87 protein-coding genes, 20 tRNA genes and 2 pseudogenes (1 of these 109 running past the window's edge) are annotated in these 115343 nt (G+C 40.3%); 57 read left to right on the top strand and 52 right to left on the bottom strand.

Annotated features, from left to right (window positions below; translation table 11 throughout):
- Positions 1–370 carry the beginning of an aldehyde ferredoxin oxidoreductase gene (locus FCN25_RS03060; protein ID WP_137221850.1) on the bottom strand. It extends 1856 nt beyond the left edge of the window, so 370 of the gene's 2226 nt are visible here — the first part of the coding sequence; its start codon is at positions 368–370; the stop codon falls past the left edge of the window.
- A 37-nt stretch (positions 371–407) separates the two neighbouring features.
- Positions 408–1061: a 4Fe-4S dicluster domain-containing protein gene (locus FCN25_RS03055; protein WP_137221848.1), complete on the bottom strand. Its 654-nt coding sequence runs from the start codon at positions 1059–1061 to the stop codon at positions 408–410.
- A 444-nt stretch (positions 1062–1505) separates the two neighbouring features.
- Between FCN25_RS03055 and FCN25_RS03050 the strand changes: the two genes are divergently transcribed.
- Positions 1506–3902, top strand: a complete 2397-nt coding sequence (locus tag FCN25_RS03050) for an OmcA/MtrC family decaheme c-type cytochrome (protein ID WP_137221846.1) — start codon at positions 1506–1508, stop codon at positions 3900–3902.
- Positions 3903–4384: 482 nt separating this feature from the next.
- Entirely contained in the window at positions 4385–5914 is a 1530-nt protein-coding gene (gene gndA / locus FCN25_RS03045; RefSeq protein WP_137221844.1) for an NADP-dependent phosphogluconate dehydrogenase, read from the top strand.
- An 81-nt stretch (positions 5915–5995) separates the two neighbouring features.
- Here gndA and FCN25_RS03040 read toward each other — a convergent pair whose 3' ends face one another.
- Entirely contained in the window at positions 5996–6874 is an 879-nt protein-coding gene (locus FCN25_RS03040; protein WP_240778490.1) for a 1,4-dihydroxy-2-naphthoate polyprenyltransferase, read from the bottom strand.
- A 220-nt stretch (positions 6875–7094) separates the two neighbouring features.
- Here FCN25_RS03040 and tesB point away from each other — a divergent pair, with 220 nt between their 5' ends.
- The 3 genes from tesB (at position 7095) to FCN25_RS03025 (ending at position 9703) form a co-directional block, all read left to right on the top strand.
- Positions 7095–7955, top strand: a complete 861-nt coding sequence (tesB, locus tag FCN25_RS03035; RefSeq protein WP_137221840.1) for an acyl-CoA thioesterase II — start codon at positions 7095–7097, stop codon at positions 7953–7955.
- Positions 7956–7965: 10 nt separating this feature from the next.
- Complete coding sequence (locus FCN25_RS03030; RefSeq protein WP_137221838.1) at positions 7966–8367, top strand: YbaY family lipoprotein; 402 nt, start codon at positions 7966–7968, stop codon at positions 8365–8367.
- A 97-nt stretch (positions 8368–8464) separates the two neighbouring features.
- Positions 8465–9703 (top strand): MFS transporter, encoded by a 1239-nt coding sequence (locus FCN25_RS03025; protein ID WP_137221836.1) that lies wholly within the window; start codon positions 8465–8467, stop codon positions 9701–9703.
- On the opposite strand, the gene FCN25_RS03020 is transcribed toward FCN25_RS03025, so the two are convergent.
- From FCN25_RS03020 to gltX, 14 genes are all read right to left on the bottom strand, one after another.
- Positions 9700–11073: a sigma-54 dependent transcriptional regulator gene (locus FCN25_RS03020; protein ID WP_137221834.1), complete on the bottom strand. Its 1374-nt coding sequence runs from the start codon at positions 11071–11073 to the stop codon at positions 9700–9702. The two genes, FCN25_RS03025 and FCN25_RS03020, sit on opposite strands and share 4 nt — an antisense overlap.
- Positions 11074–11075: 2 nt before the next feature.
- Positions 11076–12872, bottom strand: coding sequence for an ATP-binding protein (locus FCN25_RS03015; RefSeq protein ID WP_137221832.1), 1797 nt, complete (start codon positions 12870–12872; stop codon positions 11076–11078).
- An 88-nt stretch (positions 12873–12960) separates the two neighbouring features.
- Complete coding sequence (locus FCN25_RS03010; RefSeq protein WP_137221830.1) at positions 12961–14358, bottom strand: TRAP transporter large permease; 1398 nt, start codon at positions 14356–14358, stop codon at positions 12961–12963.
- The gene (locus FCN25_RS03005) at positions 14358–15011 is read right to left on the bottom strand and encodes a TRAP transporter small permease (protein WP_137221828.1); all 654 of its coding nucleotides are present in this window, start codon (positions 15009–15011) and stop codon (positions 14358–14360) included. The genes FCN25_RS03010 and FCN25_RS03005 overlap by 1 nt, the downstream gene beginning before the upstream one ends.
- A gap of 67 nt (positions 15012–15078) precedes the next feature.
- Positions 15079–16098: a TRAP transporter substrate-binding protein gene (locus tag FCN25_RS03000; RefSeq protein ID WP_137221826.1), complete on the bottom strand. Its 1020-nt coding sequence runs from the start codon at positions 16096–16098 to the stop codon at positions 15079–15081.
- A gap of 431 nt (positions 16099–16529) precedes the next feature.
- Positions 16530–16605 (bottom strand) — tRNA-Ala (locus FCN25_RS02995).
- A gap of 35 nt (positions 16606–16640) precedes the next feature.
- Positions 16641–16716, bottom strand: a tRNA-Glu gene (locus tag FCN25_RS02990).
- A gap of 118 nt (positions 16717–16834) precedes the next feature.
- Positions 16835–16910 (bottom strand) — tRNA-Glu (locus FCN25_RS02985).
- A gap of 311 nt (positions 16911–17221) precedes the next feature.
- Positions 17222–17297: transfer RNA gene (locus FCN25_RS02980), tRNA-Glu, on the bottom strand.
- A gap of 132 nt (positions 17298–17429) precedes the next feature.
- Positions 17430–17505: transfer RNA gene (locus tag FCN25_RS02975), tRNA-Glu, on the bottom strand.
- Between the two features lie 118 nt (positions 17506–17623).
- Positions 17624–17699, bottom strand: a tRNA-Glu gene (locus FCN25_RS02970).
- A gap of 132 nt (positions 17700–17831) precedes the next feature.
- Positions 17832–17907, bottom strand: a tRNA-Glu gene (locus tag FCN25_RS02965).
- A 96-nt stretch (positions 17908–18003) separates the two neighbouring features.
- Positions 18004–18079, bottom strand: a tRNA-Ala gene (locus FCN25_RS02960).
- Between the two features lie 101 nt (positions 18080–18180).
- Positions 18181–19590 carry a glutamate--tRNA ligase gene (gene gltX / locus FCN25_RS02955; protein WP_137221824.1) on the bottom strand — a complete coding sequence of 470 codons (1410 nt, stop codon included), beginning with the start codon at positions 19588–19590 and terminating at the stop codon, positions 18181–18183.
- 260 nt (positions 19591–19850) lie between these two features.
- Here gltX and FCN25_RS02950 point away from each other — a divergent pair.
- From FCN25_RS02950 to FCN25_RS02910, 8 genes are all read left to right on the top strand, one after another.
- Positions 19851–19926: transfer RNA gene (locus FCN25_RS02950), tRNA-Val, on the top strand.
- Positions 19927–19966: 40 nt separating this feature from the next.
- Positions 19967–20042: transfer RNA gene (locus FCN25_RS02945), tRNA-Val, on the top strand.
- 33 nt (positions 20043–20075) lie between these two features.
- Positions 20076–20151: transfer RNA gene (locus FCN25_RS02940), tRNA-Val, on the top strand.
- Positions 20152–20192: 41 nt separating this feature from the next.
- Positions 20193–20268 (top strand) — tRNA-Val (locus tag FCN25_RS02935).
- 33 nt (positions 20269–20301) lie between these two features.
- A tRNA-Val gene (locus tag FCN25_RS02930) sits at positions 20302–20377 on the top strand.
- 34 nt (positions 20378–20411) lie between these two features.
- Positions 20412–20487 (top strand) — tRNA-Val (locus FCN25_RS02925).
- A 194-nt stretch (positions 20488–20681) separates the two neighbouring features.
- The gene (locus FCN25_RS21050; RefSeq protein ID WP_254693715.1) at positions 20682–20930 is read left to right on the top strand and encodes a hypothetical protein; all 249 of its coding nucleotides are present in this window, start codon (positions 20682–20684) and stop codon (positions 20928–20930) included.
- A gap of 497 nt (positions 20931–21427) precedes the next feature.
- Entirely contained in the window at positions 21428–22759 is a 1332-nt protein-coding gene (locus FCN25_RS02910) for a hypothetical protein (RefSeq protein ID WP_137221822.1), read from the top strand.
- Between the two features lie 790 nt (positions 22760–23549).
- On the opposite strand, the gene FCN25_RS02905 is transcribed toward FCN25_RS02910, so the two are convergent.
- Positions 23550–25379: an ABC transporter ATP-binding protein gene (locus FCN25_RS02905; protein WP_137221820.1), complete on the bottom strand. Its 1830-nt coding sequence runs from the start codon at positions 25377–25379 to the stop codon at positions 23550–23552.
- A gap of 212 nt (positions 25380–25591) precedes the next feature.
- Here FCN25_RS02905 and FCN25_RS02900 point away from each other — a divergent pair, with 212 nt between their 5' ends.
- From FCN25_RS02900 to sstT, 6 genes are all read left to right on the top strand, one after another.
- Positions 25592–27127, top strand: coding sequence for an AlkA N-terminal domain-containing protein (locus FCN25_RS02900; protein WP_137221818.1), 1536 nt, complete (start codon positions 25592–25594; stop codon positions 27125–27127).
- A gap of 4 nt (positions 27128–27131) precedes the next feature.
- The gene (locus FCN25_RS02895; protein WP_137221816.1) at positions 27132–27683 is read left to right on the top strand and encodes a methylated-DNA--[protein]-cysteine S-methyltransferase; all 552 of its coding nucleotides are present in this window, start codon (positions 27132–27134) and stop codon (positions 27681–27683) included.
- Between the two features lie 72 nt (positions 27684–27755).
- On the top strand, positions 27756–29042 hold the full coding sequence (locus tag FCN25_RS02890; RefSeq protein ID WP_137221814.1) for a DEAD/DEAH box helicase: 1287 nt from the start codon (positions 27756–27758) through the stop codon (positions 29040–29042).
- A gap of 11 nt (positions 29043–29053) precedes the next feature.
- Positions 29054–29533, top strand: a complete 480-nt coding sequence (locus tag FCN25_RS02885) for a dual specificity protein phosphatase family protein (protein WP_137221812.1) — start codon at positions 29054–29056, stop codon at positions 29531–29533.
- 515 nt (positions 29534–30048) lie between these two features.
- Entirely contained in the window at positions 30049–30939 is an 891-nt protein-coding gene (locus tag FCN25_RS02880) for a chemotaxis protein (protein WP_137221810.1), read from the top strand.
- Between the two features lie 303 nt (positions 30940–31242).
- Complete coding sequence (sstT, locus tag FCN25_RS02875) at positions 31243–32484, top strand: serine/threonine transporter SstT (protein ID WP_137221808.1); 1242 nt, start codon at positions 31243–31245, stop codon at positions 32482–32484.
- 401 nt (positions 32485–32885) lie between these two features.
- Here the strand turns inward: sstT and FCN25_RS02870 are convergent, their stop codons facing one another.
- From FCN25_RS02870 to FCN25_RS02860, 3 genes are all read right to left on the bottom strand, one after another.
- The gene (locus FCN25_RS02870; protein WP_137221806.1) at positions 32886–33539 is read right to left on the bottom strand and encodes a pseudouridine synthase; all 654 of its coding nucleotides are present in this window, start codon (positions 33537–33539) and stop codon (positions 32886–32888) included.
- Positions 33540–33673: 134 nt separating this feature from the next.
- Positions 33674–34264 carry a protein disulfide oxidoreductase gene (locus FCN25_RS02865; RefSeq protein ID WP_137221804.1) on the bottom strand — a complete coding sequence of 197 codons (591 nt, stop codon included), beginning with the start codon at positions 34262–34264 and terminating at the stop codon, positions 33674–33676.
- A gap of 29 nt (positions 34265–34293) precedes the next feature.
- A complete protein-coding gene (locus tag FCN25_RS02860; RefSeq protein ID WP_137221802.1) occupies positions 34294–34890 on the bottom strand; it encodes an ACP phosphodiesterase in 597 nt (198 codons plus the stop codon).
- Positions 34891–35082: 192 nt separating this feature from the next.
- Here FCN25_RS02860 and FCN25_RS02855 point away from each other — a divergent pair, with 192 nt between their 5' ends.
- From FCN25_RS02855 to secF, 6 genes are all read left to right on the top strand, one after another.
- Positions 35083–35268, top strand: a complete 186-nt coding sequence (locus tag FCN25_RS02855) for a hypothetical protein (RefSeq protein ID WP_137221800.1) — start codon at positions 35083–35085, stop codon at positions 35266–35268.
- Between the two features lie 68 nt (positions 35269–35336).
- Entirely contained in the window at positions 35337–36377 is a 1041-nt protein-coding gene (gene queA / locus FCN25_RS02850; protein ID WP_137221798.1) for a tRNA preQ1(34) S-adenosylmethionine ribosyltransferase-isomerase QueA, read from the top strand.
- 142 nt (positions 36378–36519) lie between these two features.
- Positions 36520–37644 carry a tRNA guanosine(34) transglycosylase Tgt gene (gene tgt / locus FCN25_RS02845; protein WP_137221796.1) on the top strand — a complete coding sequence of 375 codons (1125 nt, stop codon included), beginning with the start codon at positions 36520–36522 and terminating at the stop codon, positions 37642–37644.
- Positions 37645–37669: 25 nt separating this feature from the next.
- Positions 37670–38002, top strand: coding sequence for a preprotein translocase subunit YajC (gene yajC, locus FCN25_RS02840; RefSeq protein WP_137221794.1), 333 nt, complete (start codon positions 37670–37672; stop codon positions 38000–38002).
- Positions 38003–38019: 17 nt separating this feature from the next.
- The gene (gene secD, locus FCN25_RS02835; protein ID WP_137221792.1) at positions 38020–39870 is read left to right on the top strand and encodes a protein translocase subunit SecD; all 1851 of its coding nucleotides are present in this window, start codon (positions 38020–38022) and stop codon (positions 39868–39870) included.
- Between the two features lie 14 nt (positions 39871–39884).
- Positions 39885–40832, top strand: coding sequence for a protein translocase subunit SecF (gene secF / locus FCN25_RS02830; protein WP_137221790.1), 948 nt, complete (start codon positions 39885–39887; stop codon positions 40830–40832).
- A gap of 62 nt (positions 40833–40894) precedes the next feature.
- Here the strand turns inward: secF and FCN25_RS02825 are convergent, their stop codons facing one another.
- Both FCN25_RS02825 and FCN25_RS02820 read right to left on the bottom strand, forming a co-directional pair.
- Positions 40895–41107, bottom strand: a complete 213-nt coding sequence (locus FCN25_RS02825; RefSeq protein ID WP_137221788.1) for a hypothetical protein — start codon at positions 41105–41107, stop codon at positions 40895–40897.
- A complete protein-coding gene (locus FCN25_RS02820) occupies positions 41100–41501 on the bottom strand; it encodes a DUF3224 domain-containing protein (protein WP_137221786.1) in 402 nt (133 codons plus the stop codon). Before FCN25_RS02820 ends, FCN25_RS02825 begins: the two co-directional genes overlap by 8 nt.
- A gap of 165 nt (positions 41502–41666) precedes the next feature.
- Here FCN25_RS02820 and FCN25_RS02815 point away from each other — a divergent pair, with 165 nt between their 5' ends.
- The 5 genes from FCN25_RS02815 to FCN25_RS02795 all read left to right on the top strand — a co-directional run bounded on the left by FCN25_RS02815 (position 41667) and on the right by FCN25_RS02795 (position 44814).
- A complete protein-coding gene (locus FCN25_RS02815; protein WP_137221784.1) occupies positions 41667–41987 on the top strand; it encodes a DUF2007 domain-containing protein in 321 nt (106 codons plus the stop codon).
- Positions 41988–42122: 135 nt separating this feature from the next.
- Entirely contained in the window at positions 42123–42482 is a 360-nt protein-coding gene (locus FCN25_RS02810; RefSeq protein ID WP_137221782.1) for a rhodanese-like domain-containing protein, read from the top strand.
- An 8-nt stretch (positions 42483–42490) separates the two neighbouring features.
- Complete coding sequence (locus tag FCN25_RS02805; RefSeq protein ID WP_137221780.1) at positions 42491–43402, top strand: bifunctional precorrin-2 dehydrogenase/sirohydrochlorin ferrochelatase; 912 nt, start codon at positions 42491–42493, stop codon at positions 43400–43402.
- Positions 43403–43479: 77 nt separating this feature from the next.
- On the top strand, positions 43480–44016 hold the full coding sequence (locus tag FCN25_RS02800) for a YaeQ family protein (protein WP_137221778.1): 537 nt from the start codon (positions 43480–43482) through the stop codon (positions 44014–44016).
- A 207-nt stretch (positions 44017–44223) separates the two neighbouring features.
- Positions 44224–44814, top strand: coding sequence for a CBS domain-containing protein (locus tag FCN25_RS02795; protein ID WP_137221776.1), 591 nt, complete (start codon positions 44224–44226; stop codon positions 44812–44814).
- A gap of 80 nt (positions 44815–44894) precedes the next feature.
- Here FCN25_RS02795 and FCN25_RS02790 read toward each other — a convergent pair whose 3' ends face one another.
- The 15 genes from FCN25_RS02790 to FCN25_RS02720 all read right to left on the bottom strand — a co-directional run bounded on the left by FCN25_RS02790 (position 44895) and on the right by FCN25_RS02720 (position 64882).
- Positions 44895–47342 (bottom strand): S8 family serine peptidase, encoded by a 2448-nt coding sequence (locus FCN25_RS02790; RefSeq protein ID WP_137221774.1) that lies wholly within the window; start codon positions 47340–47342, stop codon positions 44895–44897.
- Positions 47343–47795: 453 nt separating this feature from the next.
- Complete coding sequence (locus FCN25_RS02785) at positions 47796–48122, bottom strand: rhodanese-like domain-containing protein (RefSeq protein ID WP_137227311.1); 327 nt, start codon at positions 48120–48122, stop codon at positions 47796–47798.
- Positions 48123–48192: 70 nt separating this feature from the next.
- Positions 48193–48405, bottom strand: a complete 213-nt coding sequence (locus FCN25_RS02780) for a DUF2892 domain-containing protein (RefSeq protein WP_137221772.1) — start codon at positions 48403–48405, stop codon at positions 48193–48195.
- 44 nt (positions 48406–48449) lie between these two features.
- Positions 48450–51722 carry an efflux RND transporter permease subunit gene (locus tag FCN25_RS02775; RefSeq protein WP_137221770.1) on the bottom strand — a complete coding sequence of 1091 codons (3273 nt, stop codon included), beginning with the start codon at positions 51720–51722 and terminating at the stop codon, positions 48450–48452.
- A gap of 5 nt (positions 51723–51727) precedes the next feature.
- Positions 51728–52777 (bottom strand): efflux RND transporter periplasmic adaptor subunit, encoded by a 1050-nt coding sequence (locus FCN25_RS02770; RefSeq protein WP_137221768.1) that lies wholly within the window; start codon positions 52775–52777, stop codon positions 51728–51730.
- Positions 52778–52990: 213 nt separating this feature from the next.
- Positions 52991–54268 (bottom strand): OmpP1/FadL family transporter, encoded by a 1278-nt coding sequence (locus FCN25_RS02765; RefSeq protein ID WP_137221766.1) that lies wholly within the window; start codon positions 54266–54268, stop codon positions 52991–52993.
- Positions 54269–54694: 426 nt separating this feature from the next.
- Positions 54695–56152 carry a sodium/proline symporter PutP gene (gene putP, locus FCN25_RS02760; RefSeq protein WP_137221764.1) on the bottom strand — a complete coding sequence of 486 codons (1458 nt, stop codon included), beginning with the start codon at positions 56150–56152 and terminating at the stop codon, positions 54695–54697.
- Between the two features lie 134 nt (positions 56153–56286).
- On the bottom strand, positions 56287–56994 hold the full coding sequence (locus FCN25_RS02755; protein ID WP_137221762.1) for a DUF3379 domain-containing protein: 708 nt from the start codon (positions 56992–56994) through the stop codon (positions 56287–56289).
- Positions 56987–57550 (bottom strand): sigma-70 family RNA polymerase sigma factor, encoded by a 564-nt coding sequence (locus FCN25_RS02750; protein ID WP_137221760.1) that lies wholly within the window; start codon positions 57548–57550, stop codon positions 56987–56989. Before FCN25_RS02750 ends, FCN25_RS02755 begins: the two co-directional genes overlap by 8 nt.
- 100 nt (positions 57551–57650) lie before the next feature.
- Positions 57651–59279 carry a BatD family protein gene (locus tag FCN25_RS02745; protein ID WP_137221758.1) on the bottom strand — a complete coding sequence of 543 codons (1629 nt, stop codon included), beginning with the start codon at positions 59277–59279 and terminating at the stop codon, positions 57651–57653.
- Positions 59273–61402: a VWA domain-containing protein gene (locus FCN25_RS02740; protein WP_254693714.1), complete on the bottom strand. Its 2130-nt coding sequence runs from the start codon at positions 61400–61402 to the stop codon at positions 59273–59275. The genes FCN25_RS02745 and FCN25_RS02740 overlap by 7 nt, the downstream gene beginning before the upstream one ends.
- Positions 61402–62406 (bottom strand): VWA domain-containing protein, encoded by a 1005-nt coding sequence (locus FCN25_RS02735; RefSeq protein WP_137221754.1) that lies wholly within the window; start codon positions 62404–62406, stop codon positions 61402–61404. The genes FCN25_RS02740 and FCN25_RS02735 overlap by 1 nt, the downstream gene beginning before the upstream one ends.
- The gene (locus FCN25_RS02730; RefSeq protein WP_137221752.1) at positions 62406–62948 is read right to left on the bottom strand and encodes a DUF4381 domain-containing protein; all 543 of its coding nucleotides are present in this window, start codon (positions 62946–62948) and stop codon (positions 62406–62408) included. Before FCN25_RS02730 ends, FCN25_RS02735 begins: the two co-directional genes overlap by 1 nt.
- Positions 62949–63884 carry a DUF58 domain-containing protein gene (locus tag FCN25_RS02725; RefSeq protein WP_137221750.1) on the bottom strand — a complete coding sequence of 312 codons (936 nt, stop codon included), beginning with the start codon at positions 63882–63884 and terminating at the stop codon, positions 62949–62951.
- 41 nt (positions 63885–63925) lie between these two features.
- Positions 63926–64882 (bottom strand): MoxR family ATPase, encoded by a 957-nt coding sequence (locus FCN25_RS02720; protein WP_137221748.1) that lies wholly within the window; start codon positions 64880–64882, stop codon positions 63926–63928.
- A gap of 248 nt (positions 64883–65130) precedes the next feature.
- On the opposite strand from FCN25_RS02720, the gene fadI reads away from it, so the two are divergent.
- Together fadI and fadJ are read left to right on the top strand one after the other, a co-directional pair.
- Complete coding sequence (gene fadI / locus FCN25_RS02715; RefSeq protein WP_137221746.1) at positions 65131–66441, top strand: acetyl-CoA C-acyltransferase FadI; 1311 nt, start codon at positions 65131–65133, stop codon at positions 66439–66441.
- Between the two features lie 5 nt (positions 66442–66446).
- Positions 66447–68573 (top strand): fatty acid oxidation complex subunit alpha FadJ, encoded by a 2127-nt coding sequence (gene fadJ / locus FCN25_RS02710; protein WP_137221744.1) that lies wholly within the window; start codon positions 66447–66449, stop codon positions 68571–68573.
- 728 nt (positions 68574–69301) lie between these two features.
- On the opposite strand, the gene FCN25_RS02695 is transcribed toward fadJ, so the two are convergent.
- The 3 genes and pseudogenes from FCN25_RS02695 to FCN25_RS02685 all read right to left on the bottom strand — a co-directional run bounded on the left by FCN25_RS02695 (position 69302) and on the right by FCN25_RS02685 (position 77356).
- The gene (locus tag FCN25_RS02695; protein ID WP_137221738.1) at positions 69302–69862 is read right to left on the bottom strand and encodes a hypothetical protein; all 561 of its coding nucleotides are present in this window, start codon (positions 69860–69862) and stop codon (positions 69302–69304) included.
- A 109-nt stretch (positions 69863–69971) separates the two neighbouring features.
- Positions 69972–74276, bottom strand: a complete 4305-nt coding sequence (locus FCN25_RS02690; RefSeq protein WP_254693713.1) for an EAL domain-containing protein — start codon at positions 74274–74276, stop codon at positions 69972–69974.
- A 291-nt stretch (positions 74277–74567) separates the two neighbouring features.
- Positions 74568–77356, bottom strand: a pseudogene (locus FCN25_RS02685) (insulinase family protein).
- 188 nt (positions 77357–77544) lie between these two features.
- On the opposite strand from FCN25_RS02685, the gene sixA reads away from it, so the two are divergent.
- Complete coding sequence (gene sixA, locus FCN25_RS02680; RefSeq protein ID WP_137221733.1) at positions 77545–78018, top strand: phosphohistidine phosphatase SixA; 474 nt, start codon at positions 77545–77547, stop codon at positions 78016–78018.
- A 94-nt stretch (positions 78019–78112) separates the two neighbouring features.
- Here sixA and smrB read toward each other — a convergent pair whose 3' ends face one another.
- Positions 78113–78640, bottom strand: a complete 528-nt coding sequence (gene smrB, locus FCN25_RS02675; RefSeq protein ID WP_137221731.1) for an endonuclease SmrB — start codon at positions 78638–78640, stop codon at positions 78113–78115.
- 79 nt (positions 78641–78719) lie between these two features.
- On the opposite strand from smrB, the gene prmB reads away from it, so the two are divergent.
- The 8 genes from prmB (at position 78720) to FCN25_RS02635 (ending at position 85574) form a co-directional block, all read left to right on the top strand.
- Complete coding sequence (gene prmB, locus FCN25_RS02670; RefSeq protein ID WP_137221729.1) at positions 78720–79664, top strand: 50S ribosomal protein L3 N(5)-glutamine methyltransferase; 945 nt, start codon at positions 78720–78722, stop codon at positions 79662–79664.
- A gap of 56 nt (positions 79665–79720) precedes the next feature.
- Positions 79721–80815, top strand: coding sequence for a chorismate synthase (aroC, locus tag FCN25_RS02665; RefSeq protein ID WP_137221727.1), 1095 nt, complete (start codon positions 79721–79723; stop codon positions 80813–80815).
- Positions 80815–81996: an MFS transporter gene (locus FCN25_RS02660; RefSeq protein ID WP_137221726.1), complete on the top strand. Its 1182-nt coding sequence runs from the start codon at positions 80815–80817 to the stop codon at positions 81994–81996. Before aroC ends, FCN25_RS02660 begins: the two co-directional genes overlap by 1 nt.
- 52 nt (positions 81997–82048) lie before the next feature.
- Positions 82049–83203: an ATP-NAD kinase family protein gene (locus tag FCN25_RS02655; RefSeq protein ID WP_137221724.1), complete on the top strand. Its 1155-nt coding sequence runs from the start codon at positions 82049–82051 to the stop codon at positions 83201–83203.
- Between the two features lie 3 nt (positions 83204–83206).
- Complete coding sequence (locus tag FCN25_RS02650; RefSeq protein WP_137221722.1) at positions 83207–83485, top strand: YfcL family protein; 279 nt, start codon at positions 83207–83209, stop codon at positions 83483–83485.
- Positions 83486–83508: 23 nt separating this feature from the next.
- Positions 83509–84051 carry an RNA methyltransferase gene (locus tag FCN25_RS02645; protein ID WP_137221720.1) on the top strand — a complete coding sequence of 181 codons (543 nt, stop codon included), beginning with the start codon at positions 83509–83511 and terminating at the stop codon, positions 84049–84051.
- Positions 84052–84500: 449 nt separating this feature from the next.
- Positions 84501–84863 (top strand): rhodanese-like domain-containing protein, encoded by a 363-nt coding sequence (locus FCN25_RS02640; protein WP_137221718.1) that lies wholly within the window; start codon positions 84501–84503, stop codon positions 84861–84863.
- A 24-nt stretch (positions 84864–84887) separates the two neighbouring features.
- Positions 84888–85574 carry an alpha/beta fold hydrolase gene (locus tag FCN25_RS02635; RefSeq protein ID WP_137221716.1) on the top strand — a complete coding sequence of 229 codons (687 nt, stop codon included), beginning with the start codon at positions 84888–84890 and terminating at the stop codon, positions 85572–85574.
- Between the two features lie 179 nt (positions 85575–85753).
- Here FCN25_RS02635 and FCN25_RS02630 read toward each other — a convergent pair.
- From FCN25_RS02630 to FCN25_RS02610, 5 genes are all read right to left on the bottom strand, one after another.
- Positions 85754–85829: transfer RNA gene (locus tag FCN25_RS02630), tRNA-Met, on the bottom strand.
- Positions 85830–85897: 68 nt separating this feature from the next.
- Positions 85898–85973, bottom strand: a tRNA-Met gene (locus FCN25_RS02625).
- A gap of 42 nt (positions 85974–86015) precedes the next feature.
- Positions 86016–86091: transfer RNA gene (locus FCN25_RS02620), tRNA-Met, on the bottom strand.
- A 181-nt stretch (positions 86092–86272) separates the two neighbouring features.
- Positions 86273–86348 (bottom strand) — tRNA-Met (locus FCN25_RS02615).
- A 45-nt stretch (positions 86349–86393) separates the two neighbouring features.
- Positions 86394–86469: transfer RNA gene (locus tag FCN25_RS02610), tRNA-Met, on the bottom strand.
- 295 nt (positions 86470–86764) lie between these two features.
- Between FCN25_RS02610 and rlmKL the strand changes: the two genes are divergently transcribed.
- The 5 genes from rlmKL (at position 86765) to rmf (ending at position 93381) form a co-directional block, all read left to right on the top strand.
- A complete protein-coding gene (gene rlmKL / locus FCN25_RS02605; RefSeq protein WP_137221714.1) occupies positions 86765–88903 on the top strand; it encodes a bifunctional 23S rRNA (guanine(2069)-N(7))-methyltransferase RlmK/23S rRNA (guanine(2445)-N(2))-methyltransferase RlmL in 2139 nt (712 codons plus the stop codon).
- Entirely contained in the window at positions 88890–89126 is a 237-nt protein-coding gene (locus FCN25_RS02600; protein WP_137221712.1) for a glutaredoxin family protein, read from the top strand. The genes rlmKL and FCN25_RS02600 overlap by 14 nt, the downstream gene beginning before the upstream one ends.
- Before the next feature lies 1 nt (position 89127).
- A complete protein-coding gene (locus FCN25_RS02595) occupies positions 89128–91044 on the top strand; it encodes an ABC transporter ATP-binding protein (protein WP_137221711.1) in 1917 nt (638 codons plus the stop codon).
- A 25-nt stretch (positions 91045–91069) separates the two neighbouring features.
- The gene (locus tag FCN25_RS02590) at positions 91070–92971 is read left to right on the top strand and encodes a DUF3466 family protein (protein ID WP_137221709.1); all 1902 of its coding nucleotides are present in this window, start codon (positions 91070–91072) and stop codon (positions 92969–92971) included.
- 233 nt (positions 92972–93204) lie between these two features.
- Positions 93205–93381 carry a ribosome modulation factor gene (rmf, locus tag FCN25_RS02585; protein ID WP_011638106.1) on the top strand — a complete coding sequence of 59 codons (177 nt, stop codon included), beginning with the start codon at positions 93205–93207 and terminating at the stop codon, positions 93379–93381.
- A 100-nt stretch (positions 93382–93481) separates the two neighbouring features.
- Here rmf and fabA read toward each other — a convergent pair whose 3' ends face one another.
- Both fabA and FCN25_RS02575 read right to left on the bottom strand, forming a co-directional pair.
- A complete protein-coding gene (gene fabA / locus FCN25_RS02580) occupies positions 93482–93997 on the bottom strand; it encodes a bifunctional 3-hydroxydecanoyl-ACP dehydratase/trans-2-decenoyl-ACP isomerase (RefSeq protein ID WP_137221707.1) in 516 nt (171 codons plus the stop codon).
- 75 nt (positions 93998–94072) lie between these two features.
- Positions 94073–95812, bottom strand: coding sequence for an AAA family ATPase (locus FCN25_RS02575; protein WP_137227310.1), 1740 nt, complete (start codon positions 95810–95812; stop codon positions 94073–94075).
- Positions 95813–96087: 275 nt separating this feature from the next.
- Between FCN25_RS02575 and FCN25_RS02570 the strand changes: the two genes are divergently transcribed.
- The 9 genes from FCN25_RS02570 (at position 96088) to FCN25_RS02530 (ending at position 109286) form a co-directional block, all read left to right on the top strand.
- Positions 96088–96177 (top strand) — tRNA-Ser (locus FCN25_RS02570).
- A gap of 295 nt (positions 96178–96472) precedes the next feature.
- Positions 96473–96802: an IS66 family insertion sequence element accessory protein TnpB gene (locus FCN25_RS02565; protein ID WP_137221686.1), complete on the top strand. Its 330-nt coding sequence runs from the start codon at positions 96473–96475 to the stop codon at positions 96800–96802.
- Positions 96796–97143, top strand: a complete 348-nt coding sequence (gene tnpB / locus FCN25_RS02560) for an IS66 family insertion sequence element accessory protein TnpB (protein ID WP_137221684.1) — start codon at positions 96796–96798, stop codon at positions 97141–97143. Before FCN25_RS02565 ends, tnpB begins: the two co-directional genes overlap by 7 nt.
- An 83-nt stretch (positions 97144–97226) precedes the next feature.
- Positions 97227–98822: an IS66 family transposase gene (locus FCN25_RS02555; RefSeq protein WP_254693711.1), complete on the top strand. Its 1596-nt coding sequence runs from the start codon at positions 97227–97229 to the stop codon at positions 98820–98822.
- Positions 98823–98955: 133 nt separating this feature from the next.
- The gene (locus FCN25_RS02550) at positions 98956–100161 is read left to right on the top strand and encodes a site-specific integrase (protein ID WP_137221705.1); all 1206 of its coding nucleotides are present in this window, start codon (positions 98956–98958) and stop codon (positions 100159–100161) included.
- A gap of 801 nt (positions 100162–100962) precedes the next feature.
- Positions 100963–101307: a hypothetical protein gene (locus tag FCN25_RS02545; RefSeq protein WP_137221703.1), complete on the top strand. Its 345-nt coding sequence runs from the start codon at positions 100963–100965 to the stop codon at positions 101305–101307.
- A gap of 46 nt (positions 101308–101353) precedes the next feature.
- Complete coding sequence (locus FCN25_RS02540; protein ID WP_137221701.1) at positions 101354–107785, top strand: FG-GAP-like repeat-containing protein; 6432 nt, start codon at positions 101354–101356, stop codon at positions 107783–107785.
- Complete coding sequence (locus FCN25_RS02535; protein ID WP_137221699.1) at positions 107778–108116, top strand: hypothetical protein; 339 nt, start codon at positions 107778–107780, stop codon at positions 108114–108116. The genes FCN25_RS02540 and FCN25_RS02535 overlap by 8 nt, the downstream gene beginning before the upstream one ends.
- A 192-nt stretch (positions 108117–108308) precedes the next feature.
- The gene (locus tag FCN25_RS02530; RefSeq protein ID WP_137221697.1) at positions 108309–109286 is read left to right on the top strand and encodes a transposase; all 978 of its coding nucleotides are present in this window, start codon (positions 108309–108311) and stop codon (positions 109284–109286) included.
- A gap of 185 nt (positions 109287–109471) precedes the next feature.
- Here FCN25_RS02530 and FCN25_RS21045 read toward each other — a convergent pair whose 3' ends face one another.
- A complete protein-coding gene (locus tag FCN25_RS21045; RefSeq protein ID WP_254693712.1) occupies positions 109472–109615 on the bottom strand; it encodes a hypothetical protein in 144 nt (47 codons plus the stop codon).
- A gap of 368 nt (positions 109616–109983) precedes the next feature.
- Here FCN25_RS21045 and FCN25_RS02520 point away from each other — a divergent pair, with 368 nt between their 5' ends.
- Positions 109984–110721 carry a hypothetical protein gene (locus FCN25_RS02520; protein WP_175405817.1) on the top strand — a complete coding sequence of 246 codons (738 nt, stop codon included), beginning with the start codon at positions 109984–109986 and terminating at the stop codon, positions 110719–110721.
- Between the two features lie 637 nt (positions 110722–111358).
- Here FCN25_RS02520 and FCN25_RS02515 read toward each other — a convergent pair.
- A pseudogene (locus FCN25_RS02515) lies at positions 111359–112350 on the bottom strand (IS91 family transposase).
- Between the two features lie 71 nt (positions 112351–112421).
- On the bottom strand, positions 112422–113312 hold the full coding sequence (locus FCN25_RS02510; protein ID WP_137221695.1) for a site-specific integrase: 891 nt from the start codon (positions 113310–113312) through the stop codon (positions 112422–112424).
- Positions 113313–113726: 414 nt separating this feature from the next.
- Here FCN25_RS02510 and FCN25_RS02505 point away from each other — a divergent pair, with 414 nt between their 5' ends.
- Positions 113727–115058, top strand: coding sequence for a tyrosine-type recombinase/integrase (locus FCN25_RS02505; protein WP_137221693.1), 1332 nt, complete (start codon positions 113727–113729; stop codon positions 115056–115058).
- Positions 115059–115343: the final 285 nt, after the last annotated feature.

The raw sequence follows: 115343 nt of genomic DNA, 5'->3' as shown, positions 1-115343 counted from the left end.
CTGGCGAAGGCGATTTACCTTCAATAATGATTGCATCGTATCCAGCATATTTTAATTCAGGTGAAAAGTGACCGCCAAAATGTCCATCAGTAATTAAATGCCCCCTGATTACAGGGTTTCGAGAGGTAATAGTTGTTCGTGCAGAACATATCGCGCCAGAACCACTTAGTGGGCCGGCTGAAATAACTAATCTGTTTTCTTCATCTGTTGCTTTAATTCCATCGACGTGGTTATCCCATAATACTTTATAACCAATTCCCATGCCGCCAATATAATCGTGATACTTTGAAGTTGGCTCTTTTGTTATTTTACTCGTTGTTAAGTTAACACGTAAAATATTACCAGCCCATCCGCCAAATTTACTACTCATAATGATTCCTTAAAATTTATTAATATTTAAATGAGAGTTAAATGAGAGTTAAATATTTCTCATGCTGTTCTACTGCAGCAACGGCGTCTTCCCAAGTATAAAATTTGATAGCACCAGTCGGACAAACTTGGGCGCAGTTAGGAGCTCCTTCACAAAGATCACATTTAAGTGACTTTCTTGTTAGGCTATCAATTGTGATAACTTGTTGTGGGCACTTGTCTGCACAATAGCCACAACCAACACAAAGAGAGTCATCTACAACTCTTGCTCCTGTGGCCTCATTGATATAAATAGCGCCTTGAGGACAAACAGTCATACAGACATCACATTGGCGACATGTAGACGGAACAATAGTGCGATCTCCTTGTTCGCCACGCTGGTCTTCATAGTTGGCTTGAACACCTAAAGGACCAAAATTAAGATTTCTATCAACTTTGATTCTTGCTGTGCTTGGGCTTACGGCAGAGGTTCCATGACTCCAACTACAAGCAATTTCACAACGACGACAACCAACACAATAAACAGGATTTACGACCATTAACCCACCAGCAAGAACTTTTACTACAGGGGTTTCACTTGTATCATCATCACTACTACCACAACCAGTTAGAAAACTAGCCAAGGTTCCGTAGTAAACTGTACCAACAGCAACTTTTGCTCCATTGGCAAGTAACGTTCTCCTTGTAATCATTTTCGTTTTCCTTATATTAGTTATTAACTGAAAATATAATTATTCTTTTAATTAATCTAGTGTAAGTATTGGCTAATAATAATTGAAATAAGTTGATATTGATCACGTTTGAATCCGCAATTGTCCACAATTTTGTGAATGTATAAAATGAGTCACTATTTAAGCGAATATATTATATTGGATTGAGTTTTAGGTATTAGTTTATTATATTTTAACTTTGGTATTTTCTGTTTTGGATTATAAGTTAGTTTAATTCTACATTTTATAATTGCCGATTTCATATTTAGCTTTCTGTAATACAAATGCTGGTTGTATATTTAATTAATATTTAGTCAAATTGTACCAATATAATTATTTACATGATCTTAATCACGATAATATTCTTCCAGATAAGAAATCATTATAAATAGAGTTGTCCGTGACAAAAATAAAAAAGGAATACCTATGATGAATGTAAAATTAGCGGGGAAATATAAGCCATGGTTGATGCTGCCATTTATATTGGTTCCCATATTTACGCTTACGGCTTGTTCGGATAGTTCAGATGATCCAGTGGGAGAGGAGGTTGGCGATGGGAATGTAAATGTTTCTATTTTGTCGGCTAAATCTTTAAAAGCATCAATAGAAACGGTCTCAATTGATGATAATCTTACTGTTTCATTTGATTTTTACTTAAGCAATGCCAACGGTGTTGCCGTTGTCGGTCTCGATACATTAGAGTCTATTCCGACACTTGGCGCCGGTATCGCCAAATTAGGTGACGAACAAAAACGAATTAGACCATTAAATAGTGATCAAGACATTGTTACTGCAGAAGAAAATTCTGACTTATCCCCACAACCTCAGTGGACTAGTTACATTAATAATCTCGTTGAACCTGGAGATGTGGCTGATAATGATTTAAAAACCGGTTGGGATGAGAATAAAGGGAGTCAATGGCAAGCTGGCATTGAAACCGATTGCGGAGTGGAGTGCATAACATCTATAGGTAATGGAGTATATCGTTATACTTTTAAACAAACATTAGAAAGCTATTCTGCAATTGATGCTATTGATACTCATTATGCCCCAGAGTTAGTTCACCGTATCTATCTAGAGTTATTGCCATACGCTGAAGCATCTGCTTCTACCATGTTGGTTAATACTACATTTGATTTTGATCCTCTCACGGGTGTCGAAGCTGATCCTGCCGACAGTCGTATGTTGGTATCTCAAGAACAAAGTTGTAATCGTTGTCACACTACTGATTTAACATCTGACAACAGTATATTAATGCATGGTGGTAAGCGCTTTGATTATGAAGGTTGTGTGATGTGTCACACCAGTTATTCTGGTGATCCTGAAACGGGTGCCAGTATTGGTATGGCAACATTAGTACATAAAATTCATAAGAGTGATTATGTGATTGTTGGTTATCATGGTTCAGTGCATGATTATAGTGGTGTAACTTATCCTGGCGATATGCATCAATGTCAGCAATGTCATATTGAAGACGTGGTGCCACAAGCCAATTTTTATCAATATCCTGGCCAAGAAAGCTGTTTAAGTTGTCATGAAAAATATGCGCCAGAAAACTGGGATGGAACTGCTGTTGGGTTATTTCATGATCGAGATGCTTTTCCACAAGCATGGGACATGAGCTGTAGTGGCTGCCATCCAGATGCTAATAATCCGCTAGGTTCTGCTTTATTCCATAATGCGATGGCAAAAATTAATGAAACCGTAGCAGCGAAATATCAATTTGCACTGACAAGTAGTGTATTAGATAGCGATGCTGGCACATTAACCGCCGAATTAACGTTCGATAGCCTCAGTTTAAGCCCTGACTCCGATCCTTCATTTGAAAGTTTATGGTTAGTTGCGGTTGGTAATGAAAACCAAGTTAATATGCCAGCCAATAATGGCCAACGATTAGTATGGAACCTTATTGATGGTGACGATAATGTTAGCCTAGTGAGAGCTGACAACAAAATTACCGCTGTAATTAGCAATATTAATACGGCAGATTTTGGACTTACGACTACGGGTTCGTTATACGCTAAAGCTTTTGTTTGTGGCGATAAAGAGACTGGAATTGTGACTTCATGTGAATCCGACACCGCAACATCGGTAGAAGTTTCAGCTGATTCTGCTATTGCGTTAACAGCAAACGTTACAAAATACACTGAACTTGTTAGTGAGCAAAAGTGTGTTGCCTGTCATGATAATCAGTTCCAAGACCGCATCAATACCGCTCACTCTATGTTAGTCGCTCCTGCTAACGGCGCTGATTGTGGATCATGTCACGCACCACAAATAGCCACAGGTTTGGCTGATGGTAGTTGTAAAAGTTGTCATAGTAATAACATGGTTAAATTCATGAATGCGACTGTTATGCATACTCCTGGTGAAGCAAGTATCAAAGCATCTAGAACACTTGAAAATAGTTTGAGTTATCGTGAGTTAGTGCATTCGTTGCATGCCAATACGCGTACAACTCAAGATACGATTGACGGTGATCGTGAAATGATGACATATCCTGGTGATGCAAGTAATTGTCGTGCTTGCCATGATGAGGGTCAGTTAACATTAGAAAACTTAGCATATGAATCTTCAGTTATTGTGGCACGAAAAGGTGCAACGTTAGCTGGTGAAACAGCAGAGTATTCACCTACTGTGTCAGTTTGTGCGACTTGCCACAGCAATATTGATCAATGGGCCGGACATGCGAGAGCATTTGGCGGTGTTTATCAAGCCGACGCGAGTTCAGGTGCTATTTATCAACCCGGTAATGAAAGCTGTATTCTTTGTCATGCTGAGGGGAAAAGTGAAGGTGTCGATGTTATGCATGGCGTTAAATAAGCGATAGCTTATTGCTAAAATATCGTTCATTAAATAATGTAAAATAGAGTGATAAAGGTTGATACTGAAAAGTATCAACCTTTATTTTATCATTGATTTTATATAACTACGCTCAAGATAATAAACGGTGATTAAATCATCTTGTCTTACTAACTAATGGTGCTTATTGACTTATATAGATGCGCTATAGGTGTGTCAATATCCATAGTGAGTAAAAAAAAGACAAGTTTGATATGAAATAGGCAAAAAACTCTGATATTGGCGGACTTACCCCATCTCTTAACCTGTGTTGATATTATTTATTAAGCTATTGTCTTTAATGATGTATTTTGGATAGTGTTTTATTTATTATCTATATTGCATTTTATGTAATAGTGTATGCACATTTTGTGACTGTAATTTAGTTACATAAATCAGTATAATCATCTTCCAAATGGATTCGCACTACGCGATTAATCTCTGTGACCAGTGGAAATATGCTAATGACTAACCACTTCAAACAATCTCACGTCGGCGTTATTGGCCTCGGTGTGATGGGCAAAAACCTTGCATTAAACATAGCAGATAACGGCTATCATGTTGCTGTTTTCGATTTAGATACTCAGAAAGTTAATGCCGCGATTACTCAAGAACAAAACGAGCGAAAAACGGGTATAGCAGTACGCATGCAAGCTTGTCATAATCTTTCAGAAATGCTTGCCAATTTGACTACCCCTCGAGTTATTGTCTTATCAGTGCCTGCCGGCGCACCAGTAGACGGTGTGTGTAAATCTCTGATAGAGGCAGGTATTGAAGTAAACGATATTGTTATCGATACTGGCAACAGTTTATGGACTGACACAATAGAACGCGAAGCACGTTATAAAGATCAGTTTGTTTTCTTTAGTTCAGCGGTATCTGGTGGTGAAGTCGGCGCACGTTTTGGCCCGTCATTAATGCCAAGTGGTCATGAAAGCGCATGGCGTTATGTTGAACCGATTTGGAAAGCCATTGCCGCTAAAGTGGATTCGACAACCGGTTTACCTATTGAGCGTTTTGAACCGGGTAATCCAGTAACCGAAGGTGAGCCGTGTACGACTTATATTGGTCCTGCTGGCTCTGGTCATTATGTTAAAATGGTTCATAACGGTATTGAATATGCGGATATGCAGCTTATTTGCGAAGCCTATCAATTACTCAGTGATGGTTTAGGCATGTCTGCCCATGACATCGGTGATGTGTTCAATGGTTGGAATAAAGGCATTCTTAACAGTTATCTTATGGAAATCAGTGCAGAAGTCTTGCAGCAAGCCGATCCATTAACAAGTAAACCGCTAGTCGAAATGATTTTGGATAAAGCGGGTCAAAAAGGCACTGGTCTATGGACTGCTGTGAGTAGTTTACAAATTGGTTGTCCAGCACCAACCATTGCAGAAGCCGTTTACGCACGTGCAGTGAGTACCCAGAAAAACTTACGTATGCAGTTAAACGCAAAGCTTGCAGGCCCTGCACCTGTTAGTTTTAGTGATGCAGAAAAAGTGGAGTTTATTGCTAATCTTGAAGATGCATTATATTGCGCCAAAGTTTGTTGCTATGCGCAAGGATTCCAGCTGATGGCGATGAATGCTAAAGAGCAAAAATGGTCTTTAGATTTTGCTGAAATAGCTAAAATTTGGCGAGCTGGTTGTATTATTCGTGCTAGGTTCCTGCAATCAATTACTCAGGCTTATCAAGATGATGCAAACCTTGAAAACTTGTTGATGGCTGACAGTTTTAGTCAAACATTGTCACAGAAACATCTTAATTGGCGTAAAACGGTTGCGGCCTCTGTTATGCAAGGTATTCCTGCACCATGTATTAGTTCTGCGATTGCATATTATGACAGTTACCGCTGCGAAACATTACCCGCTAACTTGTTACAAGGTCAGCGTGACTTTTTTGGTTCGCACACCTTTGAGCGTGTAGACAAACCTGCGGGCGATAAATACCATTTAGATTGGAGTGCGAAGCAACGTACGTTATCTAAAATGTAGTCGGTAACATCGCTAAAAAAGGCGCCTAATTGTAAAATTAAGCGCCTTTTTAATGGTTTTTGCGTTGACGTTATAAGGTTTTTAAGCCAAAGAAAAATACAATCCAGTGCTAAATAGTAGACTGAAAATCATAGTTAATTTTGCTGTTTGGCCAAGTATCGGATTTAATGCCTCACCAGAATTATTATGAAATTCGTGGCTGAGATTTCGTGCAATGACTAATGATACGCCTGATAACAATACCGGCAATCCATCGAGTGAACCTAACAAAAAGCCCCCTATGATGATCCCAAAAGGTAAATAGACAAAGCTTTGATACAGAATTTTTGCTTGCGCCTCACCAATACGAACGGCCAAAGTATTTTTACCTGCTTTGGTGTCGGTAGAAATATCGCGAGTATTATTAACTAGCATGATAGCGGCATTAAAAAAGCCAATGGCACAACCAAGTAACCATGCTGTTAACGTGGTTGCTCCTGCTTGTAGGTAATAACTGCCGACAACGGCCACTAGACCAAAAAACACGAATGCAGCTATTTCGCCTAATCCATGTGAGGCAAGCGGATAAGGGCCTCCGCTATAACATAACGCACCTAAAATAGAGGCCGCAGCAAGAATAGCAATGGGCCATCCACCATGAAAAATCAGCAATGAACCGACTAATAACGCTGTGATTAGGCATCCGATCATAGCATTACGCACCGCTGAGGGAGCAAGGATACCGCTTTGGGTTACTCTAACAGGGCCAATTCGTTCTTCGGTATCGATGCCATTTTTAAAGTCAAAATAGTCATTAGCGAGGTTAACGGATATTTGTAACAATATGGCACATAGCATTGAAGTAAAGGCGATGAGTAAGCTAAATTGTTCTAGCCCGATGGCGAGCATATTGCCAATTAATAATGGACCAATTGCAGCAGGTAACGTTCGAGGACGAATCGCCATAAACCATGATTGAATTGAGCTAGATTGCATAATATTGTGAGACGCAGCATTGATTAGTCATGTCTAATAGCATATCAAATATTCAATTAAACTGCAGATATGAATATTTGCGTTGCATCACTATTTTAGAAATTGTCATTTGAAAACTAAATTCAGTCATTAGGATAGATTAAGCTAGAAAAAATCAGCTTAACTAAGGTAATCTAAGGTTAATTGATGTTGTAGAGAAGGTGTTATGAGTCAGGTATTAAACGATTTATTGTCATTATTATCACTTGAAAAACTTGAGGATGGCCTGTTTCGTGGCCAAAGCCAAGATTTAGGTTTTGGACATGTGTTTGGTGGTCAGGTAATGGGGCAAGCATTAAGCGCGGCAAAACAAACCGTTAGTGAAGATCGCCATGTACATTCTTTACATTCATATTTTTTACGTGCCGGTGATGAAAAATTACCGATAATTTATGATGTTGAAAATATGCGTGATGGTGGCAATTTTAGTGCGCGTAGAGTGAAGGCTATTCAAAAAGGTCGACCAATTTTTTATATGGCCTGTTCATTCCAGACTGTTGAAGAAGGTTTTAGTCATCAAGACAAAATGCCAAATGTGCCTGGGCCTGAGGGGTTGCTGAATCAACAAGAACTCGCGATGACCATGCGTGATAAAGTACCTGCGGCAATGCTTGAAAAGTTTATGGCAGATTCTCCAATAGAAATGCGCTCAGTTAATCCTATTGATCCGATAGCTCCTAGTCCATGTGAACCTAAACGTTATGTTTGGATACGCGCTAATGGCCAAGTCCCTTCAGATCACAGTATTCAAGAATATTTACTCGCTTATGCATCAGACTTTAATTTTTTAGCCACCGCGACTCAACCCCATGGGGTGTCTTATTTAACGTCGGGCATGCGAATGGCGACTATTGATCATGCGATGTGGTTTCATAGGCCATTTAATATGGAGGAGTGGCTTTTGTATTGTATTGATAGCCCAAATGCTGGCGGTGGGCGTGGTTTTGTTAAAGGACAGTTTTTTGATCAACAAGGACGCCTTGTGGCTTCGGCCACACAGGAAGGTTTAATCAGAATGACCAAGTAGGGTGAAAATAATGATTAAGAAAAGAATAATATTAGTGTTTGTCGCTTTCATGACTTTGATGCTAAATGGTTGTGTAACCGTAGAACCAGAAAAACCTGTGATTGTTTATGGCTATGCCGGTTATGCTGAAAAAGTTGCCTTGCCTCAAGGTTGTAAAATTAACATTGCCTTGATTGATTTTAATACCCCTGGTGCGATTATTTCACAGAAAAATTTTGATATTGCCACAGCACCTGTACCGTTTAAATTTACCTTACCGGCGGAGTTAATTAATAATAGTATTGATTATGGTGTGGTTGCGATGATTACTTACCAAGGCAAAGCTATTTTTCAGACTTATAATAAGTATCATGTGATCAATAACGGTCAATTTACCACTCAAGTCTTAATGAAGCGCGTTAAGCAAAGGTAACAACAACGTAGCTCACAAACTCTTAGCCCCGTCATTGATTTATTCATGTGACGGGTAATAATCTTTTTCTACCCTAATAGTGTTGTTTAGGTTGTTTATGACAGAGTTAACCCCTATTTATCGTTCTCATGCGCAAACTCGTTTGATTTGGGCTTTGTGTATCGCTTCTATGGTGATTTATATTAATTTGTACACGGTACAAGGCATGTTGCCTTCTATTGCTGAGCATTTTGATGTGTCGGGCGCACAAGCCACTTTAGTGTTGTCTGTTACCAGTTTTACGTTGGCATTTTCATTGCTTTTTTATGCGATATTATCTGACAGAATTGGGCGGCTAGCTCCTATCGTTGTGAGTTTGTGGCTGTTAGCTGCATCAAATATCTTATTAATATTTGCTCAAACATTTGATGATTTATTGTGGGTGCGTTTACTGCAGGGAATTTTGTTAGCGGCAGTTCCTGCAATTGCAATGGCGTATTTTAAAGATCAATTGGCACCTTCATTTATGCTGAAAGCTGCTGCTGTATACATAATGTCCAACAGTATTGGCGGAATCGCGGGGCGAATCTTTGGTGGATTGATGGCACAAAACTTGTCATGGCAGTCGTCTATGGGTTTGGTGTTTGTGGTGACATTAATGGGTGTGGCATTAGTAACATATTTATTACCACGAAAAGAAATTAAGCCCCAAATAATTAAACAAAGAGTGTCGTTGCTGCGTAAGGTTAAACAAGATATTGACGGTTTTGTGTTTCATTTGTCTGACTCTCAAATGCGCTTGGCTTATATTATTGGTGGCTTAGCATTTATGATGATGGTTAATCAGTTTAGCTTTATTCAGTTGCATATTATGGCTGAACCCTATGGTTTGAGTCGCTTTCACGCAACATTGATTTTTTTATGTTATTTAAGTGGCACCTTTGCGTCTTACCTGTCGGCAAAATGGATTGTACGTTATGGTTCAATGCCATTATTTAGAGTAGCACTATGCTTAATGCTAGTTGGTACCTTGTTGACCTTGGTGGATACACTAACAGCGATTGTTATCGGTTTTTTGATTAACGCTTGTGGTTTTTTCTTAACCCATAGCTGTTGCAATTCATTTGTGGCCATTCGAGCTACCACTCATCGTGCTAAGGCTACATCGCTGTATTTATGTTGTTATTATCTTGGTGCCTCTTTAGGTGGGCCATACCTAATGTTGTTTTGGCATGAAGCTGAATGGAATGGGGTTGTGGTGGGTTCTATGAGCCTTTTAGCATTGTTGCTGGTGGCTATTTGGCGTTTAGGGATACATCAAAAGCAGCAGCTCGTTGATGTATCCGCGTCTAATTAGCTCTCGATAAATTGCTTTCTATCAAGGTCGAACTTGCGCATTTTATCGTACAAGGTTTTACGCGGTAGCTCGAGTTGTTCCATGGTTAATTTTATGCTGCCTTTATTGTGACTTAATGCTTCTTCAATCTGCATTCGTTCAAAAAACTCAACTCGTTGTTGCAGTGACATACTCGTATGCATGGTGGTGTGATTGTCTAAGTTACCTGCAAAAGCGGCTTCAGCGCCAAGTAATACGTAACGCTCGGCTAAATTGCGTAATTCACGCACATTGCCTGGCCAATCATGAGAGCTAAGCACTATGGTTTGTTGAGGAGTTAATGCGATTAACGCTTTATGGTAACGTGCAGATGCAATGCGAGCGAAGTGCAAAAATAATAATGGTATGTCTTCGAGACGTTCTCGAAGTGGTGGGATGACGATGGTGACTAAGTTTAGACGATAAAGTAAATCTTGTCTGAATAGACCTTGCTCGCATAATTTTTGTAGGTTGAGTTTTGTGGCGGCAATCACCCGAATATCTAGATCGATAAGGGTATTAGATCCTAAACGTTCTACTTTTCGGTCTTCTAACACTCGAAGTAATTTAACTTGCAACGCCATTGGGGTACTTTCGATTTCATCTAAAAATAGCGTGCCACCGTTGGCGTATTCGAATTTACCAATACGACGTTTATCTATACCGGTAAAAGCTCCTGATTCTGCACCAAAGAGTTCGCTTTCGATTAAGTTTTCAGGGATTGCCCCGCAGTTAATAGCAACAAAGTTGGCTTTGTTTCGATAGCAATGATCATGTAAATAGCGTGCGACTAATTCTTTACCTGCACCAGTTTCACCTTCAATCATAATATCTGCAGGTGTGTCGAGTACTTGGTCGATTAAGTTACGCATCTTCATTATGCTTGGGCTGTTGCCTAGAATTCGTGGGCCAGGTGCGATGTGAGATTCTAGTTCGCGCTTTAATTTTCGGTTTTCTAGGATTAAAGATCGTTTATCCAATGCGCGTTTGGTCACATCTAATATATGTTCGTTGTTAAACGGTTTTTCGATAAAGTCGTAAGCACCTTTTTTTAATGCATCGACTGCCATGGCAATATCACCAAATCCGGTCAGCAATACAACGGGCAAGTCATTATCTTGCTTCTTTAGTTGTTGTAATAAGCTTAAGCCATCTAATTGTGGCATATTCACATCGGAGATTATTATCCCTGGCCAATTTGGACTGATGTGGTGAGCAATGATCTGTGGGTCGGTAATGGCCAAAGCTTTGATGTTTTCTAGCTTAAATAATTGCTGTAATACTGTGCCGATATACGGCTCATCGTCAACAATAATGACTTGGTAGTTGTTGATGTCTTGTATTTGGGTCACGTTTACACTTCCTCACGTAAATAAAGCGGCAAAATAATATGAAAAATGGCGCCACCTTGTTGTGCATTCTCGACAGTGATAGAGCCTTGCATTGATTCGATTATTCGCTGCGATATAGATAATCCTAGCCCTAATCCTTGGCGTTCACTGGTGGTGTAGTAGGGCTCAAATATTTTACTCATTTGGCTTTCTCTTACGCCTGGACCATTGTCTTGAATATTAATATTCACTTTACTGTCGCAATAGACTTCAATTCGCAACAGTCGTTCAGTGGATTGCTGCATTGCAACAATGGCATTACTTATTAAGTTAACTAATACTTGTTGTAGTCTGACACTGTCGCCCCATATTTGGCATTTTCCATCTAATAACGTTAATGACAACCTAACACTCTGTTTGTCCATTTCGGGCTGAACGATAGTGAGTGCTTGCTCAATGGATTGGTTAACTTCAATGGCACTATCTTTACCTTGGGATTTGCGGGTAAAACTCTTAAATTGACCAATAATATCAGCAAGTCTGTCAGTTAGTTCTATCATTATTTTGATATTACTTCCCGCATCATCAATCATATTACGATCTATAAACGTTTGAGTATTTTGGGCGTAACTTCTTAATGCAGCCAAAGGTTGATTAAGTTCATGGTTAATGCTGGCAGAAAGACCGCCAATCACAGTAAGCTTTGCTGCTTGGATTAGTTCATCTTGGGTATCTTTAAGCTGCGTGTTGGCTTGTTCTAATGCTAAGGTACGGTCTTTTACGCGTTGTTCTAGTTGATTTTGTTCTTGACGCATTCTGCGCAAATTTTTACGACGCTCTATACTGTACAGTATAAATAATGCCAATAATAAATACAGGGTAGCGGCCAATAACATGACCGGTGGTAACGATTCATATAAAGGCTTCATTGGCGCGAGAATATGAACGTTCCAATTAGCATTTGGCATTAATTGATGCCGTTCGAGGTATTTAGCGTTCCCGTCTAATGATGATATTTTATATACCTGAGATGTATCGGCATCACTGACGATAAAACCAGGGCTCAAACGGAGTTCTCCAATAGGCCTGTTTGCATACCGTTTGGAAGCATTTAGCGAAAAACGTTTGGCTTGTGTTAGCGGTGTTAATGAATTAAATCGCCAACTATTTATACTCGAAAGAAATACGATATTATCAGGGTCACTGATCATAAATTCATATTGACTGGCAATTGCAATTCCACTACTTTGTTGCTCAATCAAACTAATATCGACTTTTACTACTATAACTCCTAATACCACACCCTTATGATAAACCGGATTCGCAAAATAAAAGCCACGTTTATTTGATGACGTTCCAACCGCGTAATATTGCCCTGACTTGCCCGAGATAGCATCAATAAAGTAGGGCCTAAATGAATAGTCATTATTGATAAAAGAGTTTGGTATATTCCAATTACTGGCTGCAATAGCGACACCGAGTGCATCTGTAAGGTAAATGTCTGATGATTCGGTAACTTGTTGCAACTCAGATAGATAAGCGTTGAGTTTTTCAATCGTTTGAGGGTTTTGCTGATCGAGTAAGCCCTGTTCTAAAATGGGGTTCTGTGCCAGTACCGCTGGGATATTTTCGTAATGTGAAAGTGCATTATCAATAAAAATCACCAATTCATTGATTTGTTTATCAGACTGTTCGGCAATTGTCTCTGTGCCTTGTTCCAGTAAATACCAATATGTAATTTTTAGAGTGAATAACAGGCCTATAATAAGCAACATGCCTATAAAGAAATTCCGTTTTTTGATACTAGAGAATGAAAGCATTCATATTCCCTGTGGCTATTATGACTTAGTGATGAGATAAAAAAACGAGCCTTAATTAAGGCTCGTTTATAATACGCTAATTATTAAACTAGTAACCGTTTAATTTGTCGATGTATTCCGGTAGAAATAGTGAAATCTGTGGAATATAAGTAATTAACATTAAGAAACCGAGTAACAGTACTAGCCAAGGTAGGCAGGACTGAATGACCCATCCCATACTTTTACCGGTAATCCCAGCCGTAACAAAGAGATTGAGTCCTACGGGCGGTGTGAGCATGCCTATCTCCATGTTTACTACCATAATGATCCCGAGGTGGATAGGGTCAATACCAAGTTGGGTTGCTATAGGAAACAGAATGGGGGCCATAATTAACAAAATGGCTGAAGGTTCCATAAAGTTACCGGCGGCTAATAATAATAAGTTAACTATGATTAAAAAGCCCCATGCTGGTAAGCCTAAACTCACAATTGCTTCTGCAATAATGTGCGGGATACGTTCAGTTGTTAAAACGTGCGCGAATAGCATTGCATTGGCAATAATGAATAACAACATAATACTGACTTTAGCGCCATCTCGTACAACATGACGAATTTCTTTATCAATAGGTGTTTTGATAACAGCAAGTAGCATGTAGGCAATGTTTCGTAATGAAGCGACCACTATAGATTCTTGTTTATTACGCCAAGCAACATTTTTGAGTGGCCCAATATCACGATATCCAAATACAGCAATAAAGTAAGCATATACACAAGCTACAGCAGCGGCTTCAGTCGGACTCGCGACACCGCCATAAATGGCACCTAATACAATAAAGATTAATGCTAAACCGCCAAAAGCCTTCGCACTTGATAAACCAAGGGCTTTTATTCCAGGGAAAGGACGTGAAGGGAGCTTTTTAATGCGGGCAACTATGTAGATAGCCAACATTAAAATAAAGCCCATCATTAACCCTGGGATCAAGCCAGCCATAAACATTCTTGCTGCTGACACTTCAGTTGCTGCGGCATAAACCAGCATAACAATAGAAGGTGGGATTAAAATTCCTAATGTTCCTGACGTGGTAATTACACCCGCGGCAAATTTTTCTGGATAACCTGCGCGCACCATGCCGACAATGACAATAGAACCAATTGCAGCAACAGTGGCTGGAGATGAGCCTGATACGGCTGCAAATAACATACAAGCCATAACGGATGCCATGGCAAGACCACCACGTATATGACCGACACTGTCCATAGCAAAGTCGATAATACGCCTTGCTACACCACCAGTAGACAAAAATGCTGATGATAAAATAAAGAACGGGATGGCTAATAATGTGTAATGCTCTGAGGTTGACCCATACAGTTTAAGTACAATTGAGGCGAGCGAATCATTTGAAAATAACAAAATAGTGAGTATGCTTGAAAAACCTAAGGCTATAGCAATAGGCATCCCAATCATCATGCAAATAAATAAAGCGAGAAATAGTGTGGCTATAGTCATTATTTCGCATCCTTATCATTTTGTTGTTCAGGTGATGCGGATAGTGCAGCTTCATCGATTAAATGCATACTGTCTTTAGCTTCGTCAGCCAATTGGAAGCCAACAGCCTGGTTCTTTAAGATAGCGATAAATAATTCAATAAAACGCCAAGTGAGCATAGTGAAACCGATTATTATAATACTTTGAGATAACCAGATAGGTATTGCCCCGTCTTCTACATCAATACGTAAAGTCTCCCAAGCAAAATCAGGATCAAGTTGATGAATAAACCAAGCCGGAAAATCGATATCTTCCATGGGGATGCCAATTTGATACATTTGGCTGAGGTAGTCCCACGAACCTTTTAAAAATATTCCGCAGTAAACCAAGCAGCACAAGCATGCAAAGATAGCGACAGCTTTTTGAGGCTTACCTGACAATTTAGAAACAAAGGCATCAACACCGATATGAGCCCCTACTTTTACACCATAAGACATACCAAAAAGTACGAACCAACCACATAGAGTGAGGGTAAGTTCTTGGATCCATAAAAAACCAGTATTAAAAAAGAATCGTGCAATGACTTCGCCAAAAACAAGCAATGTCATGAGTGTAATCAAAAGATTAAGGAACCCTTCTTCAAAATAACCAAATAGTCTTGAAATCACGGTCATACTCCTTGAATAAAAAAAGGGTGGCACTGATCCAGCAAGCAATTCAGTGCCACATTTAGTATTGAGACTATTTGGTATTTGCAGCTTGTGCTGCATTAATCATGTCTTTACCAATTTGATCTTCAAATTTAGCCCAAACTGGTTTCATTGCATTAACCCATTGCTGACGATCAGCTGGCGTTAACGTCACTAATTCAGAACGTCCAGAATCTAAAATAGTTTGCTTATCTTTATTGCCTTTTTCTGCAGCAATGCTGTTGCCAAGTGTAATAGCTTCTTCAAGTGAAGATTTAAAGATTGCGCGTTTGTCAGCGGGTAGACTTTTCCAGAAAGTATTTGAGGTCACGACCATGTAATCTAAAACACCATGATTACTTTCTGTTATGTAGCTTTGCACCTCATAAAATTTCTTTGAATAGATATTTGACCAAGTATTTTCTTGACCATCAATAGCGCGTGTTTGTAGCAGGGTGAACACTTCAGAGAAAGGCTTTTTAACCGGAATAGCACCAACAGCGTCAAACTGGGCGGCAATAACGTCAGACGCCATAATACGGAACTTTTTACCGTTAGCATCTTTAGGTAATTCTAGCGGGTCATTGGCAGAAAATTGCTTCATACCATTGTGAAGGTAACCTAGGCCGACAACACCTTTTCGATTCATTGAGTTCAATAGTTTTTGGCCCGCATCAGATTGTTGGAAGCGATCAACAGCCGCCATATCTTCAAATAAGAATGGTAAATCAAAGATTTGTAGTTTTTTGGTATAACGCTCAAACTTAGATAGTGATGGTGCTACAAACTGCACATCGTTTAGCAGTAATGCTGCTAGCTCGTTGTTATCCCCAAATAACTGTGAGTTAGGAAATACGTTCACAACATATTCACCAGGTAAACGTTGTTCTATTAATTCTTTAAACTTAAGTGCCATTTGTCCTTTTGGTGTGTTCTCTGCAACAACATGAGAAAACTTAATTTCTACAGGTTCAGCAAAAACATTAAAACTCGCTGCCAGAATTGAAGCTACAGCGGCTAGTTTAGCCATTGACTTTAGTGGACGTATAAAAGTATTTATCGATTTTTTCATGGTAGTTAACTTCCTTTTTTTAGTGTTATATTTTCCTCAAGGTGGTGTCTTGCTCCAGAACAAGTACGCCATAAACGCTTTATGAGGATAGATCAAACATAGCAAGCATCAGGCCAGAATGTTAACTATTTGTAACCATATGATATTTATTAACTTTAATTTATGTGTGTATAGTTATACTGATTTAGTGTGTGGATAGTCACACACAGTGGGAATATAGTTGGGTGGAATGTCACACATTTTGTTGTGATGCTATATAGATCCCATTAGAGATAATGGCTTATATGTGTATTGATTTAGTGAAAATAAATTTGATTATCTGTTGATGCGGATACATTGGATAACAGCGTAAAAAGGATACAAACAAAAAAACCACCGCTAGGTGGTTTTTTGATTCAAATATATAGAATTATATTCGAAAACTAAATAGTTGGTGGAGCTACACGGGATCGAACCGTGGACCTCTTCACTGCCAGCGAAGCGCTCTCCCAGCTGAGCTATAGCCCCAAATGTTAGTTAAATAATAACTAACATTTGAAATATGGTATCCCATAGGGGATTCGAACCCCTGTTACCGCCGTGAAAGGGCGGTGTCCTAGGCCTCTAGACGAATGGGACACAGTTGATACGTTATACTCTGTATCGAGTGAATACTCATTAGTGTCTGTAGGCTAAACACCAGTGCTATATAGATAATCAAACAACTCTTTCGAATTATGTTCAACCATCTTAAATATGGTATCCCATAGGGGATTCGAACCCCTGTTACCGCCGTGAAAGGGCGGTGTCCTAGGCCTCTAGACGAATGGGACACATTTGATACGTTATACTCTGCATCGAGTGAATACTCATTGGTGTCTGTAGGCTAAACACCAGTGCTAGTTACCTATAATGAAGATCAAAACCCTAAGAATTCGACCCCCTGTTACCGCCGACTCTTTATAAACCAAAGTGGGCGATGTCCTAAGCTCTATTTCTAGACGAATGGGACACAGTTGATACGTTATACTTTGCATCAAGTGAATACTCATTGGTGTCTGTAGGCTAAACACCAGTGCTATATAGATCATCAAACACTTTTTCTAAAACAATAGTTTCGAATCATGTTCAACCATCTTAAATATGGTATCCCATAGGGGATTCGAACCCCTGTTACCGCCGTGAAAGGGCGGTGTCCTAGGCCTCTAGACGAATGGGACACATTTGATACGTTATACTCTGTATCGAGTGAATACTCATTGGTGTCTGTAGGCTAAACACCAGTGCTATATAGATCATTAAACACTTTTTCTAAAACAATAGTTTCGAATCATGTTCAACCATCTTAAATATGGTATCCCATAGGGGATTCGAACCCCTGTTACCGCCGTGAAAGGGCGGTGTCCTAGGCCTCTAGACGAATGGGACACAGTTGATACGTTATACTCTGCATCGAGTGAATACTCATTGGTGTCTGTAGGCTAAACACCAGTGCTATATAGATCATCAAACAACTCTTTCGAATCATGTTCAACCATCTTAAATATGGTATCCCATAGGGGATTCGAACCCCTGTTACCGCCGTGAAAGGGCGGTGTCCTAGGCCTCTAGACGAATGGGACACATTTGATACGTTATACTCTGCATCGAGTGAATACTCATTGGTGTCTGTAGGCTAAACACCAGTGCTATATAGATCATCAAACACTTTTTCTAAAACAACAGTTTCGAATCATGTTCAACCATCTTAAATATGGTATCCCATAGGGGATTCGAACCCCTGTTACCGCCGTGAAAGGGCGGTGTCCTAGGCCTCTAGACGAATGGGACACAGTTGATACGTTATACTCTGTATCGAGTGAATACTCATCAATGTCTGTAGGCTAAACATCAATGCTATTATCTAGTTAAAGATATATTCGTAAGTGGTGGAGCTACACGGGATCGAACCGTGGACCTCTTCACTGCCAGCGAAGCGCTCTCCCAGCTGAGCTATAGCCCCTCTTACAAATTGCTTTTGGATATGCTACAAGAAAATCTGAAGTCATGTCTCAACTGCGAGGCGCATTCTATGCAGCATACCCAAAAGTGTCAACTCGTTTTTTAGGAATTTATTCTATTTGCTACAAATTCAATCGCTTTGGATATTCTTTGTGCAGATCGATCTTTTCCAATTAAATATAAGGTTAAGTCTAACGCAGGAGACTGCCCAGCGCCCGTTACCGCAACACGTAGTGGCATTCCCACTTTACCCATACCCACCTCAAGATCTGCTGCTGTAGCTTCAATTGCTTGATGAATATTTTCAACCGTCCAGTCTGTTATTGTTGCTAACTTTTGATTGAACAAGGTTAAAGGCTCCATTGCTACGCCACGTAGGTGCTTTTTAGCCTGAGCTTCATCGAAGTTATCAAAGTCTTCATAGAAATAACGACTAGAAGCTGCTAACTCTTTTAATGTTTTAGCGCGTTCAGATAATGCCGTCACAATTTCAGGTAATGCAGGGCCATTACTAGTATCAATCTTTTGGTCATCCATATGCCACTGTAAATGCGATGCAACATAAACAGGATCAAGTGATTTGATATAATGTTGATTTAACCAAATAAGTTTATCGGTATTAAAAGCTGAAGCGGCTTTATTGATGTCATCTAATTTAAATAGTGTTTTCAATTCTTCCATTGAAAATACTTCTTGATCACCATGAGACCAGCCTAAACGAACAAGATAATTTAATAGTGCTTCAGGTAAATAACCATCATCACGATACTGCATTACACCGACAGCGCCATGACGCTTAGATAATTTGGCACCATCATCACCCAAAATCATCGAAACATGAGCATATTCAGGAATAGGAGCTCCTAATGCTTTTAGGATATTAATTTGGCGAGGAGTATTGTTGATATGGTCCTCACCACGAACAACGCACGTAATGCCCATATCCCAATCATCAACGACAACACAGAAGTTGTAAGTTGGTACGCCATCGGTACGCTTAATAATAAGATCATCAAGCATATCATTTGAAATTTCAATGCGACCACGAACGTGATCATCAAAGATCACACTGCCTTCGATTGGGTTTTTAAAGCGCACAACAAACGGCTCGTCAGTATCACGAGGCGCAAGGTCACGACAGCAACCGTCGTATTTTTGTTGTAATCCTTGTGCAGCCTGATCCTCACGCATTTTTTCAACACGCTCACGTGAGCAATAACATTTATAAGCCGTGCCGTTATCTAGCATCTGCTCAATAATCTCGTTGTAACGATCAAAACGTTTAGTCTGATAATAAGGACCTTCATCCCACGTTAAACCTAACCAGTTCATACCATCAAGAATCGCATCACAAGCTTCTTGAGTTGAACGTTCAATATCGGTGTCTTCAATACGAAGTACAAATTCACCGTTATTTGCTTTTGCATGTAACCATGAATATAAAGCAGTACGAGCACCGCCTACATGTAAAAAGCCAGTTGGACTTGGGGCAAAACGCGTCTTAGTTGTCATAATCGGACACTAACCTATATAAATACGTCTATAAAAAGAAGACAAGCAAAAATGTGGTTGCCATTCTAACAGCCAAACTCGTTAGTGGAAATGGCGGACCGTTAAACCTGTGATAGTTTTTGAATATTCCTTTTTTAATCGAGTCAAATCTTTGTTTAACAATGCATCAAAGCGAACAAATTTAGTCCGACTGACGTTTTTTTAAATAAAAAGCGTTGACAGGTTTTGCTTGCCCCCTATAATACGGCCCCACACAGCGAGGTCGATTAGCTCAGCTGGGAGAGCACCTCCCTTACAAGGAGGGGGTCACTGGTTCGAGCCCAGTATCGACCACCATAATTTCATTTATGAAGTTATTACTGTTAATTATATCCCAGGTCGCTTAGCTCAGCTGGGAGAGCACCTCCCTTACAAGGAGGGGGTCACTGGTTCGAGCCCAGTAGCGACCACCATATAATTTATGTAAACTGTTGTGTAGAGTCCCAGGTCGCTTAGCTCAGCTGGGAGAGCACCTCCCTTACAAGGAGGGGGTCACTGGTTCGAGCCCAGTAGCGACCACCATTTCTCAAATAGAGTGGTAGACTCGAAAGTAAAATATCCCAGGTCGCTTAGCTCAGCTGGGAGAGCACCTCCCTTACAAGGAGGGGGTCACTGGTTCGAGCCCAGTAGCGACCACCATATTTTACCATGTTAAAAGAATTGATATTCCCAGGTCGCTTAGCTCAGCTGGGAGAGCACCTCCCTTACAAGGAGGGGGTCACTGGTTCGAGCCCAGTAGCGACCACCATATCAATTTAAGTTTACATTTACGTTTTATCCCAGGTCGCTTAGCTCAGCTGGGAGAGCACCTCCCTTACAAGGAGGGGGTCACTGGTTCGAGCCCAGTAGCGACCACCATATTCTATTTTGTATTATTCCTCTTACATCCTTCAAAGTTTTACCACACAATCCAAACAATCCAAACAATCCAAACAATCCAAACAATTAATATTTTACTTACACTTTGTGTCGTAAGCGTCCGGGCAAGTACATCTTCAGCAGCTCTTATTCATCCTCTATATTAACGACTGATCATTACATCAGGAGTTAACATGGCTAGACGTTCACATGAAGATTGGGTTGCCTTGATACAACAGCAATCCGCTAGCGGCTTGACGATTACCGCTTTTTGTCGCCTGCATAAACTCAGTATCAGCGGATTTTACGCCCGCAAAGCAGACATTGCTAAAATGAGCACTCCAAAGAGCGCACCATTTGTTAAGGCTATTCTGACCTCGACGACGATTATAAGCTTTGCAAGCGTCTTCATGATCAACCTTGGGAGACAGGGCGTTGGCTGAAACGAGTAATACAGGTTCACATTAATTATTATGGTGTGCCTTTTGTAATACTCATTCCTACCGCGACCGATCACTGGTTTAATCCCATTTGATCGCATCTGTGCTACCTTGATGAACGGAGCAAACCAGAACCTAATATCGATAGCTTGTTACGATGGAATGTTAACCAATCGGCGGGGTTCGCTAGACGGTTATGAAACAAAACGTAAACATAATTTAACAAATGACACCCAAATTAATAATAAAGCGTTTGGGCGAACCCTTAATCTCGGTTATATTATGGGTAAAATAGGGAGTCATAAATCGTATTCGGACGACGTCAAGGAAGATACATGAGTGATCAGCCAATAGGCTGACATCTTATTCTTTTCGTATTCCACGAAGGTGTGGCCACTCTGTATTTAATCGGTGTTATTCCTATTTTTATAAACTTAACATGAACTTTTTGATAGGGCTTTCCCTTTCACTGTTCAGCTCGATCATATTAAGGAAGAGATATGAGAACGACAAAATGGATGTTAACCTCGTCATTCACCTCAATACTATTATTAGGATGTGGTGGAGGCAGCGGCGATGATGCAGGAACCGCCAACTCGGGTGATCCATCAAACAATCCAATCAATACACAACTCACGCTCAATACCGTTGTGACGAATAAATGTAATGTTCAATCGCCTAAGCCGGGTGTAGAAGTTCTTTTTCATAATGCACAAGGCGACGTTATTGCCGATCATGTGACAGACTCAAATGGTCTGTTAACCACTGCATGGCCGAGTGATGCTAAACATATCACTACGGTTGCGCTCAATTATTTTACTCGCAATTATGGCTTTAGAACGTTGAGTATTGATACCATTATGGATACGAAAGGGGGAGATTTAGGTGTCATTCATTTCACTGATTTGAGCTATGCACCTGATTGTGGTTGTAAGGATGTCACATTTTTTGTTCAAAATTTGATTGAGTCTTCCCCGGATAGCAAACTTAATATCGGTGGTGGACAGGGCTATTTAACACCCTATACGGCAGATTACTCTCTTGAATGGTGTGATGTGCAAGGACCCATTGATATTCAATTAGTGGCGGCTGATCATCAATCGAGTCAAGCGGGACAAATTGACTTAACCAATCTGGATGAATATACCTTAAGTCTCGATGATTTTACTCATGTAGGGGTAATGGTTAACGATCCGGTAAATAGTAGTGAAGATGATATACATGCTTATTCTTCAGGTAGCTGGGATAGTTATAACTACGCCAATGAGCCCATCTTTATTTATCCGACTATTGGAGAACATTATTACGTGTCATCTAATATTACTAAACAAATTAAGGTTTACGACACGGTGGGTTATTCTGCCAATTCGGCCATACGTAAGCTGGATCAACAAGGTAATGCTTCAAGTGAAATAGTATTGAATGTTAATAACGCGTTTTCTAAAGAGGCGTATTCATTATATGAAACAATACGCAGCCAACAAGCCCCTTATCAATATGATTTCTCTAATGCCAGTGATGAGATTGCTTTTAGTGAAATAGTCCTTGGTGGGAGAAACGGTGATGGTAGTGTAGTGTGGAGGTTGCATGGTGGGATCAGGGGAACCATACCTAATTTCAGTTTCCCCACCTCGCTGGAAGCGAGAATTAACATATTGGTCGATCCCTATATCCTATTTTTGGCGAAAAGTTATGGTGATAAAAAAACGTTGGATGAATGGCGAAGGTTAGCGGTTGAACAAAGTCGAATGGCCGATTCTGACCTCAGTCCGTTATCAAAAGAAAGTGATGTAATGAATTTAGGTTTCTATAGTGTTGAATATTCTTATTAACGTCACTGTGCCTAAGCATTAAACCACTTTTTGTGGTGCAGGCATTATCATGAGTGCTATGCGAGGGGATTGATGCCACTGTAAGTCATGTGTCGCACTCCGACCAACGGGGTTTTGATATCCACTCAACCTGACGTTCAGTTGTAGCAAAAAACTATTGCCGTGACTGAACGTGAGTCTTTTTCTGCGAAGGTACATGGCTTTATGTCATCGATAAATGGGATTGTTCAGAGTATAAAACTGAGCAGATCTGACTCATTATGAGGCCTTAACGTGACAGGTCTCATCCTACAACCTCAGATAATTGTTTCTCAATGGCTGACTTTTTGGCCATTTTTAGTCTCAAGGGGAATAGGGTGAAGTGAGAAATTCATTTTAAATCAGTAAAATCGACCAGAACCATTGCGGCCAATACTACTAAAAACGTCTCCTCACTTGACCGGTCGTGGTAGTAATGCTCATTCCTACCGCGACCATAACGAGGTTGGTTTGCGCCAATGTATTCGGAATCTTCATTAGGTGCTTTACCACCTACTCCACGATGAGTTCCGCGCTAGATTGTCCTCAAAAAGCCTAAAGTATACTTTTTACGAAATTGTTCACGACCAGTGTGATCATGCCCAACAAGATGAAAAGAAGCTTTGCCTAAATCGATCCCAACTACTTTAATAATAGACATGATGGTTCGCCTTTTTGATTACCCTACCCTAAGTATAGCTTAAGGGTGAGGCGGACCATCTAATTAAGCCACTCAAATTTGAGTGGCTAATGCTAATTGCTCAACTTTCGATTAATCTAACCCTAAAAATCCGCCAGTTTGATGGGCCCACAGTTGTGCGTATATCCCTTTGGCATTAATCAGCTCTTGATGAGTACCTTGTTCAACGACACAGCCTTTATCTAATACAATGAGTCTATCCATAGCTGCAATCGTTGAGAGCCGATGCGCTATCGCTATTACTGTTTTACCTTCCATCAATTCATAAAGAGACTCTTGAATCGCGGCTTCGACTTCAGAGTCTAATGCTGAAGTGGCTTCATCAAGCAATAGAATTGGCGCATTCTTAAGTAATACTCTTGCAATGGCAATCCGTTGGCGTTGGCCACCAGACAGCTTAACGCCGCGTTCACCAACTTGAGCATCGAGTCCCTTGTTGCCAAAGGGATCCGTTAAATTGTCAATAAACTCTGCAGCTTGTGCTTGAGTTATCGCCGCCATTAATTTTTCATCACTGGCAAGTGGATCACCATACAGAATGTTTTCACGGATCGAACGGTGTAATAACGACGTATCCTGAGTCACCATACCAATATTTGCCCGTAATGAGTCTTGGGTAATATCCGTTATAGGTTGATCATCAATCAGTATTTGGCCTTTTTCAACATCATGAAAACGCATTAATAAGTTTACTAAGGTCGATTTCCCTGCACCAGACCGTCCCACTAAGCCGACTTTCTCACCAGCTTTAATATTCAGGTTTAGTTGCTCAATGACGCCTGTTTTTTCACCATAATGAAAGCAAACCTGATTGAAATCGATTTTACCGTGGTCAACAACAATGTCTTTTGCATCGATTTTATCTTGGATAGCAATGGGTTTTGATAAGGTATTCATACCATCGGTAACGGTACCAATATTTTCAAATAGTGAACTAATTTCCCACATAATCCATTGTGACATGCCATTTAAACGTAACGCTAAACTCACCGCAATCGCAATGGCACCAACAGTAATCGCATTGTCTGCCCATAACCAAATAGACACAGCTGCAATGGTGAACGCTAATAAGTAATTAATGATTTGCACTAAAACATTAATGATCGTGACCAGACGCATTTGGCCATAAACGGTTTTTAAGAAACGCGTCATACTATCTTGGGCATAGTCAGCTTCTTGTGTCGTATGCGAGAACAGCTTTACGGTTGATATGTTGGTGTAACTGTCGACAATACGGCCAGTCATTGTCGAGCGAGCATCAGCTTGTTCTGTCGATATTGCTTTCAGCTTTGGAACTAGTTTCCATTGGATCAACACATAAGCCGCTAACCAAACGAGCATGGGTAGCATTAAACGTACGTCTGCAGTGGCAATCATGACCAACATAGAGGTGAAATACACTAAAATGTACATCAGTACATCCAGTAATTTCATGACAGTTTCACGTACAGCAAGCGAAGTTTGCATTACCTTTGTGGCGATGCGTCCTGCAAAGTCATCTTGATAAAATGAAATACTCTGCTTGAGTAAATAGCGATGTGCTTGCCAACGAATAGCCATAGGGTAGTTACCCAAAAGCGTTTGGTGCACGATAGAAGCATGTAACCAGACAACTAGCGGTATGACGACTAAGACAATCACTGACATGGTAATCAACGTAGTGCTTTCATCTTGCCATAATGTTTGCGGATTTTTGGTGACTAACCAATCTACCAGTTGGCCCATAAAGCCAAACAGTGACACTTCCAACATTGCCATTATGGCTGTTAGTACTGACATGATAATTAAAGGCAAACCAAACCCGCGGGTATAATGACGACAAAATGCGTACAAAGTATTGGGTGGCTGAGTCGGTTCTTCTTGTGGTAAAGCTTGGGTCAATGATTCAAAAAATTTAAACATCTAATGCTCTAACTTAATGGTGAAAATTCTGCTGACTAGGATAACGCAAAATGACCAAATGTAATGGGTTAAATTGTTACCATATACGAAACGATTAAGTTCCGTTTTCCGCTAGTCGTGGTTGTTGTATTTCGGTAAAGTAATCTCTTAAATACGCTATGAGCAGAAAATAGTTCAGTTTCCCATTGAGTGATATAAGGCTAAATAGACTAATGGTCCAGATTAATAGTGATTGTTATATTGCAGCACAGATCTGCCAGCAAGCAAGGCTTAGTCGTGACGCTCGTTTTGATGGTCAATTTTTTACTGGTGTGCTCACTACTTGTATTTATTGCCGATCGATTTGTCCCGCCCCAGCGCCCTATGAAAAAAATGTTCGTTATTTTGATTCTGCGATAAAAGCGGCTAATGCTGGACTTAGGCCTTGTCTTCGGTGTCGGCCTGATAGTGCACCAAGTTCATTTGCGTGGTTAGGCACTCAAACAACATTAATGCGAGCCATCACGTTAATTGATCAAGGCTTTTTAAATGGTGAGAATGCAGGAACGGTCGTCAAGTTGGCTGATAAATTAGGTATTAGCAGTCGGTATTTAAATAAACTCTTTAACCAAGGTTTGGGGACTTCCCCTAAACATTTTGCGTTATATCAGCAGTTGATGTTTGCTAAGCAGTTATTACACCAAACACAATTATCAATGACAGACGTCGCCATGGCTGCTGGCTTTAATAGTATCAGGCGGTTTAATGAAATTTTTAAGCAAGAATTATTGTTAACACCTAGCGATTTACGCCAAAAGAGCCGACATTCAACTGTTGTAACTCATTCTTATAAAGATAACCAAGTGAGTACTGAAATTAAACCAATAACATTAGCACTATCTTATCGGCCACCCCTAAATTGGGCGAAGATGTTGGCTTTTTATGCCTTTCGTCAAGTTGATAATATGGAGGTCATTGATGATATTTCGGGACGTTATGGCCGAACCTTCTCATTTAATGGTGTAGAAGGCTTTTTTTACATTTCACTGAATGCCGATAAACCTCAACTTGATGTGAGTATTTACTTAGCCGATGCCAATGATATTAAATCCTTGCATTATATTACTCTGCAATTACAGCGTATGTTTGATTTAGATGCTGACATGGCGATAATCCAGCAGGCATTATCTCCTATCATAGAATTAGGTGCCAAAATTGATAGTGGTTTGCGTATTCCCGCGGCTGGTAGTGTATTTGAGGCTGCTTGCCGTGCCGTATTAGGGCAACAAGTGAGTGTGGTGCAAGCCACTAAACTATTAAATTTATTGGTTGAATCTTATGGTGAAACGCTGTTCATCGATGGTAAGACTTGGCGGTTATTTCCGACGGCACAAGCTATTGCTAGCGCTTCATTAGATGAACTTAAAATGCCAGGTGCTCGAAAATTAGCATTAAATGCCTTGGGGCAATTTGTACATCAACATCCAGACTCAACGCCTGACGATTGGTTGTCCGTAAAAGGTATCGGTCTATGGACTGTTGCCTACGCGAAAATGCGAGGTTTGAGTGACCCTGATGTTTTTTTGAGTTCTGATTTAGTCATCAAAAATCGTCTTCATGCGTTACATGAGCAATTGGGTAAACCTATTGAAACCCCTAAATCGTACTTAAGCATTGCTGCCGACATTGCAAAACAAGCATCACCTTGGGGCAGCTACTTAACCTTCCAGCTTTGGGATAACGATCCTGTCGCTGCAAAAAACGGATAATATTATGACCCATTTTACTTCGCCTAAGTGCCATGCCTTAGTCACAAGTCCTGTTGGTTTACTCTCGCTTAAAGCATCTGAGTATGGATTAACCCATCTACAGGTTGAAGATCTTGCTCAAACGAGCTTGCTCGTAGAGATTCAAATTCAGTTTAGACTCCAACAAAGTAATACTGAGACGACTCAAGATTTATTGATACAAGCCCAACAACATATTGATTCAACAGTCATTCAATTATCAGAGTACTTCGCTAATCAAAGGCAACATTTTAGTGTTCCTTTAGCGCCTAAGGGGACTGTTTTCCAACATGAGGTTTGGCTTGCTCTGAGTCAATTAACATTCGGTCAGCGCTGCAGTTACAGTGATATTGCTAATACTATTGGACGACCTAAAGCCGTTAGAGCGGTTGGGGGTGCAAATGGTGCAAACCCAATTGCTATTATCGTTCCTTGTCATCGGGTGATAGGCAAAGGCGGTAAGTTAACTGGTTATGCTTATGGGCTCGATATGAAGCAGTGGCTACTGGACTTAGAAGGGATTGAAGAAATTAACTAATTTATCTGACTGCTGTGCCAAAGTACGTTAAAATGTGCGATTGATATCCATTTTCTTGAGCGCATTTGATACATGACCCAAGCTTCTTTAGCTACGACTTTCGCTGAATTTGGCCTGCATACTCCATTGTTGGCCAGATTAACCGAGCTTAAATACCTTCAGCCTACACCAATCCAAGCTGAAACCATTCCTAGCACATTAACTGGTAAAGACTTGCTGGCAGGTGCCAATACTGGCTCAGGTAAAACAGCGGCTTTTGCATTGCCGATATTACATCAATTGGTGAGTCGTCGGGCAACAACATCTGCCAAAGGTAATTTTGTTAGTGCGTTAGTCTTGGTACCAACGCGAGAACTTGCTAAGCAAGTTGCCGACAGCTTTAAATCTTATGCGGTTCATTTAAATGGTGACATTAAAGTGGTTGCTGCATTTGGCGGTGTATCTGTTAATACTCAGATGCTAGCATTGCGGGGCGGTGCGGATGTAGTCGTCGCGACGCCAGGTCGTTTACTCGATTTAGTATCGTCAAATGCATTAAAGCTGTCCCAAGTGACAACGCTAGTACTTGATGAAGCAGATCGAATGTTAAGCCTTGGTTTTACTGAGGAATTGAATCAAGTACTCAATTTACTTCCTAAACAAAAACAAACGTTATTGTTTTCAGCGACTTTTCCAGATGAAGTTCGCCAACTAACACAAGCGTTGTTAGTTAACCCGCTTGAGATACAATTACAAAGCGCTGAAGCGAGTACGTTAGTACAACGTGTCATGACGGTTAATCGTGAAAAAAAGACCGCTTTACTCGCACATTTACTACAACAGCATCAATGGCGCCAAGTGTTGATTTTTGTTGGCGCTAAAAATAGTTGTAATCATTTAGCTCAAAAACTGGCTAAACGTGGTATCACTGCGGAGGTGTTTCACGGTGATAAAGCCCAAGGCGCGAGAAGTCGTGTATTGGAAGGTTTTAAGGCGGGTGATATTCAAGTGCTTATAGCAACAGACATTGCTGCTCGTGGCCTTGATATTGAAAAATTACCTGTAGTAATAAATTTTGACTTACCGCGCAGTCCAGCAGATTATATGCATCGAATTGGTCGCAGCGGACGTGCGGGAGAGGTCGGTTTAGCGTTGACCTTGTTGTCGCATGATGAGTATCATCACTTCTCTGTTATTGAGAAAAAGAATCAAATTCGACTTGTTCGTGAACAAGTTAACGGGTTTGAGGCTGATGATGTCGTGCCTGAAAATGTACTGGAACAACCTAAGCCAATGGCTAAGCCAGAAGGTAGCGGTAAGAAAAAACGTAAAAAGTTGTCCTCAGTTAATGTTGATATTTGGGCTAAAAAACCAGATTAGTAGTAGGTAATATGAAACATATTTTTTGGTTAGTTGATGGACAAGTCGCAGGGCGAAGTGGTCCGAACAAAGATGCATGGGACTTAGCAGAGTTCAAACAGGCCGGATTTGGAGCGATTGCATCATTAAATAATGCTGAAGGCTGTGATACTGAAGATATGGCAGCATTAGGTCTTCGACATAAAGTGTTTAATTTGCCTGATAATATTCCGCCTAAACCACAAGATTTAGCTATCTGTGCTGAAATATTACCTCAGGTTTTAGCATTTATTCGTGAATGTGAACTTGAGCAAAAACCGGTATTATTACATTGTCGTTCAGGTGTTAATCGCACCGAAATGGTAATGGCTTATTATATGATGGAAAACGGTGCAGCACCTTTGCATGCCGTTAGCCAAGTTCGTAATGCCAGTGGTTTAGCCTTTGAGGCTGAAGGTTGGGATCAGTTTGTTTATGACGTACTTTACGAGCTACAATCAAGTTCGAATTGATTTAAGTAAATATTAATCAACGTATTAAAGGGAAACAATCGATTAGATCAGCAACTGATTTAATCATTATTGTTTCCCTTTGTTGTTTTTATAACGTATCGGTTAATTTAATCCTCCAAAGCCCAAGAGTGATGCAATTACTTTATTGTCAACTTAGTCTGTCACGGCTGATATAGTTGTATTGCAGTAAGAGGAGGGAGGATATTTATAACTTTCACTGTTAATTGTCTTGATAGATCCTAATAAAAATCTATTGATATATTTTGCTTCATCATTGTTATTAACCAATAATGGTTATTTAAGCATCTATTATTACTCAAATAATATCTAGTTAATTAAAATCGTAATAGAAACGATATAAAAGTTAACTATTATCGGATGAATTGCTAAATTTGTGATTTGTAATGACATTTTTAGATGAAATTGATGATTAAAGTTAATCTAAAAATTGACGATAAATGCTATAGTTAAATCGATTTTAGTCTTCCATTGAAGGGGTAATGATGAGTCCGAAAATGAGTAAAGCGAATCAATCACAGGGTTTATTGCTTTTTAAGTTGAACCAAACACAACTGTTTGCTTTAGGTACTTTGAAAATTCGTGAACTCGTGCCTTATACACCTCTAACTAAAATTCCACATTCTCACCCAGCCATTCTGGGCGCTGCAACTATGAGGGGGCATACTCTTCCTGTGATAGATATGGCTGCAGCGATTGGTTATAAACCTATTACTGAATCCGAGCGTAAAGATTGCTACATCATTATTACTGATTGCCAGCGAATGGTTATTGGCTTTCTGGTTCGTGCCATCGATAAAATCATTGAGTGTAACTGGCGAAATATCGAAGCTCCGTCTGGTAACTTAGGCCAAAACGCCTTTTTAACAGGAGTAACTCGTTTTGATGATCAATTAGTTCAATTACTGGATGTCGAGTTATTACTATCAAAGATCTTTCCTGACGATCCTATTTCTCATCGTGCAATATTGACCGATGTTCAACGTGAAAAATTAAAGCCATTGCATATTTTGTTGGTGGATGACTCTAAAGTGGCCCGTAAACAATTATCTGACGCACTAGACTCAATTAATATCCCCTATCAAGTGACGGCCGATGGTCGTGACGCTCTTGCCATTATGCAACAAGCCGCAGAAGATCGAATGCCAATTGACTTACTGGTGAGTGATATTGAAATGCCAGGGCTTGATGGATATGAATTGGCTTTTGAAGTTAAGAATAACCCTGCTATTGAGCATGCATATATTATTTTACATACTTCGTTATCCAGTGAAATTAGTGTTAGCCAAGCGAAACAAGTCGGTGCTAATGAAGCGCTCACCAAATTTGATGCTAAAGAGTTAATTGAGGCAATGTTAAGAGGTGCTGAGGCGATAGAGACGGTTTGATTAGGAGCGGAAAGGTAATCTTTTTTATTTGTTGGTCCCGCTATTGGTAATGCTTACTTAATGACCGATAAGTGATTTTTTTTATTCATTTTGGATCAAAACTAGACTTATCACATGGCATCCTGATATATAGCTATAAGACTTTTGTCATATTCGGTATTTTGGCTGTTCACAAAAGAAGGCTTTACGTTGCGCAAAGCCATCGCTAGGCAATAGCCTGCTAATGTGGTTAAACAATTTGATTAACGATAAGTGTCAACCAACAGACAAAAAGCCATAAATATAATAATCATAGGTTAAGCAATGAATCAAAAAACATCACTGTTAGCTCGTATCGCTAGCGGTAGCCTTGTGCTACAGATTATCAGCGGAATTATTTTGGGCGTGGTCCTAGCCAGTATTTCAACAACTGGGGCCAATAATGTGGCCTTTTTGGGCTCTCTTTTTGTAGGCGCGCTAAAAGCTATAGCACCGATCCTCGTTTTTGTTTTGGTCGCATCATCGATTGCCAATCAAAAGAAAAATAGTCAAACCAATATGCGCCCAATTATCGCTCTATATCTATTGGGAACCTTTGCGGCAGCATTAACGGCTGTATTATTCAGTTTTGCATTTCCAACAACTTTATTGTTAACCACGGGTATAGAGGGCTCAAATCCTCCTCAAGGGATTGGCGAAGTCATTAACACCTTATTATTTAAAATTGTCGACAATCCTGTTAACGCATTATTAACCGGCAATTACATTGGTATTTTAGTATGGGGTGCAGGGTTAGGTATAACCATGCATCATGCTAGTGACAGTACTAAGCGGATGCTTTCTGATGTCAGTGATGCGGTATCTAATATTGTCCGTTTTGTCATCCGTCTCGCGCCAATTGGTATTTTCGGGCTAGTGGCTGCGACATTTGCTGAAACTGGCTTTGAAGCAATAGCCGGTTATGGCCAATTATTAATGGTACTTGTTGGCTCCATGCTATTTATTGCGTTGGTGGTTAACCCTATTATTGTTTATGTCAAAATTAAGCGTAACCCTTATCCATTAGTATTTAAGTGTTTACGTGAAAGTGGTGTGACAGCATTTTTTACTCGTTCAAGTGCCGCTAACATTCCGGTCAACATGGCTTTGTGTGAAGAACTAAAACTGCATAAAGACACTTATTCTGTCTCAATTCCATTAGGTGCCACGATTAATATGGGCGGTGCCGCTATTACTATTACGGTATTGACCTTAGCCGCAGCCCATACTTTGGGTATTCAAATAGACTTTTTGACGGCATTATTATTGAGTGTCATCGCATCTGTTTCTGCGTGTGGTGCATCTGGTGTTGCTGGTGGGTCGTTACTATTAATTCCATTAGCATGTAGTTTGTTTGGTATTTCTAATGATATTGCCATGCAAGTTGTCGCGGTTGGCTTTATTATTGGTGTGATTCAAGATTCAGCTGAAACGGCGCTTAACAGCTCAACTGATGTGATCTTTACTGCTGCAGCATGTGAAGCGGCTGAAGCGAAAGAAATAAAACAGGCTGCTCAAGTTAGTTAATATTGTATATAGACATAGACATGTTGAAAAAATACCGACGCGATTACGTCGGTATTTTTTTATCTCATTGGGCTTGAATAGTTGTGGTATTAATACCAATTCCACTAATTATCTGTCATTCAGCGGGAATTCCGTACCTTCTAGGCAAATAATAGGATTGTAGGCATAGTTGCTCTCGGCAACTGCTCCTGCGTTGCTCTACCTCCAGCATCCATGCCGTCGTATGTCAAAATGCTATTAAGCAGCATAGAAGGTACAGAACCCCGCCTTGCTGGAGACGCTCAGACAGTCCATTTCTTTGTTGTATTGCTTTAAAAGGGAATACCCATTGTTTCAACAATGCGCCTTAAACTGAACAGTCTGAGCTACTCTGATTGGTCACATAATTAATGGAAATGGTATTAAAACGGATGCTGACTAAAAAAGGTCATTTCGACTTGGCTGTAAGGGTGGGTTATTGTGAGTGATTGCGCATGTAGGTTTAACCGTTTACTGGCATTTATTGTTTCGGTATCGCCATAGAATTCATCACCTAAAATAGCGTGTCCCAGCGCAAGCATATGCACTCTAAGTTGATGGGTGCGACCCGTGTGCGGTTTAAGTTCCATCAAGGTCGACTGAACTCTATGCTCAAGTACTTGAAAGTAGGTTAGCGCTGCTTTGCCTGAGTCTGTGAGTATTTGGAATGGTGGCGAATCAGGATTTGGCCCAATGGCAAAGTTTACTTTGCCTTGTTGCTCGCTGACATGGCCCATGACTTCAGCAATATATACTTTTTTAGCTTGGCGGTTTTGAAATTGTATTTTTAAATGCGATTCTGCTTTTTTGGTTCGAGCAAAAATTAAGATGCCTGAAGTGTCACAATCTAAGCGATGGATGAGAATAGCTTCTGGATAGCATCGTTGTAAACGGGTTATTGCCGTATCATGTGTATCAGGTGAACGTCCAGGATTTGATAACAAGCCAGAAGGTTTATTGATGACGATAATGTCACGGTCTTTATAGCGTATGTCCAACCATGGAATGGACGGAGGCTGATAAGTAAAGATGTGCATTATAGGGCGTTCTCTCTTATAGGGCGGAATCAGTTATTCATGATGCAAAAATTAATATTGCGAATACTAACAAAATTTTGCTGATAACGAAAAAAACAATTACCCAGTGCATAAGGTATTTTGTGAAATTTGCTTTACCACGTTGCGAACCATAATCGAAGTGACATTCCCCAACTACTGGTTATCCCAGAGGTTACAAAACGAATATTATTTTCAGTATCAACAATATAAATAGCAGGTAAGGCCATTGCGCCCCATTGTTGGCTCAATGATATTGTTTGAGGCTGATTTTGTTGGTTGATTACATCAAAGTGATAATGATGTTGTTGCATAAAAGTATTAATGTCTGCATCGGTACCAGAGGCTACCGCAATGGAAACTACATGATAATCTTGCTTTAGGTTAACCGAGTCCACCATTGGCGAGGTGACGCTGCATACAGGACACCAAGTACCCCAAAAATAAACTAAGGTGGGTTTATGAGAATTTGTTTGCCATTTTGCATGTTGTTGAGCGCCAGTTGCTGTTGAGGTAAATAATGAAATTGGCTTCTGAGTAATCGAATGTGCGTTAATCGGAGTGGCAACACCTGTTTTCATATCTCGCTGCAAATAACTCGCAATGGCAAATAATATAACGCCAATAAGTATGATATCGCGTAAGCTGGTTAACCAAAAATGTCTGGATTTTAGTTTGAACTGTAGGTTAATAAACCATCGTGACATACTTATCGCACTCTTCTTGTTGCCTTCAATTAAGGTAAATATTCTATTGGAGTTTTACGGCTATAAATTTTGCTATAGGCCATCAATTGCGGATAGAAAGTCCTAAATGCAATTTCAATATCAATATAAATCTTATCAATATCCTTAATAGCATGATCAAACAGTTCAGGTTTAGATAAACGCTTACTCACACCTTTAATCGCTTGATTTAAGCCTTGTCTTGTTTGGTAGCTACTTAACCAATCTTGTTGGATAATTTGCGGTGCAATGGACTGTAATGTCGGAGGTAGCTCAAGTGTCTTACTAAGCTGGTGGTATGCTTTTTGGCAAAACTCATCTAATGTCTGGTGATGATACTCTTCCCAATAAAACGCTAAGTAATGATCGAATACTAGATCAACTAATATCGGTGCCACACGGCGTGATGTTTTAGGAAACAGTTTCAGGAGATCGACAATAATTTCATGGCTGTCAGTAACCTGATCTATTTGACGATGAAGCCATATGCCTTGTTGTAAATGTTTTGGGTGTTGTCCTATGTTACCTTTGGCGAAATCACCCGACAAATTAGCTATTAAGTGAGTATCGCTGATGTCGGCTAAATGTAAGTGAGCTAAAAAGTTCATAAATTGTACTTCTAATTTTATTATTTTACAGTATGATACTAGCCGTTTGTAACAAGACGTTACATGGAAGTATACGTATTTACGTAATCATAACGATTTACGGACAAAAGTCATTGAGTATTAACATCATATCGTTGCGATAGATGTAGGTACTCTTAAAGGGTATAGGATTAATTTTAAGGATCAAGGAAGATGAAAGAGTGGATTAAAAAATTATTGGGTAGGCCAGCTACACCCAAACGAAATAAAGTACATATCGACATGCGCTATGAAGAGCATTCATATAAATCAAATCACACCTTTGATTCAGCGAAGCCAAATGCTATTGAATTGGACGATGTCGACACCGAATCGATAGAACAAAAGCCGACAAAGTAATCACCAAACTTGATCTTAACCCGCAGTAGCCATAGACTAGCGGCCGTTTTTATTGTTGAGATTATACTATGCGTGTAGCAGATTTTTCATTCGACCTACCAGATGAGCTGATTGCTCGCTATCCGACAGCACAACGTAATGCTTCGCGTTTACTCATATTAAGTGGTCAAAACGGTGAACTCGCTGACAAGCACTTTACTGATTTACTCAATATGATCAATCCTGGTGACTTGATGGTGTTCAATAACACTCGAGTTATTCCTGCGCGTTTGTTCGGCCAAAAGTCCACTGGTGGCAAGCTTGAAATTCTCGTTGAGCGCATGCTTGACGATAAGCGTATCTTAGCCCATGTTCGCAGTTCAAAATCCCCTAAAGTTGATACGCTTATTGATTTAGATGGCGGCTATCAAATGAAAATGCTAGCGCGTCATGATGCATTATTTGAGCTTGAGTTACTGTCTGATAAAACCATATTAGAAGTACTTGAAGACGTCGGCCATATGCCACTGCCTCCTTATATTGACCGTCCGGATGAAGATGCTGATAAAGAGCGTTATCAAACGGTATATAACCAAACACCAGGCGCCGTTGCTGCTCCTACCGCGGGCTTACATTTCGATGATGCCATGCTGGCAGAGTTAAAAGCCAAGGGTGTCAATATTGCGTTTGTGACCTTGCATGTGGGAGCTGGAACGTTCCAACCAGTACGAGTCGATAATATTCTTGAGCACAAGATGCATTCAGAGTGGGCTAACGTTCCGCAAGATGTCGTCGACCTTATAGCACAAACTAAAGCCAATGGCCATCGTGTCGTTGCCGTTGGTACCACGTCAGTTCGTTCACTTGAAAGTGCAGCTAGAGCGAGTGGCGATGGTCCATTAAAAGCGTTCAGTGGCGATACCGATATTTTTATTTATCCAGGCTATCAATTTAAAATAGTTGATGCAATGGTGACAAATTTTCATTTGCCCGAGTCAACATTAATCATGTTATTAAGTGCTTTTGCCGGTTTTGATGAGGTAATGAATGCCTATCAACACGCCATAACACAAAAATATCGCTTTTTTAGCTATGGTGATGCCATGTTTGTGACGAAAAAAGCCCCCTAAGCAATCAATTTGATTTAATATACTCGCCCACAATAGTGGGTGTTTTTTTGATTTAATGTGTCAGTAACCTTGAAGCATTAAAATTTACCCTCATAACTATAGAAACTAAACAAGTCAGACTGTTTATCTGGCAAGGTGATTTATGAAATTTGAATTAGACACAACGGACGGTCGTGCACGTCGCGGACGACTTATTTTTGATCGTGGCACTGTTGAAACGCCAGCATTTATGCCAGTGGGAACATACGGTACGGTAAAAGGCATGACACCTGAAGAAGTGCGAGCCACTGGCGCCGACATTTTATTGGGTAACACCTTCCATTTGTGGTTACGTCCAGGCGAAGAAATCATGCGTAAGCATGGTGACCTTCATGACTTTATGAACTGGCAGCGTCCGATTTTAACTGACTCGGGTGGATTCCAAGTATTCAGTTTGGGTGATATTCGTAAAATCACTGAAGAAGGTGTGCATTTCCGTTCACCGATTAATGGTGAAAAGATTTTCTTAGACCCAGAAAAATCAATGCAAATTCAGGATTCATTAGGATCTGACGTAGTGATGATTTTTGATGAATGTACTCCGTACCCAGCAACACATGATGAAGCGCGTAAGTCGATGCAAATGTCACTTCGTTGGGCTAAACGTTCACGTGATGAATTTGACCGCTTAGAAAATCCAAATTCTTTGTTTGGTATTATTCAAGGTGGCGTGTTTGAAGATTTACGTGACGAGAGTGTAAAGGGTCTTGTAGATATTGGTTTTGATGGTTATGCCGTAGGTGGCTTAGCTGTGGGTGAGCCTAAAGCAGATATGCACCGCATTTTAGAGCATGTTTGCCCGCAAATTCCTGCGGATAAGCCACGTTATTTAATGGGCGTAGGTAAACCTGAAGATTTAGTTGAAGGGGTGCGCCGTGGTGTCGATATGTTTGATTGTGTGATGCCAACGCGAAATGCCCGTAATGGCCATTTATTTACCAGTGAAGGTGTGATTAAAATTCGCAATGCACGTCATCGTGATGACACTGCAACATTAGATGCTAAGTGTGATTGTTACACTTGTAAAAACTATTCACGTGCTTATTTGTACCATTTAGATCGTTGCAATGAAATTTTAGGTGCACGTTTAAACACCATTCATAATTTACGTTATTACCAAATGTTGATGGAAGGTTTGCGTGGCGCAATTGAGACAGGTACATTAGACACCTTTGTTAAGGAGTTCTACACCAGTCTTGGTCGTGAAGTACCTGAGTTAATCGTTTAATTTTAGCTAATAAGAAGAGAGAACTATGTTTATTTCAAATGCATATGCAAGTCCAATCAGTGGTGCAGCCGGTGGCGAAACCATGCAGTTAGTCTTCATGCTCGTCATGTTTGGATTAATTTTTTACTTCATGATTTTCCGTCCACAGTCAAAGCGTGTTAAAGAGCACAAAAACCTAATGGCATCGATTTCAAAAGGTGATGAAGTGTTAACTAGTGGTGGCATTCTTGGTAAAGTGACCAAAATTGGTGACGAAAGTGATTATGTATTATTAGCCATTAATGATAACAACCAAATCACGATTAAAAAGGATTATATCGCAGCGGTATTGCCTAAAGGTTCTATCCAGTCGTTATAAGCCAAGAGGGCTATTGTGTGTTAAATAAATACCCAATGTGGAAAAATATCATGGTGATGCTTGTCATCGCCATTGGTAGTTTTTATGCAATTCCAAATTTGTTTGGTGAAGACCATGCGGTGCAAATTGTCGCAACTCGTGGTGCAGAAGTTACGGCATCGACTCAAACGTCTGTGGTTGATTTATTAAAGGCTCAGGGTATTGCTGTAAAGCGTGCAGAGCTCGAAAATGGTCAATTATTAGTTCGCGTGCAAAACCCAGAGCAGCAGCTGGTGGCCAAAGAGGCTATCGCTGAACTGCTTGGTCAAAAATATACCGTGGCATTGAACTTAGCACCGGCAACCCCTGAATGGCTTGAAGCTGTTGGTGGGTCGCCGATGAAATTAGGTTTAGATTTACGTGGTGGAGTTCATTTCTTAATGGAAGTGGATATGGGCGAAGCAGTCCGTAAAATGGAAGAAGCTAAAATAGCTGATTTCAGAAGCCAGCTTCGTGAAGAAAAAATTCGTTATGCTGGTATTCGTAAAACGCCAAACGGAATTGCGATTAAGTTTCGAGATGCTGAAACGGTTGACCAAGCTGAGACTTATTTAAAAACTCGCAGCAATGACATGACATACACCGATGCAAGTAGCGGTGATGAGTTTATGCTTCTTGCTACTATGAGTGATGCTTATCTTAAGCAAATTAAGGAAGAAGCATTACAACAAAACATTACCACCATTCGTAACCGTGTAAACGAGTTGGGTGTAGCTGAGCCGGTAGTACAACGCCAAGGCGCCGAGCGTATTATTGTTGAGCTGCCCGGAGTACAAGACACTGCTCGTGCAAAAGAAATTTTAGGCGCTACGGCATCGATTGAATTTCGTATGGTTGATGACAAAGCTGACGTAAGTGCTGCTGCAAGTGGTCGTGTCCCTCCTGGTGATGAAGTATATCAACGTCGTGAAGGCGGAATTGCAGTATTGAAGAAGGAAGTGATGCTAACGGGTGATCATATCACTGGTGCTCAACCTACTTTTGATCAATATAGCCGTCCTCAGGTCGCTATTAATCTTGATTCAAAAGGCGGCTCAATATTCTCTAACGTCACCAAAGATAATATCGGTAAACCAATGGCAACATTGTTTATCGAATATAAAGATAGCGGTACACGCAATCCTGATGGCACAGTGAAAATGACTCGGATTGAAGAAGTTATTTCTGTTGCAACTATCCAAGCTCGTTTAGGCCGTAACTTTGTGATTACCGGTCTAGAACACACTGAAGCACAAAGCTTAGCGTTACTGTTACGTGCGGGTGCGTTGATTGCGCCAGTAACGATTGTTGAAGAAAGAACCATTGGTCCAAGCCTAGGTGCTGAAAACATTCAAAATGGTGTTCAAGCGATGGTTTGGGGTATGGTTGTCGTATTAATCTTCATGATGATTTATTACCGTGCATTTGGTTTTATTGCCAATCTTGCATTGATGGCTAACCTCATCATGGTTGTTGGTGTGATGTCTATGATCCCAGGTGCGGTGTTAACCTTACCGGGTATTGCCGGCATGGTGCTAACAGTGGGTATGGCTGTTGATGGTAACGTGCTTATTTTTGAGCGTATTCGCGAAGAGCTACTTGCTGGTCGCAGCGTTCAACAAGCTATCCATGAAGGTTATGGTAATGCGTTTTCAACGATTGCCGATGCTAACATCACCACCTTTATGACCGCGTTAATTTTATTTGCTGTCGGTACCGGTGCGGTGAAAGGCTTTGCTGTTACCTTAATGATAGGTATCGCGACTTCGATGTTTACAGCCATAGTTGGCACTCGCTCAATCGTGAATGCGGTTTGGGGTGGTAAGCGCGTTAAGTCTTTGTCTATCTAAGGGAGAAGTTGAATATGTTGCAGATATTTTCAGTAAAGAACACCGTCGACTTCCTTCGTCATGCACTTCCTATTAGTGTTATGTCGTTGATCTTAGTTATTGCTTCTTTTGTGTCGTTAGGCGTCCAAGGTATTAACTGGGGATTAGACTTTACCGGTGGTACGGTTGTTGAAATGGAGTTTTCAGCTCCAGTCGACTTAAATGCTTTACGTGCAACAATGACGACAGATGAAGCAGAAGGTGCAGTGGTACAGAACTTTGGTTCAAGCCGCGACATTTTAGTTCGTCTACCCGTCAGAAATGAGCTAAAAAGCGATGTGCAGGTTGCGGCAGTATTAACTGCAGCCCAGTCAATTGATTCAGGCGTGATTCAAAAACGTGTTGAATTTGTTGGGCCACAAGTCGGTAAGGAATTAGCTGAGCAGGGTGGCTTAGCGGTTATTGTTGCCTTAATTTGTATTCTTATCTATGTATCCTTTCGTTTTGAATGGCGCTTAGCTGCAGGTTCTGTTGCCGCGTTAGCACATGACGTTATTGTAACCTTAGGGGTATTTTCGGTATTACAGCTTGAGTTTGACTTGACCGTATTGGCAGGTTTATTAACGGTTGTGGGTTACTCACTTAACGATACTATCGTAGTGTATGACCGTATCCGTGAAAACTTCCTTAAAATGCGTAAAGCTACTCCAGTAGAGATTGTAAATACCTCAATCACTCAGACTATGAGTCGTACTGTTATTACCACAGGTACTACATTAATTACCGTTATAGCGCTGTTTTTAAAAGGCGGCACAATGATCCATGGCTTTGCAACTGCATTGTTATTAGGTATTTTTGTTGGTACATACTCATCGATTTATGTGGCAAGTTATTTAGCCATTAAATTGGGTATTAACCGTGAGCATATGTTACCAGTAGAGATTGAGAAAGAAGGTGCAGATCAACCTTCAATGATGCCTTAATAGGTATTATTAATCTTAATCACTAAAAAGAAACCCCAGCTTGCTGGGGTTTCTTTTTATGGCTAAGTTAACTTCTTTTGTTCTGCTAAATGCACTTCACAGGCAGCAATTAACGTTTTGTACCATTGAGTTTGTGGATCGATTATCAGAGCTTCCCATCCATCACTGCCGAGTATTTCAATAGCGTTTAAAATCAGTGAAGTTAACGTCATAGTGCCAGACACTCTAAATGTACCTACATTCGTCTCCAAACGAGAAATAGTTATCTTAGTCATGATCTAAGGTAATGAGGTATTCAGCTTGGCCGTTTTCAGTTGATGTAAACTCACCGTGACCAATAAATTGATGCAAGTTTTCGGTACCCGAGTCAGCGATTATATTGAACTGGCTTTGGGCAACACCTTGTGAAAGTACCCCATTATGTTGTAACACTATGGTGCCAGCTATTTCTGGCGTGTTTATGGTTAAGTACTCCATTCCAACAAATACCGCAGCCTCCCCATTTTGATATGACATTACATAGCGAATTTGAGCTGAACCATTGATATCACCAGAATAAGTTTGAGTAATTTCAGCAATGGTTTGTTTGCTGTTATTGTCGTGTTCAGCATAAGTCGATTCATTCCAAGCTGTGATTTGAAATACACCTTTTAAGACTATTTTTGTCATGTAGAAACCCGCTTATAATGTTATTAAATGCGAATAGCTTGTATATAGTTAACATAACCATTGTCTATGGCAAATGTCCAACTTATAAACAAGACTCGACAGATTTTGATAGAGGAAGTAGGATAAAACAAATTTGCCAGCAAGAGCAATGCAGTAGGATAACGCATGGAACAACGAAAAGTATTATTGGCCGGTGGTAATCTACTGCAGGCTCACACATGGAAAGGGTTACTTGAAACCAGCGGCATTGAAGTTGATCTTAAAGGCGAGGCACTCATTGGTGGTGTCGGCGGTTTGCCTATAGAAATGCAGACGGTCGAGTTATGGGTAGCAAATAATCAACTTGTCGCTGCGCAAACGTTACTTGATGCACTCGATATCGAGCAACCTCAATGGCAATGTGTTCAATGCCATGAAATTAACGAAGGAAGTTTTGAATTGTGTTGGCAATGCAGTTCCCCAAAAAGTGAAATGCATAATGAATAAGCACTTGGATAAGATCGTTTTTAGTCAACCAGTGTGAGCATATAAATAATTTTGTGAAACCACTTTTAAGTTTATGACGTATTGGATACTTAATGTGTCACGGATGAGTGACGTTACCTATCTTAAGGAAGTATTATGCAAGCATCACCAGCATTCGCTAGTTTGGTTGATTCTGTTTTACCCCATGTAACTTTGTTAACGATTGAACAATATCAACAACAAGATCAATGGCAATTAATTGATGTACGAGAAGATAGCGAGTGGTTACAAGGACATTTACCTAATGCAAAACACCTCAGTCGTGGCATTATTGAACGTGATATAGAGCATCGTTTCCCAGATAAAAATACCCCAATATTACTTTATTGTGGAGCAGGTCAACGTGCAGCATTATCTGCCTATAACTTACAGCTTATGGGTTATACGCAAGTTGCCTCAATGATTGGTGGTTACCGTGCATGGATACAACATCAATTCCCTATCGTTGAAGACTGAGTAGGTTAATGCAATATTTCCCATTATTTGTTGATACTCAAGGTCTGCGGGTCTTATTGGTGGGTGCTGGTGAGGTTGCCACTCGTAAACTAGATCTGTTGTCTCGTACAGATGCTCATATTCATGTAATAGCACCAACGGTTGCCAACGATATTGAACATTATTATTCCCTAGGGCGCATTCAGTTGTCTCGCCGCGAAGTGCGCAGTGATGATATTGCCAATGTTGATATCATTTATCTTGCTACTGCCGATGAGCAATTGAACAAGGATTTTGCGCAATTGGCAACTGAGCGGGGGATTTGGGTGAATGTGGTCGATAGTCCTAAATTTTGTCGATTTATTACGCCTTCGATAGTGGATCGCGGTCGGTTAGTGGTTGCGATAAGTACCGCAGGTGCAGCGCCAGTTTTTGCGCGAACTATTCGTTCCCGCCTCGAGACAATGCTACCGTCATCGTTAGCCCCTCTGTTTGATTTTGTTGCCAGTAAACGCGAAGAAGTACAAAATAAATTGCTTGCTGGAAAAGATAGACGATTGTTTTGGGAGCGGTTTTTTACCATTAACCAAGATAAATTTGATTCGTCAACAGAACAGCGCTATCTAGAGGCCTTTGAAAACTTTGGTGTTAAGGGGGAAATCCTCTTGTTGACTGTGGATACGCCGGCACATTTACTCCCGATTGCTGCAATGCCTTTGTTACAGACGTTAGACGTGATCTACAGCGATAGTGCGCTGGATAGTGAGATTAATGAATTATTAAGGCGAGATGCAAACAGAGACGTTATTCCTTTATTAAGTGATATCACACATCAATATGAACAAGGAAGTCGTATGTTAATCGTTTCTTCTGTTGCTCAAATCGCTCAGTTCAGTGCACATTTCCCGATGGCAAAACATCTACGACCTGGCGCGATTTAAAGCGTTTTTCCAGATATTCTATTATGACGAGTCTACTTTGTAGTAGACTCGTTTTTTTATATTGTTTGGAACCCTTTATGGCTGCTAAAGCTACCGTTTTTAAAGTATCACTGCAGATTGCTGATATGGATCGTCATTATTATGCGGATCATCAATTTACCCTAGCACAACACCCATCTGAAACGGATACTCGTATGATGGTACGTTTACTGGCATTCGCTTTAAATGCATCGGATAGTTTAGTGTTTAGTAAAGGTTTATGCGTTGATGATGAAGCAGAGCTTTGGGACAAAAGCTTGAGTGGTGAAATAGATCTTTGGGTTGAGTTTGGTCAAGCGGACGAAAAGTGGCTCAGAAAAGCTTGTGGACGATCAAAGCAAGTCATTCTATATACTTATGGTGGCCGAAGTGTGCCTATTTGGTGGCAACAAAACCAGCAAGCATTCACCCGCTACGATAATTTAACCGTGATTAACTTTCCAGAAGAGGCGGTCAAACAAATGGAAGTTTTTGTTAGTCGTAACATGGCATTACAAGTCAGCATAAGTGAGGGGCAAGTGTGGCTATCTGATGCTAATGATAGTGTGTTGATCGAGCCTGAAATATTAAAGTAAGTAGCGGTCTGAACCATATTTATAACGACAATAAAGTGATTTCAACCTTAGTTTAGCAATGGTTAATTAAGTTTAATTAAATGGGTCTTGTACTAATAAAAACACAGGCAGATAATCAAATCAGATAGTAAACATCAAATGACTGACTAAATCATTAATATATATGATGTTTTATTTTTACGATAGTTATTGATTAAGGATGTTATTGTGAAGCAATTAGCCCTGTACCCAATTGAAAGAATTGATGAATTGACCTCGCCAGAAGCTCATGAAGACATTTCAATGCTTTCCTCGGCCATAAATGTGTTTACTGATTTCAAGAATGTGACTCCACAAGTTATCGAATCGAGTACATCAGCTGTTAACGTTGAACATTTAATGCAGAAGTCTCATGTGCGTCTAAAATTAGTGATCGATAATAAAAACAGGTTTATCGGCTTAATCAGTTTTGAGTCTTTACAAAATCAAGAGATATTAAAACGTGTTGCTGCGGGGCATCAGCGTGAACAGCTTACGGTTGCTGATTTTATGATCCCTAAGGAACAACTTAAAGCGATTGATTTTGACGATTTAAGTTATGCACGGATAGGTGATGTGATTGAGACATTGCAGTCAGCAGGGCAGCAGCATTGTTTAGTGTTAGATCGAGAAAATCATACTATTCGAGGCGTATTATCTGCTAATGATATTGCTCGCCGATTAAAGCTTGCCGTCGATGTAAGTACACCAAACTCTTTTGCATCAATATTTGACGTTATTACTAAAAATCAGCAACCTGTTGGACTGAAAGTACCATAATATTAAAGTTAACCCCCCATTAACTAATGAATAAAAAATAGCCACATTATGTGGCTATTTTTATGTTCAACCGAACTATATTATTGGAAGCTTAAACTCCAAGTATCGATATATCCGGTGTCTTGGTTGGCATTATCAACTGCTTTCAATGTCCATATACCACTTGACTCAACACCTGCCATATTAGCTGTGTAAGTCTGGGTTAGATTATCAGTACCACCACCAGTGTTGTTATGCAGTACAACAGTTTGGCCCGTAGGGCTAACTAACTGGATTTTTAAATCACCAATATAAGTATGAATAATTCCTATAGACACTGATACCGTTCCAGAATCACCACTGCGGCTAACCGTTATAGGACTAGTAATGCCAGTAGTGCTGTTGTCTGGGATCGTATAATTCCCAGTATTAGTGTAGCTAGCAGGGCCGCCTGTGTTGCTGCCACCAGTGCTACCAGCGGTGTAGTTAGCCACTAAACCTACACCATTAAATGCACTGTAACCTTGTACCATCACATAGTAGGTACCAGATTGAGGTGTTGCTATTGGGCAAGATTCAGCATTACCACTTTTCCATGGACGACAGTCGTAACTACTGCTGGTAGGAGATGCGCCATACTGTACATACAAGTCAGCATCACCTGTACCACCACTCATGGTGAAACTTAAATCACTTGCGCCTGCAGGAACGTCTAACGAGAAATATAACTCATCGTTTTTAGCACCAGCTAAAGCTGTTTTTGCCACACCGTTTTCAAGTACGCTGTCACCAGAACCTGTTCCCGGATCGGTTGGGCCATTACATGATTCGTCTAGGTAAGCTTTTGCTGCGGTTGCATTGACCATACCGTAACCTGTTTGGTTATCACGACCGGCAACGCTTAGGTCATCTGCTGTTGCATTCAATGCCGCACGTACTTCACTGGCGCTACATTCCGGGTGGTAACTCCACACCAATGTTGCTACCCCTGATACATGTGGTGTTGCCATTGAGGTACCATTGTAATATTCGTAATCTTCATTACCTTGGTTACTTACCGTAGCGGATTGGCCTATTTGGGCTTTAAGTGCCAGACCCGTAGCACGATCTACAGAGACAGAAGGAACGGTTATGTCACTATTAGCATCAACCAAAAATGGATTTTGTAAGCCAGGTAACGCACTATTACTGTAGACGATGATCCCAGATGCACCAGCATCTTTACAGGCCTTTGTTGAGTCTATTTCGGGATAGCTAGAACCTTGATTCCCAACACGTTCAACTAAACAAATTTTGTTGCTCATATTACCGCAGTTAAAGCTAGACCCACTCACGGTACATTCAGCCAGTGTGGCCGTAGCACTCGCGTTAATAGGTGCAGCAGTATAGCTGCTCCCTGATGGCGTTAAGCGGTTGTGCGGTACTACGCCATTGTTAAAGTATGATTGGCCACCAATGGTTATATCAGCTAAACGACCTTCGCCGACGGTTACCGTTGATAGAATTGCCTCACCGGGTCCCGAAATTTCAACTTGGTCTGTATACTGTGAAAAAGCAGCATGATCGAGATTGCTGTCAACTGCCGCAACAGACATAACGCTATCATAAGATGCTGGGTAGCTATAAGAACTGTCGCCAGCATTACCCGCCGCCGCAATTAATAACACTCCATTATTGTAATGAGCCGTTAATGCATTGCGCTCAGTGGTTGTTGAGCCACTGCCACCTAAGCTCATGGTGACAACGTTTGCGTTACCTGAATCAACACAGGTATCGATAGCGGCTACTAATGATGACGAGTAACCCCATCCTGCCTCATTAAATACTTTAACAACGTGAATATTGGCATTTTGATTAGGCATTACCCCAACAACACCTTCACTATTAGCAATAGCGGCAATGGTACCTGCTACATGAGTACCATGAGCATTATTATTACCTGGTTGATACCAGTTACCTGTGCCTGAATTATTGGTACCAGTTGCATTGTTACCGCTTAAATCATTGTGGCTACGGTCATAACCAGAATCAATAATACAGATAGTACGATTACCTGCTTGGCTGTCACTTAAGACGGTTGCACCAACAAAAGTTTGTCCCCAAGGCGTTGTCTCTGCGAGCAGTCTACGAGGCAAATCCTCTTCTACATATTCAACGTCTTGACGCAAACGCAATGCTTTAATCGAAGGCGAGTCGAGTTTCACCGAGTAACTATTACTACGACCAACACGTTTCATTTCTCGTGCTTTAACGCTATTTAACGCTCTATACTGAGTGAATACTTCATTTGAACGAGGTTCATAAGACATGCTATTGCTGTCTGTTTCTACATCTAAATTTTGTATTGCTGCACTACTACTCAATGTTTGTGCGGCATTGTCATTTCGAAATTTAACAATATAACGTTTAGGTAGGGGAGACTCTTGCTGAATCTGTTGGTTAGTTGCTGAGAGTTGAGAAGGGGCTGGTGCTGCGTTGACTTGAGTTGAAATAGCCAAAGCGAGTGCAGTCATGCTAAGCACGACAGCTGGGTTTTTATGATTTTTCATATTATCTTCCATGTTAATCAGGGGACGTAATGTCTTTTATAATTATGTTTTATTGATAAGCTTATTCTGCTTACCTGTTTAAAAGGTAATCAATAATTAACCGAATGTAAACATTAAGTTAATTATTTGTTGCTTGCGTAGCAGCGCGTTATTCTGTTTTATTTTGGATTTACAAATCGTTTTAGTGAATTTTACTTTTATTTTATTTTGTTAAAGTGGCTGATTAGTAATGCTTTATTTATTTGATGTAGTGATTTAGTTTAGTTTAGGTTCGAACGAATTAATCAGTTTTTACTAATGAACATTTTGTTAATGTAACTGAGTGTAGTTTTACAAAGTAGGAGGGGAAAAGTGTTTACGAAGAGAGAGGAAATAACTTATCAGTTTTATCACAGATAATAAAAAACCACCGATGGTGGTTTTTAGTATTATAGATTTAGTTGATGGCAGAGATTATCGTGACGACATTAATGTGTCTAAACCGCCAGCATTATAGGTTTTACTATACCCTTGCTTAACTAATGCATTTTGCGCCATTCCACTTCGACGTCCACTACGGCAATACAATACGACATCGGTATCTTTTGCTAAATTCAATTTCGCTAGTTGGGGCACTATTTGATCGAATGGGATATTAATTGCGCCATTAATATGACCCGCTGCAAACTCCTCTGCAGTACGGACATCAATTACCATATCCCCTTTATCTATTTTTTGCCAAGCCACATTTGGATCTTGTTCTACCACTTGTGCTGGTGAAATAAAAGATACTGCTAACATTGCAACTAATGCTAATAACTGACTGGATAATTTGGTAATCGAATTTTTTAACACAATTATTTCCTTGTTTCTATTTAGCTAATGCTATTTCAGCTGCTGTTTTAATGCCCATTTTTTTCATTACTATCGCAGCTGGACAAAAACCTGTAAATGCACTCTGAAATAGATTAGCGCCTACAAATACAGTAAGCCAGACAAAGTATGGGCTGACGGTTACTGTTAAGACTACGGACAATAAAACCATAAAACCACCAAAGGCTATAATACATCTTTCTAATGACATTTTTAACTTCCTATTGGGCTTTGCCCTGTTTGCAAAATAATATGTTAACTTTCTTTATTGATGTATTTATGTTTCATCACCGAAAAATACAACACCGGTATAACGACTAACGTTAAAATGGTTGAGATAAAAATCCCAAAAATTAAACTAATGGCCAAACCATTAAAAATGGGGTCATCTATAATAAATAACGCTCCAATTATTGCCGCTAATGCTGTTAACATAATGGGCTTTGCCCGTACCGCGCCAGAGTGGATAACAGCTTGCTCTAAGGGCACGCCTGCGGCTATTTGTTGATTAATGAAATCAACTAGCAATATTGAGTTTCGAACAATAATGCCGGCTAGCGCTATCATGCCTATCATAGAAGGCGCGGTGAATTGAGCGCCTAACAAAGCATGTCCTGGCATAACGCCGATAATAGTTAATGGAATTGGCGCCATGATAATGAGTGGCACAATATAAGATTTAAATTGACCCACTACGAGTAAGTAAATGGCGATCATGCCAACGGCATATGCAATACCCATATCGCGGAAGGTTTCATAAGTTATTTTCCATTCACCGTCCCATAAAATAGATACATCTGTTAATCCATCAGGCTGATTAACCAAGTTTTGTTGAATAGGATAGCTTGAGTCACCTTGTTCATTTTGTTGATTAATTTGACTAACCATGTCGAACATCCCATAAAGAGGGCTGCCTGTTGGGCCTGCCATATCAGCAATGACCATGATCATTGGCACCATGTTTTTATGAACAATCGGTGCATTAATAGTCTGTTGATGTACTTTTACTAATTCAGCCAATGGTACTGTGCTACCTGACTGACTCGGCAAACGTAATAGCAATACTTGTTTTAAGTCCAATTTAGCCGCTTCATCAAGCTGTAATCTTATCGGCGTGGGCTGCATTAACTGTTCTTGATGTAAATAATTGACATCCTTACCATCAACAGCAGTGCTGATAGCTTCCACGATACTGGCATAAGAAACCCCCATTAAACTGGCTTTATTACGGTCAATAATGACTTGCCATTTCTGTTGCTGTGCTGGCAGATAGATATCCATATCAACAACGTATTCAGTATCTTTGAAACGCTGTAACAAGTCATTGGCTGCTTGCTCACGTAACTCGGTGTTAGGTGCATAAACCTCGGCTACGATAGGGGACCAAACTGGCGGTCCTGGAGGCACTTCAACAATCTTGATATTGGCTTGATAGCGTAGACCAATTTGTTGCAATGGTTCGCGTACAGATGATGCAATCGTGTGACTGTCACGGTCGCGATGTTTCTTATCCACTAGATTAACTTGGATTTCTCCCAGCTCTTGGCTGCTACGTAAAAAATAATGTCGTACCAAACCATTAAAGTTCATTGGAGCATGTGTACCGGCGTACAACTGTAAATGCTCAACCTCTTCTACATTGCTGAGATATTGACTAAGATCTTGTAGTACTCTTTGTGTTTGCTCCACAGGAGTTCCTTCAGGCATGTCGACCATCACCTGAAACTCTGATTTATTATCAAAAGGCAGCATTTTTAATACCACAGCTTGCATTACAGGTAAGGCGGTAGCAAAGACAATCAATAATATGATCCCTAAAGCTAAGCCTTTACGTGCTTTTGGGGCATGTTCGCCGATTAAAAAAGGACTCATTATTCGCGTAAACAAACGTGTTAATCGATTGTCTTCTTCAACCGCAATGCCAGTATTTGTCGCTGCACTATTTGAACTAGATGACTTTTTATGAGGCTTAAGTAAATGGTTGCTTAACCAAGGCGTCATAATAAAGGCGATTAACAATGAAATAATCATCCCCATGCTGGCATTAATTGGAATTGGGCTCATGTATGGTCCCATTAGTCCTGATACAAATGCCATAGGTAATAACGCTGCAATTACCGTAAAGGTGGCTAATATTGTTGGTCCGCCCACCTCATCAACGGCATGAGGAATAAGTTCACCAATGGGTTTATCACTCATTGCCATATGTCGGTGAATATTCTCTACCACCACGATGGCATCATCGACCAAAATACCAATAGAGAAAATAAGTGCAAACAATGAAATCCGATTTAACGTAAATCCCCATGCCCAAGATGCAAACAGGGTAATGGCGAGAGTGATAATAATCGCAACACCGACCACGGCTGACTCGCGTAATCCCATGGCGAAAAACACCAAGAGCACAACTGCAGATGTAGCAAAAATCAGCTTGAATATAAGGGTGTTGGATTTATCTCCGGCTGTTTTACCGTAGTTTCGGGAGACTGCAACGTCAACATTATCTGGAATTAACACATTATCGACGGCATCGATTTTAGCTAACACAGCATTAGCAATATCAACGGCATTTTGACCGGCTTGTTTACCGATTGCGATAGTAACAGCAGGATAAGTGCCTTTATCTGTTACATGCCAAACGTGTTGTTTGGGGATATCGCTTTTAAGACTTACATTGGCAATATCAGATAAATATACTGCTTGAGGCAATGGAGTTTGTTCTGTAGTTGCCTCGGGTTGATTCACTTTGATTAATAGATTACTGACATCATCCGGAGTTTGTAAAAACTGACCCGTTTGCAGCTTAATTTCTTGATTATATTGCGTCATCGAACCGAGGGTCGACGCTTGGTTATTATTCTGCAGTGCGTTACTGATATCGGTAAATGTCACCCCGAAGCTGTTCATTTTCACCGGATCTATACGCACATTTAACACTATTTCATGGCCACCTTGGGTATAAATCTCTCGTGTACCCGGTATCCGTTTTAGTTCAGTTTCTAGACCTGATGCAACTAAGGTGAGTTGCTCTGCCGTCATGCTAGGGTCTTTAGACCAAAGCGTTAATCCTACTATTGGCACATCGTCAATGCCTCTGGGTTTGATTAACGGCTGACCAATACCTGCTGCATGATTAAACTTGTCGCTATTTGAGTAAAGTTGGTTATATAAATTAACCACGGCTTCATCTCGTGGAACCCCAACTTCAAAAATGGCAATAATGAGCGCGCCATCAGGCTGAGAAAAGGAGTAAAGCGTATCAATCCCTTTTATTTCAGAAATGATGCGTTCTGCTGGCAAGGTAACTTGATTCTCTACTTCTGTGGGTGTAGCACCAGGGTAGGGAATAAACACATCAGCAAAAGTGACATCAATTTGAGGTTCTTCTTCTTTTGGGGTGATGATTACGGCAAAAATACCGAGTAATAACCCCAAAATGGCTAACAAAGGTGTAATGGCATTATGTTGAAATGTCTTTGCTATGGAGCCAGAAATACCGAGTTTTTTTGAATCATTTGGTGTTGTCATCGGGGTTACTCCTGAGCTTGTGCTGCTGAGGAATTAATTAAATAACGGCCGGCGTCAATAACAATTTCGTCACCAACCATGAGGCCGGATAATACTTCTGCAGTATTATTTTTAGTATCAATTCGGCCTATACGCACTTGATTGAGTACTACCTTATCTGCATTTTTACGGTATACAGACGTCAAATCACTGACTTGGTGTATAGCTGATAGTGGGATCATTAAACTGGGTTCGCTAGGAATGTCTATTATAACTTTACTCCACTCACCAACAGTCACATTTTCGATGTTATTAGCATCAAGGTTGACTCTAACTTGATGTTGATGAGTCTGCGGATCGGCAAATTGGTATACGTTAATCTCTTTTGAAGTGATTTTATCTCCGTTGAACAATTGTACGGTTACTTGATCCTGTTGCTGCCATAGGGCTACGTCTTGTTGTGGTATTTGAAATACGACTCTGAGGTGTTGAGTATCGTAACCGGAAAATAACGCTTGGCCGTAGGATATCGTTTCACCTAATTCAATAAAACGTTGGGTCATTCGGCCACTAAAGGGCGCGCTAACGACAGTATAATTTAAGCTTTCTTTCGCCTTAATTAATAACGCTTGAGCTGCGCTGACGGCTTGTTTACTGGATTTTGCTTTGGCAGTGGCTTCATCCATTGCGCCTTTAGATATCGCTCCCTTTGGGAACAAAGTCTTATAACGGAGATATTGCGCTTGAGCCTCGCTGTTAAGGGCTTCTGCTTTTGCGAGTTCAGCTTCGGCACCCGCTAATCCAGCGCCTTGTTCTTTGTTGGTTATCTCTAATAATGCCGCACCTTGCGGAACAAGATCGTTCACATCAAACAAGATTTTTATTATTCGCCCTGAGGTTTGTGCCGACACCGTTGCTGCTTTAATTGCTTCAATTTTAGCATCGTAAAGTCGTGGTTGAAGTTGTTGGGAATATGCAAGTGTTAATGTTTTAACATCAGAGGCTTGTGCAGCACCGGGTAAAATGATTGAGGCTAAGATGGCACTGAAGAATAATTTTTTGGATAAGTGAGACATAGCGATAGCCTTGATTGATGTTCATAAGAAAATTCTAATGGACTTTAACCAGTTAAGCAACCGATAAATTGTAAAACTTTATAAATTAGAACATGTTGATATAAAAAGCCGCCAATTAAAGATAACCGGCGACTTAGTAGAATCCGTTTGGTTATTTAGCCCGTCGTGAGTGAGCGCAAAAAACAATAGATATTAATGTTTAAAAACAGCTAGTTAAAAGCTGTAGTTATATTGTACTGAGTAATAAACAGCATTTGAGCGGGTTTGAGCTGATATTTCACTATTATACCTAGCGACTTGTGCAAGAAGGTTACTATCTTCTAACACTGTCACATCTTCTCCGCGAACCAAAGCGACACCAAAATCAACGGTAGATTGTTGATTTAAATCGTAACTCACACCAGCGGTATACCAAGTTCGGTCAGAATCTGGGATAGATAAAGATGAATGCTGATCAACCACACCTTGGTCGGTTGCTAACCCTGCGCGTAAAGTCCAATCTTGGGTAAGATTATAAGTAGCGCCTAAACTTAAGAACCACGAATCTTTCCAGTGGTATTCTTTTAAATCAGCTTTGTCGACACCATTCTCGCCGTCTTTAACCACGATTTTGTCGAATGCACTCCAATTAGTCCATTGGGCCGTATAATGCACGGCAAATTTGTCTGTTAGCTGGTGGAAACCGGCAAACTGAGCAATATCAGCAAGTGGAATATCAATTTCATTGTATTCAGAATACAAGTAGTTCACATCACCTTTAGCTGTGAGTTTAGGGCTTATACGATAGCTTAAACCAAAGCGGTTATCTGGGTTGACTTCATAAACCACTCCGACAATCCCGCCTAATGCCCAACCATCAGCATCAACATCAACTAAGCTACCCAATTGCTCGTTAGTTCGAGTTAGGGTTCCGCTGGCATAAATAGCATCAATACCGAAACCAAAACTAAACTCATCATTTACTCGGTATGACATACTGGTATTGAAATTAATAGTAACCACTTCAGTGTTACCTAATAAATCAACTGGCGGTGGAAGTGCGACAGCATTACCGCTAATAGTAGGAGCTCTGTTTGACAAGTCACCTAAGTCAGTACCGGTACCATAGTTAGTGAATGCGGCAACCCCGAAAGCCATTTTGTCGTTAATGGGATTGATATAATAAAAATTTGGGATGAGTTTAGCTTCAGCCGCATCATGTTCACTACCAAAAACGACATCTTGTCCAGCAAAACTGCCTTCTATATCAGATACCGATACATCAATATCAGCATAAACGACGCCTAAAGATAGTGCTGTTTCATCAAAAAGAGCCATTGCTGCAGGATTTCGAGATAAAACTGAGGCGTTGTCAGCAATAACAGCATCACCAGCCATGGCACGACCAATACCAGTTGCGGATTGACTGTTTAACTGGAAACCAGCTGCAGACGTTTGTGCGCTGATTAAACCTACTGCAGCAGCAATGAGTGTCTTGTTGAATTTATTCATTATTATTTCCCATTTGTTATTACCGTTTTCGAGTTAATTTTAATCACTTTAGAGAGTTGACGGCAAAAATTTAGGGCATCTTAGGTAAGTGCGATCAATGTAACAACTCCGACCAGATGTTAGCTGTTGTTAACATTAAGTTAATTTAAGATCTTAATCGTGAAGTAGGTGTTTGATAGCGTGGCACTATATGTAAATTAGCGGCAGCACTAATGTGATAGTAAACAACCAAATAAAGTAAATTAAAGTTTATTCATACTGAATGAATATTAAGCGCCTGAATGACAATTTAGAACAATCGGTTTTTACCGCTTAACATCGTCTTACTTATTGTTGTTTATTATCTAATGGTGAAATAACGGTTAATAAATAACTCAACCTCGAGAACAGAAGTTGAGCTATTTATATCATTCAATTATGTAAAAATTATGATGTTAATGAACGACGAAAAACGTTGAAATCTGCGATAGTTTTCTGTGTTGGTGGTGAAACTTTACTAATAATAACGCCAAATAACATTGCCAAAACAAACCCAGGAACGATTTCATATAACTCAAAAAGCCCCCCGGTCATTTGTTTCCACACTACAACAGTTATCGCACCCACCAAAATGGTTGCAATAGCCCCATTACGGCTATAACCCTGCCAAAAAAGTGATAATAGCACCACAGGACCAAAAGCCGCGCCAAACCCAGCCCATGCATAACTGACTAAACCCAATACACTGCTTTCCGGGTTTAACGCAACTAAGCCAGCAACTAAGGCGATAGCAATGACACCTATTCGACCCACTAACATTAATTCTTTACTGCTAGCTTGAGGACGCAACCATTTAAGATAAAAATCTTCAGTGATTACACTAGAACAGACCAATAATTGTGAATCAATGGTACTCATGATGGCAGATAAAATGGCCGCAATGAGTAAGCCGCCTACCCAAGGATTAAAAGCTGCATTGGCTAAATGAATAAAGACCGTCTCTGGGTTTTTAAGTGGCTCTGCGGCAAAGTAAAGACTACCAGCAATACCTGTTGCTAAGGCACCGACTAGCGACACTAACATCCAACTCATGGCAATACGACGTGAAAGCACCAGATCTTTTGGATTTCCAATTGCCATAAAACGAGACAAAATATGCGGCTGACCAAAATAACCCAGTCCCCAAGCCAATAAAGATACAAGACCCATCACCGTGGTGTTTTCACTAATAAACGACAACATGGTGGGATCAATGTGTTCAAAATTGGCTTGTGTATTAGGTTCGCTAAAGATTGAAATAGGTACAATGACGAGCGCGACTAACATTAAGCAACCTTGAAAGAAGTCTGTCCAACTAACGGCAAAAAATCCGCCAACAAAGGTATAAGAAACGATAATGAATGAACCGATCAATAAGGCAACGGTATAATCGAGGCCAAATACTTTTTCAAATAATATTGCGCCGCCGACCATGCCTGAAGAAGTATAGAAGGTGAAAAAAATTAGGATTGTTAATGCCGAAACAAGTCTTAATAGCCCATGAGAATCATTAAATCGATTTTCAAAAAAGTCGGGTAATGTTAATGCATTATCGGCCATTTGGGTGTAAATGCGCAGACGTCTAGCAACAAATAACCAATTAAGCCAAGCCCCAAACACTAATCCAAAACCAATCCATGCTTCGCCTAATCCACTTAAATATACGGCACCAGGCAAACCAAGTAATAACCAACCTGACATATCTGATGCGCCAACACTTAACGCTGTTACAGCGGGGCCCATTTTTCTGCCACCAAGAATGTAATCATCCACGGTATCGGTTTTGCAGTAGGCCCAGTAACCAATTGTCATCATTAAGGCGAGGTATCCGATGAAGGTAATGATGATTGGTGTTTGAATATCCATATTGCTTCCAAGTTATTATTCTTATGGTCAACATGCTAGCAGAAGTTTGATTTAGTTCACACTTTGATTTTTCTAGTTGAAAAAAAATCCGCTATTCAATGAAGTAGCGGATTTTAAATGGTTATCAGTAGATATTAAATAAAGGTGTTTTCAACTTCTTTTTTGACAAAATCAAGGTCTGAAGCGGGTTCTCCAACCAAGACCATATAAGCATCGGCTGTTTGAAAACTTTTGCCTTTATACTGATTATCAGCAAAGGCTTCTTCTAATACAATCCGGTTTTCTATGGGCACAATGAACAGGGTAACCTTGTTTCCAAGCTCGTCAGCCATCACCAAATGCAATGATTTGATACCTTGAAAATCACAATATGAAGTGTAAAAAACACGCCCAGGCTGTTGAATAAACTTAGAATCACTCAAACCATCTAAACCAGCTAGTTTAAAATTGACGTCATTAAAACCAATATCTTGTTCCATGATCAATGCTTTGGTTTCATGATGAACATGAGCCAATGAGTTTTCCCCTAGGTTTACTGGCGTAAAGCGCAATAAACTAAAGCTGACTCCCACAATGAAAGCAACTGATGCCGCCATCGCCATCATATAACGAGTGTGTTTTTTACTCTTTTGGTGTTGGCTTAATTGCTGTCGTAAAATTAATTTATCAGCTAAATCATTAGGCACATCAATACTGAGTGCTTGAGTGAGTTTATGGTCAAATGCTTTTAGGTCTTTGACAAATTTAGCATCGTCTTGATTTTCAGCTAAATGAGCTAAAAATTCATCGGACTGATTATTGGGGTCACCGTATGCTTGGCGACGAAACTGTAGATCATCCATTTGATTGACCTCTTACCTCTGGTGCTTCGAGAGCGTCTTTTAACTGGTTTCTGGCTCTAAATAAACGGGTCATTACCGTATTTCTATTGAGTTCGAGCATGGTGGCAATTTCTTCACCACTAAACCCGCCAATCAGCTGCAATAACAAAGGCTCTCGATATTCAATATCGAGTTTACCTATTTGACGACGTAACCAATACTGTTCGGTATCATCTTCATGACTTGTCGATAAAACATCTTCAAGTAAATCTTGTTCAACGTCACTGTAGTCAAATTGTTTACGCTCAAAACGTCTGGCATTTTCCCGTCTTAAAATGGTAATTAACCAGGCTTTAGCGGCTTTTTCGTCATTTAAAGAGTCCAAAGAACGCCACGCTCGTAAGAACGTTTCTTGAGTAATATCTTCTGCGACATGTTTATCACCACATAACCAAAAGGCATAGCGAAAAATGTCGGTATGAAGCGCCCTGACAAGGCTATCGTATCGTCGTTGTTTTGTTAGCATCTCAGATAAGACCGCGGGTTCAGCCTTTTTCTTACGCAGGTAATCAAACATTTTTTAACTTTTTTGAGTTAATCATATGTAACAGCTTAAAAAGAGGTGGGATTAATAGCAAGCTAAATAGCATAAACACTCTGCTATTTAGCTTTTTAATCTAAGGGTTAAGCTCTGCAATTATCGATTTGCTACTGGCTTGAGATGGCTGTTGATAGGCTAAAATTGCATCTATGAGTGACTTTTTGTCCATAGCTTGAGGATGACGGCTGTATTTATCAGCTTGTAATTTACTAATGGCAATTTCAAGTTGTGTTGATAATCCACTAATTTGAGTCAAGCTCATTGGCTGGCCTAAGCGATCGCTAAAATAATCTTGTAATGCTTTAATAGCGGCACTACTGTCATTACGATCGCAAGCATGAATAATGGCTTTTAATTCTGCGGTCGTGCTTTTTAATGGCGTTTTTTTGTGGTTAGGAGAAACCTGATTATCCCTAGTATTTGCTGCTACTGCTTTTCGCCATAATACTAACGTTATTATCCACAGTAGTGCCAATACTCCGCTAATCCACGGCCAATATCCAGCAGAGCTATTTACCGTAAAACGGTCCGCTGATGGAATATCTGTTGGCGTTACGGTACTGCCAATAACATTAATCGTACGTGCAGGAAGAGTAGCAAATTGTTGTTTTTTAAGATGTGGATTCCACCAAGGCACTCGTATCTCTGGCAATGTGTATGTACCCGGTTTTGTTGGTACTATGGCCGTCGTTAAACTGTACTGTGATACAACTTGATTGTCGCGTACAAAGGTTTGCCTTAATGGCTTTTCTGGATAGGCTTTTAATCCTTCAACCAGCGGTATATCGATATCGGGCAAGCTGGTGTCATCGGTATTTGATGCTATCAAGCTAATGGTGCGAGTAATAGGGCTGCCTACTTCAAATTCGCTGATATCGTCTGGCCAAGTTTCTTTTAATACTGCAATGTCACTGACAAGCCATTTTCCTTGGTAGCTTGGCGGTGTTGAATTGATTTGAATGACTTGTCTTTCTGCTTCAGTTTGCATCGGCCGACTTTCGTTAAAGCCAAACATTCCACCTCGTCTTGGCGCTTCCACAAGTACGTCGCCTGAAAAGCTCGCGCCGTTGATGACTAATTCTCCTGGGAGATCGGCAATAATACCGTAAGTGCGTTCTATCACTCTAAACCGACGGCCATCGACAATTTCGTTGCCGTCTTTATCCTCTCCAATTTGTTTGACTTGCGCACCTTCTACTGTGGGAGCACTTATGACACCGCGTTGCAGCTCAACGGCTAAATAGAGCTTCACTTTATAGGTAATTAATTGACCGACATAAGCGTCAGAAGTATTGGTGTTAGTCTTAATAAACACGTTTTGTGCTTCACTGGTCTTGGCACCTTGAGGCATGACCTTCACCGAGATGGGCTGTGAACTTACTCCGTTGATATTGAACGCCGGTATGGTGACATCACCTAATGATTTAGGTGACAGTAATACCTGCCATCGGGTTTCTTTTGTGGTGTCAAAGTTAACCATTCTGGTACTGCGGCCAACACTAGTTCTGCCAACAATAAAGTTTTTGAGTAACACTGAAGTATCTAACGCTCCAGCGCTGAGGTCATCATCGGCCGTAATATCGAGCACAAAGTACTCCCCAGCAATGACAGGGTTACGATCTATTGTTGCTTGCACTTGGCTAAGGGCAAATACCGGGGCTGCAATGATGAATAGCAATAGGCTACAAAAGGTTCTAATTACCACTGTTCATTATCCTTAGTCGGTTGACTATTTTGACGACGTTTTTGATATTCGAGCTGCATTTTATTACGGATCAACACTTGTGGGTCTTCGTTGATGGCGCGAAGGGCTCGTTCCATATCTGCTGGCAGTTTATCTTGGTTTGCTTGCGATGCAGATATCACTTCTGATGATTTACCTTCTGTTGCCGTTTTGTCACTTGGTTGTGCTGAGGCTGCAGAAGTATTCATTTTTTGACTGTCATCAGTTTGTTGTTCACCTCTTTTACTGGCATTAGCCTGCATACTCGCTTCGTTATTCTCTGGCGTGTCTTGGTTTGCAACATCATTTTGTTGAGAAGATTGGTTATCTTCAGATGATTGTGGTGCCTGCGGCTCAGCGCTATTTTGTTTTTGGTCACTTTGTTGCTGATCATTCTGTGCCGATTGCGATTGCTCACCGTTTTGTTGTTCATCAGAGTTTGATGTCTGATCAGCTTGTGGCTGTTGATTCTGTGACTGTTGTTGCTCGCTATCAGATGAACGGTCATTGTTATCGTTAGATTGATTTTCAGTGTTCTGATCTTGGCTTTGTTGGTCAGATTGATCTTGTTGACCCTGTTGATTTTTCTGTTGGCCTGATTGCGACTGATCAGGCTTTGATTGATCTGAATCACTTTTATCTGACGAAGATTGCTCTGATGATGAATTATCATCATTTGAATTTGACTGATCTTGTTCTGACTTATTTGACTCTTGCTTAGAGGGATCTTGTTGCTGTTGTTCAAGCAATTTTTGAGCTAAGGCCAAATTCTTTTCTGCCTCGTTAAAAGGTGACAGTGCTGCTATGGCTTTTTGGTAACGAGCGATTGCTTCTTTATAATCTTTTAGCTGCATCAGCGCATTACCCTGATTATATAAACCTTGGGCACTATTATCTTGCTCAAACTCGGCTAATGCTTGTTGATAATCGCCTGCTTTATAGTGGGCAGAAGCACGCCATTGTGAGTCTTTAAATGTGTCAGCAGCCTGAGCAAATTCACCTTGTTGGAATGCCGATTGTGCTTGTTGATCTTTGGTTTGCCATAAATCTTGCCACACAGAGGCTTGCGCCGGTTGGCTCTGGGTCAGACTAAATGCCATTGCAGTCGCCAGCAACAATGCGGGGTTAAGCATGATGGTTAATAATCCTTGTCTAAAACTCATTAACATCGGGATGATTAATAACATGGCAAGGTATGGTCCCAGATCTTGCCATGCTTCACCAGCAAGTTCTGTTTCGGTTGCTTTACCGTCGGATGCCAACCACTGGGTTAGGGTGGTGACATCGCTGCCATCAGTTTGTGCTGGGACGAGGATCCCTTGATGTTGTTGCACCAGTTTTTGTAATAAACCGTAATCTGTTTTAGCGACAACGACTTCGTTACTATTATCACGTAGTAATTGGCCGTCAGCTAATCGGATAGGGGCTCCTTGCTTACTGCCAAAAGCCATGATCGATAAACGATAACGACTGTTTAGCGCCGTGGTTGCTTGATTAAATTGGTGTGCGGAAATGCCATCGGTCATAACAATAATGTCACCAGTAACATGACCGCCTTGTGCGAGCAGTTTTTCTGCCAAAGATAATGCAGCCGCCAAGTTTGAGCCTTTGGTCGGCATAATATCGGGCGATAATGTAGGCAGTAAGTTTAAAATGGTGCCACTGTCGCGAGTTAATGGGCTAATAGTGTATGCATCACCAGCATAGGCTATCAGTCCGGTTTCACCTTCTTTTAATTCATTAAGTAAATCGGTCGCTCTAAATTTGGCATAAGATAACCGATTAGGACTTAAGTCCGTAGCGTACATTGACTGAGACATGTCCATCACCAGTACTCTACCTTGCTCGGTAGCAAACACCGGCAGGCTTTGTTTATTTAATGCAGGACCAGCAATAGCGATAACGGCAATGATCCAACAAACTATTAATAACCATTTAGGTTGATGGGTTTTCTCAACAGTTTGGCTTATTAATAACTGGCTTAAATGTGGGGCGATATATTGCTTCCAAGCCGATTGCTGACTCTGTTTACGCCAAAATAGTGTGCTTAATATCAAAACTGGGATGAGCCCCCAAAGCCACTCAGGGCGAATAAAATGCACCATTATTGGTTCGCCTCTTTGTTTTTGCCTGTTTTAGGTAATGTTAACGAAGGCCATAGTTGTTGCAAGCTGATTAAGAAACTGATTAATAATGACATTAATAAAGGCCAATAAAATAATTCACTTTTAGGGCGGTAACTCAATTGATCTCGACTCACTGGTTCTAGCTTGTCTATTTCTTGATAAATGCCTTCGAGATCTTCGCTGTTTCTAGCTCTAAAATAATAACCTTTAGTCAGATCTGCTATTTTTTTGAGTTGGCCTTCGTCTAAATCCATTGATGGATTAACACGTTCTTTGCCAAAAATAGTGCGACGTTCTAATACATCTGCGCCAACACCAATAGTGTAAATGGTGATATTACGTTTAGCGGCAATTTGCGCGGCAACTTCAGGCTCTATGTTACCGGCGTTATTAGAACCGTCTGTCAGTAGAATCAATACTCGGTTACTTTCTGCAACTTTATCAAAGCGTTTAACCGCAAGCGCTATGGCTTCACCTATAGCGGTTTGTTTGCCGACTAAGCCAATTTGCGCATCATCTAAAAATGTGGCGACTGAGCGACGATCTAACGTTAGTGGTGCTTGTAAATATGCATGGTCAGCAAATAGGATCAGCCCAAGCCGATCTCCTTTTCGACGTTCAATAAAGTCACTAAGCACATGTTGTATTAGCGTAAATCGGTTAACCGTTTGTCCGTTTATCACCATGTCTTCAATTTGCATACTGCCCGATAAATCAACTGCCATCATTAAATCGCGGCCTTTTGCCGGTAGTTCTATTGGATCGCCAAGCCATTGTGGTCGAGCTATCGCTAATAATAAAAAAAGCCACATTAACCAGTAACGTTTTCGGCCAAATTTATAGTTTGTTGTGGTGGCATTTGTGACGGTTGCGGAGATACCCGGTAATTGTAAATACCCGCCAGCGCTGTTCATATTGACACGTTTAATCAATAACGGCAGCGGCAGCAATATTAATAACCATGGCCAATAAAGTGCTAACATTAGGCCTCCTGATGTGTAGGTGTGGATGCTAAGGTGACATCATTAAAATGACGTTTATTGCTTAACCAAGCGCTTGCTAAATGTTGTAATTGCACTTTTTCAGATGGGTTTAGACCGTTAGCTTGATGACGCTTAATTAATAACTGACCAATTTTATGTTGTTGTTCAGGTGCCAGACGGGTATCTAACCAATCAAACCAAGGTTGTCCGTTGAGTTTGGCAAAATGTTCGCGAGGTAAATAAGTTAATGCGGTGCGCTTAAGTAAGCTATTTACCTGTGCGGCAAAGTTATCATCTTCAATGTCATAACTCTGGAGTAGCGTCAGCGCTTTTTTGCGTGGAGCATGATATTGGCGCTGCTTATATAAGCGTTTGGCCAACCACAAGGCTAAAATGACAAATACAGCTGCGATTATCCAATACCCTGGTGCTGTGGGAACTGCACTTATTGGATCAGGTAATTGAATATCTTGCATTTGAGATAATGCTGATACATGTTCATCAGTTGGCATTGGCTGTGTCGGTAAATTTGAAGTGGTCATTTAACGTAAAATTTCCAATTGTGCACTGAGCGGTTTGCCTGCATCAATAAACTTTGGTTGCACTTTTATTAAATTCATTAACGAGACAAATTGCTGTATTTTTTGTTGCTGAGTGCCTAGCCAAGCTTCATAACTTTGGCGGGTTAACGTCAGTTGTTGCTGGCCATCACGTACCGGTAAGGCAAATTGTTTGGGTAAAGCTAAAGTCCCTTGTCTTAAAGGATCGGTTACTACAAATACACCAATATCACAGTAGCGGGATAGTTCCGTTAATGGCGCTAAACATTGTTGGTTAATGTGTTGCCCGTCTGTGATGATCCAAATAAGTGATCCTGGTTTAGCAATACGCTGTAAACGTTGACAGGCTTTAAACATATGACCCGGTTCGGGTGACAATTGATTAATTTGGTCTAATTGCTGCTGATGCGCATTAATTAGCCCTGAGGTTAGCTGCAAAATACCTTGACGACGACTACGTGGTTTGAGCTCTAAATGATTTGTTTCACTGGCAATTAATGCTCCAATTCTATCGCCATTATTGATAGCGTTCCAACCTAATGTTGCGGCTAAATGTGCCACTTGAACCGATTGAAGTAAGAGTTGTGAGCCAAAATACAAGCTGTGGCTTAAATCAATTAATAGCAGAATAGGGCGTTCACGCTCTTCAACAAACAACTTAGTGTGTGCCACCCCTGTGCGTGCCGTTACCCGCCAGTCAATGGTGCGAACGTCATCACCATTTTGGTAATGACGCACTTCAGCAAACTCCATCCCGCGGCCTTTGATAAGACTGCTTCGATGACCTGACAATGCTGCTTTTGCGCGTGATTTACGATCGGGCATCGCGCGCGACAGACTTTGACAAGCAATAAGCTCTTGCTCATTTAAGCTCACACCATCACTGTAAAGTGGTAATGAATTAGTTTGGTTCATCATAGCCTGATCATGCTTAATAATAGGTGTTCGAATGGGAACATTTACGGTACAGCAACTTGGCTTAGTATGTGATCAATTACCTGATCGGCCGTAACGCCTTCAGCTTGAGCTTGGTAACTGAGTAACAAACGATGTCGTAATACATTGGGCGCTACAGCTTGAATATCTTCTGGTGATACAAAATCACGCTCATATAACCAAGCTCGTGCTCTTGCACAACGTTCTAATGAGATCGTCGCGCGCGGGCTTACACCATATTCAAGCCATTTCGCCAAATCAGCACTGTAACGGGCCGGTTGGCGCGTTGCCATCACAATTTCAACAATATATTTTTCTAAGGGGTCAGCTAAATAAATCTCTAAAGCTTGGTCCCGAGCAGCAAACACATCGGCTTGGGCGACGGGATCTATCGTTGGCAATTGATGAGTTTTGGCCTCATTACGGGACTGGCGTAAGATTTCAACTTCAGTTTCAGCGCTGGGGTAATCAAGGTTTAAATGCATTAAGAAACGATCTAATTGCGCTTCTGGTAGCGGATAAGTCCCTTCATTTTCTAGCGGGTTTTGTGTTGCCATTACTAAAAACAGTTCAGGTAAAGGATAACTGTGTTTACCCACGGTAACTTGGCCTTCAGCCATTGCCTCTAATAAAGCCGATTGTACTTTGGCTGGGGCACGGTTAATTTCATCTGCAAGAATTAAATTATGGAAAATAGGTCCGGCTTCAAATTCAAATGTGCCCGTTTGTTGACGGTAAATATCAGTACCCGTTAAATCGGCTGGCAGTAAATCAGGCGTAAACTGGATACGGTGAAACTCGCCTTCGACACCGTCACATAATGCTTTTACTGCGCGGGTTTTGGCTAAACCTGGTGGGCCTTCAACTAATAAATGTCCGTTGGCGATAAGTGCTATCAGCAAGTTTTCTGTTAATACGGGCTGACCTAACACTACTGTATCTAAATAGGTGCGAAGTGAGTGGAAACGACTTAACGGCATAGCAGTACTCAATTTATTTAGTTGGTATTGGGGTTATTAGAACCTATGTTATGAATTCTATTGGTTTTTGGCTAGTAGGATTAACACTATTTAACTTTTTACTAGACAGATAGTTGTAAACGCCTGTTTAAAACTATTCAATAAAAAGTTAGAATCAGATCACACTTTGATGGTCTGACCAGATTATCTAACAAAATAGAAACTTACCGGCGGAGCCGAGTTGAGCTAACAATAATAGAGGGTGGCATATGAGTGATAGACAACAAGTAACAAATTCCCGGGGCGAACGCATTGCGATTGTTGCTGGTTTACGAACACCATTTGCGAAACAAGCAACTGCTTTTCATGGCGTGAATGCGTTGGATATGGGCAAAATGGTGGTAAATGAGTTGCTGTCTCGCTCTGAAATTGACCCTAAATTAATAGAACAACTTGTATTTGGAAAAGTGGTACAGATGACCGCCGCGCCAAATATTGCTCGTGAAATTGTGTTAGGAACTGGGATGAATGTCAATACAGATGCTTATTCTGTTACTCGCGCTTGTGCGACTAGTTTTCAGTCTACTGTTAATGTGGCAGAGTCAATCATGACCGGTAATATTGAAATTGGTTTAGCGGGTGGTTCTGATTCGTCTTCTGTATTACCTATTGGAGTATCAAGAAAACTGGCTCATGCTTTAGTCGATCTAAATAAAGCGCGTTCGTTTAAAGAGAAATTTGCGATTGCACGTCGTTTGGGTTTGAAAGATCTTTTACCTGTACCGCCAGCCGTTGCTGAGTATTCAACAGGCTTGTCTATGGGACAAACAGCAGAACAGATGGCAAAGACTTATCATATTAGTCGTGCAGATCAAGATGCATTAGCCCACAGGTCGCATACTTTGGCGACAGAAGCTTGGAATGCAGGTGTTCTTCGTGATGAAGTGATGACAGCCCACATTGCTCCATACAAGCATTTTATTGATCGCGATAATAATATTCGTGAAAATTCAGTTTTAGAATCTTATGCTAAATTACGTCCAGCCTTTGACCGTAAACACGGCACAGTAACAGCGGCCAACAGCACACCGTTAACCGATGGTGCATCTGCGATTATTCTAATGAGTGAAGGTCGTGCTAAGGCCTTAGGTTATCAGCCAATAGGTTTCATTAAGAGTTATGCGTTTACTGCTATTGATGTTTGGCAAGATATGTTGATGGGGCCTTCATATGCCACACCATTAGCATTAAAACGTGCTGGTATGGAATTAGAAGATTTAACGCTGATTGAGATGCACGAAGCATTTGCTGCACAAACTTTAGCAAACATGCAAATGTTCGGTTCTAAAAAGTTTGCCCAAGAAAAACTAGGTCGAAATCGTGCTATTGGCGAAATCGACATGAGTAAGTTTAATGTATTAGGCGGTTCACTGGCTTATGGCCATCCTTTTGCGGCAACGGGTACTCGTTTGATCACTCAAGTATGTCGTGAGCTTAAACGCCGCGGTGGTGGTACTGGTTTAGCAACTGCTTGTGCTGCAGGTGGTTTAGGCGTAGCAATGATTTTAGAGGTGGAGTAATGAGCATGGAAAAAACATTTAATTTAGCTCGTCGTGACGATGGTATTGCGATTTTAACCATGGATGTTCCTGGTGAAACCATGAACACGTTAAGAGCAGAGTTTGGTCCTGAAATTACAGAAATTTTAGCTGAAGTAAAAGCTGATCCAAGTATTACCGGTTTGGTGGTTATTTCTGGTAAGGCTGATTCCTTTGTTGCGGGTGCCGACATTAGCATGCTTGCGGCGTGTAAGAGTGAGGCGGATGCTAAGGCATTGTCACAACAAGGTCATGTATTATTTTCTGAACTTGAAGGATTATCGATTCCTGTTGTTGCTGCTATAAATGGTGCTTGTTTAGGTGGAGGTTTAGAATTAGCGCTAGCATGTCATTTACGTATATGCAGTGATGATAAAAAAACCATGTTAGGTTTGCCAGAAGTACAACTGGGTCTGCTGCCTGGTACGGGCGGTACTCAGCGATTACCACGTTTAGTTGGTATTACTACAGCACTTGATATGATGCTAACCGGTAAACAAATTCGTCCTAAACAAGCACTGAAAATGGGTTTAGTGAATGATGTAGTTCCCAATTCTATTTTGCTTGAAACCGCGATTGAGTTGGCGAAGAAAGGCAAGAAAGCGGCTAAACCTGTTGTTCAATCTAAAATTAATCAGTTTTTAGAATCAACATCATTTACCCGAGACATTATTTTTGATCAAGCACGCAAGCAAGTACTCAAGAAAACTCAAGGTAATTATCCTGCACCAGCCAAGATTATTGACTGCGTTCGTCAAGGTATGAGTAAAGGTGTGGTGAAAGGCTTAGAAGTTGAAGCCACACATTTTGCTAATTTGGTGATGTCTAAGGAATCTGCCGCATTAAGAAGTTTGTTCTTTGCTACGACAGAAATGAAAAAAGAGACCGGTGCTGAAGGTGCTGAACCTCGTGAAGTCAAAAAAGTGATGGTGATTGGTGGTGGCTTAATGGGCGGCGGTATTGCGTCTGTGACAACCACTAAGGCTAAGATACCTGTTCGTGTTAAAGATATTTCTGAGCAAGGTTTGAGTAATGCCTTAGCCTATGCTTATAAGCTATTAGATAAAGGGGTTAAGCGTCGTCATATGACGCCTGCCGTTCGCGATAATATCATGTCGTTAATGACAACAACCACCGAGTATAATGGGGTTAAAGATGCTGATATTGTTGTTGAGGCAGTATTTGAAGATTTAGCATTGAAACATCAAATGGTGAAAGATGTTGAGCGTGAGTGTGGTGAAAACACCATTTTCGCATCTAATACCTCATCGTTACCCATTGGACAAATTGCCGAAGCAGCAAGCCGTCCTGAAAATGTGATTGGTTTACATTACTTCTCTCCAGTAGAAAAAATGCCATTAGTTGAAGTGATTGCTCATAAAACAACATCACCTGAAACCATTGCCACAACGGTGGCCTTTGCTCGTAAGCAAGGTAAAACGCCAATTGTTGTACAAGACGGTGCAGGTTTCTATGTTAACCGTATTCTTGCACTTTATATGAATGAAGCGGCACAGCTATTACTAGAAGGCCAGCGAATAGAACATATTGACAGTGCCTTAGTTAAATTTGGTTTCCCTGTCGGCCCAATGACATTGCTCGATGAAGTGGGTATTGACGTTGGCGCTAAGATTTCGCCTATTTTAGAAAAAGAGTTAGGCGATAGATTCAAAGCACCTGCGGCTTTTGACAAATTATTAGCTGATGAACGTAAAGGCCGCAAGAATGGTAAAGGTTTCTATCAATATGGCCCTAAAGCGAAAAAAGCCAAGTTGGTTGATGAGTCTGTTTATAAGGTGTTGGATATTGCAATCGCTTCAGATAAAGAAGCGAAAGAAGTGGCTGAGCGTTGTACCATCCAAATGTTAAATGAAGCTATTCGTTGTCTTGAAGAGGGGATTATCGCTTCAGCTAGAGATGGTGATATTGGCGCCATATTTGGCATCGGTTTCCCGCCATTTCTTGGTGGGCCATTCCGTTATATTGATACTTTAGGTGCCGCCAATTTAGTGACAACGTTACATCGTTACCAATCACTCTACGGTGATCGTTTTGCACCATGTGATACGTTAGTAAACATGGCTAATGATGGAAGTTTATTTTATAAAAAATAAAGTAAATGCTTCTATCTGATAGCTTTTTAGTTATCGGTTTGTAAAAAAGCGGCAAGTTATTGCCGCTTTTTTATTGTATAAAGGCATTCTTTTGCCTGATTTTTAATCAATGCGATACTTCTTTTCGGTATAATACCTATTTTAAAGTATTATAATGTTATTCCATCATATGGATTTAACTTCTGAATTAAGCCGTAATAGCTAAATCATCTAATATTAAGGTTATTCTTTACGAGTCTAAGAAAAGTCGTAGGGATTAGATTAACTGAGTTGTTTGAGGTTCTGTGAGAATGTTGTTCAGTGGGTTATTTTTGCTTTTAGTATCAAATGTAAGCAGTAGATTTTTATTTGGATTTGCTGCTTATAAACATGGACTAGCTGTAAAGCGCTGGGGATGCGTTGGCTGTATTCTAGGGCCACTTACTTACCCTTTATTTAGTACACATAAACGCTTAGCTGATATGAAAATTTGGCGACATGGGCGATATAGAATAGATTGCTAAACTCATTTTGGTTTGCTGTATCAACATTCAAATAAAAACAAAAAAGGAGCTTAAGCTCCTTTTCTATGGCTGATGGTTAATCATCAGTATCTTACGAATTACTTCCACCAAGCTCTTGCTTGGATAACTTCAAGGTGGTTTAAACCTTCAGGTAATGTTACTTTTTTGCGAGCTGGTTTTGCTAAACCAAGTGCTATTTTTAGAGAAGTAAACATAGGGTTCTCCTTAAGCTGTTTGGGTGTCTAAAACTTTGATACCAGGAACTTTAGCTGTTTGAGTGTCTAGCACTTTGATACCAGGAACTTTAGCTGTTTGAGTGTCTAGCACTTTGATACCAGGAACTTTAGCTGTTTGAGTGTCTAGCACTTTGATACCAGGAACTTTAGCTGTTTGAGTGTCTAGCACTTTGATACCAGGAACTTTAGCTGTTTGAGTGTCTAGCACTTTGATACCAGGAACTTTAGCTGTTTGAGTGCCTAGCACTTTGATACCAGGAACTTTAGCTGTTTGAGTGTCTAGCACTTTGATACCAGGAACTTTAGCTGTTTGAGTGTCTAGCACTTTAATGCCAGGAACTTTAGCTGTTTGAGTGTTTAGCACTTTGATACCAGGAACTTTAGCTGTTTGGGTATCTAGCACTTTGATACCAGGAACTTTAGCTGTTTGGGTATCTAGCACTTTAATGCCAGGAACTTTAGCTGTTTGGGTGTCAAGTTCATTTACAATAGTAACATTACTGATAGATAAAGCAGATATAACAGCTACTGTAATTATTCCTTTAATCATTTTAATCTCTCTTATATTTAGTAATTCAAGCTCAGGGTTAAATAACAATATTATTTTGACAACTGAGTATTAATTAGCATTTGTCATGCCAAATATAAGAAATAAATATTTATTTTTTCATTATAGTGCCGTTGATCGTGTCAAATTTGAGTTTATCTGCTGTCAGCATTAGTTCAAAGTCAGCTTCTCTAATAGGTTTGCTATAGATATAGCCTTGAATTTCTTCACAGTTAAGCGCTTTTAGAATATTTAATTGTGCAGTTTGTTCTACACCCTCACCAACCACTGTCAGTCCCATATTGTGAGCTATCGTAATAATAGAATCGACCATCTTGAGGTCTCTGTCTGATTTATCAATATCATCAACAAAGGTTTTATCGATTTTTAAACAGTGAATAGGGAATCTTTTTAGATATGATAAAGAAGAATAGCCTGTACCAAAATCGTCAAGCGCCAGACTGACGCCCATTTTCGCTAATTGTTGCATTACTTTAATGGCCTGTTCTGGATTTTTGATGACAGTGCCTTCAGTAATCTCTAGTTCTAAGTGTTTGGCCGGTAGTTTTGTGAGTCGTAAAGTTGACTCTATTCGTTGCTGTAAATCAGGGAGTGCAAACTGCCTCGACGATAAATTGACAGCGACTCTGCCGCTAAATAGACCTAATTCGAGCCATTTTTGCGCGGCAAAACAGGCTTTTCTTAGTACAACATCACCAATTTCTACTATCAAACCGTTTTCTTCTGCTAGGGGGATAAATTCATTTGGTCCAATCAGGCCTAGTTTCGGGTGGTTGAGTCTAACTAATGCTTCCATACCATTGAGTCGATCCATTTTTACATCGATTTTAGGTTGGTAATACACTTCGAATAGGTCATCCTTTAGTGCTTCTCGGATCAAACTTTCTATTTCTAGTTGACGTAGTGCATTTTGGTTTAATGATTCAGAATAAAATTGATAGCGATTACCACCACCTGATTTTGCGTGATACATGGCAATATCGGCTTTACGTAGTAATGCCTGCTCGTTTTGCTCGTCTTCAGGATAAAGCACAATGCCGATACTAATACCTAACACCAGTGAGTCATTATTAAGAGTGAAAGCTGGCTTTAGACAATTTATCACTTGTGTTGCAATTGCTGCACATGATCCGATATCAGGATGTTGGTCGACAAGTAAGGCAAATTCATCGCCTCCTAAACGGTATAAGCTGGCATGTTTTGGAATGGCCAACTGAATTCGTTCAGCAACACCAATTAATAAATCATCACCAATTTGATGACCTAATGAGTCATTAATTCGTTTGAAATTATCTAAATCAAGCACCATCAGAGTGTGATGAACATCTTTTTTAACTAAGTTACTGAGTGTCACTTGCAAGCTAGAGCGATTAGGAAGACCAGTAAGTAAATCATTATTGGTTAATTTTCTGAGTTCCTCTTCTTGTTGCTTACGGCGAGTTATATCGGAAAATACGCCGACATAATGACTTGTTTCACCTTGTTCATTGTATATTGCGTCAATTGTTATTTCCATTAAGAAAAAATTGTCTTTACCTCTACTTGCTTCAAGTTCACAGCTCCAACGCCCCTGTTGTTTTAGCAAGCTTCGTATTTGTTCGGAATAACTTGCTGGATAGCGAGTAAAATTAAGCGTTTCAGAGACAAACTTTTCTTTTGTTGATGCGGTCAGCTCACAACAAGCATTATTAACTTCAACAAATTGATACTTCTCATTAAGGATAAACATCCCTTCTGAGATGTTTTCAATTGCTCGCGCAAACAAACGTAATTGCTCTTCGGCTTGTTTGATATTATTAATGTCTTTAATGGTGCCAGTCATTCGCAGAGGCTGGTCTTTTTGGTCGCGCTCAACTATTTTGGCTCTGTCTAAAATCCAGATCCACTGTTGGTTACGTGCTTTAACGCGATAAGCAATTTCAAAGTGATCAGTTAAGGCATTAAAGTGATCATTTAATGCTTTTGTTACCCGTTCTCTATCTAATGGATGGATATTACTTTCTTCATCAGGGTTACCCGAGCGACGACCGTCTTGAGGAAAGTCTAAAGAGCCCCAAATATTAGAGCGATAGATTTTACCACTTTCAATATCCCAGTCCCACATTTCATCGCCGCTACCCCATAAGGATAACTTTAAGCGTTCTTCACTTTGGGCTATTTGTTTTTGGGTTTGTCTACGTCGAATAACAGACCTGAAAATTAAAGAAACTATAATAAGTACTATTGTAGTGTAAATCGCTATAGCAATACTTGATAACCACCAAGGCGGTGTTATTAATATTTTTATAAATCGTTCATTTGTTTTCTGTCCAGATAGACGATGTTCTGCATAAATTCTAAAAGTATATTCACCAGATGATAGGTTTGTATAAGTTACAGTATTATTACCTTCTGTAGATAACCATGTTTTTTCAAGATCTTCTAGATAATAAAAAAACTCAAAGTCACTATTGTTCTCTCCCAGAATATTGAATTTTAGTGTAAAAGGATATTCTGAGTATTTTAAAGTTATTTTTTCTAGAAAGTTTATTGGTTTTTCTAACTGCCCTGTTCCAATTTCGACTGGAGAGTTAAATAATAAAAGTTCTTCGAAATTAATTGTATAATTTGGTTTTTTTTCTAACGCCGAGATGATCTCAAGTGGATTCACTACAAGTAAACCATCTGAACTTCCAAGAATAATATTATCATTTATTATTAGTGTCGATTGAGTATTATAATCGTTAAATGAACCATTTTTAGTGTTTAAAATATATTTTTTATTTTTAATAAGATCAAGGATTATGATTTCTCTATTTGATGCAATAGTAAGAGTGTTTTTTACACTTGTTATAGAGTAAATTATTTTTTTTCTATCAATTACTTTAGTTGCTTTTTCATTTTCTAATAAATAAACTGAGTTTCGAGTTCCAAAAAATATTTTGTTATCACTCTTGGTTAAATTGAAAACGAAGTCGCGGTTAAATATATTTACAAAGGTGCCATTCTCGTATTTTATCAAACCACTTTGTGAAGCAATCCATAAAGTATTATTGTCGAGTAAAGTATCGTATATAGGGTAACCCGTCTTTGTATCAAGTGTTGTGATGATTTCCCCATCAAGAGTGACTTTATATATTTTGCCATCGAAGGTAGATACAAAAACTATATCCCCATATTTTCTAATATTAAATATAACATCTGTAAGTATCTTTCTTTCAACTTTAGTATGATTATTTTTAAATATTAAGCCGTCGGATGAACCTATAAATATGTTATCTTTAATACTGATTATCGATTTAGGTCCATGATTGAGGTTTTTAATCTCAACGGTTTTTGATTCTAATTTTTTATCATACCTATGTATAATACTTTCATTATCAGCTATAATTATTTCATTATTAATCTGAGTCATCGACCAAATGTCTTTTTCGGGTATATTTATTCTTTTTAGGTAATTACCACTTTTTGATATATCAAAATAACCATCAACATAATTTGAAATATAAATATGTTTTTTATTTTGTGTGATTGTAACGTTGTGTAATCTTTCTTTTTTTATATCTAGGGTACCTATTTTTTTTGTTTCTAGTTTTTGGCCTATTAATTTAAGTTCATAAAGGCTATTTTTAGACATTCCAAGTCTATAAGGAGAGTCGAAGTTATCTGTTGTGATTAATGTTTTTGTTTCAAACTTAGATATTAGTTCAATATTTTGGTTAACAAGGTAAATTCCATGGATTGCTGCGACTATTAAATTGTTGTTCATGATCGTTATATCATTTGTATTTGTTATTAATTTTTTGACATTTTGCTCCCGTAATTCGAACACATCTCCTTCATAATTCCTGATAAATAGGGAGCTTTCTAATTGTATAATTTTTTTTACTTCTTTAAATTCATTTTTTATAACATCTTTTAGTATCTTTTTAGTTTTGCTTTCATAAGAGATTATTCGATTGTTTAAACCAATTAAAACTTCTTTGTTTTGTGTTGATAATGACCAAATTGCTTGTTCACCGATTAAATCTGATATCTCATTTGTAATGAATTTTTCTGTATGTTGATCGTATGTGACTAGACCTTTATCAGTTCCAACAAGAAGAACTCCATTATCATCAATCAGTAAATTACGAATAAACGAACTTGGGAGAGCACCTTCAATATCTTCAGCATAAAATGGTTTAAATACGTTACCGTCAAAACGGTTTAATCCATTGATTGTACCTATCCAAACGTAGCCATCTAGATCTTCTACTATTGAAGTTACAGAATCCTGGGATAAACCATCTGCAACTCCATAGTTTGTGTGATTAAGCAGGATATCGAAATTTGATTCTGTGTTATCAGCTTCAATGGCTGTTACGCCGAAGCTAAAAATAAAATAAACACAGATTAATAGTAATATTTTAGGCATAGATTTATACTTATTCTCTTTTGATGCCGCAAAGAAGTTGATGAATTGACTACTTTTTCAGAAAGCTGGCCCTTTGTCAAAAGCATGTTAACAAAAAAAGTGCGATTGATAGAATATTACTCAATTATTACAATAAAAATTGCATAAAGTTATTTTTTAATCAATTAGTTATAATAATACTTACGTTTTATTTAGTACCTTGTACCGTTAACCTCGCTTGCCAAACTTTGTTAACTTAACAACAACTTATTTTTCATTTTATGTTTTTCATTTTTCTGAGATAGAGATTCACTAAAACTGAAATTTATCGGCCTGCTGTTTAAACGCCTTTAAATCAACGATCATATTATCTGAACGCAAATTTGTTTGTTGATTATGCTGTTCGCCACTGTTAAACAGCACTAATCGATCGCAATCCTTACTGCGCATGTGAGCCACCATAAACTTTATCAAGTGAGCTCTGGTGAGCTTTTCGACTTCCGCAACAACCATTTCATGTTGATTAAATGCATAATCACGATTACCCAAGCTCACCCAATAACGTTGGCTGCGTGTTTTTAGATTAGTATCGTGTTCCATTATTTGAGCTATCATGCCTTGTTTAGTGCTTTCCCATTGTTCATTGGTAATTTGCATAACAGCATAATTAAAGTCGGCTATGAACTCGTCAATTGCTTCGAGCAGTTGTCTTGGACCTGTTGTGGGGGACTGAACATAAAAAATTAGCCCAGGGTGTCGGTTTAGTGGTAAATAGCCAGTACCGACCATGTAACCTAATTGCTGCTTAGTGCGCAATTCATGAAAGAAAGTAGATGACATGGTATGGTTTAATAAACTGAATAACGCCATACGTTCCGGAGTTGCCATTCGAGATTGGTAGTAGACTATAATTGCGCTATCTTGATGATCAATAGCTTTTTCGAGAAGTAACGAGCCTCTTTTATCGAGGTTGATAAGTTCGCGTGATGATTCGGCGCTGGGTTTGGTGACTAAAGACAATAGATGTTGTAATCGCTTGCCAAGTTGTTGAGCTTCTTCAACTAGCCAATCTCCGTAAACTAATCCTTCAAGATATATTTTTTTATAAAATTCGCTTACGTGATTATGTAAATCATCAAGGGTGAGTAATGCCAGTTCCTCTGCCATTCTCGCGGGTTCAAAACTTCTTTTTTGCAGCGAGACGGTTAAACTGGTAAATAATTGTGATATTGGTTTGGCTTGAGCAACATTATTCCAGCTACGTAAAATCTGTTTTTTAATCATGTTAAAGCGCTGTTCAGTAAAATTACGTTCTCGTGCTTTGTTGATAATCAAGGTTAATAACTTTTCTTGGTTACCGGTAAAACCTGTTAAATGCAGCGTAATACCGCCTTGGTGAGGGTAGATATTGTAATTAAGTCCTGCAACCTCTGCTTGGTAAGTCGGCTCTGTTAGATAATCAATAAGCATTTCAACATACAGCCTAGTTAAAGCTGCTTTTTTTGGCGTAGAGCTGGCTTGATCTGAGTCCATTGATAAGTATAAATGTCCTTTAGGAACTTTGAATTCATCATCTTTTTTGTGCCAAATACGATAGCCTTCACCTTCAGCTACTATGGTAGGTATTGGTGTATTACTTTTGTCTGCCCGAGCTCGTGGGTTGGCGACAATAAACGGATTTTTTTCAGGAAGTTTAAGTGTTTCTCTTATTGAAATTGCTGACCATTTTGCTATTTGTTGAGCCGTTAATGAGCTGACTTGGTAAGGGGTGTCATACCATTTTGCTTGACTATCAACCTGCGAGTCTTTTGCTACTGTGATGAGGCGCATATTGTTCACCGACATCATGCACAGCAATTGCTTGGTTTCATCCTCAAGCATCTCATCCATACGATAGTCGCCATAAATAATGTCTTTTATATCGTAATGGTGCATGTTGATGCTGAGATGACTCGCTAAATCCAAGGTTTTGATCTGTTCTTGGAAACGAAATGCTGTATCAAGTAAATTAGCTCGTTCTTGGTAGCGCCATGTTTGAATACCTTGTTGCTTAATCAGTTCTATGTATTCAAATACACAGGATACGACTTCATCAAGCTCAGCAAATCCTTTGTCGGTTAATTGTATGCTGATTGAATAGTCTTTAAAATTGTAACCATTAACCCCACCGCCAGCAGATAAGTTATTGGCTAATCCCTGTACTTTTAAATAGGACAGTAAACTTCCCGGACTTTCATTACCAAGCAAATGGCTGATAAATGTGAGTGGTTTTCGCTTATAAAATTGATCTATCTGTGGCAGTGCGAAGCTAATACTGACTCGCTTTTGATCTTTTAACGGTACAATTTGTATATATTTCTGTTGTTGAGCCTCTGTTATCAACGCTTCAGCTGGATAGTGTTTACTTACATTTCTATTGAGGATCTTTGAAAAGTATTGCTCAACGATAATGCCCAGTTCTGCTATTGGACGGGGGCGACAACGCATAATGTCATGATATTGGCGCTGTAATGTTGTTGATAAAAAGCCAGCAACTCATCTCGAATGTCTGCTTGTTTACCCGCTAAGGTTGTTTGATTACCGACGGAAAATTTCGAAAAAGGGTGCTTGGGGTTAACGGTTTCTTTTTGAACTTGGTAAACTCGGCGAATATCATCTTTTAATTTTAAACTAAATTCAGATTCGATTGCCTGCCTTTCTCGATCAACTAACTCTAAGTCAAACTTAGGGGCAATAAAAAATTGACTAAATCGGTCTAATGAACCTTCTAAAGCTTCTGCGTTGATACTATAGAAAAAATTAGTCTGTTCTGTGCCTGTCCACGCATTATTGTTACCACCATGTTGATTAATATAAGCATGGTATTCGCCAGAGTCTGGATATTTCTCGGTACCTAAAAACAACATGTGTTCAAGAAAATGCGCCATACCAGGTCGAGTTGCGGGATCGTCAAAATGACCAACGTTGACAGCCATAGATGCAGCTGCTTGATTTGATTGCATATCTTCAACTAACAACACTCGAAGTTGATTGTTTAATACTCGATATTGATATTGACGATGATCATTTTTGCTTTTATAAACCGCTGGAAATTCAGGCAAGAGGAGGCTCCAGAAAAGATAACTTGTTATATATTGATCTTGTTATTACTTTTTAGCAAATTACCTTGGCTTATTTTATTTAATTATCGACTAAAGTTTATCTAAATAACCCTTCTACTGGGTTTGTTGTTGCAGTGATTAGCGCTACAATTGGCAAGGAACAATAATAAAAACATCATGAGAGAAGTATGCAGCTATTTTTGATGCGTCATGGCGAAGCGAGTTTTGACGCGCCGTCAGATAAAGAGCGAAAATTAACAGAAACTGGCCGTATTGAGACTGAATTAATGGCAAATTGGTTAGCTAAACAGGTTAGTCATTTTGATTTGGTCATTGTTAGCCCGTACCTTCGTGCTCAACAATCTTGGCAAGAGGTAAGTACCCACTTACCTGAACCCCGAAAATGGGTAGTTGATGATGATGTTGTTCCGTCTGGTGATCCTAAAATAGCTGTAGATATCATATTGGCTTATGCCGAACAATATAAAGCAGATAATGTGTTGGTCATTTCACATATGCCAATATTAGGCTTTATGGTGAGTGAGTTTGTTCCGAGTATGGAACCACCTTTATTTGCAACTTCTGCAGTGGCTCATATTGACATGCTTGGCCAGCAAACTCGCTTTGTGGCAATGACCGTACCCCATCAGGTTGTGATGTAATAACAATTTTATCTGCAATTGTTTGTAAGTAATATTGTGTGGGTATACATAAAGGTAAGTCATCACTTACCTTGTTTGCGCATACTCCCCCTAATTAACGTCGGTGGGGTTGATCACCTATATCAATTAATACTAATAATGCCGCATCGCCACCCCATTCCTTCGGTGCCTGATGAAACGCTTTAACATTTGGGTGTTGCGCTAACCACATTGGTGTTTGTTGCTTTAGAATCCCCATTCCATAACCGTGCATCACACAGCAACATATTGTGCTTTGCTTCAAACATGCTTGGATAAGTGCGGCTAATTCAAGTTTAGCTTCTGCTTGACGCATTCCGTGTAAATCAAGCAATAGATCGGGTGAGTAATCTCCTCGTCTTAAGCGTTTTAATTCATGTTTATCTGTGTTGTTATTAATCCAACGCATAGGACCATCGACCGGCAGAAGCGGCTGATATGTATCCGAAAAATAGCTATCAGCATGGATTTGCTGTTCTTTTACTTCGAACTGTTGTTTGGCTTTGACAGGCTGTTTAAAGTGGTGAGTATCTTGCCTTAGCGGTTTGATTCCCTCTATTAATGCACTAAACAGCGATAAGTCTGAATAATTATCGTCTTTCATTAGGGTATTGTATTGAATTCTAGGTCATCTTAATAGACATCAGTTACAATAGCTCAGAACAATTTTTGAGGAGTGTGTTTTGGATAAGATCTTTGTAGATGAAGCTGTCACTGAGTTACGTACCATCGCTGATATGTTACGTTGGGCTGTCAGCCGTTTTAATGATGCCGGTATTTATTATGGTCACGGAACGGATAATGCTTGGGATGAAGCGGTTGCATTGGTTTTTGATGCATTACATTTACCCGAAGAAGTTGGCCAGCAGGTTATTTTAAGTAACTTAACCAGTAGTGAAAAACACAAAATTGTTGAGTTGATTATTCGCCGTGTACGTGAACGTTTACCGGTACCGTATTTGACCAATAAAGCTAATTTTGCAGGGCTTGAATTTTACGTCGATGAACGGGTACTTGTACCGCGTTCACCCATTGCCGAAATGATTAATAATCAATTTAGCCCTTGGTTATACAACAAACCGGTTAATCGCATTTTGGATTTATGTACCGGTAGTGCTTGTATTGCCATTGCTTGTGCCTATGCATTTGAAAACGCTGAAGTTGACGCGTTAGATATTAGCGAAGATGCACTAGAAGTCGCGCAAATTAATATTGAATCTTTGGGTGTATTGGATCGTGTTTTCCCGATGCAATCTGATTTGTTCTCGGCAATCCCAAAAGGTCAGCATTACGACTTAATTGTATCTAACCCTCCCTATGTTGATGCTGAAGATATTGGCGATATGCCTGAAGAATATCATCATGAACCCGAGATTGGGTTAGCATCTGGTAATGATGGTTTAGATTTAACCAAGCGTATCTTAGCGAGTGCAGCAGATTATCTTACCGAAAGTGGTTTGCTGGTCGTTGAAGTTGGTAATTCAATGGTACATCTGATTGAGCAATATCCTGATATGCCGTTTACTTGGGTTGATTTTGAATTTGGTGGTGATGGCGTATTTGTGTTAACCCGTGATCAGCTAGTTGAAAATGAATCACTTTTCGCCATCTATAAAGATAGTGAATAATAGCGGTAAGAATCGTACTCAATGAAGTGAATAATTAACAGAGGTAGTTAACGCGCATGTCAGGAAATAGTATTGGTCAAAATTTTGTTGTTACAACATTTGGTGAAAGCCATGGTGTTGCACTAGGTTGTATCATTGATGGTTGTCCTCCAGGACTGGAGTTAACTGTTGAGGATATGCAACATGATTTAGACCGTCGTCGTCCTGGTACGTCACGCTACACAACGTCACGCCGAGAAGCTGATGAAGTGAGAATTTTGTCTGGAGTGTTTGAAGGTAAAACCACTGGCACTTCTATTGGTCTGTTGATTGAGAACACCGATCAACGCAGCCAGGATTATTCAGACATTAAAGACACTTTTCGTCCTGGTCATGCAGATTATACCTATCAACAAAAATATGGCATGCGTGATTATCGTGGTGGTGGCCGTTCGTCTGCACGTGAAACAGCAATGCGTGTTGCCGCTGGAGCCGTTGCTAAAAAATACCTCAAGCAAGTTCATGGTATTGAAATTCATGGATACCTAGCTCAATTAGGACCTATAAGTGCTGACACTATTGATTTAGCTCAAATTGAGCAAAATGCATTTTTCTTCCCTGATGCCAGTAAATTAGAAGCGTTAGATGAGTACATGCGTGGCTTACGTAAATCTGGTGATTCAATAGGCGCCAAAATTACTGTTGCCGCCACTGGTGTTCCTGTGGGATTAGGCGAACCGGTATTTGATCGCCTTGATGCTGATATCGCGCATGCGTTAATGGGCATTAATGCCGTTAAAGGTGTTGAAATTGGTGATGGTTTTGGCGTTGTTACTCAGAAAGGCTCTGAAGGTCGTGACTTAATGTCACCACAAGGTTTTGCGTCGAACCATGCTGGTGGTGTATTGGGCGGCATTTCATCTGGCCAACCTGTTGTGGCTCATATTGCGCTAAAGCCTACTTCAAGTATAAGTGTGCCAGGTCAAAGCATGACAGTGCAGGGCGAGACTATTGATATGATTACGAAAGGTCGTCATGATCCTTGTGTCGGTATTCGTGCAGTGCCTATTGCCGAAGCGATGCTCGCAATTGTGTTGATGGATCATTTATTAAGACATCGTGCGCAAAACCACGATGTGACTAGCCAAACCCCTGTAATCGGAATGCGATAATGCCTTCAGTTAAACGCGCTGAGCCAGATTTACGCTGGCTCAGCGCTTGTTATTTCTTCTTTTTCTCTATTCTTGGCATCATGGTTCCCTATTTAGGAGTATTCTTTGATAGCCGAGGTTTCAATGCCCAAGAGATAGGTTTTTTGTTGGCCATTTTAATGGCCACTCGAATTGTCGCTCCTAATGTGTGGGCGGCCGTGGCCGATCGTACTGGTATGCGTTCAGAATTGATAAAGCTTGGATCCTGTGCTGCAGCGATTACTTACATCAGTTTTTTCTTTGACGGCAGCTTCATATATCTTGCGGTTAGTTTGGCTATATACACTTTCTTTTGGAATTCTATTCTTGCTCAGTTAGAAGTGATTACGTTAGAAACGCTAGGCGATAAAGCTGAGCGTTATGGTGCTATTCGTAGCTGGGGTAGCGTAGGGTATATCGTTCTGGTCATTAGTGGTGGCCTAGCCATTGATCATTGGGGCCCAGAAGTATTGCCTTATATGGGGATGATATTGTTTTTAGGTTTGTTTGTTTGCTCATTACCGTTACCAGCTAACCGCAGTGTTGTAGTCAATAAATCTGAACGACCTAAGCTAACATTTGATGCGTCATTGGTATGGTTCATGTTGTCTGCAATGTTGCTACAGATGAGTGTCGGACCATTTTATGGCTTTTTTGTACTGTATTTAAAACAGGTTGGCTATTCTGAGACTATTGCTGGGGTGTTGGTTGCCTTAGGTGTGCTAGCCGAAATTGTTATCTTCTTTTATTCATCCCGGCTTATTCGTCAATACGGTATTCGAGTATTACTTGTTGTGAGTATTTTGTTAACAGCCGTTCGTTGGTTACTGTTAGCTTTTGGTGTTGAACACGTTTCATTATTGGTCATTAGCCAATTATTGCATGCATTTACTTTTGGTTTAGTCCATGCCGCTTCCATCCATTTTATTCACCGTCATTTTAATGTCAGTCATCGCAGCACAGGCCAAGCACTATATGCCAGTGTCAGCTTTGGTGTAGGCGGTGCCTTAGGCACCTGGATAAGTGGCATTATTTGGGGTGATGGTAGTAGTACTATGTGGGTTTGGGTATTTGCTGCAGCTTGTGCATTTTTATCTATGATAGCGGTATTGCTTATTCCCAATATTAATGGTGAAGCACCCACCAATACACTAAAAAGCTAATATTAATTGTGTTGTCGCAATACAGTAGTAATAACAGTATTAAGGAGTTGACGTGAAACGTTTTCGCTTAGGGATAATCATTAATCCATTAGCTGGCCTTGGAGGCAGTGTTGCTTTAAAAGGTTCTGATGGTGTAGCCGTAGAAGCTATTGCAAAAGGCGCTATTCCCAAAGCACAAATGCGTATGCAACAAGCTTTGAATGTTATTTTACCTTTCATGAAACAAATCGATATTATTACAGCATCTGGTGATATGGGCGGGAGCTTATGTCGTCAAATGGGCTTTTCGACTCAAGAGGTATATTCCGCGGTAGAAACTACTTCAACTGAAACAACAACAGCAATAGACACACAACATGCTGTGAAATGTTTACTCGATCATCAATTAGATTTGTTACTGTTTGCTGGTGGTGATGGTACTGCCCGTGATATTTATGCCGTGGTTGATGACTCATTTCCGGTGTTGGGTGTTCCCGCTGGTGTTAAAATTCACTCGGGTGTTTATGGTATAACCCCACATGCTTCTGGGCTTGTTGTCAGTATGTTACTCAAAGGTGAGTTAGTGAGCTTAATGTCTGCTGACATCATGGACATTGATGAGATTGCCTTTAGGCAGGGAATTGTAAAAGCGAAACGGTTTGGTGAAATGACGGTTCCTGCTGCTCCACGTTATATACAAGCCGTGAAGATGGGCGGTAAAGAAGTTGATGAATTAGTGTTGGCCGATATTGCCGCTGATGTGATCGAATCGATGGACGATGAACTTTATATCATGGGATCAGGTAGCACCGTAGCGGCAGTAATGGAAGACCTTGGCTTAGACAATACTTTGCTTGGTGTCGATGTTATTCATCATAAAAGCGTCATTGCTAAGGATGTTACAGCACAGCAATTACTCGCGTTAATCGCCGATAAAAAAATGTATCCTAGGGCCAAACTGGTGATTACCTTAATCGGCGGGCAAGGGCATATATTGGGCCGTGGCAATCAGCAGTTGTCACCGGAACTCATCCGGCAACTAGAAAAAGACGATATTTTAATCCTAGCCACAAAAACTAAGCTAAAAGCACTTGAAGGTAGACCATTAATTGTGGATAGTGGCGACCCTGAATTAGATAAAGTACTCACTGGCTATTATAAAATAGTCACGGGTTACCATGATTACGTGATGTATCAAGTAGCCAACCCAGATTTAGTGGAGAAGTAGAACATGTTAGAACAGTACGATGCTGCATTAGAGTCTTGGATTGAAGACAGTGTTACTCACAGCGACGATGATGCATTGTTTGCTTGTGGTTATTTACAAGGCCACGTAGCCGTTGTATTAGCCGAGCTAGAAGTCGAACCTGAACAAGATTTAGCCGCGCTTGACCATAAGTTGGTTAAATGCCTTGCGTTGGCAAATGAAGAATTAGATGAACATGATTTTTCATTAGTGGAAGCTGCATGGCAGCAGTTACGTCAACGTATTGCCGCTCAAGCGGCATAACTTGGAATAGATAAACAGCTTTTATGGTAAATTCTCCTTTTCAACAAGTTACTATTGGTTTAGTTAACCCAAAAACGCCGGTCAATGTTGGCGGCATTATGCGAGCTGCAGGTTGTTACAGTGTCGATAATGTTTGCTATACAGGCAAACGCTACGAATTAGCGGCTAAATCGGGTGATGCCCAATACGATGTGGACACTAAAGATGCTGCCAAGCGTATCCCTTTAGTTGGCGTAGAGTCACTACTTGATAGTGTGCCTGATGGTGCAACCATAGTATGTGTCGATCTTGTTGTTGGGGCGACGCCGTTGCCTTTATTTATTCATCCAGATAATGCCTTTTATATTTTCGGTCCGGAAGATGGCACTATTCCACAGCAATTAATTGATGCTGCTGATGATGTTGTGTATGTGCCTACTGTAGGATGTATGAATTTAGCAGCATCTGTGAATGTTTTGCTTTATGACCGATTGGCTAAAACGAGCCAACTAAAAGCTGATGATGAATTGATTAAGCAAAGCCGAGACAATAATAATCGCACCAAAGTGAAACACTGGTTGAAGTAACTGTTTTAAGTATACAAAAAATGCCGGATGAGAAATCATCCGGCATTTTTATTTGAGCGTGTTAAAACATAAAATGCTTTGCCATAAAGGTCTGACAAGTATCACTGGAAATGTTTGTAATGTTTAATCATGGTAATCACTTGTCATGCCATGCAGCGTAATTGTATTCAAATAGCGGAGAGACGATGGGGATTTGTTAGTAATGAATGTTTGATTTGCACCCTGTGAGATAAATACAGATCATAAGTTGATGAAAGCTTGAATTATTGACTCAAATGGTAGACGTTATAAACAGAAAGACCATTATAAAAGACCTTTAAGTGAAAATAATGAGATTTGTGCTAATCGTCATTAGATTGATGACTTAGTCAGGTTCGAACATTCTGAATGAAGTTTTTTAGGACTTCATTTTAGGACTTCATTTTAGGACTCATATTAGGAATGCATAGATGTCGATATTAAAGAAATTGTTTCAGTGGTTACCGTTTGGAAAAGTATCCGAAATGAGCGCCCCAGAGCTGTATAAACGGCTACAGAAAAATGATATTCAGATTGTTGATGTTCGGTCTAAAATGGAATGGGACAAGTCACATATTGAAGGCTCGTTAAACCTGCCTATTACGTCGTTTTCAATTGACACAATAAAACAGCTTGGTCTATCACAAGACTTAACAACTGTCGTTATTTGTTTATCCGCTCATCGGAGTATTCCTGGGGTTAGAAAACTCGAACAGTTTGGATTTACTGATGTATACCAACTTGAAGGTGGAATGCTGAGCTGGTGGAAATTATCGCTGCCAACATTGAAATAAAACTCCAGAAAAGAGACGCAACTGATGACGTTAATATTTTTGCATGGTTCAGGATGTACCCGTGTGGTGTGGGAGTATCAACAGCTGTGTTTTGATAACTGCTTAGCACTTAACTTACCTGGTCACCCAGAAGGTAATGAGTTAACGAGTGTGAGTCAAATGGCACAATGGTTGGAGAGTTACATTGAAGAGAGGAATCTTCAAAATGTAATATTAATAGGCCATTCATTAGGCAGTGCAGTAGCAATACAAGCGGCGTTATTAAAAAAGATCGATATTAAAGGGCTAGTGCTCATTGGTGCTGGTGCTCGTCTAAAAGTCATACCTCAACTTCTAGACTCTTTGTCAGCGATAGTTGATCAAGGCGGAGATGTTCCTGATAATTTATTTTCAGCGAACCAACTTATCTTGGAGCCCTTAAGAACCGAAATTAATACATCCATTAAGGGAAATGGCCCTAGGGTTATGCTAAATGATTTTTATGCTTGTGATAAGTTTGATGTAATAGATCATTTAGCGGAGATTACTGTTCCGGTTCAGATTATTGTAGGCGACAAGGATGAGATGACCCCTTTGAAATATGCTGTTTTTTTGCAAGATCACTTACCTAAAGCAGAGGTAAAGATTATCGAAGGTGGGACTCATATGGTCTTTGCTGAACAGCCAGATTTAGTTAATGGCATTATTAAAGGCTTTTTGGCTAAGCTCTAGTGCGTATAACTGTAAAAAATATGATTTTTTATTATTCAGAAAATGGTTGCGGGAGCAGGACTTGATAAAAGACTACGACCTTCGACTTTTTGTTTATAAAATCTGAGCCATACGAATCTGGTTAAGTGCTTTTTTTATGATGTGATTTTAGGTAAGAATAGATATTTACTAGTAGAAAATGGTTGCGGGAGCAGGACTTGAACCTACGACCTTCGGGTTATGAGCCCGACGAGCTACCAACTGCTCCATCCCGCGTCCGATAAACGCTATCAATTATTTTAATTCTATTGATTAAGAATACATTATCTTCTACTTTTCAAAATTGGTTGCGGGAGCAGGACTTGAACCTACGACCTTCGGGTTATGAGCCCGACGAGCTACCAACTGCTCCATCCCGCGACTGATTTTGACTGCGTTTAATTATTCTTATCAATAAGAAAGTGGTTGCGGGAGCAGGACTTGAACCTACGACCTTCGGGTTATGAGCCCGACGAGCTACCAACTGCTCCATCCCGCGTCCGATAAACGCTATCAATTATTTTAATTCTATTGACTAAAGAATTGGCTGCAGGATTAGGACTTGATAAAAAACTACGACCTTCGACTCTTTATTGATAAAAAGCTAAGTCCGACGAATTACCAATTTCTAACACCGTGTCCGATAAGACTAGACATTTAATATTCTTATTACTAAGAATTGGTTGCGGGAGCAGGACTTGAACCTACGACCTTCGGGTTATGAGCCCGACGAGCTACCAACTGCTCCATCCCGCGTCCGATAAACGCTATCAATTGTTTTAATTCTATTGACTAAAGAAATGGTTGCGGGAGCAGGACTTGAACCTACGACCTTCGGGTTATGAGCCCGACGAGCTACCAACTGCTCCATCCCGCGTCCGATAAACGCTGCTTTAATTTATTCTATCAAACTTGCTAGTTAGCGTGTTTAACAGTCTGCTTCAAAGCGGGGCGAACTATAGCGATCTCGCTTTATATTTGCAAGCAAAATCTAGGCGCTTGTAATTTGTTTGCTGGTAAAATAAGCGAGTCACTGCTTTATCGTACGATATTACCAAATTAGCCCTAAAATAAGCTAATTTAACCGCCCATTTCGATAAGTCGTTGGGGTTATGTGTTTGAGCAGGTATAATGCTGCACTGAATTTTGCGTAACCGATGACTGACTAATACATGTTTAATTTTTTTGCTGCTGCCCCAAAGGGTTTCGAATATAGCCTTGCTTCTGAACTTAAAGAGTTTGGAGCCACCGACGTCAAAGAAAGTGTTGCCGGAGTGTATTTTACTGCATCTCTAGAGCTGGCTTATCGAATTACATTATGGACCCGTTTAGCGAGCCGTATCGTATTAGTGATCTATAAAGGTGCTTGTGATTCTGCTGAGCAACTTTATAACGCAGCATACTGCATTGATTGGCCATCACATTTTTCCTATAAAAAAACCTTCAGTATTGATTTTCACGGCACGGGTGGATTTATTAACAACACTCAATTTGGTGCGTTGAAAATTAAAGATGCTGTAGTTGACCGTTTTCGTGATGATGGTACACCTCGTCCGGATGTAGAACGTGTTAATCCAGATTTTAAAATTGATGCTCATTACCGTAACGGTCAACTGACTATTTCAATGAACTTCTCTGGCGCCTCTTTACATCAGCGTGGATACCGTTCAACTACGGGTGAAGCACCATTAAAAGAAAATCTCGCTGCTAATATGTTGGTACGCAGTGGTTGGCAAGCTAACCCTATTACTGTACTTGACCCATTTTGTGGTAGTGGAACCGTACTAATTGAAGCTGCATTAATGGCTGCGGATATTGCACCAGGGTTAAAACGCGAGAAATTTGGTTTCGAAAATTGGCAAAGTCACAATAAAGCAATGTGGCAGGTTATTTTTGACGAAGCTCAAGCGCGTGCAACATTGGGCAAAACTCGTTGTAAACTCAAATTTTACGGTTCAGACATAGAACCTCACCTGATTTCTATCGCTAAGCGCAATGCTGAAAATGCTGGTGTGGCTGAATTAATTGAATTTAGCGTGTCAGATGCACTCGATGTCACTCCACCAGTGAGTGAAGGCTTTTTGATTTCTAATCCTCCTTATGGTGAGCGTTTAGGTAATGTGACTGAACTTTTACAACTCTACTACCAATTAGGTGACAAGTTTAAGAAAGAGTTTGGTGGCTGGAAAATTGCCATGTTGTGCAGCGATATTGAACTAATTTCTTCTCTAAAACTTAAAGCCGATAAGCAGATGAAAATGTTTAACGGTGCATTAGAGTGCGCGTTCAATATTTACACTTTGCATGCTAAAAGTACTCGCCGAGATGTACCGGTATTGCCAGAAGGCGTTGATATTACCGACATCGCTCCAGCATTTGCTAATCGCATTAAAAAGAATGTTAAACAATTTACTAAATGGGCTAAAAAAGAGCGCATCGACAGCTACCGATTATATGATGCCGATTTGCCAGAATATAATGTCGCGATTGATAAATATGTCGATTATGTGGTTATTCAAGAATACTCAGCACCAGCAACGATCCCAGAAGCGGTTACTAAACGCCGTATTAGTGATGTGTTATTAGCGTTGCCTGGTGCTTTAGGTATCCATCCAGATCGTATTACGTTAAAAACCCGTGAGCGTCAAAAAGGTGCTAGCCAGTATCAAAAGATTGATGAACGTAAAGTTGAAATTATCACACAAGAATACGGTGCTAAATTTAAACTCAACTTAACGGGGTATTTGGATACTGGTTTGTTCCTTGACCACCGTGTTACACGTAAGTTGGTTGGCGATAAATCTAAGGGTAAGAATGTCCTTAACTTATTCGCATATACTGGTTCTGCCTCTGTACATGCGGCTATTGGTGGGGCTAAATCGGTCACAACCATCGATATGTCCAACACCTACATTACTTGGGCTAAAGAAAATTTTGCCTTAAATGGATTGTCGGGTAAACAATACGACTTTATTCAAGCAGACTGTTTACAGTGGATCAAAGACAACAGCCAACAGAAGTTTGATCTAATTTTTATTGATCCTCCTACGTTTTCAAATTCAAAACGTATGGAAGACAGTTGGGATGTTCAACGTGACCATGCTGAAATGTTAGGTGAACTGATTAAGCTGTTGTCTCCAAATGGCGAGCTTATATTTTCAAATAACAAACGTAAATTTAAAATGGATATTGAAGCGTTAAATCAAGCTGGTATCGACGTGACTAATATCGACCATTTATGTTTACCGCTGGATTATAAACGTAATCCGCATATTCATAATGTGTGGTTACTGACCCATGCAAAAAAATAGTTCAATAGCGTACGTGCTCTATCACACAGAGGGTTGTCATCTGTGTGACATAGCCCAAGCTTTGATTGAACAAACTGCTATCGATTATCAACATATTGATATTTGCGAGAACGAATCACTTGCAGAACGTTACGGTATGAGTATTCCGGTATTTGTACAGGGTAAACGTGAACTATTTTGGCCTTTTGATGCCGAGCAATTACAAGAATTTTTAGGAGATTAGATTGAGTCTGGTACGCATTAATAATGGCTCGTTAGCCTACGGTTACACTCCCTTGCTGAAAAATGCAGATTTTACCATCGAACCTGGTGAACGCGTGTGTATTGTTGGTCGCAACGGCACTGGTAAATCAAGTTTAATGAAAGTGTTATCAGGTGATGTATTACTTGATGATGGTGAGTTTAATATTGCAAATGACGTTAATGTTAGCCGTTTACAACAAGATCCTCCTAAAGCAGAAACTGGAACGGTTTACGCTTACATTGCAGCAGGCCTTAAAGAAATTGGTGAAGCTTTAGAAAAGTACCATCAATTATCCCATGATGTTGCAGATGCTAATCCTGAGCAGATGGAACGCATGCTTAATCAAATGCAACGTCTGCAAGAAGTATTAGATCACAATGAAGGTTGGCAATTAGATTCGCGTATTATTCAAAACTGTGAATTGTTAGGCTTAGATCCAGATAAGCCATTAAACGAATTGTCTGGTGGTTGGCAGCGCAAAGTGGCGTTAGCTCGCGCATTGGTCGTTAACCCAGATTTACTGTTGCTTGACGAACCAACCAACCATCTCGATATTGATACCATTGAGTGGTTAGAGCAATTTTTATTGAGCTTTAAAGGCGCAATCGTATTTGTAAGCCATGACCGTGGTTTTATTCAGCGCATGGCAACGCGTATTGTCGATTTAGATCGCGGTGTGGTTATTTCGTTTCCTGGTAACTACCAAGCCTATTTAGATGGTAAGCAAGAATGGTTACGTGTTGAAGCCGAGAAAAACGCGCATTTTGATAAGAAACTTGCCGACGAAGAAACTTGGATCCGTCAAGGTGTTAAGGCTCGCCGTACTCGAAATGAAGGCCGCGTACGAGCGTTAAAAGCATTACGTACCGAACGTAGCGAACGCTTAAACCGTCAAGGTAACGCCAAAATGGCGGTGTCTGATACCGAACGCTCTGGTAAGTTAGTATTTGATATAAAAGATCTTAACTATAATTTACCTGACAAAAATTTGGTGAAAAACTTCAATACCACAGTCATTCGCGGTGACCGAATTGCATTAATTGGTCCAAATGGTTGTGGTAAATCAACACTCATCAAGTTGCTGATTGAAAAGCTCAAACCTCAATCAGGCGAAATAAAAGTGGGCACCAAACTAGACGTTGCTTACTTTGACCAGTATCGTGAAGCGCTTGATCCAGAGAAAACCGTAGAAGAAAATGTTGGAGACGGTAAAAGTACCGTCACAATTAACGGTCAAGATCGCCATATTCTGAGTTATCTGCAAGACTTTTTATTTTCGCCAATGCGTGCTCGTACTCCTGTAAAAGCACTTTCAGGTGGTGAAAAGAACCGTTTGCTACTGGCGAGATTATTATTGCGTCCAGCAAATTTAATTATTCTTGATGAACCAACAAACGATCTTGATATTGAGACTTTAGAGTTGTTAGAGTCGCTACTTGCTGATTTTGCAGGTACATTACTTATCGTGAGTCACGATAGGGCATTTATCGATAACACAGTTACTAGTAGTTGGTGGTTTGCCGGTAATGGTCAATGGGCTGAGTATGTTGGTGGCTACCAAGATGCCGTCGCTCAAGGCGCAAAATTTTATTCTGAGGAACCTGTTGTAGATATTGTTGTCCAACCTTCTGCAGTTGTTGAGAAAAAGCCTGTAAGCACCCCTGAGAAAGCGACCAAAAAACTGTCTTATAAATTGCAAAAAGAATTAGAAACACTTCCGAGCCAAATGGAACAGCTCGAACAAGATATTGCGCAATTGCAACAAACAGTTGCAGGTGCGGATTTCTATAGTCAATCACAGGATTTAGTTAATAAAAAATTACAACTGTTGGCTGAAAAAGAACAAAATTTAGAAGTTTGCTTCGAGCGATGGGAAGAGCTTGAGTCACTGAAGTAAAGCATAATAAAACAGGAATAGTTACATGAAGTTAAAGTTTGATAAAGCCTTATCACTTGTTGCGATAGGTGTTCTAAGCGTCATTGGGTCGGCCCAAGCTGCGTCAGTATATGAAATTGTTAATATCGAAGATTTCGATTTAAACGGTACCCTTGATGGCACACGAAATGGCTATGCGATGGCTGTTAACGATGAAGACGAACTCGTTGGCATTTCTAAAGGTAAAAATAAGTTAACAACAGACGACGTTGATGATTCAATCATTGATGTGGAAGAAGGAATATCTGAAGCTGAGACCATTACCTATTCGGTATACTCTGAAATTGAAGCTAACAACTTTACCTTTATCTCAAGTGATAATTCCTCAGCGGGTTCTTGGATTCCTGAATTTTTTAGTTTAGCTGGTACATTTGATCCATCAAGTACTGATACTGATTCAGATGATGAATTAATTGTGAATGATGTTGATACCTATTTTTACGGTATCAACAACAATGGTGTCAAGGTAGGTGCCTATACTGGTGAAGAACTCACTTTAGATTACGAAGGTACCAGCACCACTCAAGAGTACTTTTACTATCGTGAATTTGAAATGCGCGGTATAGCCGTCAAAAATGACATCGAATATCCGTTATTACCTTCGTTTACCACTTATGAGCGTGATCAAACCGCTGACGTCGATGCCGCTACTGTTGAAGTGGGCGGTTGGTCGGTCGCTTCAAGGGTAAATAACAATAACCTTGTAGTTGGTTACGGCAGCACAGCTTTATCATCCGCAAGTGAAGACCGTATTGATGCCTGTATTACTGCAGCAGAAAATACCGATGCAGATAATCCGATTCCAACAGATATATGTGTACAGATTTTGCAATACCCTAATGCAGACAGCGGTACGGTTTTTATTAATTATCAAACTCGTGGATTCGTGTGGGATCTCGATAATTTAGATGAAGATGGTTTACCTGAACTGACGGAATTGGAGTTAGGTCTAACCCCTGACGAAGATTCAACGCTTATCTATACTGCGCAAGGTCTTGGCATTAACTCTAATGGTGATGTCGCAGGTCGCTCTCATGTATATCGCAATGGTGACGAAGATGATTTGTACTTTGATGCGGCCTATTGGATAAAAGATGGTAATGGTGACTATCAATACAATTGGGTTGAAATGGATGACGATGTCTATTATTCCATTGCATATGATATCAATAATTCAGGTATTCTTGTGGGCAGTTACAGCAAGTATATTGATGGTTATTTACGCAGTAAGTTCTTTACATTGGATACTAACAATCCAGAAGAAGGCATTATAACGCCTAATGACTTCCAAACGTCATTATCAGATTTAAGTAGTAAGCCAAAAGACATTAATAATCAAGGTCAAGTGGTTGGTTATATTGAATCTACATACGAGAAAGAAAAACCTCGTCCGAAAGTTGGTTTCTTATTTGATAATAACACCAGCGAATTTGTAAACTTAAATGATCAGTTAACCTGTGAGTCTAAAGGCTATGAGAGAAATACTGATGGTGAATGGGTTCGTCACACTGTTAGTGTTGAAGATGGTACCGGTGAAATTTTAACTTATGAAACTGATATATCAATCGTAGAAGCCAATAGTATTAATGAAGATGGCACTATCGTTGGGACTGGTTTTATCCTTAAACCAGAATATCAATACGATGATGACAATGAATTAATCATTGGTGAGAATGGGTTACCTTTATTTGAATTAGATGGCAATGGTGATCCTGTAACATCTTACTTGCCTCGTATGGTTGTTTTGAAGACCACTGGTGGTGAAGCGTGTGATGCGTCTGATGTAGACGATGATGATGATGAGTCTTATGAGCGTTTAGGTGCAGCTAGCTTTGCTTGGCTATTCACCTTGCCATTATTATGGTTACGTCGTCGAGTGAAAAAGTAGCCTACTGTAATCAGCACTGGCTAGTACCTCAAATCTATGAGGTAGTCTAGAATCATAAAAAAATCGAGGTAAAATACCTCGATTTTTTTTATCTAATTCTCAATAGCTTAATAGAAAATCATTAAAATGATGTTTTTTAAGATTGATTTTGGTTGAAAAACGTTCTATTTCTATATTCAAGGCTTCAGCTACATCATGTCAACAGAAGCCTGTCAATGGAAGAGGGCGTTTATATGAAAAGACAGAAAAGAGATCGTTTAGACAGGGCATTTTCAAAAGGATTTCAAGCCGGAGTGGGAGGACGATCGAAAGAGGTTTGCCCTCATTCGAATCTGGATTCTCGGTCTCAATGGTTAGGCGGTTGGCGTGAAGGTATTGACGGTCGCCTTAATGGCCTATTTAACAAGTAATACTTAGCCTAACGAGCCACACATAACAAAATGCCCTCGCGATAAATATCGGAGGGCATTAAATGTGATAATGGAAGCTAATCAAGGTTATCGAGAGTGCTTAAAACGTTGAAGTGTCGCTGAAAATACCCACTTTTAAATCAGTTGCAGCATAAATTTGGCGACCATCGACTTCCATAGTAGCATCGGCAATACCCATAACCAATTTACGATGAATTTTACGTTTAATATTGAGCTTGTAAGTCACTTTCTTGGCTTCAGGCAATACTTGTCCGGTAAATTTCACCTCACCAACGCCTAATGCACGACCTTTACCTTCAGCGCCTTCCCAGCCTAAGTAAAAGCCAACCAGTTGCCACATTGCATCTAAACCTAAGCAACCAGGCATAACGGGATCACTGACAAAGTGGCAATCAAAAAACCATAAATCAGGTGTGATATCAAGTTCAGCAATAATTTCACCTTTACCATATTCTCCACCATTTTCATTAATGGTAATAATACGATCTATCATCAACATATTGTCGACAGGTAAACGTGGTCTGTTTGGACCTAAAAAGTTGCCATGACCACAGGCGACAAGTTGTTCTTTCGTGAAACTATTAGCTTTTTCCATTTAAATTCATACCACTTAATTGACTGATAATTTTAACAAGATAGCGAACACGTGTAAGCTAAACAACTCCGATCACTATATAATGTGTAATCTAGCTAACAATTTAGCAAAAAAGTTCAATTGCACATCGTCGTCATCTTGCCCTGCTAATTTATCTAAACGTTGTTGTACTAATCCGTAAAGCGTGTCTGGAGCAAAGTCATTATCTTCATTGGCAATACCAGCAGGCATCTGCATCAGCAGTTCAACTGCTTGATCCATATGTTCAATAGCATGGATATGAAATAATCCTTTATCAATAGCCTCAATGACAGCGGGTTCGAGATTCAATTGTAATACATTGGCTTTAGGCATAATAACACCTTGTTCACCGCTTAGGCCTCGGCGTTGACATAAATTAAAGAAACCTTCAATTTTTTCATTTACGCCACCAATCGCTTGCACATTGCCAAACTGATCTAATGCGCCTGTCACCGCTAAACTTTGAATAATAGGTTGCTCTGCTATTGCAGACATTAAACAGCAATACTCTGCGAGTGAAGCACTATCACCATCAATTTCTTGATAAGACTGCTCAAATACAATATTAGCATTGAGATGAAGAGGTGCATCACGACCAAAAATTCGGTATAAGCAAGCAGATAGGATCATCATGCCTTTAGCATGAATATTGCCGCCTAGCTCTGATTTACGTTCAATATCTGCCACTTCACCATCGCCATAATGAACTGATGAGGTAATACGTGCAGGTTCGCCATAAGTATAATCACCAGTATCTATAACAGTAAGGGCATTAATTTGGCCTACCATAGCGCCTTTAGTTGGCAGATTGATGAAATTATCATCAAAACTTTGAGCAGAATATACTTCAGAACTATTATGACGGAAGGTTAACTTTTCCAATGCTTTAGCAATAGCGCCAGCATTTAATGCAGATTGACCACAATAGGCTTTTGCTTGACCTAATAGTTGTCTAAATTCCAACATGCTTAAACTTAACCGTTGCTGATGCTCGACCAAACGGGAGCTATACCAAAATATCGGTAATAGACTAGGTGGTTCTAACTCAACCGATTCAGCGTGGGCAAGCACATTCAACCACTGTACATACGCAGACTCGGGATGCTGTGTTAAATCAACTTCGTTGCTCATTTCAGCCAGCAATGGAAAATGACGACTAAAGTTTCGATCTTCAACTCTAAGCTGACTATACGATAAACCAGAACCTACAAGTATGATCTTACAATTAAGTGGAATGGGGGCTAACTCATTATTGATGCGGTAAAAACCATCATGCAGAATTTGCATTAACAAATCCCAAAGGTTTTCTCGCTGCCATAATGATGCTAAGCAAATAAACACGAAATGGTTAGACGCTAAAGCGCCAGGCTTATAAACGCTTGATTTATCCGTTTTAAGCATTCTACCTAGTAGATCCGCACGGCGAATTGTCCCTTGTAAATAGCAAGACAGTGACTCTTGTTTAGCGATAATACCGACATGTTCACGTGGAAGAGTTTGCTGCCATTTAAATTGAATCTCACTATCTTCCTGTAACTTTTTAGTTGCCACCAAATATTGACTTGATGGTGTATTCGCTTGAGTTACCAACGCATCGATAAATAGTGGTCTATCTACACCTAAAAAGTCAGCAAGAAATAAATGTTGTGAATCTATTTTGCTCATGAGTTTGAAGGTATCGACAACTCGTTCTTGACCAAGCAATAAATGACTAGGGAAAAATGCACAAGTCGATGAGTCTGGTAAATGATATTGAGGAGCGAGTTTCGCACTAGGCAATAGCGTTGAATTCATATAGTGGTAATTTGACTGCGACAATGAAAATAATGAAATGATATTAGCATAAAGCGCCGTAAAAGCCTCAGCAGATTCCATCATTCAATGTCATCTCATTGTCATTTAAATGATTAAAGACAATAAAAAGTCAGCGAATAGACATTGTCATTGTCAACATAGGTATTAATGATGATAAAAATATACTTATTTTGATTAAATGCTATCCATTCAGATAATTTTTTTTAAATTATGGTTTACATACAAACGCGTTACTTATATTATTCTGCCCGTTCGGAGGGATGGCAGAGTGGCCGAATGCACCGGTCTTGAAAACCGGCAACGGTTTATCCCGTTCTAGGGTTCAAATCCCTATCCCTCCGCCACATTCTAAAGTAAAAAAGCCATTGATAATCAATGGCTTTTTTGCTTTCTAGCATTTGAAAAATCATATTCTCAGACCCAAAACGGATGACTGAGACATATGTACCTATTCAGAGCCACAAATTGCACCTATTATACCCGCATGGTGTTGCCTGCTTATCTGCGTGATAAAGGCTTCTCTGCCGACATCAAAGTATCCTTGCTCACTAAACAACGGTAAGCGTCCGGGCAAGTACATCTTCAGCAGCTCTTGTTCATCCTCTATATTAACGACTGATCATTACATCAGGAGTTAACATGGCTAGACGTTCACATGAAGATTGGGTTGCCTTGATACAACAGCAATCCGCTAGCGGCTTGACGATTACCGCTTTTTGTCGCCTGCATAAACTCAGTATCAGCGGATTTTACGCCCGCAAAGCAGACATAGCTAAAATGAGCATTCCAACGGGCGCACTATTTGTTAAGGCGACGCTGGCCTCGCCGACGGCGATGGCTACCCAAGCTCAACTTCCGGTCCCAGAGCAGACCATTTTTTTTCAGCATCAATCCGGGATATGGACTTTCCCTAGCACCTTGCCTGCAAGCTATCTGCTGGAAATGATAAAAGGCCTGCAAGCATGTTGATGTTTCGTGAGCTCCCCAGTGTCTATTTGCATCGAGAGCCTGTGGATTTTCGTAAATCCATAAATGGCTTAGCCGTTATCGTCGAGCAACAGTTGTCGCTACAGGCCACAGACGGCAGCGTGTTTGTCTTTTGTAATAAAAGCCGCGATAAATTAAAAATCCTCTACTGGGATGACACTGGTTTTGCGCTTTGGTACAAACGCCTCGAGCAGGATAAGTTTAAGTGGCCGACTAAAAGTATTGATGAGTGCCTGAGCTTATCTGAGCAACAGTTTCATTGGCTGCTGTCTGGCTTTGATGTATTGGGACATCAACATGTTAGTGGCTTGAATTACAGTTAATTGATCGCCATTGCGTATGCAGTTTTTGATAATCAGATCACTGCAACCCCCTTCTCTAGGGGGAGTTTTGGTATAATAACACCATGAAATTAAGCCCTGACAACTTACCCAACGACGTTGATTTGCTTAAGCAATTATTGCTTGAGACGCTGGCGGCTAAAGACAATACTATCGAGTTGAGAGATGCTGAAATTGCTGAGCTTAAACACTCGGTGCAGCGGTTACTGGAGCAATTTCGCCTCGCACAACAACAGCGCTTCGGGGCCAGCAGCGAAAGCCATGATTATCAAGGTGAGTTGTTTAACGAAGCTGAAGTTACGGTTGATGAGCTTGTTGAGTTAACGACAGATGCTGATGTGTCAGTACCGCCTAAACAACGCGCCAAGCGCAAATTACTGCCAAAAGACCTGCCGCGAGAAGTCGTCATCCATGATATTAGTGATGAAGATAAGCAGTGTGACAGTTGTGGTCATCAGCTGGCATTAATGGGCCAAGACAGTAGTGAGAAGCTTAAGTTTATACCGGCACAAATCAGTGTGATTGAGCATGTTAGATTAAAATACAGCTGCAAGCATTGCGAAACGCAAGGCACCAAGGCCAACATCAAGCAAGCGCCCGTGCCCGTCAGCCCCATTCCTAAAAGTTTTGCCACCCCAAGTCTATTAAGCCAACTCATCACCAGCAAATATCAGTACGCATTACCCCTTTACCGGCAAGAAGCCTTGTTCAAGCAACATGGTATCGACTTAAGTCGGCAAACCATGGCCGATTGGATGATGAAATCCGCCGCTCTGTTTAAACCCTTATATGATTTACTGCACAAACATTTGTTAACACAAGAAGTCATCCATGCGGACGAGACCACCCTCAAAGTGATTAACGATGAGCGGGTGAAATCCTATATGTGGGTGTATTGCGCTGGCGCGGATGGGCCAAGCACTGAGCCTCGATATCAAGGTTTACGCAGCATAGTGCTTTACGACTATCAAGACGGTAGCCGTGCGGGCACCTGCGTGAGCCGTTTTCTTGCCACGGAGCAAACGGTGTTTAATGGTTATTTACAGGTCGATGGTTACGCAGCTTACCAGCAGGTAAGTAATAAGCTTGTTGGCTGTTGGGCCCATGCACGGCGTAAATTCAAAGAAGCGCTAGTGGCGCAAGGAAAACCCAAAGTAGGTAAAGTCAGTAAAGCGGATATGGCACTGAGCATGATAGCCAAGCTGTACCGCATTGAAACCCAAATACAATCACTGAGCCTGGAAGAGCGTCTGTATTTTAGGCGCACCCACTCACAACCCCAATTGGTACTATTTAAGCAATGGCTGGATAAATCATCGCTGCAAGTATCAAAGGGAAGCCCTCTAGGCAAAGCCATCCATTACAGCCTCAATCAATGGGAAAAGCTCAGTCGTTACACAGAAGATAGCCGACTCAATATCGACAACAACCGCGCAGAGCGAGCAGTAAAACCGTTTGTGATAGGGCGAAAAAACTGGCTATTTAATCACAACCATCGTGGTGCTGAAGGCAGCTCTATTTTATACAGCATCATAGAAACCGCTAAAGCTAACGGTCTTATTCCGTTCGATTACATCGAACACTGCTTGGAGCAGCTATCCCATCCAAACTGTGACCTTAATAGCCTCTTGCCCTGGCTCGTTGATCTAAGCAAGGCGTAGTTCACCGGACGCTCACAAACAACGCTCAATCGCGATAGGCCGTAATCTTGTCGTTGCGGGTATCTTACGACCATTAATCAGTAACTTAACCCCACAATCACTGCCAGATGTGTTTAAAGCACAGGTGAATCAATTGATTAATGATGCCCGAGCAGGCTTTGTTGGGGTAACAGATACGCTTGATGATAACGCCAAGCCTGTGCGGGAAATCATTCAGTTTATTCCCACTCGGCCAACGAAATTAGCCCATAATAGTGCGGCATATGACAATTGTCCCTTACCAACAAACTTGGCATTCTCAAAAAGTTCGGATAGTAAAAAACAAACAAATTCAGTCGCTAACGTCACATTAACGGATGCACTGATTAAGTTTATAGCGTCTAAACAAAAGCAGTCTGTCTCAGTGTTAACGGTAAAGCAGCTTAATCAACGTATAGGCCACTTTATTGAAAGAACTCACCTAGATGATGTATTCGACATAACGAGCGCTGAGGCGATGGAATACAAGGATTGCTTACTTGAAGAAGGGCGAAGCCATAAAAGCAATAAAGACTACTTAGCGGCGGTGTCGCAATTCTTCAAGTGGTGCAAACTGATGCGCTACACCAGCGCCAACCCGTTTGATGAAGTGAAACTGTCAAAGCCAAGTAACCAGGCTGGGCATGATTTAGTGCGCCAGCGCTGGCAACCAGAGCAACTAAAACACGTACTGCAATCACAAGACTTTATTGATAAACCCCCTGACTTTAAATGGATAACACTATTGATGCTGTATCACGGTTTACGACCTTCTGAAGCCTGTCAGCTACACAGTAATGATATAACCACCATCGATGGCACCACCGTCATCCACGTCACCAATGAGGGCATGAGCCAACAACTTAAGACAGCACTGTCAAAACGAACCGTTCCGCTACATCAAAAGCTCATTGAGTTTGGTTTTATTGATTTCGTTCAAACCATTACTGACCGAACATCAAAAAACAGTCACATAAAAAATAGCCACTTAAAAAGCGGCCAATTAACAAGCAGTCCGTTATTTCATTATCAACCTAGTAGCGATGGTGTTTGGTCACACACCTTTTGCCGAGAGTTTGGCAAATTGCTCGACCAACTTAACTTTATCGCTGGTAAACGACCTACAGCATACTCATTCCGTCACACTTTTATTGATGAGCTTAAGCAACTGCAAATTGAAGAGTCGATGGTGGCACAGCTTGTTGGACACGTTTATCACAACATCACCTATGGGCGATACGGTAAGCGATATGATGTGAAAACACTCAAACCTGTGGTGGATAAAGTCAGTTACACATTGAATTTATTTCTACCAGTATAAGAAGTGGGATTATATGAGAGGATTTTTGCTGAAAAGATCAACCGTAGAGCGTTAATCATGACAACAGTCAGTAAATCCTGAGTGACTTTATAAGCCAAAATTTGCTCTCACAGAACCAATAATCAGCCTGAGAAATGATGAAACCTACCAGCGGCATCATTTCTCAGCAGCACTTATCAAATCCTACGGGAGTAAATCGATAATAAATCTCGTTGAGAAATCGAATTTTCACCTTTTTTCACGTAACTTTTCACGTAAAAAGTGCAATTTAAATCACTTCGCACTCAGTGAGTGCGAAGCCAAAGCAGCCCACTTATTAAGTGGGACTACAGCGAAACCCGGTACGTTTATCTCCCACTTTTTGTTCCAAAAAGATGGGAGATAAACTCGGGCAAGGGGAATCCCCTTTGAACCCCAAAAGCCAACTAAAGACAGCAGCATTGAATTTGCTGCAATACTTCAATAACCCTAATCGGTTATGAGTAACAATTAGGTCTAGTGAAGTGAATAATAATCAATTTGATGATCCCTCAGTTTTACCCAGGTATCAAGACAACACTACTTAGAGAAAGCATGAACGTGAGGCGATTAAATTTAATCATAGCCAATAGTAAAACTGCAAAACTTAATGTTGACTCACCTAAAACTCGATTATTGATAACGCTTCGATTTTATCTTCGATTAGTGGTTAAAAAATAATTTTGAAAAGTTGATTTTATTATGTTGACAGAATGTAAAATTGAGCATATTTTCTTCGAATTCTAGTATCAGCAACTTTAGCTTACAAATGGATTTCAATATATGCACAAAAGGATGTTTTCCCCTACATTAAGACGATTGAACATAGGTTTGGTATTTTTTTATTTTGTAGGATTACCTGCTATTGCAGCTAATCAATCTGTATCTTTCGATGTATTAAACAACACCAGTTATGACGGTTGCTCTTATTCCGGTGAAGTCGCCATTTCTGTTGAGTATGATTTAGTTGAATCGAACGTTGGTCAGTTAATTGTTTCTGCTGTTAACTCAGGTCGGTCTTATGAGCTAACAAGGAAAGATGTTGAACACGGTCCTGGCAGTGCTGTATTTGTCTTTGAGCTACAAGAGTGCATTGAACGTATCGATGTAGCCCTTACCCCCTTTTAAATTCCAATTATCAACCTTTATTATTACGTGAAAGTAAGGATGCCTCATGTCTCGCCATAAATTATTGCTTCCAATAATGCTCATTATTCTTGGGGTAAGTGCATCTTCGAAGGCCGAAGTTGTAGGGTTGTCTTCAGGTGAGTTTAGGGTTGATGAGAGTGGTGCCGCCACATACTCAGTACCCATTAACATACCTGAAGGTCGAGCAGGCGTAACGCCGCAAGTGTCGTTAAACTATTCAAGTAATAACCTTCAAGATGGCCCCGTAGGCATTGGTTGGAGTGTTGGCGGTATTTCAGCGATTTCTCGTTGCCCACAAACGCCAATTAATGACAATGCCATAACAGGTGTAACTTTTACAAGCAGTGATAGGTTTTGTCTTGATGGACAACGATTGATGTTAGTTACGGGTACCTACGGTGCCCCGTATTCAACTTACATTAAAGAAGTTGATGACTTCTCAATTGTTACTGCTATGGGCGGTAGCCAAGCGAATGGGCCTAGTTATTTTGAAGTCAAAACGAAAGCCGGTGAAACTTATTATTATGGTAACCCTGGCTTAACTAGCCTAGTTAGTACAAATCAGGCGGATGCATTTGTTGAGCCGAGTAATAAGACTGGAATAGCTAAAACATGGGCTGTCAAAGTCATCAAGGATATAAAAGATAACTATATATTGTTTAATTATAACAACAGTAAAGCGGATGGAACATTTTACATTGATAGCATTCAGTACTCAGCCAAACTGGGTGACAGCACAGCTTCCAATAAAGTTAAATTTGTTTATGAAGACTACGATAAAGGTTTTTTAGGTTATCAAGCGGGTGCAATTGCAAAGAACAACAAAATACTAAAGCGCATTGACTCTTCGGTTGAGGGTAGCAACTACCGCTCTTACTTTTTGAACTATGAGACCAGCAATTTTATTGAAGAACGCACCTTATTAACATCAGTTCAAGAATGTCCCGATAATGATACTAATTTCAGTAATTGCTTGCCTAAAACAACGTTTAGTTGGCAACGCCCTAATCTGTCTACCAGTAGCATGCAATATCAATGTGAATCTGAACTAGGCTCACCTGACTTTTGTCGATATGTTCCAACAACATCTAACTTTAAGCCATTTGAGAACTTTACTCCCGTTGCGAGTGGGTCTGCTAACGTCAGTACATCTCAAGTTTTTGACATCAATGGTGATGGATATCAAGATATTGTTTACGTCAGTGGCAGTTCATGGGCAGTGAAGCTCGGCCCTTACTTTACTTCCACCAAAACGATGACATCGACTGGTACTTCAAAAAAGGAATATGCGCTTAATATTGATTATAACGGTGATGGTGTAAGAGATTTACTTGTTGCAAACTCAGCAACAACAAATTGGCATGTTCTATCATATCAAGCAAGCCAGAGTTCATATCAAATTTGCCCATCTGGAGAGCCTTGTGACGAGCGGACTAGGCTATTGGATTATACTTTAAAAGACTTAGGCGTCGTTGCTACAGGACTTGAAAACGGTGCACAAGTCATGGATATCAATGGCGATGGCAATGAAGACATTGTTTTTCGAACGGGTAATACAATTAAAGCCCATGTTAACAGTGGTAATGGTACCTTTACGGCAAATAAAACCCTCTATACTTTTACGGATACCGTTGCATCTGCTGAGTTAAATATGGGGGTGCAATCTCAAACTGCCGATATGAAGTCTGCCAGTGCGGTTGATATTAACGGCGATGGGCGTTCAGACCTTGTGATGAAAGTCACGTCAACAACATCAGGTTGTTATGTTCGTGGGATTTTGAATCGATTTGTAAACTCAGCAAATGAGTGTAGAAATGATTTAGGTGGCACCTGGACCAGTAGTACTTCAACAAAACATATGCTCTTTGTCGCATCAGGCACCATGGCAAATCCAGTCTTAACCTTACAACAGATCCTTGGTAACTATGAAGACACATTCCGTATAGCAGATTTAAATGGCGATGGCTTAAGTGATTTGTTATTTGTCAGTGGTGATAAGTGGTGGTATCGACTCTCTAATGGTATTGAGTTCCTAGCGTCTAGAGACGCGGGGTTAGCCACATCGAGTACTAAAAAATACCTTGACCAATTTGTCGATCTAAACAATGACGGCCGCGCGGACGTGTTACATGCAACCTCAACGTCTAATTGGGCTATTTTCTTCTCTCGCCCCACAGATTCTGGTGAATGGATTTCATTTGAGAGCCGTGGGTCTATGGCTTTTGACGCCAATGCTACGGTTCGTTTTGGTGATACTGATGGCGATGGAAAATTAAACTTACTGACTTCAACAGGCAGCAGTTGGAAAAAATATTATAACCGTAAAGGGGTTAAAGAATACGCAATAAATACCATTGCTAATGGGTTTGGTGTCGCGACAAAGGTGACCTACAAACCGATGACAGACTCATCTGTCTATGTGACAAACTTCTCAGATGCAGACACAACAACAGATACGTTCTCACCTCACTCAGGCATGCAACTCGTCAGTAAAGTAGAAACGCAAAGCAATATTGGTGTTAATGATAAAATATCGGTCAACTATAAATACGGTGGTTTTCTTATCCATAAAAAGGGCCGTGGTTCATTAGGCTTTCAGATGTTAAAAACCATCGATAACCAAACCCATGTTGTGACCGAAACTAAATACAGTCAAGAGCATGGTGAATTAACGTTTGTCCACGCAGGCATGCCGATTGAAACTATTCAAATGCTTGATACGCAATTACTTTCTAGGGCGAGTAACACGCTAGACGTCATCCAAACAGCTAATGGTGGCATTTCACCTTATATTACATCTTCAGAAGAAGAAAGTTACATAGTAGACAGTAATCTTAGCAGCACATTGTCAAGCGTAACACTAACGACCAATCAATATGATGACTGGGGTAACTTACTTGAAAGTAACATCGAAATTTCTGATGAATACTCTAATGACGTACTCACAACCAACAATGTTAATACCTATGGTTCGGGTGACTGGGAACGATATGGCCGTTTAGCTTCTTCTGTTGTCACAAAAACACGAACAGGCGACCCTAAAACACATGTCCGAGAAACCACATTTGATTACTATTCAAATTTGATATTGAAATCAAGCACATTATCACCTAATCAAGCAGCCACTAAACTAACAACCACTTATGGGTATGATGCCTGGGGAAATAAAACCTCTGAAGCAGTAACGGGTTATAGCACAGCAACAGGCACAAATATTACTCGTAGTACGAGTAGCAATTATGGTGCTAAAGGGCGCTATCTCAAATATACCGATGATGCGATGGGTTTTAGAACCAGCTTTATGTATAACAATGCTGATGCAGACTCTGTAACAGGTGTCATCACTTCAATAAAAACTACCGATGCCAATAATGTCGCAAAAATAGAATATTTTGATGATTTAGGCCGACTAAAAACCATTGACCATCCTGACGCAAAAACAACAACCGTTACTCAAGCTTTTTGCAGTAGCTGCTCTAGTAATGCTTATTACTACGTTAGAACAACGGTAACCGGAAATCCCACCCAGGAAGTGTATTTTGATAAATGGGGGCGCGAGGTTATCGCTCAAACCACAAGCTTTAGCGGTGGCTGGAACAAAGTCATCAAAGAGTACGATGAGCAAGGCCGAGAAAAAATGGTGTATGAGCCAAACTCAACTGACTTTACACTTTTTGAATACGATGAATTAAATCGACCTAATACCGTTACAAAGCCCAATGGCACAACAGTCACAAATGAGTTATTTGGCTTTGAAAGTCGAACCACTAATGAAGTCGGTATAACGACAAGCGCATATCAAAATGGTTTTGGTGAAACTGCTTATACTCAAGATGCAATCGGTAATACAGTGTCTTTTACTTATGATGCTCAAAGCAATGTTGTGACTACAGACACAACCGGAGAAGGCAGTAATTACATTGTCACCGTGACTTATGATGACTGGGGCAGGAAACTCTCCACCAATGACCCTTCAAAAGGTCTATGGAAATACACCTATAATGCTTTTGGTGAGTTAATGACCCAGGAGACCGCTAGAGGCCATACCTTCACTTTTTCATATGACTTACTTGGACGCAAAATAAAAAGCTATGAGCCATCAGAAGGCACGCTTTGTTGGAATTATGGTACGACAACGGATAAAGGCAGACTGCTTTCAGTCGAAAAATTTGATGCAGCAGTTGCAACGTGTGCTAGTGGCAATCCAACGTATAAAAATAGTTTTACTTATTATCCAGATGGCTTAGTTAAAACGACAACAACCTTAATAGAGGGGAATACATTCACGCAAAGCCAAACTTACGATAGCTACAGCCGCCCAAGTGTTACCACTTACCCTGCAGGTACTGCGGCGTTTTCAGTTAAGAATTACTACACAACGTCTGGTTATCTATCTGAAGTACGTAATAATATAACGAGCGCGTTATTAAAACATGTTGACTCGATGACCGCGCGAAATCAAGTCGACGAAGTCACTTACGGTAACAATGTGACTACCACTGCGATGTTTGAAGATGACACTGGCTGGTTATCAAGTATTGACGTTAAAAATGGTAGTACTCAGCTTGCTTACACTGATGTCGTGCATGATGATATAGGCAACGTAACCAGTCGCTGGACTAAATTTGGTTCAACCCCTGGAAGCATTACCGACTTTACAGAAACGTATGGCTATGACTACCTGACAAACCGTTTAGAAGACAGGACAATTAGTATTGCGACTGGTAGTGGTATCTTGCCAACAAATTTTAAAACGTATCAAGATTTCAATTATGATGACTGGGGTAATATTAAATTTAAAACGGGTGTGGGCAATTACACCTACTATGCAACTAAACCGCACCAGATTAATGAGGTCAAATCAGCCTCTGGAGCGCAATTGTATAAGTTTTTCTATGATGCCAACGGCAATAGTAAAACAGATGGTACTCGTACCTTTAATTATGGCAGTTACGACAAGCCAACATTAATCACCAAGGCTGGCAGCAGTTCTACCATGAAATATGGGCCTGAACGTGAGCTTATTTATAAATCTGATACGTATGTCGAAAATGGTAAAAATGTTACTTATCAGACAACCTATTTAGGCAATTATGAAAAGGTATATCGTACGGGTGGCGCAGGTACATTAACCGAGCATAAGTTTTATGTTGGCGATATTGTCTATACCCAGCGAAGCAATGGTTCAAGTGATACTTTTTATCTACACAAGGACCATCAAGGCTCAGTCATCGCCACAACAAATGGCAGTGGCGCAGTCGTATCGCAAGCTATTTACGACCCTTGGGGTAAACGTACCGCTGTGTTTCTCCACAGTTCGTTTGCTAGTTTTACGACTAGCGAACCGACAGACAGAGGATATACAGGCCATAAGCATATTAAAGACTTAGATATTATTCATATGGGTGGGCGTATTTACGACCCAACCTTAGGTAGATTCCTGCAGGCAGATCCTTTTATTCAGGCTCCGAAGAATAGTCAGAGCTATAACCGTTATGCTTATGTTCTGAATAATCCGATGTCGATGACCGATCCGAGTGGGTATTTTTTCAGTGGGCTGAAAAAATTTGTTAAAAAATGGTGGAAACCTATTGTAGCTGTAGTTGCCGTTGTTGCTACTTATGGTGCTGCCACTAATTGGGTTGCGGGATGGGGAGCTACATGGGGAACTGTTGCAACAGCAACTTCGGCAGCGACATTAACTACGGCAGGTGGAATTGTAACGGGGGCAATAGCTGGCGGAGCCGGTGGCTTTGTTGGTGGAGCACTGATGACTGGAAGTCTAAAATGTTCTCTAACAGGAGCTTTGAAAGGGGCATTTAGTGGTGCAATATTTGGTGGAATTGCTGCTCATTATGGTAATACATGGAACTTTTCTCGGGTGATGTCTAATAGCGTTGCAGGTGGTATTTCAGGTGAAGCTACAGGGGGGAGCTTCCGGGAAGGCTTTAAGCTTTCATTTGCTCTTTCTATGACTAGGTTAGGATGGGAACATATCAAGGAACGAACAAATATGTTGAAACTTAGAGCAACAAAAATTGAAGGTAATAGACCTCCTGTATATAACAAGCATGGTGAACTGATGACCTACTCAAATAGAGATATGTCGCAGATTGTAGGTACAGATGCTGGAGATGGTAACTGGTTTACAAATTTGACAAAAGATTCAGGTATGGAAGGAACCATATTTGAAAATAAAAGTTCAACATGGGCAAGAAGCATGAATGCTATTTCTAAAGGTCATGACTTTTGGAATTCTGATATTTCGAAATTAGTTGGTTTTCAAGGTTATGACTCTATGACTGGCATGGTACTTTCAGGGACTGAAACTTATAATACAGCTTTCCAAGCTTGGAGCTTAGCTGGGATGGTTCCAACAGCGGCTTATACGGGTATCGCAATGACAGCCAATGCTCCTTACATTTATGATTGGCACAGAAGAGAATATTATGAATAAACTATTTCTCTTATTTCTTGCTTTAAATACTATGTTGTTAGGTTGCACTAGTATCGACAACAGGTTTTTAGATATAAATGAAAACCACTATTATGCTGATTGGTTAAAAACAATTGAGAAATCTCATGGAGAAGGAGTATATTTTATTTTTGAAGCTGTTGATTTCTCAGAAACAGGTGACAAAAAACCAAGTTTGAGAAGGTTGAAAAAACTAATTAGTCTTTTTAAAAATAAACCGAAAGAGTGTTTAGAGCATATGGAAATTATTGATGAATCAAGAAACCTGTATGAAGGCGGTGGTGAAACAATTTATATAAGGTGCGGGAAATAGCATAATAAAACCCTTAAACTTTGATTTCAAAGAACTAAACCCAAAGAAGCTTTCTTCAACGGTACTAGTTGCCCGAAGGTTTGGCTTCTTTGGGAGCAAACCTACAACAAATAATTAAGACACCCAAGATTTCTGGCTAAATATTGACCGCTCAACTACGCTTTATTTACCTTTCACAAACGGTAATTAAAGATGGCCAGACCAAGACAGACAATCGTGAGCCTGGAAGATACACCTTACTACCACTGCTGTTCTCGTGTAGTGCGTAAGGCATTCTTATGTGGAATAGATAATTCAACAGGTGAGAACTTTGAGCATCGGCGTGAGTGGGTTGATTCACGCATTCTTGAGTTGGCGACTATCTTTGCCATTGATATCTGTGCTTATGCCGTGATGAGTAATCATCTGCATGTGGTGTTAAAGGTTGATGCTGACAAAGCAAAAAAGTGGTCAGATAAAGAAGTGCTAATTCAATGGCACAAGGGGTTCAAAGGTACGTTACTCACGAACAAGTACCTAAAAGAAGAAGACCTTAACCAGTTTGAACTTCAAACGGTTAATGAATGCATTACTGAATACCGTAAGCGCTTAATTGATATCAGTTGGTTTATGCGCTCACTCAGTGAGCCCATCGCCAGAATGGCCAATAAAGAAGATAAATGTACAGGTCGCTTTTGGGAAGGGCGCTTTAAGTCTCAAGCACTGCTTGATGAAGTCGCAGTATTAGCCTGTATGGCTTATGTGGATTTAAACCCTGTCAGAGCCAAAATGGCTGCAACCCCTGAAACCTCAGATTACACCAGTATTCAGCGCCGTATCAATTCAACAATGAAAGGCGAGCAACCACCTGAGTTATTACCGTTTGTGGGTAATGAGCGACTCAATATGCCTAACGGGCTCATGTTCAGCGTGAAAGACTACATAGTATTGGTTGAAGATACCGGTCGGATTATTCGAGAAGATAAACGTGGTGCCATTAGCTCAAGTAGCCAGGACATACTGAATAGACTCAACATCCCTGCAGAGAATTGGCTTAAAATCACCACAGAATTTGGCGCATTATTTAAAGGTGCAGTAGGGGCATTACCTGCCTTAACCGAATACTGTGAGCATTTAGACCGAAAACGACGACAAGGCGCTGCAAATTGTCAGCGCTGGCTGTGCGCTTAAGCATTAATTCTTGAAAAACCACCATCTTCCTTATATTTGATTGATATCAAGATTTTCTGCTGTGCTGAATTGCTTAGATGACCATAAATCACTTATTTAACGATAATATTTTAGTCATATCGATAAAAATTGATGAGTTGATCACATCGATCGTACCCTCGCCAAAGCCATGAAAACGAGTTATGTTATTTGTTCAAGAAATGGGTGGCTTCATTTTTCTTATGGGTGGCTTCATTTTTCTTGGTAGCAGGCCGCTTGCCTTGCAGAGTTAAATTGGTAAGATGTTGTTCATAAAGAAAATCAAAGCGTTGTTGTTCATGAGTTTCCATGGTGATACTCCTAGGTAATGCCAAGGTAGGCAGGGTCTAGTAAGTATTTATGATGGTGAGAAAGATGGGCTTTTATCTTTTCTGCCGCAGAGCGGCTTCGTTCAACAAGCCAATTAAGACGGGACTGCTAAAGTTTGGCTCGGTTCCGCTTCGCTACACATTTTAGCCAAACATTATCAGTCAGCCCCTTATTGGGGCGTTGAGGCTGTAGAATTTCTATTTTTATTGAAAAATAGCCATTTTTTAGGGTTCCAAATTTATTACCTAGTGCCTTAAAAGCGCTTAGGATTGATTTCAAGAGCTCGTTTTTTAATTAAATATAGCTGTTAGAGTTATTCTACAGCCTCGTTATATTTCAAGGAGGATTAGTGAAGCATTTAGTTTTAGTTTTTTCTTTTCTGGTTGTTGGCTGTACCAGTTTAAAAGATGTTGGTGAAAGCGGCCATAATCCTGAAGCTTTTGTTGGTATAGAAGATGGAAATCTGATTTATCAAGGTGAAATAACTGATACATCAAATAATGTGATTTTTTCATTGTTTAGGGCTGCTGAATTCAAGCCAAACCGACTGCTTATTTCAAGCCAAGGCAGTGAGATTGGTGCGGGAATGGATTTAGGTCAGTGGGTCAGAGATAATAATTTGGATGTCGAGGTCACAAGAGTATGCGCTTCTTCTTGTGCTAATTATGTATTACCAGCTGCCAATACTAAGTACTTAAGAAAAGACTCGATTCTGATATGGCATGGTAGCGCTTGGCAATCCAATTGGCATGTCGATCAAGAGCACCGTGAAACTTTCAACACTTACATCACTTTAATGCGTAAAAAGGAAACTGATTTTTACGCAGATATCGCAGTCGACAACCTACTAACTACTTACGGCCAGTCTAAATTTAATTTCTTGGACTCCACTCTGGGCTTTTTTGGTAAAGGAACTGTTGGTTTTGATTACTCTAAAGCTGATATGAAAAAATTTGGACTAGTTAATATTGTACTCTTAGATGGCGAATGGGATTGGAGAAAATATCGGCCTGATAGAGCAAATCTGGTTAAGCGTATCAGGGTTGACGATGATTTTGAGTTTAAGCTTCGTAGATTTGAAATATAACAAAAAAATTTTATCACCAGCAAAAGGCGCTGGCTGCGACGTCAACCCGCTGCGTGGCTTTCCGCGCTAAATTTGGGCGTTTATGTACTGGTGAACTCGTCAGCTCATGGAAGATTACATACATAGTAAATCTACAATTCTAATAATTGGTGCGGTCGTAGGTTTGGCTGTTGGTATATCCTCGGTCTTTGAATTTTAGGTTATCCCGGGAGTGTTTTCATTTGTCTGTTGGATTGCTTTGATGTTCGGTATCCCTAAAGCTAATTCTTCGAAAGTAAGGCGAGCGCTCTTCTATGCAAGCGTTTCAGGATTACCAACTGCATGGTTTGCTTTTTTGATGGTAAGGTGAGCAAGTGCAATGTACATATAACAAATAAGGATAGGCCGCGCGAAGCCGCGTCCTTATCCCAAGTGTTGAACAAGCCCGAACACGTGAGATGTGACTCTTTATTATGTAATTAACAGTTCGAGAAAACGCGCTGTTTGATGTGATTGTTAGCTAGCTACTTTTCAGTAGGCAGCAAGTTTCCTTAGCCTCTTTACTAATTAGTTAACTCGCTATATTTCAGTATCTTAAATTAACCCTCCACGGTATTCAGTTAAGCCATTATCCTTATTATCATTTTCAACATTAGGTTCAGGGTATTAAGTTTGTCGGTCGTTTCACTATGCCCATAAAGTGCATTGGTTGCTGACAACAGGGGCAACGGCGTGTTGCTAATCTGCGCTTTATCTCGGGAATGATTGGAAATACACCCCCAGCAACCGCCAGCATCAGTTGTATTTGTAGCCTGAGTTTTTTGGCATTACCTCTGAGTAATCCATAGTCTCTCACTCGTCGTAACCCTTTCGGTAATACGTGTTGCAGTATTAACCAGAGAAATTCAGTAGCGGGTAAGGTTCGTACTTTTGTAGACTGAGTTTGAATGTCTTTATACTCAAAACTGACAAGCCCATCGACTTCACTTTTGATGTTTTTGTCAGGCAGTACACCACGATAAAGATAGCGTGATAGATATTGCAGTGCAGGCAACCCTTTACCCATATGCTGGCAATCAACCACCCATTTTTTCGGCAGTGAGGTTGGCAGTTTGAGATTCAGTTTTGCCAACTGTTCCAGTAAACGTGCGCGCCACACTTTAGCTAAATTGAAAGCGTTGAACAGGTATTTGCCCTTATTCTTTTCCAGTGTTGTTGGGTTTTGTTGAAACTGCCCGCTGGAATAATAAAGTGAATATGCGGATGTAAATCTCGCCGCCGGCTGTGAGTATGCAGCACGCCAGTGAAACCAATATCACCGGCAAGTTTTGGTGAGTTAAGTGCAAAGTCTTTGAGCACACTGGCAGCCACTGAAAACATGGCTGGATAGAGTGCTTCCGGTTGATATTTAGCCACCACACGCAGCTCATATGGCAAAGTAAATGTCACCATAAAGTAATCGACAGATAACAATTTAGCCTGTTGCTTAGCTAACCAATCCGCTGTGGTGTTGTACTGGCATTGGGGACAACTGCGATGACCACATGACAGCGGGAAATCTGCTGTATGAGTGCAACCCTGACAAACCCAGTGGCTAGCTCTTTGGGTGTGAACGCGACAGCTCAGCATGGCATTAATGGCATGGCGCATTGATGTTGTTATTTGGCCATCATAAGCTTGATTAAACGCATCAAGATGGTCACGTAAAATATCGATAAACTTCATATGTCACACTCCCACTTCAACACCAAATTATTAGTGAGCTGGTTAACCGACAAGGCCGTGTTTTTACGGGTAATATGAGTGAGACGTGTATACCTTGCTGTGGTGTTGAGGCTGTTGTGACCGAGCAAGTGTTGTACTGAGCGTAAATCTAATCCTTGCTCTAGCAAATGAGTCGCATAGCTGTGACGTAAATTATGTGGACTGATAGATTTGTGAATGTTGCACTCAGAAATCACTTTTTTCATGGCCTTTTGAATACCACCGCGGTCCATCAGCGAGTCTGGCTTGCCATCTTTACCGGGAAATACATGCCGAGGATGGCGATGGGTTTGCCAGTAATACCGAAGCGCTAACAATGTGCGTTGTGGTAAAGGTACTAGCCTATCCTTGCCGCCTTTGGCGTCACGAACATGCACCTGCATCAACGCTGAATCGATATCGCCAACCTGTAATGAAATTGCTTCACCGAGGCGCAACCCCATACTGTATAAGGTTAAAAAGCACACTTGATATCGCAGCTTATGGGTGAGGCTAATGACGATTGAGACTTCGGCAGGGGTTAGAATATCCGGTAGGCGTTTGACCTGCGGCGGCTTAACAATGTTGAGCCACTCCCAAGATTGATTAAGGACATACCGGTAGAAAAACTGTAATCCATTGCGGTCGAGTTTTACGGTACTCCAGGAGTGAGAGGCAATTAAATCAGCAAAATAACGCTTCAAATCATCGGTTGAAAGGTTATCAGGGCAACAGTCAAAATAAGCACTAATGCGCCTAACTGCGCGACTGTACGCATCGATGGTAGCAGGCCGCTTGCCTTGCAGAGTTAAATTGGTAAGATGTTGTTCATAAAGAAAATCAAAGCATTGTTGTTCGTGAGTTTCCATGGTGATACTCCTAGGTAATGCCAAGGTAGGCAGGGTCTAGTAAGTATTTATGATGGTGAGAAAGATGGGCTTTTATCTTTTCTGCCGCAGAGCGGCTTCGTTCAACAAGTCAATTAACTACGCGCCTTCGGCGCCGGACGCGCTTACACGCGCTGGTTATTGAAGCGTTAATCATTGACAACCTACTCGATAAATATTTAAATGTCATATATCGACTACGAATGTTCACTTTCTGAGATGTGATTTTTCGATTAGTAATTGATTATAATGGATTTTAGTTTTATTTTGTGGCTGATTTCTTGGGTTCAAATCCCTATCCCTCCGCCACATTAAATACGAGAAAAGTCGTTGATTATCAACGGCTTTTTTTGTTTCTGGCGTTTGAGGGGCTCTCCATAAGGATTGACTCAGACAATGTATCTTTATCGAGCACCCAACAACGTGTATTTCACACGTATCTGTTTAGCCAAGTCGCTTCGCGATAAAGGCTTTCCTTTTGATGTAAAAGTGTCGTTGCTGACTCGAGATAGAGCAGAAGCGGTCATCCGCAATATTGATGTTGCCGGAACACTCAAAAAAATCATTAAGTCTATTGACCATCAAACTCGTATTAACGACTTTATTCGCTACGTCGATGAAGTGATTAACCATCTTAGAGCTCAGTTTGATGGTAATGAAACTGATATTACGTTCAACATCACGCAAAAACCTCATGCTATCCCCATTAGAGAGACTAAATTGTCTCAGCATCGTGAAACTACCGCTGTGGCGCAAGCAAAGCCTGTTATTGGGTTAAACGAAGCATTAAGTGCGTTTATTATCTCAAAACAAAAATCAGCCATTAGGCCGCTGTCTATTAAGCAGCTTGAGCAGCGCACTCGGCATTTTATTGATACTGTATCATCAAAATCCACTCTTAAAACCAAGCTTAAAACTGATGATAGATGTGTGCATGAAATCACCAGCGCTGATGCGATGACCTATCGCGATGAGTTACTGACTCAAGGCCGAAGCTACAAAAGCAATAAAGAGTATTTAGCTGCCGTATTTCAGTTCTTTAAGTGGTGCCAATTAATGAATTACTGCACCAGTAACCCCTTTGAAAGCGTTACAGTCGGACAAAAACCAAAAGCTAAACCGAATCAAGCTAGAGACCGCTGGACGCACATTGAACTTAAACGACTACTTCGCAGCTCATCATTCAAAGCTTCAACAATCGATTTCAAATGGGTCACCCGATTAATGCTTTATGGTGGTTTAAGGCTTTCAGAAGCTTGCCAGCTCAAACCTAGAGATATCAAACTAATCGATGGCGTACACTGTATTAGCATTGATGACAGCGGTTCAGCACAGCGATTAAAGAACCTCAACGCTAAACGTTATGTGCCCATTCACAAATACTTGCTTGAGCAAGGTTTTATTGCGTTTGTTGAGCAAAGAAAATCAACACATACCCAGCTGTTTGATTATAAACCCGTTGGTATAAACGAAGATTGGTCAAAAACTTACTGTAAACAGCTCGCCAAGCTTCAAACCGAGATAGGCATGCAAGCGAACCTGCGCCCCACGTCATATGGCTTCAGACACACTTTTATCGATGAAATGAAGCAATTAGATATCAGTGAGCATATTGTTGCTCAAATCGTCGGTCACGCTAATCCCAACATCACTTTCAGTCGTTACGGCAAAGATATAAACGTTGCAGCATTGCTTAAGGATATTGAGAGAATTGAATATCAAATTTGATGATCGGGTGTGGTTAATAAATAAACTTTAAACCTAAATTAACAATCTGTCTCGATTGGCAGTAACAGTGTCAGTTGAGGCACAAACACTGCCAAAGCTGTCATTATTTCGCTACAGCAGAGAGCGAGATATTAGGCTGTTGAAAATGGCTCGCAGTCGGTGAGTGCGAAGCAAAAACAGCTCACAATTATGTGGGACTAGTACGTAACCCGGTACGTTTATCTCCCACTTTTTGTTCCAAAAAGATGGGAGATAAACTCGGGCAAGGGGAATCCCCTTTGAACC

It is taken from the genome of Shewanella sp. MEBiC00475, assembly GCF_005234075.1.
GTDB classification, from domain to species: Bacteria; Pseudomonadota; Gammaproteobacteria; order Enterobacterales; family Shewanellaceae; genus Shewanella; species Shewanella polaris.
This window is presented reverse-complemented; position numbering and strand designations above follow the sequence as displayed.

What these genes read in the sequence shown, in the direction of transcription:
- FCN25_RS02780 (WP_137221772.1), bottom strand. Translation starts at nt 48,405, where the DNA reads ATGTCATTAGAAAGATGTATTATAGCCTTTGGTGGTTTTATGGTTTTA.
- FCN25_RS02880 (WP_137221810.1), top strand. Translation starts at nt 30,049, where the DNA reads ATGAGTAAAGCGAATCAATCACAGGGTTTATTGCTTTTTAAGTTGAAC.
- FCN25_RS02820 (WP_137221786.1), bottom strand. Translation starts at nt 41,501, where the DNA reads ATGACAAAAATAGTCTTAAAAGGTGTATTTCAAATCACAGCTTGGAAT.
- FCN25_RS02765 (WP_137221766.1), bottom strand. Translation starts at nt 54,268, where the DNA reads ATGAATAAATTCAACAAGACACTCATTGCTGCTGCAGTAGGTTTAATC.
- FCN25_RS03030 (WP_137221838.1), top strand. Translation starts at nt 7,966, where the DNA reads ATGATTAAGAAAAGAATAATATTAGTGTTTGTCGCTTTCATGACTTTG.
- FCN25_RS02690 (WP_254693713.1), bottom strand. Translation starts at nt 74,276, where the DNA reads ATGCCTAAAATATTACTATTAATCTGTGTTTATTTTATTTTTAGCTTC.
- FCN25_RS02530 (WP_137221697.1), top strand. Translation starts at nt 108,309, where the DNA reads ATGGCCAGACCAAGACAGACAATCGTGAGCCTGGAAGATACACCTTAC.
- FCN25_RS03010 (WP_137221830.1), bottom strand. Translation starts at nt 14,358, where the DNA reads ATGACTATAGCCACACTATTTCTCGCTTTATTTATTTGCATGATGATT.
- FCN25_RS03055 (WP_137221848.1), bottom strand. Translation starts at nt 1,061, where the DNA reads ATGATTACAAGGAGAACGTTACTTGCCAATGGAGCAAAAGTTGCTGTT.
- FCN25_RS02755 (WP_137221762.1), bottom strand. Translation starts at nt 56,994, where the DNA reads ATGGATGATCTACAGTTTCGTCGCCAAGCATACGGTGACCCCAATAAT.
- FCN25_RS02600 (WP_137221712.1), top strand. Translation starts at nt 88,890, where the DNA reads ATGCAAAAAAATAGTTCAATAGCGTACGTGCTCTATCACACAGAGGGT.
- FCN25_RS02855 (WP_137221800.1), top strand. Translation starts at nt 35,083, where the DNA reads ATGAAAGAGTGGATTAAAAAATTATTGGGTAGGCCAGCTACACCCAAA.
- FCN25_RS02770 (WP_137221768.1), bottom strand. Translation starts at nt 52,777, where the DNA reads ATGTCTCACTTATCCAAAAAATTATTCTTCAGTGCCATCTTAGCCTCA.
- fadI (WP_137221746.1), top strand. Translation starts at nt 65,131, where the DNA reads ATGAGTGATAGACAACAAGTAACAAATTCCCGGGGCGAACGCATTGCG.
- FCN25_RS02905 (WP_137221820.1), bottom strand. Translation starts at nt 25,379, where the DNA reads ATGTTTAAATTTTTTGAATCATTGACCCAAGCTTTACCACAAGAAGAA.
- FCN25_RS02895 (WP_137221816.1), top strand. Translation starts at nt 27,132, where the DNA reads ATGACCCATTTTACTTCGCCTAAGTGCCATGCCTTAGTCACAAGTCCT.
- FCN25_RS02590 (WP_137221709.1), top strand. Translation starts at nt 91,070, where the DNA reads ATGAAGTTAAAGTTTGATAAAGCCTTATCACTTGTTGCGATAGGTGTT.
- rlmKL (WP_137221714.1), top strand. Translation starts at nt 86,765, where the DNA reads ATGTTTAATTTTTTTGCTGCTGCCCCAAAGGGTTTCGAATATAGCCTT.
- FCN25_RS02790 (WP_137221774.1), bottom strand. Translation starts at nt 47,342, where the DNA reads ATGAAAAATCATAAAAACCCAGCTGTCGTGCTTAGCATGACTGCACTC.
- FCN25_RS03000 (WP_137221826.1), bottom strand. Translation starts at nt 16,098, where the DNA reads ATGAAAAAATCGATAAATACTTTTATACGTCCACTAAAGTCAATGGCT.
- FCN25_RS02775 (WP_137221770.1), bottom strand. Translation starts at nt 51,722, where the DNA reads ATGACAACACCAAATGATTCAAAAAAACTCGGTATTTCTGGCTCCATA.
- FCN25_RS02815 (WP_137221784.1), top strand. Translation starts at nt 41,667, where the DNA reads ATGGAACAACGAAAAGTATTATTGGCCGGTGGTAATCTACTGCAGGCT.
- FCN25_RS02575 (WP_137227310.1), bottom strand. Translation starts at nt 95,812, where the DNA reads ATGAATTCAACGCTATTGCCTAGTGCGAAACTCGCTCCTCAATATCAT.
- FCN25_RS02565 (WP_137221686.1), top strand. Translation starts at nt 96,473, where the DNA reads ATGGCTAGACGTTCACATGAAGATTGGGTTGCCTTGATACAACAGCAA.
- FCN25_RS02860 (WP_137221802.1), bottom strand. Translation starts at nt 34,890, where the DNA reads ATGAACTTTTTAGCTCACTTACATTTAGCCGACATCAGCGATACTCAC.
- FCN25_RS02650 (WP_137221722.1), top strand. Translation starts at nt 83,207, where the DNA reads ATGTTAGAACAGTACGATGCTGCATTAGAGTCTTGGATTGAAGACAGT.
- FCN25_RS02730 (WP_137221752.1), bottom strand. Translation starts at nt 62,948, where the DNA reads ATGACCACTTCAAATTTACCGACACAGCCAATGCCAACTGATGAACAT.
- FCN25_RS02735 (WP_137221754.1), bottom strand. Translation starts at nt 62,406, where the DNA reads ATGTTAGCACTTTATTGGCCATGGTTATTAATATTGCTGCCGCTGCCG.
- FCN25_RS02750 (WP_137221760.1), bottom strand. Translation starts at nt 57,550, where the DNA reads ATGTTTGATTACCTGCGTAAGAAAAAGGCTGAACCCGCGGTCTTATCT.
- gndA (WP_137221844.1), top strand. Translation starts at nt 4,385, where the DNA reads ATGACTAACCACTTCAAACAATCTCACGTCGGCGTTATTGGCCTCGGT.
- tesB (WP_137221840.1), top strand. Translation starts at nt 7,095, where the DNA reads ATGAGTCAGGTATTAAACGATTTATTGTCATTATTATCACTTGAAAAA.
- FCN25_RS02555 (WP_254693711.1), top strand. Translation starts at nt 97,227, where the DNA reads ATGAAATTAAGCCCTGACAACTTACCCAACGACGTTGATTTGCTTAAG.
- FCN25_RS03050 (WP_137221846.1), top strand. Translation starts at nt 1,506, where the DNA reads ATGATGAATGTAAAATTAGCGGGGAAATATAAGCCATGGTTGATGCTG.
- FCN25_RS02695 (WP_137221738.1), bottom strand. Translation starts at nt 69,862, where the DNA reads ATGATTAAAGGAATAATTACAGTAGCTGTTATATCTGCTTTATCTATC.
- yajC (WP_137221794.1), top strand. Translation starts at nt 37,670, where the DNA reads ATGTTTATTTCAAATGCATATGCAAGTCCAATCAGTGGTGCAGCCGGT.
- tnpB (WP_137221684.1), top strand. Translation starts at nt 96,796, where the DNA reads ATGTTGATGTTTCGTGAGCTCCCCAGTGTCTATTTGCATCGAGAGCCT.
- FCN25_RS02785 (WP_137227311.1), bottom strand. Translation starts at nt 48,122, where the DNA reads ATGTTAGCAGTATCTTTTATTTCACCAGCACAAGTGGTAGAACAAGAT.
- smrB (WP_137221731.1), bottom strand. Translation starts at nt 78,640, where the DNA reads ATGAAAGACGATAATTATTCAGACTTATCGCTGTTTAGTGCATTAATA.
- FCN25_RS02720 (WP_137221748.1), bottom strand. Translation starts at nt 64,882, where the DNA reads ATGCCGTTAAGTCGTTTCCACTCACTTCGCACCTATTTAGATACAGTA.
- FCN25_RS02740 (WP_254693714.1), bottom strand. Translation starts at nt 61,402, where the DNA reads ATGGTGCATTTTATTCGCCCTGAGTGGCTTTGGGGGCTCATCCCAGTT.
- FCN25_RS02635 (WP_137221716.1), top strand. Translation starts at nt 84,888, where the DNA reads ATGACGTTAATATTTTTGCATGGTTCAGGATGTACCCGTGTGGTGTGG.
- tgt (WP_137221796.1), top strand. Translation starts at nt 36,520, where the DNA reads ATGAAATTTGAATTAGACACAACGGACGGTCGTGCACGTCGCGGACGA.
- FCN25_RS03015 (WP_137221832.1), bottom strand. Translation starts at nt 12,872, where the DNA reads ATGCTTTCATTCTCTAGTATCAAAAAACGGAATTTCTTTATAGGCATG.
- FCN25_RS02825 (WP_137221788.1), bottom strand. Translation starts at nt 41,107, where the DNA reads ATGACTAAGATAACTATTTCTCGTTTGGAGACGAATGTAGGTACATTT.
- FCN25_RS02900 (WP_137221818.1), top strand. Translation starts at nt 25,592, where the DNA reads ATGGTCCAGATTAATAGTGATTGTTATATTGCAGCACAGATCTGCCAG.
- sixA (WP_137221733.1), top strand. Translation starts at nt 77,545, where the DNA reads ATGCAGCTATTTTTGATGCGTCATGGCGAAGCGAGTTTTGACGCGCCG.
- FCN25_RS03005 (WP_137221828.1), bottom strand. Translation starts at nt 15,011, where the DNA reads ATGACCGTGATTTCAAGACTATTTGGTTATTTTGAAGAAGGGTTCCTT.
- FCN25_RS21045 (WP_254693712.1), bottom strand. Translation starts at nt 109,615, where the DNA reads ATGGAAACTCATGAACAACAACGCTTTGATTTTCTTTATGAACAACAT.
- queA (WP_137221798.1), top strand. Translation starts at nt 35,337, where the DNA reads ATGCGTGTAGCAGATTTTTCATTCGACCTACCAGATGAGCTGATTGCT.
- FCN25_RS02910 (WP_137221822.1), top strand. Translation starts at nt 21,428, where the DNA reads ATGAGAACGACAAAATGGATGTTAACCTCGTCATTCACCTCAATACTA.
- sstT (WP_137221808.1), top strand. Translation starts at nt 31,243, where the DNA reads ATGAATCAAAAAACATCACTGTTAGCTCGTATCGCTAGCGGTAGCCTT.
- FCN25_RS02540 (WP_137221701.1), top strand. Translation starts at nt 101,354, where the DNA reads ATGTCTCGCCATAAATTATTGCTTCCAATAATGCTCATTATTCTTGGG.
- FCN25_RS02865 (WP_137221804.1), bottom strand. Translation starts at nt 34,264, where the DNA reads ATGTCACGATGGTTTATTAACCTACAGTTCAAACTAAAATCCAGACAT.
- FCN25_RS02535 (WP_137221699.1), top strand. Translation starts at nt 107,778, where the DNA reads ATGAATAAACTATTTCTCTTATTTCTTGCTTTAAATACTATGTTGTTA.
- FCN25_RS02505 (WP_137221693.1), top strand. Translation starts at nt 113,727, where the DNA reads ATGTATCTTTATCGAGCACCCAACAACGTGTATTTCACACGTATCTGT.
- FCN25_RS02805 (WP_137221780.1), top strand. Translation starts at nt 42,491, where the DNA reads ATGCAATATTTCCCATTATTTGTTGATACTCAAGGTCTGCGGGTCTTA.
- FCN25_RS03025 (WP_137221836.1), top strand. Translation starts at nt 8,465, where the DNA reads ATGACAGAGTTAACCCCTATTTATCGTTCTCATGCGCAAACTCGTTTG.
- FCN25_RS02885 (WP_137221812.1), top strand. Translation starts at nt 29,054, where the DNA reads ATGAAACATATTTTTTGGTTAGTTGATGGACAAGTCGCAGGGCGAAGT.
- FCN25_RS02725 (WP_137221750.1), bottom strand. Translation starts at nt 63,884, where the DNA reads ATGATGAACCAAACTAATTCATTACCACTTTACAGTGATGGTGTGAGC.
- FCN25_RS02800 (WP_137221778.1), top strand. Translation starts at nt 43,480, where the DNA reads ATGGCTGCTAAAGCTACCGTTTTTAAAGTATCACTGCAGATTGCTGAT.
- rmf (WP_011638106.1), top strand. Translation starts at nt 93,205, where the DNA reads ATGAAAAGACAGAAAAGAGATCGTTTAGACAGGGCATTTTCAAAAGGA.
- FCN25_RS02660 (WP_137221726.1), top strand. Translation starts at nt 80,815, where the DNA reads ATGCCTTCAGTTAAACGCGCTGAGCCAGATTTACGCTGGCTCAGCGCT.
- gltX (WP_137221824.1), bottom strand. Translation starts at nt 19,590, where the DNA reads ATGACAACTAAGACGCGTTTTGCCCCAAGTCCAACTGGCTTTTTACAT.
- putP (WP_137221764.1), bottom strand. Translation starts at nt 56,152, where the DNA reads ATGGATATTCAAACACCAATCATCATTACCTTCATCGGATACCTCGCC.
- fabA (WP_137221707.1), bottom strand. Translation starts at nt 93,997, where the DNA reads ATGGAAAAAGCTAATAGTTTCACGAAAGAACAACTTGTCGCCTGTGGT.
- FCN25_RS02870 (WP_137221806.1), bottom strand. Translation starts at nt 33,539, where the DNA reads ATGCACATCTTTACTTATCAGCCTCCGTCCATTCCATGGTTGGACATA.
- FCN25_RS02545 (WP_137221703.1), top strand. Translation starts at nt 100,963, where the DNA reads ATGCACAAAAGGATGTTTTCCCCTACATTAAGACGATTGAACATAGGT.
- FCN25_RS02640 (WP_137221718.1), top strand. Translation starts at nt 84,501, where the DNA reads ATGTCGATATTAAAGAAATTGTTTCAGTGGTTACCGTTTGGAAAAGTA.
- FCN25_RS02510 (WP_137221695.1), bottom strand. Translation starts at nt 113,312, where the DNA reads ATGGAAACTCACGAACAACAATGCTTTGATTTTCTTTATGAACAACAT.
- FCN25_RS02645 (WP_137221720.1), top strand. Translation starts at nt 83,509, where the DNA reads ATGGTAAATTCTCCTTTTCAACAAGTTACTATTGGTTTAGTTAACCCA.
- FCN25_RS02810 (WP_137221782.1), top strand. Translation starts at nt 42,123, where the DNA reads ATGCAAGCATCACCAGCATTCGCTAGTTTGGTTGATTCTGTTTTACCC.
- aroC (WP_137221727.1), top strand. Translation starts at nt 79,721, where the DNA reads ATGTCAGGAAATAGTATTGGTCAAAATTTTGTTGTTACAACATTTGGT.
- FCN25_RS21050 (WP_254693715.1), top strand. Translation starts at nt 20,682, where the DNA reads ATGGCTAGACGTTCACATGAAGATTGGGTTGCCTTGATACAACAGCAA.
- FCN25_RS02890 (WP_137221814.1), top strand. Translation starts at nt 27,756, where the DNA reads ATGACCCAAGCTTCTTTAGCTACGACTTTCGCTGAATTTGGCCTGCAT.
- secF (WP_137221790.1), top strand. Translation starts at nt 39,885, where the DNA reads ATGTTGCAGATATTTTCAGTAAAGAACACCGTCGACTTCCTTCGTCAT.
- fadJ (WP_137221744.1), top strand. Translation starts at nt 66,447, where the DNA reads ATGGAAAAAACATTTAATTTAGCTCGTCGTGACGATGGTATTGCGATT.